The sequence below is a fragment of the Bacillus nitratireducens genome (assembly GCF_001884135.1).
GTDB classification, from domain to species: Bacteria; Bacillota; Bacilli; order Bacillales; family Bacillaceae_G; genus Bacillus_A; species Bacillus_A nitratireducens.
The window spans coordinates 115,343-230,685 of the sequence record NZ_MAOC01000027.1; the positions used below are offsets into that span (position 1 = coordinate 115,343).

The following is a 115,343-nucleotide window of genomic DNA, read 5'->3' on the forward strand; positions in this document are numbered from 1 at the left end:
ACCACCGGAAACGTTCGTACCACCTTGTGATATTTCTGTACGGAAGTTTTCAGGTTTCGCGTTAATAAACTCCATAGCCTGCGCGATTTCTGCCGCTTTTTCGAGTTCTTCTTCAGTTGCTTCTTTTTTACCGTATTTCAAATTACTCTCGATTGTACCTGAGAAGAGAACTCCTTTTTGCGGTACATAACCAATTTTCTCTCTTAATTCCTTCTGCGATACTTCTCTAATATCCGTGCCATCTATTAATATTTGGCCGCTTGTGACATCGTAAAAGCGTGGAATTAAGTTGATTAATGTTGATTTACCACTACCTGTACTTCCGATGAAAGCTGTCGTTTCACCAGGTTTCGCAGTAAAGGTGATATTGGAAAGCACATCTTCTTCTGCACCTGGGTATCTAAAGCCAACATTTTTAAATTCAACGTAACCTTTCTTGTCTGAAGCAAATGTTTTTGGCTCTTTTACATCACTAATGGTAATGCCAGTATCTAAAACTTCTGCGATACGTTGTGCGGAAACTGAAGCACGTGGAACCATAATAGATACCATTGAAATCATTAAGAAGGCCATGATGATTTGCATTGTATATTGCATAAATGCCATCAAATCACCAACTTGCATATGTCCCATATCCACTTGGTGTGATCCAACCCAAATAATAAGTACAGTAACGGCATTCATGATAAACATCATCATTGGCATCATAAATGACATTAAACGGCTTACAAATAAATTTGTTTTTGTTAAATCTTGATTTCCTTTTTCAAATTTCTTTTCTTCATGTTTTTGATTATTAAAAGCACGAATAACAAGCATACCGGTTAAAGATTCACGAGTGATTAAGTTAATTTTATCTACTAACTTTTGGATACGCTTAAACTTAGGAATCGCGATGCTAAATAAACCAATGACTAGGCTTAAAATCGCAATTACCGCAACTGCGATAATCCATCCCATTGAAAGGTCTGTAGTAAGTACTTTAATAATGCCGCCGATACCTAAAATTGGTGCATAGAATACAATGCGAAGCATCATAACCATAAGTGTTTGAACTTGTTGGATATCATTTGTACTTCTTGTGATTAGAGATGCAGTGGAAAACTTATCAAACTCCGCATTCGAGAAGTTTGTAACTTTCCGGAATACTTTCTTTCTAAGGTCTCTGCCGAGTCCTGCAGCTACTTTTGCAGCAAGTAAACTCACGATAACGGTAGCTGCCATACTTACTAAGGATAAAAGTAGCATTTTCCCGCCGGAAGTAAGAATAAAATTAGATTGAAGTTTATCAGTATTGATACCTATTTTCTTATACTCATTCTCGATGTATGAAACAGCTGACTGTGTTACCATGCTGCCTGGCATATTCTTAAACTTTTCATCTGCCTTATCTTTCATTGCATTGATTTGATCTTGAGGAAGTTTCGCAATGATTGCAAAAGGATCTGTATTTGGCGGCAGTTTCGCTGGTGTATTGTTGTCACCTATCGCAGCAGGAGAGAAAGCAGATGAGCCACCTTTTTCAATTCCTTGTGTAATTAACATTGGTTTCCCAAAGGTATCGTTAAGTTCGTTAATTATTTTTTTATCTTCTGTATGTAACTTATAAAGTGGCTCTTTATCAAGCTGTGGATAATCTTTTAAGTCATTTTTTAGTTCACTTTGAGAGAGGTCGTTCTTATCTAAAAGCACATAGTTGTCAGCAACTTTTTTCTTCTCGTTTTCATTCATAAAGAGCGTAAGTTTATCCATTTCACTTTTACGGATAACCTCAGGTACTGCATTTTCTACACCTTTTTGTTGAATCCCTACATTGACAATGTTAGACATGTAGTCTGGCAGTGATAGATCGCATACTGCCTGTACAGTTAAAAGACATACAACCGCAATGATGGAAGCAATAAATGGTTTTAAATGTTTGATGATCTTTAACATTTAGTTCATCTCTCCATTTTCTTTGTCTAATTTTTTTAGTTTTTACTCCGCTCTCTCCTTTATTCTTCGTATTCTCAGTAATTCATTCTAGCAGCTCTTTACGTATTTTCGACTACAGATTAATTTTATGACTATATGAAGATATGGTGCAACTTTTAGGGTGTAGATGTTGTTTTATAGGACTTAAATCCCAAAATAGAACGCACATGTTTATTGATAAAACGATGATCTTGTTCCACTATATCATTAATATATCTAACTAATCTTTTCTGGCGGAAAACCAGAATTTCGTAAACTAACTGAATTGATTGATGAATATCGGATTAATATGTTTCCTGTACTCTTAGGCAGTGGACTACCTTTATTTAAAGAAATTACGGACAAAATCAATCTTAAACATATAAAAAACAATACATTTAAAACCGGAGGAAAATGTTTGACTACTCGGCAATTCAACTATCGGGTGCTAATGTTCAACAACGCGTACCGAAAATAGGCTCTAAACATATTTTATAAAAAGTCATTCTATAAAATATGTTTAGAGCCTATTTTGGATAACTCTTTTTTTCAAAAACGGTTTTTTTATATTAGGTAAATTAGCAATAATAGACTTACCAACATAACGTACAGGAAATCGACTTTTTTCTTGTCGAAATTTACTTAGCATACAGTGGTCATATATTTTCAAGAATAACGGAAGAATATATAGAAAATGCTACATAAACGTGAAGTTTGATCAACTTAGGGGGGACAACCTTGTTCAATCACATAGTAAAAGCTGTACCCAATTTATTTACGATTGGAAATTTATTGTGCGGTGTTTTTTCAATTACCATGAATATGAGTGACTATTTGGAAGTAGCCTCCATTTTTATTTTCTTTTCAGCTGTTTTAGATCTCCTTGATGGAAGAATTGCGAGAAAATTAAAAGTGAACAGTGAGTTTGGTGTACAATTGGATTCCTTAGCTGATATTGTTAGTTTCGGCGTTGCTCCTGCACTTTTATTTCATTCGATAGCAACACCATCTATTTTAACTTCTTTGGCATTTATCCTTTTCCCAACGATGGGTGCTTTAAGATTAGCTAAATTTAGTATAAAACCAACCATTGGATATTTTATGGGATTACCTATTCCAGCTGCTGGATTACCATTGGCCGGTATGGGATTGTTTTCATATAGCAATGCATGGATTACATTAATCCTTGCTCTCTTAATGGTAAGTCCAATTAGGTTTAAAAAACTTTAATTTGGATCCCGTCTATCGCTTTAATTTCATTTGTGAAACGGTTCACTAATATCCATCAAGTTGAGGTTTTTGATGTTATTCATCATTTTACGAATACAGCGATGGGACAGACTTTAAAGAGCTTACCTTTTGTAATTGCTCATAATAGATTGTGAAATTGAATAGCCTCCAGTTTTTGAGGTTATTGTTTATATTTCTGATATGTATTAAAAGAAAGGATATTCGTCTCTATATTGAACGAATCAATCTTTCTTCTCTAATGCCTCAAACGATAAAAATGCACTTCGTTGCTATAAAAGGCAAAAAATTTTCGTTTTGTGGATTATTTATTTTCTTAACTTGATAGCGATGTGGTGGTACCCCTTGTTTAAAAGAACTCTTACCTCCAAAAATACTTAGTTACGCCCAAATAACATAATAAAAAGATTAGGAAATCACTCCTAATCTTTTTGTTTATTACTATTCCATTGCCCCAGCAACGTCATAATCGTTTAAATCTAATTCAATTGGTTGTCCTAATGCCAGTTTAGCAAGTTGAGATCCTAAGTATGGTCCCGCAGTTAAACCCGAAGCACCTAATCCGTTTGCAACGAGAATCCCTTCAAATTTAGGTAGTGGACCAATAACAGGTAAGAACCCTGGTGTAAACGGTCTAAAGCCAACTCTTGTTTCAATCATTGTACCATCTTCTAAACCAGGCGCTACTGTTAACGCTTTATGGAATACTTCATGTAAACCACCCGCTGTTACACGGTGATCGAAACCAGTGTCATTTTCATGGGTAGCACCGATTACGACATGACCATCGTCAAACGTTAAAATATATTGATCGTTCGGCGGCATAACAACTGGCATATTTCCTGTTGCTGTATTTTCCATTTGTAAATGAACAATTTGTCCTTTTTGGAACGTAACTAAGAAATTAATTCCTAATGGGTTTAAGATTTCGTTCGCCCATGCGCCTGCAGTTACTATTACCTTTTCCGCTACAATTGTTTCATCATTTACTTTAACTCCCGTAATATGATTCCCTTCACGGACTAATACTGCATCACCTTTTATGAAAGTTGCACCATGCTTTTTCGCAGCGCTTATTAATGCGTTGCGTAATAATCTTCCATTTACTCGTGCAGCGCCACTAATATGAACAGAACTATATTCTTCCGATAATGCTGGGAATAACTTTTTCGTTTCTTCAGCTGTTAAACGAGTGATTTCACCAATCTCCGGTGCATCTTCACGGCGTTTATACGCTCGCTCTTCCATTTGATCTAGTTTTTTCTCATCAGTATGTAAACTAATTGCACCTACACGGTTGTAACCTGTATCCGTTTCACCGTCTTCTTCTAATTGCTGAATTAACGAAGAATAGTAACGTGCACCGCCTTTAACGATTTTATACCATGCTTTATTACGACGTTGCGACAGCCACGGACAGACAATACCTGCTGCTGCGTCAGTTGCTTGACCTAAATCTTGACGATCTACAATAGTAACCTTCGCACCAGTCTTAGCAAGATGATAGGCAGTAGATGCCCCTAAAATTCCCGCTCCAACTACAATATACGATTTCATTTCAAACACCTTTTCTCTTTTGCTAATTATTTAAATATAAGAACATATTTTAGTATATTGAAAGGAATCCTCTTTTCAATGTACTCTTTGCAATTAATTGTTGCATCATTGTGACGTTCCTAATTATTATTTTTTCTTCTTACGGAATAATTCAATTGTTTTATAGCCTTGTGAAAGGATTTCAATCATTTTCTCAAGACGTTTATCGCGTGTTTTTTCTTGTTTCACAGAAAATAAATTACGTGCCCAATCTTTTTGATAACCAGGAGTTATACTTTGATAAAACTTAAGTTCAGCTGGATGATTAGCCAATAATGCTTCGACATCTTGAATACGATCTGCATAATCAGCAACACATTGACTCATAGCAGGCGTTTTCTTCTCTTTTTTCTTTTCACGCTTTAAACCTACAACAGTAAATACATCATCCATACTTACCATTCTTGCAAATTTAATATTACTCTGTCCTACATACCCATCTTCACCAACGTTTAATGCAGGAAACATTTCATCACGGTGAATAAACGTACTGTAACGAGCATTACCTTTTTTCGGATATGCGAAAAACACATAACCTTTTTCAAGTAATAATTCTTCATTATTAATAATAAAATTCGTTTGTTTCACCATTTCATCAAGCGTTTCAACAAAAATAAAAATAGCATCGTGTTCTTTTGAAAATGCAGTTTCTTTCCCTGTGAAAATGTCATAATCACTTGGTTCGTTAATTACGACCATATTTGTATACTTATTTAGTTTCAATTTATCGATAACTGACATAAAAATCTTCCTTTACATTCAAAATTCATTGTTCATACTGTTCTAGTGTATTATATCTATTAATAAAATCAAACTGTATTGTTTAAAATTAAAAATGTCACTTCATTAGCTTCTAGTTTTTCTTAATTACTTTTCAATAAATAAAAAAGAGACTAGACTACTCTATTTTAAGTCCAGTCAATATATCACTCTGTTTTCCTCTATTTAAAACCGTATCCCTATTTATTAATCTTCTACATTTACTCCAACCCTAATTGCTGTATCTATTTGTTGATTGTATACTGTGACTTTTTGAAAAGGATTATGTATTAAAATCGGTGTTAGATCATACACTCCTTTGTCTTTGTTTATAGGAATTTGAGACTTTACAGTATAAACTGTATTTGGTTCTAAATCATAAAATAATACATCTTTATTATCTATAAATTTCATTTGCTCCCAATCAAAGAATTGTATTAATGCATATTGTTTTCTTAAATTACTATTATTGCCGACCTTCGTATAGAAATTCAAATTTTTATCGTTAGTTACTTCTTGAGTTAACCATCTCTTGTAATTATTTTCTTTAGCAATAAAAACACCATCTAAAATATCCTCTGTTTTCATTTCTCCGTAACTATTAAATTTAACTTGATTATTTACAGTCTCATCCCCACCTACTACTGTACTAAATCTTACAAACAGAAGATTTGAGGCATCAGTTTGTTTCCTGAACTCTTCATCCAATATCTTTTTATCTGGGAATTTAGCAATAACAAAAGTTATATCATGCAACCCCTTTGGTAATGGTGGAATTTCTATCGGGATTTCCACTGCTTCTCCCGCACCTACTTGAAAGGTGAAGTCTTTTGCTAACTCTCTATCATCAACTTTAAATTTACTTTGTTTATAATCAACAAGTAGAAACATCTTATAAACTCTTTCAGTTTTAATTAGATTTCCTAAAGAAATAAATTTTTTAAGACTTTGATTTTCTTCTATATTAAAGTTGAAATCCTTCTCGATTTCTCCATTTAGATTATATATTCCTAAATTAATTCCCCCAGTTTTGGCAAAAGGCAATTTATCCCGATTTAATGCACTTTCAATAGTTGATTTGAAATTAGTGCTATCTAATGAAATTCCGGAAGAATGATTAGTTTGTTTTTTATCTTTTGTGCAGCCACTAAACAATAATAATATTAATATTACTAACATATATACTAGCCTAGTGTGACTCATTTCATCACCTCTAATATAAATTTTATACATTCGAAAAGCATATTAGAAGAAATCTTTTAAATCAAAAATGAATAAAATAGCCGATTCTGAATAAGAACCGGCTGGCTATTTGTTTCATCACAACTCAATAGCAAATAAAGTATATAAAAGCTCCCTATATTGATCTTCTGTAATTACGCGTTTCGTTTTTTCCTCATGAATCATTTCAGTTAAACTCGTATTCGTTAATGAGACATGGCCAGATTCCGTCAATTTAACTGCAATTGGTCCCTTATTAAAAATAGATTTCTCATCTTCTATTACTCTTTTTTGAACATTGTTCACTACTGCTTCATCAATGATACGATTATAAAAAGCATGACAAACTTTCCACTCTCCGTTCGTATCTTTTCTTTCTAGAATGTAATTTCCTTTACTTGTGTCTCGTTTTCTCACTCGATACGAACCATTTTTAGAGGAAACAGACTCTCCAGTAAAAGGTACAGGGATTAAAGGTACTAATGAAGCGATACCTACATCAATTAAGTATCGTTCGTTAGCATAATTTAAAATAATCGTTATATGCCCATCCTCAAGTGCCCATGCGTTTATTTCATTTTTATATACGGTTCCAAGTGCAAGTTGTACATCATAACCACAATCTTTTAAAAAGTAGTAAAATAGAGTATTTAATTCATAACAAAGTCCACCGCGAGATGTAGTTAAAATTTTATTCTGTAAATTCCCCATAGTAATTGTATTCGCGTTGCGTGCTATAACATCTAAATTCTCAAATGGTATAGTGTGTGCAAATGCAAAGAGAATTGTATTTAATTCTTCAAACTTAACTTCAGTATGGTTTGCAAGATTCAATCTTGTAAAAAGTTTTTGTTGTAGACTTGTCATAATCAGCACCCCTTAAATTTTATAAGTTAAAATAGTATATGCTGATTGTAAATTTGATGAGGTACTCAAACAATGTACATTTCGTATAACTGTACCGGTACAAAAAGTCTAACTCATAAGATTACTTAAGAAAAGAAGCTACAAATACAAATTTAATAGTTTGTCTATAGGTAAATTATTATGATCGCTTAAATCAACAAAATATTGAAGTTGCCACATTTGGCTCTTTTTAGCTTGGTTGCTAACAGGGATATCCCAAATTGGATAAACTCTCATAGCCATCTTCCCTTTTTGACTTTGCGTTTTTAATATTTTTTCTTTAAGTAGAATTTCATTAGGGAAAATAAATTGTCCTAGCTTATTATCATCAATACAAGTGATAACTAATAAGTCAGGAGCAGCGTTATAAGAAAATGCTTGATTTTGCATATTGTCATCTTTCTCCCAAAAAGAAACAAATTGACCAATTTTATTAGGCGTAATTTTTGATATTCTAAAACGAATGCTTTTATGATTTAAGTGGAATAAACATCCTGCATATTCTGCGTTTTGCTTTTCTTCTTTTAGATTCGTGATTATTAATTTGTTAGGATTGTAAACTAAATTGTTTAATTTTCGGATTGTATCATTAAAAGTGTTCAAGAAAAATCCCCCTTTATTCATTTCTTAGTTTATCACAAACGTTAGTTCTTATATGTTGTAAATAATTAGCGACATGAAAAGAGGAAGATTTTACTGAGGTATTATTATTACTTTAATGTACTTAGTTTTTCAATTGCTTGTTGTTCAGTTGCTAAGTAAAAAATGTCTTTCCCTTTATTACATTCATAAATAAAATCTTTTAAGCTTTTACTAGTATACATAGAGAAATCTCCAATGATAGCAATCTTTACCTTGTAGTTTATAAACTTTTGAAGAATATCACCCGCAAGGCGTGTTTTTAAGTCAAAGAACTTTTCACTTATTAATGATTTGTCGATAATAATATGTTTCGCATCTACTTCATATTGAACTGTTGCCATAAGATCCAACGCAGTTTGAACATCAGATATTAGTACTTTATCATTTTTTATGACCGCAATATTTATTCCATCGATAACTAATTTCTTTATTTCCATAGTCTCACCCCTTTATTACTTACACAGTATGAGTAAATTTGTATTGCAGCTCTTCATATTAATCATAGTTCAAATTAGATACAGCAAACAAAGTAGCCTCTTGTTATTTCAAATATAAATTATTTATATTACTAATACGGTCAATGAAATTATTAAATATCGAGATTGGTTTTACTTGTTATAAAAATATTGTGGTTTAACATAACTTAACAAACTATCCAAAGTATTAATCTCGGCATACGGTTGTATTTCGGCAGTGTTCTTGATTATCTGAGGGTTAAACCATACACCCTTTATATTTGCATTTTGACAACCAGCAATATCCTTTTCTAAGTCATCCCCAACAAATAAAGTATTTTCCGGCTGTACATTTAGCTTATTTAATGCTAATTCGAATATACGTTTATCAGGTTTACTAAGTCCCACTTCTTCAGAGATAATGATAGTATCAAAGTAATTGTTTAAATTTGTGTTAATTATTTTAGCTTTTTGTCTATGCGTTGAGCCATTTGTTATAATTCCAATTTTAAAGTGCCTCTTTATATGATTTAAGAAATGAATAGTATTTTGGTCTATTGAAAAACATTTAGGGAAATTTTCATTCCAGAAATCTTGGATATAATTGTGTGGCAATCTATATTTCGGCGCGAATTCATTAAATAATGATTCTAAAACTATCGTTTTATCACTAATGCCGTATTCCCTTTTATCGTATTCTTTGAATTTCTGTAACATATTGTTTTTGACTGTATCACTAACATCCTCATAACACTTTTCTAAAACAAATAAAAACAATTTATCTACTGCCTTATCCCTATCAAGTAACGTATCATCTAAATCAAACAGCATCGCTTTATAACTCATCAAATAATTTCACAACCTTTCTCACATGATTTAAATAATCCCTAGTTCGCACCTTAGGCCTTTACTAAATTAGCAAAAAAACTCCAAAGTTTGTGGCGTACGCTCTAGAATTTCGCTGGCTTCTTTTATATTTAAATTCATCTCCCTTTCTCCCTTCTAGTAAAGTATCGAAAGTATATTTTCAAACAGTTTAAAAAACTACATGCAATTTACATTATTATACATTAGTTTTTCGTAAATATTAATCGTTCAGCTTTTTATATGATAAGTTTTTTCAAGCACACAAATATTTCTCCATAAAAAAGGAATATGGGTAATAATACTTTTTTATGGAGAATACACAATCTTGAAAATGGAGCTAATACGTTAATCGTCCCACTGTTTCTCCACATAAACTACAGATAGTACGGCTATAATGACTACCAGAGGTGATATTATGAAAAACTATCATATTCTCGTGGTAGAAGACGATCAAGAAATTCAGGAATTAATTAAACAATTTTTAATGACACAACAGTATACAGTGGTAGTCGCATCAGATGGATTAGAGGGTATGACACAATTTAATAAGCAATCCTTTGATTTAATTCTTCTAGATGTAATGATGCCCAATCTTAATGGATTTGAAGTATCCAAGATGATTCGAAGTCAGTCAAACGTACCAATTATTATGCTAACTGCGTTAGAAGAGGAAGAAGATCAAATGAAAGGGTTTGATCTTGGAATCGATGATTATATAACAAAACCCTTTTCGTTTCATGTTTTGATTAGACGAGTCGAAGCTGTACTTAGAAGAAGTTATGATAAAAATGTAAATAATCATTTGGTATTTCAAGAAGTGCGTATCGATGTTGATGCATATAGAGTATATGTAAATGACATTGAAATTTTATTAACGACAAAAGAATTTGAAATTCTACAACTACTATTTCAAAATGAGAGAAAAGTACTCACAAGAGAAAATATCGTAGAAAAAGTTTGGGGGTACGATTATTTTGGAGAAACACGAATAATTGATACACACATTAAAAACCTACGTAAAAAATTAGCTATTCCTTACATTAAAACAATAAAGGGTATTGGTTATAAAATTGATGAGTAGCATTATAAAAATTATGAAGATGAAGCAAATTACTTATAAACTCTTTATGACTACCTCTCTCATTTTGTTATCCTTTGCAGTATTGATTTATTTAATTTTATACTTCTTTCTCCCTACGTTTTATGAGCAATACAAAACAGATCAACTTCAAACAGGGATAAAAGAAATCATTGATAAGTCTAAAGATCTTACGTTTCAAGATGCGATACCACTTTTTGATGAATATGCAAAAAAAAATAATGCGATGCTTTATCTTCAAAATAATGAGGGAATAATTAAATACTCTCCTTCATTTTCTTTTACTCAAAATGGTTCGCAAACAACAGTAGTTACTAGAGCGACACGGTTTGAAAATGCAGGTACCCTTAGCAATTCATATAACGTTACGAAACCAATTCAATTCCAAGATGGTAGTTTAACGCTTATAGTCTTTGCTACATTTCAACCAATTGATGAAGCTTCACAGGTTTTAGTACGCTTTCTCCCCTATATTAGTATCATTGTACTCATAATTGGTATAGGGAGTGCTTATTTCTATTCCAGGTTTATTACAAAACCACTTATTTATATTAATGAGGGTGCACAAAAGATGGCAAATTTAGATTTCTCCGAAAAAATTGAGGTTCGCTCTACAGATGAGTTAGGAGAATTATCTAATAGTTTGAATGACATGTCTATTAACTTACAACAAGCTATGTTTGATTTAAAAAAAGCAAATCAGCAATTAAAAAATGATATTGAAAAAGAACGAGAAATAGAAACAAAACGCAGAGAGTTTTTTGCGATTGTAGCACATGAATTAAAGACCCCTCTTACTGTAATGAAAGGATCCTTAGAAGGGATGATATACAATATTGGCCCTTATCAAAATCGTGATCAATATTTAAAGAAAAATCATCAAATTATTGAAAGTATGGAACAATTAGTTCGTGAAATTTTAAGCATGTCGAAATTAGAACAACACACCTTTAAACTAAAAATAGAAGAAGTTAATCTTTCAAAGTTAATAGGTACAATCACAAAAGATCTCGAATTTTTTGCTTCTCAAAAAAGCATCCAAATAATAAAAGAAATTGATTCTGATCTTTCTGTTTATACAGATCGTGTTCTTTTTGAAAAAGCATGTAAAAATATTATCCATAATGCGGTCATGTATTCACCACATAATGAAAAAGTCTATATAAAGTTAAGTGAGGATTCTAAACAAGGTCAAATCAAAATGCAAATTATGAATACAGGTGTCAATATTAAAGAAGAGGATATACAACAAATTTTCAAACCATTTTATCGAATTGAAAAATCAAGGAATCGAAATACTGGAGGAAGTGGTTTGGGGCTATATATTGTTAAACAAATTCTTGAAACGCTAGATATAAAGTATTCTATAAAGAATATGGAACGTAGTGTACAATTTAGCATGAACATTCCATTATCTAAACAAAAAACAAACAAACAAACTCCCCTCTTAGTAGGACGAGTTTGTTTGTTTTTGTAGTTTTAGTATTGTTATTTTTCGAGTTACTTTTTAAGCATTATTGGGATTAGCCTTTTTACCAATCCACATACCTAAGCCCACCATGCCAAGCCAACAGCAAATTGCTAACATAAACATCAATCGTTGTACGGATAACCCTTCAATCTGCATTTGACTCTTCCCAACAATTGTTTGGAAAAGTTGCGACCATTCGACATTGTAAAATACCCCTACTCCCACAATCACAATCAATATAAAAAATTGTAAAAATATATTCCCCACATTTCTCCATGTTGTGTAAATGAGTAAAGAAAGCTCTCTATGTATAGTATCCACCATATATACTTTCAAATTATTTTGAGAAGAAATACTATTAATGGCATAGCTCCCAAATGTAACGCTAAGGACTATAAATATTGGAGAATAAAACCCGAATATCATGATTAAAGTACTTACTAAAAACAAATGGATTGGATTAACTTTCTTAGCAGCTTTGATATCTAAAAATATGGACATCAAAATCCCTAATAGGTATGGTCCAACTACAATGAAAATACAGATTAACATGTTATAGAAAGTAAAACTATAAAAAATACCTATCAAAAATAAATATCCACTTCCTAATCCAAGTAAAAATGATTCTGCCTTTAAGCGAATTGGTAAAGAAGATGAAAGTTTATGAAAGAACTTTCCTTTCAACAAACCCAAAAACATGAAACAAATAAGCGCTATAGAGAGTAGAAAGAAACAGAAAATATATTGGTCATTATTTATGTTACGACTTGTTCGTATCAAAAGAATAAGCATTGAGACAAAAAGAAACTTTCCTACTACCGATACGATAGAGATAGGTAAAAGCCCTTTGGCTAACTCTGTTCTCGGCATTTTTTTTATAGCAAAAAGGATACTGATTAAACAAATCCCATATGTGCATGTTATCAGCGGCGGCGATAGAAAACTAATCGCTAACAATACGATTATTAGTAAAAGAAAAACGATGCCAATAATAATCGCTTGTTGATTTTTATTATAAATCTTTCCCCCGCCTTCCACATGTAGAAACAATAAAGTACTCGTCATGGTAGAAATTGTACTACCTGCAAAACCAGAAACTAACGCACTTATTTCGAGCCATCTTGAACTCCATCCAAAGAAAGTAACACTAAGTAATGATACTATCAGAATAGAAACAGTCCAATATAAGGAGCGGTGAATCCCAGCCTTATTCACAATAGGTATCCAGATAAACACACCCGTCATATAAGTTGTATAAAACAAGATTGATGGCCAGTATCCCTCAAAGCCTTTCGAAATCTGTAATCCATAAACAATATAAATAAGCATGGGTGTAAAGATAGTCGTTATTAGTAGACTAAATGTAGTTATACTTTGCACCACAAGTCTTTTTTGCTTTGGCGTATGTATCGTATAACACCTCACTTAAAATGAAATCAGTAGTTGTTATTACTTATTTTATCCGAAACGAGGTTGTTATATATGCGCTATCCAATTGAAATTCCCGTTACAAGGAAAATTCAATCTAAATCCATATTAAATTAAGTGAAGTTCAAAAAAATGGATTTTGCGATGCTTAAAAACAAAGTTAATGGATATATTAAAAACTTTAATCATAAATGGAACAAATGTGTTACTTAGATTGTCTATTACGTATAAAAAGGTGCTTTTGGTAGTACTCTCATTTTGTAATGCAAGAAACACATGAGGAGTGCTATCTGGTAGATTTATTAATTGTATCGGTATGTAAAATACCTAAACAAAATCCATATATTCTTGAAAGAGGTTGAAAATGTATGATAGTTTCAAAGAAGTTTTTTCACATTGCACATTATAAAAAGATGCTCCCTGTAGTATTACTTTCATGTGTAACGCTTATAGGCTGTTCCAATAGTAATATTCAATCCGAATCCCCTAAACAAACCAAACAAGAGCATATAAGTAATCAATCTTTTGTTAAGCTTGAAAAAGATTATGATGCTAAGCTTGGTATTTATGCATTGGACACAGGTACGAATCAAACCGTTACTTATCGTTCAGATGAACGGTTTGCATACGCATCTACCCACAAAGCCCTTGCTATAGGAGCACTGTTACAAAAGACATCAATAGAAGATTTAGATCAAATAATTAAGTATACTAGCAAAGATCTTGTGAATTACAATCCAATTACTGAAAAATATGTAGATACAGGTATGGCTCTGAAAGAGCTTGCGGATGCTTCCATTCGATATAGCGATAATACTGCACAAAATCTTATTCTTAAACAATTAGGTGGGCCAAGTGAATTCAAAAAATCACTGAGAGAAATAGGAGATACTGTCACAAATCCTGAACGTTTTGAACCAGAATTAAACGAAGTGCAGCCAGGAGACACTCGTGATACTAGTACCCCAAAGGCATTAGCTACTAGTCTTCAAGCATACGCGCTAGGCGATATACTTTCCATTGAGAAACGGAACTTTTTAATAGATTTGATGAAAAGAAATACTACGGGGGACAACTTAATTCGTGCTGGAGTTCCAGGAGAATGGGAAGTAGCCGATAAGACTGGCTCTGGGTCTTATGGAACAAGGAATGATATTGCAATCATTTGGCCACCAAATAAAAAGCCAATTATTCTTGCGATACTTTCTAATCATGCGAAAGAAGATGCAAAATACGATGATAAACTTATTGCAAATGCAACTAAAATAGTGTTAGACGCTTTAAAAGTAACGAATAAATAATTACTCCAAAGAATGACTTAGTTAAAATTCATATTTCATTTGAAGACCGTTGATATTGAAAGAGTACAAAAAAGAACCTGTAGAATATACTACAAGTTCTTTTTCAAAAATTGTTAAAAAGGGAATAACAAACTATATTAACATTCAATACAGGGAGACCATTTTGATTATGGCTTGGTTATATTGTATATCAAATATAAACATTTGAAGAAACTGATTTCGAAAATTATGTGAATTAAAAACTAGGGTATTTATATTAAATTTCGTTTACTACCAACTTCTTCTTACTTAAATAAACTGCACGATCTGATTTTTTAGCAACTTCCTGTGAGTGCGTTACAACAATAATACATTTATTTTCTTTATGTGCAAGTTCTTGAAACAGTTCTATTATATCCATTGCCGTTTCTTCGTCGAGGTTTCCTGTCGGCTCATCCGCAATCAGTAAATCAACATTACAAGATAACGCTCGAGCGATTGCTACACGCTGCTGTTGCCCGCCACTTAGTTGCAGAACATTTCGTTTCGCTTCTACTTCTGTAAGTCCTACTTTTTCTAATAATTCTAACGCTCTTGCCGTTTTATTTTGCACTTTAACACCTGTAATTTCCATTGCTGTTAAGACATTTTGAAGAGCAGTCATATAGGTAATCAAATTATAAGATTGGAAAATTACCGATACATTTTGATTACGGTACCGATCCAAACCAATTTTTCGAATATCCTTTCCATTAAACAGTACATAACCATTTTTAGGTATATCTAGCCCACAACCTAAGCTAAGAGTAGTGGTTTTACCAGATCCGGATGGTCCTAGAATCGTGTAGAAATGTCCTTTTTGAAAAGAAAAGTTAACATTTTCTAGTATCGCTACTTTTTTTCCGTTACTTTCATAATAATAATCTAAGTTTTTAAACTGTAAAATCGTCTCCATATCGAGCCTCCTTATTCATCTTTTAAAAGAATTTGTTTTGGATTCAGGCGTAGAATAGATAATGCTGGAAGAAGCGTTGCTAATATAGCAATAGCTAGTCCAATCCCCCCCATTTTCCCTACATCTTCTCCTGTTACACTTACATTAATTTTATCAATTGGATCCTCTTTTTGATTTTGTACAGTTCCACCAGGTCCAGCTACCATCACAGTTCCATTTTGTGAGGTGTTTGTTTCTTCTCCTGCTGTAGCAATTTCACTCGAAAGTAAATTATTCCCTATGAATTGAGAAATTTTTGCTCCTGTTGTTATGGATAATCCAAATGCTAAAATAGCGATACATACTACTTCTACTACGAACTGCGCCATCAGTTTCCACTTTTTCTCTCCAATGGACAATAGAATCCCCATTTCTTTACGACGTGCTTTAATCGATAACATAATGATTAAACCTAATATAATCGCCCCTGCAATCGATACAATATAAATAATCATTTGAGAAGTAGAAGAGATATTTTCGATAGGACCAATCATTTGTTTGTACAACGAATCATGTGCATCTAATTTATAATAATTAAAATCAATATCAGATTTTTTTGCTTCTTTTTTAAATGCATCAATGTTTTGTGGATCTTTCAAGAAATACACGACTTGAATGCTACTTATACCTTGATCTACTTCTAATTTTTTCATAGTTGAATGCGGCATATATAGTTTATTAGCTGGATCCATTATAGGAGGGGCCTGTTGACCCATGGCTTGCTCATTCGTTTCGTAAATGCCGATAATTTCAACCTCCAGGGTTTCCTTCTTATCCCCTGATTGCACTTTAACTTTGTCTCCTACTTTCAAATTGTTTAATTCCGCTAATCGTTTTTCCATTAAAGCTACATTCTGATCTTTCATCTGTTCTGTAATTGGTTTCCCATCAATGATTTTACTTTTTCCATTCTTAAAGCTTTCTTGTAATGCAGTTTTGCGAACGCCCTCAATCATAAAAGAAGAATTCATATCTATTTCTGTACCGGAGCTTGAACCGCCTCGTACAGCCGCCATTCCCGCCTTACCTTTTCCTTCTTCTTCTCCTTCTGAAGCTCCTACTAGTTTAAGTCCATCCGAAATTCCGAAAGTGTTAGTTATGTAATTATAGTCTTTTACATACTTTGACTTCGCTAATTGATCTGCTTCTTTTGTATTAAGCTTTGGCGGATTAGGCATCTCTCCGGTTTCCCTAGCTTGTTGACCTAATTTGTCAAAATCAAGACTTAAAGTAACATCTGCACCGAGTTTTTTTCTTGCTGCATCAGCAGCTTTTTTTGATGCATTTTGGATTGTAAATCCTGCCAACACTAAATTTGTAACAATTAGGAAAACCGCCATCAAAATTAATGATGTTCCTACTCTTTTTTTCATACTGAGAATTGCTCGTTTCATAAAGTTCATTTTTTCTTACCTCCTTGATAACTTGTATTCTATATAGGTTATCTAGAGTCTATATGGAGCTAATCAGTAGTTTATCTAGAGATATAAGGAGTTTATGTGTAGTTATTCATTGACCTGGTCAAGAAAAACCGGAACACATATTCAAAAACGTAATCGTTTTTGAATATGTGCAAGGAGGTATATGGCTTTAGATAGCATTGAATGAGAGCATATAAACCCATGCTTATTACGTAATTTCTATACAACAAATAAAAACCACCCTATTTGGATGGTTATATGTGTGCTTGTTAAATATGAAAATTCATTAAAGAATATGGAGGTTTATTGAAGTTGGTCAGATTTTCTAATAATAATATTGTGTTAAAAAGCCTAACTTATAATTTTATAAGTTAGGCTTTAATGCTATCTATAAGAAAAAGTTATAGAGACTCATAATATTTTATAATTTAACCTATTGTATTTAAACAAGTAAAATAAAAGTAACAAGTGCATATATTAAGGAGGTTTTTTAATAGTGACAGAAACTATAACATTTAGGATTGCAACGGCCGATGATTTAGATGAAATTGTAAAAATGCTTGCTGATGATGTTTTAGGAAATAAAAGAGAGCGCTATGAAACGCCACTCCCTGATAGTTATATAAGAGCATTTCACGCTATTGATTGTGATCCAAATAACGAGTTGATTGTAGCCTGTGATGGGACGGAGATTGTTGGTATTCAACAAATTACATTTACGCCTTACATTGCACGTCAAGGGGGCTGGAGAGCTACAATTGAAGGTGTACGGACAGCCTCATCAAAACGTGGGAAAGGTATAGGAAGTAAACTTATTAAATGGGCTATTCAACGTGCTAAATTACGGGGATGTCATTTAGTACAGTTAACAACAGATAAAGAACGACAAGAAGCTTTACAATTTTATAAGAAATTAGGTTTTAAAGATTCTCATGAAGGATTAAAACTCTTTCTCTAATGAATATAGCTATTTATATACCAAAAAGACGTGTATTGTAAGGTTAATTAATTACATTCTTCAAAATTATGGTAAATATCACTGTATTAGGTATACAAATTGACACATTGTCTTTCATATAAATTACGTCACTTCAAAAGGTGTACCTTTTGATACGAAAATAAGAAAGTTAAAGCTCTCTTTTATGAATGAGAATATTAACTTTCTTTTTAGATTTTAGTAAAAATTATTTATAGTTTTATTTTATTGATAGCTTTATAATATAATATACAAATTCCTCATCTGATTTATAATTCAAGCATCTACTATTAGGAAAAGAGAATATTTTATAATTAATTTACAGCATAAATTTTGTCCATCTTTTAGACGATATGTATTTTGGAGGAGGTTAATTTGATTTTTTCAAAACTCATTGATCGATACGCCTTGTATGATTTGCACAAAAAAAGAAGTGTAGAGTTTCAGTATACTTCTCTTTCTAACACCTCACTATATATAAAGGACATAGAATTTTTTTATAAAGTAAAACCATCTCATATTCATTTTAACATTAAGCATTTAAAACAAGAAAAGGAATACATGGTTGGGCAATTCAAATATAAAAGCTCGGTTCAATCTGGTGATTCATGCAACGACTCTGTCACTGGGGAATTATTCTTACATAAAAATGAAGATGCACCTCATGTCATCTTTGTTCACGGTTGGAGGATGGATTCTAACGAACGTGTCAAAAAAATATTCCATGACCATATGACCAACTTGAAGTGGAATATGTATTATTTCACTTTACCATATCATTTTGACAGAAAACCGAACCAATCCCTATACAGTGGAGAGTACATGGTAAGTGCCAATATTGAACGAACTGTAGAAGCAACTAGACAAGGAGTAGCTGATTTACGAACTTTGATCAAATGGATTAAAGCAAATAAAAATGGTCCTTTGATTTTAATAGGAATCAGTTTAGGTGGAGTTATTACTAACTTAACATCTCTTGTTGAACCAGAAATTGATGTGTTAGCATCCATTTTTTACGCGAATCGACTCTCATATTCAATTTGGAAGACAAATCCAGGTAAATTTATTAGAGCAGACTTGGAACATCATGGTGTTACGTATGATGATTTAATAGCTTATTGGAAAATCACCGAACCGAGTCAAGCATTACCAAAAGTAAAAAAAGAAAATATTTTATTAATTTCAGGCAAGCACGATCTATATGTGCATTCTGAGGATACGGACTATTTGTGGGAATCCTGGGAAAGACCTACGCGATATATTTATACATGTGGGCATGCCGGAATTGTCCTTAAACGTAAAAAAATTGCATCTGATACTATCAATTTTATTCAGAATCGATTGGACTCCCAAAACTTCCCCAAAGACATACCTTAAAGTGAGGGATTACTAAGTATAGAATCTTATACTTGTAATCTTTCATTTTATACCAAGTTCATTTCATATGGAAAAGGGTTACTCATCATTTTCACCAGTGGCTTATTTTTATAAAAAGAAATTATTGTTGTTGACCTTTTATATGCAATATTACATATAAAAATCTTTAATTGTTCTGTTATAATTTTAAGAGTAAATTATTCATCCATTAATTTACACCATCCATATCTACAGTTATGGAAACCCTAATTACATAAAAAAAAGAGAAGAACCTTGGTGAGTTCTTCTCTTTTTTTTATTTTTTTAAGATTACTATCCAAAGTAATTATTGCAATTACTTTAAGCTGGCTTTTGAATTATAAATTCTGATTTTCATACTTCTTCATGAGTCTAGATAAGAAAAAAGAATCTACTCCTTTTCTAGCCAAATAAAAGGAATTTTTTTAAACAGTTATTTTATACTGTTCTCCTATATTAATGCCTGCCCATGAGTATTTCCCTGAATTATATATTAAGGAATGAAAATGTATTAATTCTTTCCGAGTATGAATTCGAATAGGTATCACTTGCAATATGTCATTAAAATAAAAAGGATTATCACTTGGTTTAATTAGAAAACTAAGTGTACATAAATACAACGATATGAAAACACTTTGCTCCTAAATCCACTACTTGTATTATTGGTTGCGTGAAACTCCTTCTTGAGAAAGGTTTTAATTTCTGAATATTCTGTTGACTGTTATCGCATATCCAATTTACAATTTAATTGTGATGTTCTTTCACAATTAAACTACTTAGAACACACTTCATTTATTTGAAAACAATTACAAATAGAGGTGCTAAAATGAAAACAAGAGTAAATCCAGAGTTATTACAAGGGTTAGAGATGTTTCCAGATCTCGATTTACGCCCGGAAAACTTGCAAGCAATCAGAGAAGGAATAGCTCAAATGAGACCACCTACCGTTGTTGATGACTCCCTTTCGTTAACAGATGAAGTCATTGTTGGACCAGATGCTAATTCGTTACCATTAAGAATTTATCGCCCAAAATCAAATCATGAATCTTTACCTGTCTTATTATGGATACATGGTGGTGGTTATATCTTAGGGTCTATAGATGATAACGATGATACTTGTATGAGGTTTGCAAAAGAAGCTGGCTGTGTGGTCGTATCTGTAGACTACCGCTTAGCTCCTGAACATCCTTACCCAGCACCAATTGAAGATTGTTATTCAGCTTTAAAATGGATTGCTGATAATGCAGAGTCATTAAACATTGATTCGAATCGAATTGGGGTTGCAGGAGTAAGCGCTGGAGGTGGACTAACAGCAGCATTATCATTATTAGCCCGAGATCGAAAATATCCTTCGATTTGTTTACAAATGCCACTCTATCCAATGATTGATGATCGAAATAATACACCTTCAGCCAATGAAATTAAAGAGGGATTTGTTTGGAATCAAAAGGCAAATGAAGCTGGTTGGAAAATGTATTTAGGAAAAATGTATGGAGCGGATCATATCCCTGCCTATGCAGCACCTTCTCGAGCAGAGGATTATAGTGATTTGCCATATACTTATACATTTGTTGGTCAATTAGATCCATTCCGTAGTGAAACATTGACCTATGTAAGCAAACTAGCGCAAGCTGGTGTTGATGTCGAATTTCATTTATATCCAAATTCCTATCACTGGTTTGAAGGATTAAATCCAAATGCTGATGTATCTATTTACGCTGTGAACGAAATGGTACAAGCAGTAAAGACTGGTTTCAAAAGAGTATCTAAGGTTGAGGCCTAATCCCTTTACTAGAAAAACACTCGTAAATAGTATAATAGCCGATTCTCATTTAGAATCGGCTATTAATATGTAAAATTCACCTAATATATCAAGGTTGAGAAACAGATATAAGATGTTTAGGCGATGTGTTTATTTCCTCTGCCAACGCCTTAATGCTCATCATGATTTGAAGTATTTCTTCTAATGTTGTCCTCGGGTTGATAGAGCAAAGTCGAATTACTACTTTTTCTTTTAATTTAGTCGTACTTAGCATAGCAAATCCTCTTTGATTAATTTCTTCCACCAGTTTTTTGTTTATTTCATGAATTGTTTCTGTAGACGTTCGCTTACAAGGAATATAACGAAAAGTAACAATTCCTAATTGGGCAGGTGTTACTACTTCCCAATCTTTTTCTTTCCTTAAAAACTCTTCAACTTGTTCAGCCAACATAATACCATGATCAATTGCCTCACGAAAAGCTGTGACTCCAAATGCTTTAAAAGAAAGCCATACCTTTAATGCCCTAAATCTACGAGAAAGTTCAATTCCACGCTCCCCAAAATTCACTTTTTCTTCTATATTAGTTTCCGTATCCTTAATATACTCTGGGATCATACGGAACGTTTCACTTAAATATTGGCTATTTCGAATAAGTACACAACCAACATCATAAGGCTGAAAAAGCCATTTATGCGGGTCTAACGTCAAAGAATCAGCACGATGAATTCCTCTTAACAACTCCCTTCCTTTTTCACTGAGAATTGCTGCAGCCCCATAAGCACCATCCGCGTGTAGCCATACATCTTCATCACCACATAGATCAGCCAATTCATCGAGGGAGTCCACCGCTCCGCAATTCGTTGTCCCTGCATTAGCAATAACACAAAATGGTTTTTTCCCTTTTAATCGATCTTCTTTTATTTGCTTTCTTAAAGTACTAACTGAAATTCTTAAATCTTCATCTGTTTCAATTCGGCAAATTTGATGATGTTTAAAACCTAATACTTTAAGTGCTCGATCTACAGAAAAATGAGTTTGGTTAGAAAAATACACAACGGCATTTTCTATGTCATTATTCAGCTTGACCTGTCTCGCTACAGTAAGTGCCGTCAAATTAGCCATGGAACCACCACTGACAAATAGCCCTTCAGCTGAATCAGGGAATCCTAGCATTGATTTTAACCAGTTGATTGTCGTTAATTCAATTTGTTCAGCACCTGCACCTACTATCCAAGCTGTAGGAAATACATTAAACCCACTTGCTAAAAAATCTGCTACTACACCAACATAATTATTAGGACCTGGCACAAAAGCCATAAAATGAGGATGATCCACATGAGTAATTTGATTAAACACATTGTTATTAAGAAAATGAAGTAACTCTTTTGGATTGGATCCGTTTTCTGGAATCGTTTCAATTAGCTTGTCTCTAAAAATATTACTATCAATCGTTTCCGAAACTGGTTTACTTTTTAAATGATTCATATGATCAACAATCAAGTCCACCGCTTGATATCCTAACTGACGCATCTCTTCGGCTGATAACTGCAAGTTTTTTGTCATTTGGTTTACTCCTATTCTATTTAAAAAGGCGAGTTCTTGCTCGCCTTTTCATTTTTTATAATTTGTAATCACCGATTGCCTGTATTGGATTTTGAAGAATCCTGTTGATTAACTGATGGATGTGATTCAATATTTCCTGTATTTTCTCCGCTTCATATACGGATTGATCATATCCAAACTTTATTGTAAGTTTCTCTTCAGGGAAACACATAATTCCATACTTTACATGAGGCTCATCAACAACTTCGTAATCTGTGATGGCAAAATTTCTGTTTTCATTTGAAGAAAAGATAGCTGAGTTAGTCGGATAGTTTTCAAAAACCCAAAGATGGTCAGTCAACTCAGTTTTTAATTCACTTTGTTTTTGTATATCAACAAATGAATAGTATGCATACTCATTACATTTCAATGTTTCTAGTTGTACTTTTTGCAGGAAGTCCACAAAAGATTGCGTTTCTGTCCATGCTAGTCGGATAGGCAAAACATTTGTGAACAGACCGAACATATTTTCAATCCCTTCTACTTCGGGAGGTCTGACTGATACTAGATTAGGTAGTACTACTTCTCTCATTCCGTTGTATTTGCCAAGCAATATTCCCCATACAGCTAGTAATGCCGAATTCATAGTTATATTGTTTTTAGTTACAAATGTCTGTAACTGATTAGTCAAATCCTTATCTAATATTAAATCCATAAATGTGAAATTTAACCCTTCACTTTGAGTTGATACTTTCTGTTTAGGAATACTAATTTTTCGATTGTATCCTGATAAATAATCCCGCCAAAAATGACGTGCTTTCTCATGATCTCGTGCTACAGTCCAATCTATGAATGTCTCAAAAGGTTTCACCATAGGTAACTCTGCCGTAGTTCCCGCATTTATTGTTTCATAGAGCTGGAATAATTCGTCTATCAAAATGCTGACGCTCCAACCATCACATAATAGATGATGGGAACTCCAAACCACCTTATGCTCGTTATTTCCTAGTTGGAATATACAGAGACGGGTCATGAGTTCATCTTTTTTGAATCCTTGACTTAAATTTTCATTCATCCACTGGTCTAGGAATTCTTGCTGTTCTTGTTTCGTCATCTCAATCAAGTTTTTTATCTCTGAAATCATTTGAATATCGTGTAGAACAGCTTGCCAAGGTTGTGCTTGTTCATCTTGCACAATTATCGTCCTTAAAGAATCATGACGATCAACTAATTGTTGGAAACACTGAATAAAGAGATTAATATCCAGCTCCCCCTCAAGTGCCCAAATTGTTTGTTCGAAATATGCATTTGTATCAGGTTCAGTCGCAGCATGTTCATAAATAACTTCCTGGAAAGGTGCCAATGGGTAAATACGTTCTATTTTTATTTCTGGCATTTTTTCTTGTATTTTGATAAGTGTATGTTGATTAAGTTGTTTATCTTTAACATTTAGTGATGTAACTTTATTATCGTTCATTTTGTTTACATCACTTGTTTGCGAATTTGGAAGATGATCAAGCTTTTTAACGAATTGAACCATGTCTCCTAATATAGGAAATGAAAATAAATTTTTTGGCTCTAGCTCAAATCCTTGTCTATACAGTCTGACGGAAACTTGAATCGCTTTTATCGAATCTCCACCTAAGGCAAAGAAATGATCATTTACTCCAATACGATCTACTTTGAGTACTTCTTGCCAAACACTAGTTAATATTTTTTCCATTTCAGTTTTTGGAGCAATAAATACTTCATTTGTTTGTTTCTCCGGAGTAGGGAGCGCTTTTCTATCTAATTTCCCGTTTGGAGTCAAGGGCAATTGTTCCAAATAAACAAAATAAGAAGGAATCATGTAATCTGGCAAGTGATCTCGCAAATGCTTTCGTAGTTCTGTTGTGCTAATATTTTGCTCAGTTACCACATATGCGACTAAAAATTTTATACCATACTCATCTGTCTGATCAATCACTACTGCATGTTCGACTTGTTTGTAAGTGAGAAGACAATGGGCGATTTCTTCTAACTCTACTCGATATCCTTGAATTTTAACTTGATAATCTTGGCGGCCTAAAAATTCAATATATCCCTCAGGATGCATTTTTCCACAGTCTCCTGTCTTGTAAATAAGACCAAAATCAGAATGTGATACAAATGCTTCATTTGTTTTCTGTTCATCATTTAAATATCCTTTAGCAAGGCCCATTCCCCCGATATATAAATCTCCAATTACACCAACAGGGCACATTTTCTTTTCATAGTTCAACACATAATACGTTTGGTTTGCCAAAGGTATCCCATATGGAATACTCTTCCAATTCGATCCCACCTGTTTGACTGGATAATAAATTGACCAAATCGATGCTTCTGTTGCTCCTCCGAGTGAAACTACTTCCGCAATCGGAAAATGTCGTTTTATTTTTTCTGGTAAAGAAAGTGGAATCCAATCTCCACTATGTAAAACTAAACGCAAGGAAGAATGTTCAAAATGAGAACCTACTTGATCTAATGCCAAATCCATAATTGCAGGTACTGTATTCCAAATTGTAATTCCTCTACGTTCGACAGTACGGATTAATTCTTGCATGTCTCTTGGGTCACGAATCATTACCAACATTGCACCTGTGCTTAACGTTCCGAAAATATCGTATACAGATAAGTCAAAACACATAGAAGAAATACCAATAATACGATCATCTTCATTTACCTGATATTTTTGATTAATATCTTGAATGGTATTTGTAACGGCTTGGTGAGTAATAATTACTCCTTTCGGTTTTCCTGTACTTCCTGAAGTGTAGATAATATAGGCAAGATCTTCCGGACCAGCAATAGCAGGCATATCTTTTGTTGTATATAATGACAAGTGGTTTTCTGCATAAAGACTAGATTCTAATACAAGTTTGCATGAGCTATTTTCTAAAATATATGTTTGGCGATCTGAAGGATGGTCGGGATCAATTGGAACATAAGCGGCACCTGCTTTTAAAATACCTATCATATTAGCAATTGTGTCAACTCGTCTTTGTGCTAAAAGACCAACTTTGTCACCTAGACCAATTCCTTGTTCTTTTAAAAAGTGCGCAACTTGATTGGAGCGCTTATGAAGCTCCGAGTATGTTAAGTAGTCTTGTTCAAAAACTACTGCTACTTCATCCGGTGTACGTTTTACTTGGTCTGTAAATAATTGATATAAAGTAGTCGACGGTATTTTTTCTGTTGTCTCATTGTATTGCTCAATTAAAGCATGGTCTGACTCTTTCATCTGCAAAGATGTTACGTCACTTTGTTTCACTAATTGTTCCAATAAGTCAACAAATTGGTGAAACATCGCTTCTATCACATCAACATCAAACAATTCTTCAACATAGTTCCAGCTAATTAATAACTTTCCATTTTTTTCAATTACCACATTATCCAAATACACTTGTGGAGTCCGAGCATGAATATGGCGAAGTGAACCAAGCTGTTCCCAAGCAAAAGCCCCCGCACCTGCTAGCATCGAGGTGAAAACAATTGGCATAACTGCTTTTGGCGTCATTTGATGATATCGAGTAAAATCTCGAATGAAATTAACTCCATCGTAATGGCGATGTTCGAGACCATCTAATAAAGTAGATTGCGTTTCTTTTACTCTAGTAAAGAAAGTTTGATCTGGATTCACATCAACATCCAACAAGATGAGTGAAGTGAAATCTCCCACAATTTGCTCTACTTCTTCATGAACAGGATAACGGTTAAATACAGTCAAATTAATTGCCAATCGACGTTGATTACTCCAATATGCCAATACATCACCATATATTGTACAAAGCAGAGCCGAAGGAGTTACTTCTTTCTCTTGTGCTAACTTTCGTAGCTTTTTCCATATTTCATTATCCAGGATCTTAGTAAGTGATTGGAACTTAGGAGTAGCAATCTCTGCCGGATCCTTTTTTAACAGCAAAGAAGGCGCAAACGGAAAGTCAGGAAGCTTACTTGTCCAATAATCTTTTGCTGTTTTATATTCTGTACTTTGTTCCAGTTCATCATAGATAAACATGTAATCTTGAAAATCAAAAGATAGAGGTTCTAACCTTTGCTCTGGTTTATAATAATAATGAAACAAATCCTGTCCAACGATGTTCATGCTTGCTCCGTCCATTAATAAAGCATCGTATCGAAAACATAATAAATACGTGTCTTCTTTTAAAAGAAAGGCTTTTAATTCAAACAAAGGCCATTGCCCTAAAGGAAATACATGATTAGTCATTCGAGAACGTTCTTCTTGTAAGCGAGCATTTTGATTCCTATCATCTAAATCTATGAGGCTCACTATTTCAATCTCGTAATCAGGAACGCTTTTTAATATTTGCTGTTCTCCCTCTGGTAAAATTACAGCTCGTAACATCGGATGACGTTGAATTACCTTTTGAAAACTTTTTGAAAGACGATTGATATTCAATTCTGTTTCATATTCAAAATAAGTTTGAGGTGAAATACCACTTAATTCAAACTGTGAATTCCGTCCTAACATGTACGCTGTCTGAACCTCTGTTAAGGGAAATGGCTTAGACAAATCTTTAACATGGGTTAGTCTATTTTCAAAGTTTTCCGTTTTATGCTCTAACTTTACACAATTACTAAGTTGAGCAATCGTGGGATGCTTAAAAAAATCTGTTGTACTTATTTTTAAGCAGTCTTTTCTTAATAAATTAATTACCTGAAGTGCTTTAATCGATTCTCCTTTTAAAGCAAAAAAATTATCATGAATACCGATTCCCTCAATCTCCATAACTTTTTCCCATGCATGCACCAATTTTTGTTCAATTTCATTGCGCGGGGCAACGTATGGAATTGATACATAATCTGTTTGTGTTATCTCTAATAACCTTTTCCTATCTACTTTCCCATTTGGATTCAACGGAATCTCTTCCACCTGAATCATTTTTTCAGGAATCATAAACTCAGGTAATTTATCACTTAAATATTTTCTGATTTCATCAAAAGAGACCTTATTATCCGATACATAGTACACAGCTAATAATTTCCTATTTCCATATACTTGATCAACAACGATAGCTTGGTTTATTTCTGGATATTCCCTTAACTGGCTTTCGATTTCTCTTAATTCAATCCGATATCCCCGAATTTTCACTTGATGATCCATTCGACCTAGATATTCAAGTTCTCCATTAGGCAACCAACGAACGAGATCACCCGTATGATACATCATTTCTCCTGCTGTAAAAGGACTCGGTACAAACTTTTCATCTGTCAGTTTAGATTTCCCAAGATATCCTCGTGCTACCGCCACGCCACCAATGCAGAGTTCACCCGGAATTCCAAATGGTTTTAATTGACCATACTTATTCAATATATAGGAATGATAATTCGGGTTGGGACTTCCAATCGTAACTTCTTTGGCAGAGCTCAAATCCTTTACTGTTGCACAAATGGTTGTTTCTGTAGGACCATAAATATTTAAAATTGTCGCTTCACTGATGCATCGAATTTTTTCAACCAAATCAATGGAAAATGCTTCTCCTGCTAACAAAATAGATTTTAAATCTTTTAGAAAATTTGCCCCTTCTGGATCACTCAAAATCACTTCCATTCGCGATGGCGTTGATTCCCATAAATCCACCTTATGTTCTTTGACCAAATAAGCTAATTCTTTTGTTGCGAACTGATCCTCTGTAGCAATAATTACTTTCGAACCTTGTGTTAAAGGCAGACATATTTCTAACAAGGAGATATCAAAAGATACACTAGCAAGAAACAAGAATGACTGATTATCTTTTACTTTTTCTCTCATTACACTTAAAAAATGGACAAGAGATTTCTGTTCTACCATTACCCCTTTTGGATTCCCTGTCGATCCCGATGTGTAAATAACATAAGCTAAATCATTAGGATAACTTTCTCGAACTAAATTACTTTCCTCACCTTGGAAGAGATATTCCTCATCAAGATACAGCACTTCACCCGCAAATTGCGGCAATTCTACTTCTGTTCGCTTGCTCAGTAAACATTTCGCTTGACTATCTTGTAACATATATTCAATTCGTTCATTTGGATAGTTAGGATCGATTGGTAAATACGCTGCTCCTGCTTTTAAAATCCCCACCATGCCAATGATCATTTCCAATGAACGATCTACCATAACCCCAATAATACTTTCTTTCGAAACACCTTTACTTTGAAGAATAGAAGCCAATTGATTTGCTTTCTTATTCAATTCTCTATATGTCAAAGATTGATCATTACAAACAACAGCAATTTGATCTGGGGTTTTTAACACTTGCTCCTCAAACAAATCTTGAAATGATTGAGACAATTCTATGTCCGCCTGACCTTGATTCAATTCTTCTAGCAACTCTTTCTCTTCTTCTGAAATGATACAAATATCTTTCACAGCCAAATTCGAATTTGTTGACACTTGCTTTAAAACATAAAGATATGAATTTGCAAACTGTTGCAAAGAAGAGAATGAGTGAGAATTGAAAGAAATTTGAATTTCAAATTCATTATGTATTTCATTCCATTTTCTTTGTATCCAGATGGCTAAATTATTCTCTGCATATTCTTCTATCGAATTTTTATTATGTAATCCTTCCATCCCAATAACAATTTGAAAAGGAGTTAAATGGTGTTTCGCTAATAATTCAGAGAGTGGATAACTCTGATTGCCATACCCGAATAAAGTCGTTTGTTCAATCTGATTTACTACTTGTTTAAAGCTGTGATGCGGATGGATTTCACTTCCTAAAGGAATCAATTTATTAAGATTCTCGCTTTGTTCAATATTCTTTTCAATTACAGGAATACCAATAGTAATCCTTTCTTGATCTGTATAGTGTGCCAAACAAATCCTTAACGCGGCCTGTAACCAGCTAAATAATAATAAATCTTGAGACTTAATTATTTTTTGTATACTTTTACTAAACTCTACATTCATTATGACTTGAACGTGCTCGCAAGGATTTTCTTTATTTAGTTGGTAACCGCTATTAAATAAAGAAAAATCGAGAACCTCGGAAGATAACTGCTCCTTCCAAAACGCCTCTACTCCTTTATTTTCATGAATCGAACTTCGATCTTTAATGTGCATTTTTATCTTTATCCCCCTAATATTCATTTCATCTATTCGTTAATTTTCAAACCAATTTCAAGCCCATGGAGAAATACTTGATGGTTATCCAAACATAAAAACTGCTGGATCTCTTCAAATTTCATATGACCAACTGAACAAACGCCTAAATTCAATGTCTCAGCCACCATATTTAAGGTAGCAGTGATAATACCAGACTCAATACAAGCAAATAAATATCCATCTGAACCGTATTTCGGGATGGAAGCGTTCGCATTATAAACCAAATAAACTGAAAAGGCAGACTGAGTAAATAAATCTTGGTTAATTAACTCATGATCACTTTTGATTACTTGATCAATATTATTTACAATCACAAGACAGTTTTTTGATGGGTTATAATAATAAAACCCAGCTTTCATACCTTCTATACGTTTTGGTTTTATATAAACAAAGATATCAATAGGGTAGAGTCCGCCTGCACTTGCGTAATGATAGTATATATTTTCTTTCCTAACCTGTTTTAGAGTTGATATGAATTGGGAAAATTCTAAAAAACTAATATGTTTTTTCATATCAAATTGGCGACAAGACCTACGTTCCTTGATTATAGTGGGTAGCTCATTTGTTGTTTCAAGTTGAATTTCGGTTGACCGCACAGCATGGTGCGTTCGATTCAATTGTTCACTCATATACTTATCTAAATCTTCTTTAGAAAAGCGAATCTGGTTGCTATATGGATTCGGAAAAATCTTTTCTTGTGTGGCAAATACTTCTCTTGGGGGTAATATGTTACTTACTAACACACGGTTTTTTATCATAAGCTCTATTGTTTTTTGTGTCTCTTCTACATTTCCTAACGAAAAGTGCTCTACTAGTTCACTAATTTTCACACCTTTTTGAGTCAAAAAATAAAACTCAGGAAACCACTCAGACAGAACGCCTGTAAATCTTGTTTCCCCTATCAAAATTTGATTATGCAATTTCTCCCAATGCTTAATAGGAGACCAGTAATAAATTTGCTCGCTCATATAACCCTCCATAAATGTTTTACTTATTTTTAAAATACAATTTTCTAATCTACAAAAATAATCTTTAGATTCTGCCCCTTGTCTCATAGTGATTATAAATACATGTACTTCAACGAAGCTTGAGAATAATAAAATAACTTTTTCTTCATTAAATTTTTTTATTTCATCATAAAAAATGATTTTTTATTAGACATTTCACATCCTTTCCCATAGTAATCCTATAAGGTATAAACCATTTAGAACATTGAGAATTTTCATGTATTTCCAATGTGAAATTATTGTAATGGATTGGAAAGCAGATGGATATAGTTATTAAACACAATAATATTGAGAAAGTTTTATTTGTTATAGCGATAAAAATTTCTAATGAGATTTATTACATATAGATTAAGTAATAAATTTAATATTTTTCTTTTGAAGTTAGTGTAAAAATGCAACTTACTTTTACATACAAGTGAGTTACTAACATATCGTATTTAAAATAGAGAAAAGACACCATTTAAGGTGTCTTTCTCTATTTTAATTCCATATACTTTTGCATCTTTGCTATTTTTCAAACGATTTGTAGGAATTAATACAACTCGAACATCTAGCCCGTTAGATGTTCGAATATATAATAAAAATTATATAAATTAAGAGTGTGCTTCACATAATTTTATTAATAAATACAAAGATATCTTCTCCTCCTACTGTTACAATAGCAATAATCTCTTGTCTATTTCCGTTATTAAATTGTAATATAATTACAGTATGTGAAATTATATTACTTTAACTTTAAAAGCGAAGTGAAAATAACTGTCACTTCGCTTTTTGCATTTACAATCCTTATTTAATTTACTCAATTCAATATATACTTCCACATTATTTGCTTTTATTTGATTGGTTTCTCTGTTTTTAAAACTAATGAACTTAATGCAGGAACTTTAATTTTATTATCATGGACAACATAAAGTGTTTTATTACCTGCCTGCTTACCATCTACTAGTACTTTCCAAGGACCTTTCGATGGAAGCGTTATGTCAACGGCTTCTCTATTTGCATTGTGAGCCACCATAAAGTATTCGTTTTTATTCCCATTGCTCTTTCCATTTATTGAATAAGCCACAACATTTTTTGGAACATCGATAAAAGCTATATGCTTTTTAATTTGCTCTGCAGATGTCATACGAAAAGCTGGGTATTTTTTGCGTAAATCTATTAAACCCTTCATATACTCTACTTCATTATTAAATGCTGCACGGCGTAACCAGTCCATCTGGTTAATTGAATCAGGAGATTTGTAACTATTATGATCACCATATTTTGTGCGCATAAACTCTTGTCCTGCATGTAAGAATGGAATACCTTGTGATGTTAATAAAATCGAAGAAGACAATTTGTGCATTTGTTTTCGCACTTCTTCACTGTCACCTGGATTAGTCAACTCAAATTTGTCCCATAATGTATGATTATCATGTGCTTCCACATAAGTTAGCACCTGCTCCGGATCTTGATAAGTAGACGTATTTGTATCATAGTCACTACCTGCCGTAATACCTTTTTTAATACGGTCTTCCATGTTTTCCTTTCCATTTACAAAACCATTTTCTTTCTCCTCAAATACACTACCTTTCAATCCATCACGTATATTATCGTTAAAATGAGCAATCCCTTTCATTTTCTCTGCATTTTTTTGATTTGCTTTTAACTCAGCTACAAGTGGTGTATTTAAATCCCAGCCTTCTCCATGTAGAATAATAGAAGGATCAATTTGATTAACGTTTTTACGTATCTCATTCATCGTTTCATAATCATGAATACCCATTAAATCAAAACGGAACCCATCTAAATTGTATTCTTTTGCCCAGTATGTGACGGAATCTACCATGAATTTTCTCATCATCTTTCGTTCTGAAGCGGTATCATTCCCTACTCCAGTTCCATTTGCTAATGTTCCGTCTTCATTGTAACGATAATAGTAACCTGGAACTAACTTATGAAAATTTGATTCAGCGGCATTATACATATGGTTATATACTACGTCCATCACAACACGAAGATTATTATCATGCAATGTTTGAATCATTTTCTTTAATTCAGTTATTCGAACGGTTGGCTCAAAAGGATTTGTAGAATAGGAGCCCTCTGGGACATTGAAATTTTTCGGGTCATATCCCCAGTTATACTGTGGTTCATTTAAATTCTCTTCATTTACTGAAGCATAATCAAATACCGGTAAAAACTGAACATGAGTAACACCAAGATCTTTCATATGATCAAGTCCTGTTTTTACACCTTCAGGCCCTTTTGTTCCTTTTTCTGTTACACCTAAATATTTTCCTTTTTGCTTAATACCACTTTCAGGTTGAATGGAAAGATCACGTACATGCAATTCATAAATAATTGCATCTTCCGGATCTTTAAATTTCGGTTTTTTGTTTGCTTTCCAGTTTTTCGGATTTGTTTCTTTTAAATCAACGACTGCCCCTTTATCGCCATTTACAGAAGCAGCACGCACATAAGGGTCAACTGCTTCAGTCCACTTATCACCAATTTTTACCTTATACGTATAAAAGAGACCTTTTTGGTTCCCTTTAAGTTCTGCTTTCCAAGTTCCCTTTTCACCTTGTTGCATGTTTATTTCAGTACCTACTTTATCGTTCCATTTTTTATATGTAACTAACTTCGCTTCATTCGCAGTAGGAGCCCATACACGGAACTTTGTATATTGCGGGGTATATGTATTCCCTAAATCATTACCACCGTAATAAAATAAATTATCAAATTCCTCGCTACGAATGACTTTGCCAATTTCAGTATTCGTATTAGCTAAGTTTTCTATTTTAACTTTGTATGTCTGTTTTAAATCAATTTTCTGTTCCGTAATTATTTTAACCTTATTAGTAATATCTCCACTGTTTATATCATCCGGACTAATATTCTTAATTTTAATGCCCTCAATTTCAATTTTCTGTTCCTTAATATTAAACGGAACATTAGTCGTTACAGTAATTTCATTAAAACTATCAATAGTAGCTTTTTGAATTGAGAGATCCGAAGAAGGCTTAGAGTCATATACTTTTTCATCACCCGAAAGAATCCATACTTCAGCACGACCGTCCTTTATATTTTCAATCCAACGATCTCCACCATCTTTTTCCCACTCATTCGTACGAATGATAAAGCCTACACGATTATGGTCACCTTCTATTTTAATTTTTGCGTACTTTCCAAATTCATCTTCACCAGTAAATTCATATGAATTACCATTTGCATTTTCTCCCCACATCCAAAGATTCCAGTCTTTTGTATTTCCAGATTTCTCTTTGTAATGAATGATAACTTCAGTTGTTTTCGAATTTGAAACTGCACTCACATTCTGAAAAGAAAAAACAGATGATAACATAACGATTATGGCAAGTAATAAAAATGATTTGTTAATTAATCTTTTTGTCATTTGCACCACATACACCCTTTCTTTAAATAGTACGAGCTATCTATTATGCTCGTACTAAATTAAACTGCTTAAATTAATGTAAAAATCTCTTTTACTTCACCCCCATATTGACTACTTTCACGTATGTATTTCAATGATCTTTTAATACGAAAACGTTTGCATTACTGCTTAAAAAAATAGATTTGTTTTTGCCTTCATATATTTGTAAATACTAAAAGATCAAGGAAATCATTTTAAAGCAATCGTTTGTTATCGCTTTCATTTTATAGCACTTACTATTAAGAGGTCAATATATTATTAATTTTCTGTTTTTACATTCTTTAAATCTTATATATTTGTCGTAGCTTATTGAAGATAGACAGCCTGATTATTGCTTAGTAATTTTATTTTCACTAATACATTGCTACGTAAAAAATCAGCTAATATCCTTAAAATTACATTAGCTGATTTTCATAATGTATTAATGTATGAATGAAAACTATATTTCTAACTTACTTAATTTGTGCTGCATCAAATGCTTTTTGCACTGCTTGAACTTCAGCAGTATTCGCCCCATATTTATTAGTTGCCACTCGAATACATGCGGATTTCAATTCTTTGAAATTAGAAGTCATGTTTAACTCATCTGTATTTGCATAATAGAAAATATCAAACATTTTATCTTCACCAATTCCTTTAACAGTTACTCCGTTATGAGTTCCGCCTTTTGCAATGAGATACGCAACTTTATTAATAATACTTGAATTAAAATGAACGCCACCTTGATCCCATCCATTAAAATCGTTAAATTCACTGTAATCATCTGGATACGGTACTCCAAGTGAAGATGGAACAGAAGCTGGGTTTTCCATATCACGGAAAACAGATCCAGTTTGTTCTCCCATTGTCCAGTTAAAGGTTCCATTATTTACGTATTTCTCAATAGATGTTCCCATAATATCAGATAGCGCCTCATTAATCGCACCAGATTCACCGTAATATTCAAGATTAGATTCGCTAGAAGTAACCGCATGTGTAAATTCATGTCCAGCTACGTCATATGCCTTGACAATAGGATCGCCATATACTAGCATACTTCCATTATTAGCACTTAATGCATTCTGCCAATTTTTCGGATCGTTCGTATCTTCAGAATCCCAAGCGTGTACAACTGAAACTACCTTTTGTCCCTTGTTATCAAAACTATTACGCTTGTATTTATCCTTATAAAAATCAAATACCTTTGTTGCTAAGTAATGAGCACTTACTGCTTTTGAATCGTTAAATGTTGTTGAAGTGCTGGTTGCTAGTGTACCAGGATAATAGCTTTCTTCTTTAGTAATATCTCTGTAATTCACATCATATGTTTCAATTCCTTGCCCTCTTGTATAATCAGCAAGTGCATATTTGCCATTACTTTGTTTAGAAATACCAAATGAACGAGATATACCTAAATCATCTTTTCCTGTTCCATTTAATGATGTAAGACTACTTTTTTTACTTTCCTTTAAAGCTCCAACTAGTTTTTCACTTGCTTTTAAGTTAGATTCTTGTACCATATTTTTTAACATATCACCATTTTGTGCATTTACTAAATAAGTTCCAGAAACATAGTTTGGTGTTGCCGCTTCAAATGTAACTTGATATGCATTTGAAGCTTGTCCATTATTTTCATCAACAAAAATAACTTCCTTAACTTCTGGCTCAGAAATAAACTTGATATCGTTCCCGTATTTCGTATAAATATATTGTTTCGCTTCATCTTTTGATAGATTAATAGGCTTTTTCAATTCTTCTTGTTTTAAATTTTGCGCGCTATCGCCTGAAACACTTTTAATAACACCCTTATTATCTACGTGTGCAGTTAATTGATGGCCATATACTTCTTTTCCTTCGTATGTTTGCTGCATACGCACAAGTGTTGTTCCATCATACGAACCACGTTTTTGAAGAACTTTATAATCTACTCCTGTTTCTCCATTGACTTGATTTGGAGAAAGAGCTTGTTCAGCTCTCTCCTTAAGAGCATCTTTTACTACATTCTCTGGTGTTTTTTGTGACGGTTGTGTAAGTTCACCTGAACGGAATGAGTCCTCCTGAATTTGAACTTGTAGTTGATCTGTTTCCTCTGCATGACCTATTCCGTATGGTGCCACAGCTGTTAAAGCTAATCCTGTTGTTAATGCTACCTTAGTTAATGTCTTTGTTTTTTTCATTTTTTCACCTCGTATAATTTTTGAAATAGAAAGCTTGTACAAAGTATACTGTCTAATCTTGTCGGAAAAAAGGGAAAATACAAAATTTATGTAATATTATGCAAAATTACATAAATGTGGTCGATAAAATAAAAAATGAGCCCTTTTAGGTGCTCATCCAATTGGTTAGTTATTAATTATCTATATTCATTCTAATCAAAGTACACTTATATCTTATTAACAACATAAAAAACCACTCTTTACTATTTTAAGAATAGTAGATAAATACTTTAGTGGGGCAACGCATATACAAGTTAGATTTTTCAATATAATTTTGTTATTTATGTCTATAACTGCATGGATTGGAACGTTTTGAGACTGCTGAAGTCTTATATGAGTTTCAGGCTTTTTTATCTTGTCAAAAATATTTTTTAAAGATAAATTTTTCTCCCCATTTAAATATAGAAAAGGACATATCTATTGCATGTTATTAACTTAAGGTATGTTCTTTTAAAACATATTATAAATATACATAGTGAGAAATGAAACAATAATTATTCAAATGAAAAACCCCCTGAATTTTTAAAGCGATCCAGGGGATTTTTTACCGATGATTCTCTATATTTCCATACCGAACACAAACTTTTTTAGGATAATGGTATGTCCAAGTTGAATAGTTTTTTGCACGAGAGCCATCTTTTTATATTTATTTAATTATCCTACTAAGTTTTTTGTAAAATTCACCTTTTCTTTTTATATGATTAAACTGATTTGGATTAATATTAGCTTTTTGTGAGAGTGCTACAATCTCTTCTTTTGTAATTGAATCTTTAGTATTTATAGATGCTATATTTGTATATTTTCCATCTTCTGTTTTTGGGATTTCTAAAATCCCTTTATTTACAAGATCAACTACAGCCTTATGCTCTGAAGAATGTGTATCTACACCAGTAATTTTCCAATTATGCATAACTTTTGGCGTGTATACACCGTTCTTTACCTCTTTTAAATATGTAATAGCAAGGTTACGAATGGTTCCACCTGTTTCTCCGAATGCATTCTCTTGTTTAGATGACCAAGTTTGTTCAAATTTACGTCCCTCTAAAGCTCCTCCTTTTGCCTGAAGAGCCTCCATTCTATATGCATTCATTCCTAGCGTCATAACATCGCTCATTTTGATTGGTTTATTTGTACGAATAGAGCGTAAATTTTTAATTCTACTACCATATGGTTTTGTTAAGTCAATTTCGTATTTTACGCCTCCAAAGAAATCGTTCGTACTGTATTTAGACGCACGACGGTTTTTATCAAAGCTAACTGTTACATCTCCGGCACGAGATGAGTTAAAATATCCTGCTACCCATTCCATATAGTCTTTTAAATCTTTTCCAGTTATCTTATATACTGTAATTTCTCCCAAAGCATATTGATAATTATAAGCAATATCTTTCTTCTTTATAGGACCTATATCCAAACGGGCATAATCATTATCAATTTGATGGGCTACTACATCCGCCTTGCTGTAATGGAGCATGACTTCATGAAAGAAATCTGATAAAGGTGTCTCTTGAATCTGCACACTTGGAATACCCTTTATTTCATTTTCAGGAACAAGGTTTCTACCCTTTAATTGAGCGACTACAACATTTGCATCTCCCCTCGCATACTCGTGAAAAGGTGTTAGTGTTTCTTCAAGTGTAGGATCAGATACTACTGTTGTTCCATCAGTATTTTTTACAGGTATAGCGGTAGCAGTTTTATCTTTTAAAACCAGCTTTCCATCTTGCTTTGTAAAAGTAAGGTCAATACGTGAAATATGCGTTCCATATTTATCTGGTTCTGTAATAATTACACCATTTACAACTTCTTTTTTTACAAGTTTATGCATATGAGCCGCAAAAATAGCGCTTAGTTCCGGACAAGCATTCGCAATATCTTGAACACCAGTACCTGGGATTCCATTCTCATTTTCTAGTCCCATATGCATAACCCCTACCATTACATCTACTTTATCTTCTAATTCTTTAATAGCCTTTTTTGTCTCTTCTACTGGATTTTTCACTACTAAACCATCCAAATGATCTGTCCCTTTTTCAAAATCACTAATCATTGGTGTATTCATACCAATAATCCCGACTTTAATTCCACCTTTTTCAACAATCGTATATGCAGGAAGAAAACGCTCTCCATTTTCCTTATAAATATTTCCTGCTAACGTCTTTCCCTTGTATTGCTCACTAACTTTTTTCAATGTATCTAAACCAAAGTTGAATTCATGATTTCCAAATGCCCAGGCGTCATATCCCATTGTATTCATTGCTACCATCATTGGCGATTGTGGCTTATCGTTGAATAATTCTACTGAGTTTCCTTGAATTGTATCCCCGGCATCTACTAATATGGTATTTGGATTTTCTTGACGTACCTTCTTTATAACCGTATAAAGCTGCGTCAAACTTCCACTCATATTTGCTCCATCAAGCGCATAATCCCAAGGCATAAATCTACCATGAATATCTGCAGTACCTAACAATGTAATATTAACATTAGATTCCTCAGCCTTAGAAATAGCTGGTTTGACTGTTACTGCTGTTACAAGAAGCATAAGAATAATAAAATTGCATACATAGTTCTTCCATTTCATTTTTTGCATAATAACAATATTTCTCCCCTTTTTGTACTGTCATAAAGTTGCTTGAACTTTAAAAATATAACTTGTTATTCAGAAAACTTCAACTGCAAAAATAAAGAGAATAAAATGCATATATCCCTTAATAGAATTGTATTTTATCGTTTTCTGACAAAATACTTATTCCTCAAACGCGTGAAAGGTGCTTACCCAATGGTAGGTGTAAGAGTACTTTCAAAAATTTGGACATATAGCTCATTTCCGAAAATCATTATAACTTAAAGATATAGTGTGTAATGCTGATTACATTTTCGGATTTCATTGCCAATTTATTTCCTTCTAAATGAAAATGCTGAGATCACTTCCAAAAATAATAACCCCGCTCTTCATTTAAGACGGGGTTACACTTATACAGCAAATCGGATTCAGATTTTTTTCGAATGTTCGTTTCCTCTTCAGGGGTAAGATCTGCTAGTTTCGTAATTTCTTCAGCTTTTTGGTTGCTTTCAACTAAATTCATCATAATTTTAATCAGGATTTCTATTTTATCACTCGAACCCTTGATGCTATCCCAAATCGCTCTATAAATAGATAATGATTTTTACTTTTCAACTCCACAAAGCAATTTTATCTCTTTAATTTGTTCTATATGACGCTGTTCATGCAAATAGATCAGTTCTATCCACTGATCAAGAAGTAATTCTCCAAGAGCTGGATGCGTCACTGATTTTTTCGCTAATATAGATTCATCTTCTATTGTACTCAGGAAACGCATCAATTCTTTTCTAGAGTCGTTTAACAAATCAACCATTTGCTGCACTTCAAATGGTTCTATACTTGGTTCAATCATTTCTGGGGCTATAAATTTTATCGATCTATCTAATAAAATAGTGTGAATTTCTTTACGCTCATTTAAGATACTATCCATCTTTTTTAATCCCGATGAAATAACTGTTATAACTCTCTCATCTAATAAAACTAAGTGATGACAAACTTGTGCTATACTCCATTTATCCTTATCTGGTTTCCTATTAAATTGAGCATCACTTAACAAAGTAATTTCCTCAAATAATTGATTTCTAGTTTCATAAAACTTGTCATTTACAAATGTATTCATATGAATTCTCCTTTCGCTAGAACATACATACTTAAATTCCTACGCTAGAAATATTCTCTATGGAAAAAAGATTTTCCTTCACTATTATTCCAATCCAATCTTTTCTTTCTTTAGTAGGTTCTCTAATTCATGCTGAAATGTATGAGTTCTCTCAACATCCTTGAAGATTTCCTTGAGGTTATTATGCGCGACAGCTACATCATAATACTTTCAACGGAATCCTTTCAATATAACTACATAAAACGTTCCTAATTATCAATCTAGCATTAAATATATGTAAAAAATCAACCTATTCATTCATTTTTAATGCTTATGTATGTACATTTGTTAATTTATTAGTTATATTATGGGTATTGAATGATTACGAAAAGTTAATAAATCGCTTGTATAACACCTTATATTTTTATATCCGTGAAAACTACAAAATGTATAAAATTCCATTTGTCAAATGAATTTAATGCGGAAGGAGGTTTGTGGTTACTTCATCGGGATATAATAATCAGTTTTGAACTGATAAAAATATAGGAGGCGACATAATGTTTCGTACGATTTCAAATTTCATGAGAGTAGCTGAGATAAGAAACAAAATTCTTTTTACACTAGCGATGCTAATTGTTTTTCGAATTGGCACGTTTATTCCAGTTCCTCATACTAACGCAGAGGTATTAAAAGTACAAGATCAAGCCAACGTTTTAGGCATGCTGAACGTATTTGGCGGAGGAGCACTGCAACACTTCTCAATCTTTGCTGTAGGTATCACACCATATATTACAGCTTCTATCATTGTACAATTACTACAAATGGACGTTGTACCTAAATTTACAGAGTGGGCAAAGCAAGGAGAAATGGGCCGTAAAAAATCAGCTCAATTTACTCGATACTTTACAATCATTCTCGCATTCATACAATCCATTGGGATGTCTTATGGTTTTAATAATATAGCAGGTGGACAATTAATTACAGATCAAAGCTGGACTACATACTTATTTATTGCGACAGTTTTAACTGCGGGTACTGCATTTTTACTTTGGTTAGGTGAACAAATTACCGCTAATGGCGTTGGTAATGGAATCTCAATGATTATCTTCGCAGGACTTGTTGCGGCGATTCCGAATGTCGCTAATCAAATTTATTTGCAACAATTCCAAAACGCAGGCGATCAGTTATTCATGCACATAATAAAAATGGTTTTAATTGGACTCGTAATTTTAGCGATAGTAGTTGGTGTTATTTACATTCAACAAGCTGTTCGTAAAATACCGATTCAATATGCAAAAGCTGTTTCAGGAAACAATCAATATCAAGGAGCAAAAAATACTCATTTACCCCTTAAAGTAAATAGTGCAGGTGTAATTCCTGTTATCTTTGCCTCAGCCTTTTTAATGACGCCGCGTACAATTGCGCAGCTCTTCCCTGATTCAAGCGTATCTAAATGGATAATTGCGAATCTTGATTTTGCACATCCATTTGGAATGACACTATATGTGGGTCTTATCGTTGCCTTCACATATTTCTACGCATTCGTTCAAGTAAATCCTGAACAAATGGCCGATAACTTAAAGAAACAAAACGGATACGTTCCTGGTATTCGCCCAGGTAAATCTACAGAACAGTATGTAACAAAAATTTTATACCGTTTAACATTTATCGGTGCGATTTTCTTAGGAGCAATTTCAATATTGCCACTTGTATTTACAAAAATCGCTACATTACCACCATCTGCTCAAATCGGTGGTACAAGTTTACTAATCATCGTAGGTGTTGCATTAGAAACGATGAAGACGTTAGAAAGTCAACTTGTGAAGCGTCATTATAAAGGATTTATAAAAAAAGTGAATTAATTACAAAAACACACTAGAAGTCACAATAGCGACCTAGTGTGTTTTTATTATAAAAACTTATAATAACGGAGGTTTTGTCATATGAGTCAAAGAATGTCTTATTATGATATTTCGCCTGATGGTATGAAAATTATGATGGATATGGAGAAATACACGAAGAAATCTTCAATTAATCGAGCTGTTAGAGAGCTTATAAAAATTAGAGTCTCTCAAATTAATGGTTGTGCTTATTGTATCGATATGCATACTTCTGACGCCCGAAAATTGGGTGAAACCGAGCAAAGAATTTATTGCTTAAATGCTTGGGATGATTGTGATTTTTATACTCCTGAAGAAAAAGTGGCTCTGGAACTATCAGAGCATATTACTCTCATTCCTACTAAAAGAGTTCCTGAAAATCTATACAACCGAGTACGTGAATACTTTGACGAAAAACAATATGTTGATCTTGTGTTAATCATTAATCAAATAAATAGTTGGAATCGAATTTCTATTGCGATGGGTAATACCGTAATAAAAAAATAATACTTATCCACCAAACAATATGCGATCGATTTAGTTAAGTGTAAAATTAAATACACCCTATATTAAAACACAGTTGGTTATTTCTCCAACTGTGTTTTTGATTTTACTATCTCTAATCTGTATTCTAACGTGTTAATCATTTTCTTCAAATTAACTATTTTTCCTTCTAAATTTTGAATACGTTTTCCGCTGTTTTCCACATCATTAAACTTTAACTACATCTCTTTTTTTAACAACCTTCCTTGCTTAAAATAAACTCCAAGTGTAGAACGATTTGCTAAAAATACACCAATCAAGATTAAACAAGCACCAATTCCCATTGTAGGATTTAATGGTTCTCCTAATACAAAATAACCTACAATAACAGCGATTAACGGAGATACATATAACCACGTTGATGGAAATACAGGATTTGTTTTTGATAAAAGCCAGTAATATAAACCGTGTCCACCGATAGAACCTACAAATATGAGATATAAAATTGGCCATTGTACATTCCAAGATGTTAAGATTGTTAGATTAGGCTGTTCCATTACGATAGATACAATTAACAACAAAACTCCTCCATAAAACATTTGAATGCCGTTAATGAGAAATGGTGATATGTTAGGTAAATCTGAAAGTATTTCTTTTGAACGAATAGAACCTACTCCATAAAACAACTCCCCTACTAATATAACAAGGCAAGCGATACTCCATATGAATGTAAGTTCTTGATGCATTCCAGGTAAAGAAATGCAAAAAACACCTATAAGTGCTATAACTAAAGCAACAAGTTGTTCTTTTTGCAATTTTGTTTTATTTCTCTTTGATTGCAATAGCAAGATCATCATTGGACCCGTAGCAGATAGAATTGCAGCTAATCCAGAAGAAATATATTGTTCAGCCCAGTAAAGGGTCGCGAATGTCATAAATGTTAAACAAAAACCAGCATATATAATACGTTTCGATAATAAGTAAGGCATAATATCCTTTCGCTTTAATTTAAAAATAATAATGAGAATAAGACCTGCCAAAAAGAAACGAATTCCAGCTGAAAATAATGGTGGTGCCCCCGCTTCTATTCCAATTTTTATCGTTAAAAATGTCGTTCCAAAAATAATACATACTAAAATATAATTTAAAATGACCATTTTGCTTCCTCCTTTTTACTCTTGAAACGAGTATAGAGGATATGGTGTATAACAGTGTATCAACGCATATAACAGTTGAATGAAAATATAGTTGATTGTCAGACTGTTTTTCGCTTTAATTAAATTAAAAAGAAAAACAGGTGATTCTATGAAGATAGTAGTACGTAAAGAATCCAACATACCATATTACCAACAAATATATATGCAAATTGTTGAGAGAATTCAAAGCGGGATGCTTTCACATGGCGATTACCTCCCTTCTTTACGTTCTATGGCCGATGATTTACAAATTAGTTTATTAACTGTTCGTAAAGCGTATAAGCAGTTAGAAACGAAAGAATATATACGCATTGAGCAAGGAAAAGGTGCCTATATACATAAACGTGTGAATAAAGATTTCAAACCAATTCCGTATCAATGGCAAAAAACGAAATCCATTAATGTTATGCGTTCTCAATATGTAATGAACCAACACCGTAAATATTTCGATTTTTCACAGGCGGTCCTTTATCCACGTTTATTACCAAATCCGTTTCTTTCAGATGAAATGCACAAATTACTTAATAAGGATCAAATGATACTTGCAACATACGGACCGGTTCAAGGTGATAAAGAACTTAGAGTGGAAATAACAAACTACTTAAAAGAACACCAACAAGTAGTTACAGATCCATCTCAATTATTAATTACAAGCGGTGCCCAGCAAGGAATCGATTTAATCGCCCAAACATTATTAAAGCCTGGAGACATAGTGTTAGTAGAAAGTCCGTGTTATGGAGCGGCGCTTGATGTATTTGTTAATAAAGGCGTTCAAATTATCCCTGTTAGTCTTGATAACAACGGCATTCGCTCAGATTTAATCGATGATATTTGTCAAAGAAAGAATCCTGTTTTGTTATATGTGAATCCTACTTTTCAGAATCCAACGGGCACAGTAATGAGTAAAGAAAGAAGAATGGAACTTGTAGAACTAGCAGAGCTTTATCAATTTTTCATTTTAGAGGATGATTCTTTCGGAGAGATTTATTTTGAGGATTTTAAAATTCCCCCTCCATTAAAAAGCTTTGATACAAATGGTCATGTTATATATTTAAAAGGATTTAGTAAAACGTTAGCACCAGGTCTTCGTATTGCAGCGCTAGCAGCTGAAGGTCCTATCTTTGAATGGTTATACGCCGTGAAGGCTTCGATGGATATTGGTAGTCCCTTATTGACACAAAAAGCACTACTTCCTTTTTTACGAGCGGAACGAATGAAAAATCATTTAGAAAAATTACGGACTGCTTTACAAATTAGACGCGATTTAACAATTGATATATTATCTCCATTAAAAGAATTAGAATTTGAAATACCTAATGGAGGATTTAACTTATGGGTTACACTCCCTCAGTCAATCGATCCTTTTACATTATTACAAAAAGCGAATGAAGTTGATGTTTCTTTTTTACCCGGCACAGCTTGTCTGTTAAGCCATGAAACTCAATATAATCATTTACGAATTAGTTATTCAATGTTAAATGAAAAAGATATGCTGATTGGATTAGAAAGATTATATGATACAATTGCCAAGTTTAAATCATTCATTTAAACTCCAAAACAACAAATAACCTCTTATTCACACAATAAAAAAACAACACTTTAAAATTTTATTAAAAGTCAAGATATAAGCTGAACCTATTATTAATAGTGAATTCTTATCTAATGTCATACATTATATAAAAATTAAAAGGATAGAAGAGCTTGAATACATTCGCCCTATCTATCCTTTTTTTAACCACAAATGACTAATCATAGCGGACTTCGCTATCAACAGAACCTGTATTGCTCTATTATGCTCAAACTTCTTTTTATTACTACTTGTTCAATAAGAGGTGTTTTCTTCCTGCATAAAATTTATTTTATAGGGAATTTATTATACTTATTAAAACAACAACAACATGATATAGACAAAGCCAAAGAATAAACATAATGGACTATAGAACCAAGTGTCGTATCTAGCAAACTGGGAATGTTTAATTTTTTTGAAAAATCCAACAAACTTAAAATCACCAATTGCCCTAATAATGAAAACTAAAGCACAGACAATACTTCCGATTTTAGATAAACTATTTGCTTGGAACCTCTGCAAATAACCTACTTGAACAACAATAATGACACTAGCTAATAGAATAAGAATGGCTACGAATAATGTTCCCCATATTCTCGGAGTAAAAGCAGGCTTATGTTCTCCCTCTTTTACTGGGATAACAGCAGCAGAACCCCATCGACCTCCAAAAGCCCAATAAATATGCAAAAAACTGATAAAACACAGAAGCACTACAGCTACTAATGTTAATAGTAATTTCATTTATTCGCCCCCAATGTCGTAACTTTAAAAATAACATACACCACCGTATGTTACAGTGAAAATTTTGTCCCTTCAGGTTTTATAACCATATTAGGGACATTTATCGAATAATCAATTATGCCTCAGCATAATTGCGTCCGGAGGCTTTACTTTTTTCAGTGGATGTTTGGACACCCGCTGAAAGAAGTTAAAAGCTCAACCATTTTATCAATATCAAAATTAGGATTTGCTTCAAACCTTGTCATCCATCCTACATACGTTAAATAGGCAAGTCTCGCTTGATCAATTGATTCAGTCTCGTCTACGCCCATTTTTTGATACAATTTTGCAACACAAGAAATTCTTTGCTCTTCTATATCTACTAAACGTGTTGCCACAACAGGATCATATTTAGCCCAAGCATAAATACCATTCTCAATTTTTTTATCTCGATTAAAACTAATCTGTAATAGCTGTTCTAAAGATGCATCCGGTTGCTCCATACTTTGAACAATCAGCTTTGTTGCATGTACTTCCCAAAAGTCAAGCATAGAATCTAAAAGCTCTTGATGGTCACGAAAATAGTGATAGAAGCTTCCTTTGCTTATTTTTAGCAATCGAGCAAGTGCTTCAATGCGAACTTTATGTATTCCTTCATTAGCTAATTGTTGTAATCCTACTTTTATCCAGTCTTCCCTCGTTGATTGCATATTATCTCTCCAATAAAATACGGTAGCGTATGTTTTACGTTAGATTACTACTATTCTCATTTTTTGTCAATTATTTGTTTATTTTTATGAACTTTAATGTCGTTGTTAATCGTAATATTGATCGTCATCACCCTTGATAAAATACAAGCACATACTAAATCAAATAGAGTTTCTGTTATGTCCAGTAATATATCTTCCTCTGTAAATTTCAAGAAAATTCGGATGGTCCACAGCCTAAAACCCCTGAAGAAGCAGTTAGACCACTAAATTTTTCTGTATATTATTTTAAGTCATATTAGCTTCACGTGTATAAGGAATATATCAATGATTTTGTTGGTCAATTATACAAACAATATAACATTCACGTAATAGAATATACTATATTACACGAAAGGAGATAGCGATATTTGGAATTAAAAAAATTTATTGATCCCCTTCCGATTCCCTCTACAATAAAACCTAAAGGAACATATAAAGGTAAGCCGTTTTATGATGTACGTATGATTGAAACGCTACACAAGTTTCATAGTGATTTACCAAAGACGAAAGTATGGGGTTATAATGGCATGGTACCTGGTCCAACGTTTGAGGTGAAAAAGGATCATCCTGTATATGTGAGATGGTCTAACGATTTACCTAAAAAACACTTCTTACCTGTTGATACAACCGTTCACGGGGCGCATGATAACCCAGAAGTACGAACTGTTGTACATTTACATGGAAGCCCAAGTGAACCAGATAGCGATGGTCATCCTGAAGCATGGTTTACGAAAAACTTTCAACAAACAGGACCTAGTTTCGTAAAAGAGATTTATCATTATTCGAATCGAGAACGAGCAACTGCCCTTTGGTATCATGATCATGCACTTGGGATTACTCGTTTAAATGTATATGCGGGTCTCGCAGGACTTTACTTGATCCGTGATAAAGAAGAAAAATCACTACCCCTACCTAAAGGGAAATACGAGATACCACTTATCGTTCAAGATAAATCTTTTAATCCGGACGGTTCCCTATTTTATCCTGCTCAACCTGAAGATCCATCACCAGGTTTACCATACCCTTCTATTGTTTCTCTATTTTTAGGAAATACAATTGCAGTCAACGGGAAAGTATGGCCATTTTTAAAAGTGGAGCCCCGCAAATATAGATTTCGTTTATTAAACGCTTCTAATACTCGCACATACAAGTTCCAATTAAGTGACCTTAGCTCATTCTTTTTAATAGGGACTGATGGAGGCCTTCTTAAACGGCCGATTAAAGTACAAAGTTTAGATGTTTCACCAGCAGAGCGTATTGACATTATTATTGATTTTTCAAGGTTTGAAGGGAAAAAAGTAGTTTTACAAAATGGAATTGATTTAGATAATCCAACTGGTGAGATTATGGAGTTCCAAGTAACGAAACGATTATCCTGCCCAGATAAAAGTAAAATCCCATGCAAATTAAGTAACATTGACTTTATCCCCGTAGAAAAAGTAAAGAAAGTAAGACGATTAACATTAAATGACTCAGAGGATGAATTTGGACGACTCATGCTTTTATTAGATAATAAAGAATGGGACGATCCAGTGACAGAAACACCTTTATTAAATTCTGTTGAATTATGGGAGTTAGTAAATTTGACCGTTGGGATTCATCCTATTCATATACATCTAGTTAATTTTCAAGTTCTTGATCGTCATGATTTGAATGGAAACTTATTAGATCCTCTCCCAACTGATTTCGGTTTAAAAGATACCGTGCTTGTAGCAGGTGAACAAACCGTTCGAATCATTATGAAGTTTGAGCCTTATTCTGGAGATTATGTATGGCATTGTCATCGTTTAGAGCATGAAGACCATGATATGATGAGACCTTTAAAAATCATACCTTCCAGTCTTAAGAAACACAAAAGATAACACGAAAGTCCCTCCAGAATTACTGAAGGGACTTTTACATATTTGCAAAAAGTACCTTTATGTATAAGCATTTTTCAATCTACAACTATTTTTTAAGATTGTATTGCTCTAATAGCTTTTCTAACATTTCTAAAGTAACTGGCTGTGCCGTGTTAGTTAGTTGATACCCAATACGCCCGTTCGTTTCTACAGTTGCTTGTTGTAAATTCTTGATTTCATGTATACCTTTTTCTCTCAGATGCATAAATAATTGTTGTTCTGACATTTTTGCACGTAATAAATTCTTTTTTAGAATCTCTCCGTTTTCTATAACAATAATACTAGTTCCATTTAGAAACTTTTCTATTTTTCGTGATTTCAATTCAAAAAAATGAATGATAAGTAAAACACTCGCAAAAATAAACGCAGCAAAAATAGATGAGACTACTTTCCTACTTAATACAGGTTCTACAATAATACGACCTATAGAAACAACAATAATAATTTCAGCACGAGTCATTTGGCTAACAGATTTACTACCTGTCAATTTCAAAAAAATAATTCCAGTGAGGATTAAAATTATGCTTTCAAAAAGTATATTCATTACCATCCAATCCTTTAATTGTGAATGTTACTAGTATTCCCATTAAAGGATTTTTATGATATTTTAAACGCTCATAAAAGTTTTAAACCCTTCAGACCATGAAGGATGTAAAGGTATCCATCCATACTCTTTACGTGCTTTATTATTTGAAGCACCCCTCTCCCAGCTATTCTTCCCCGTTTGAATCTTAGGGTTAGGTGCCCCTATTGCAGTTGCATATACCGGTAACCATTCTTTACTAGTAGCTGGGTAATCATCAACTATATTTACTATACCTGAGGGCCAATTAAGAGCAAACCCAGCTGCCCTAGCTGCATCTTCGACATGTATAAACGAGCTTACCCCATCCGTCGCAACAATTTCGTTATTTAGAACTTGATTCGCAATCAATCCGTTTTCCGTATACCACGTTCCTGGGCCATATAACGTACCGTATCGAAGTATAACTGCTTCGGATAATTCAAAGGCTGTTTCTTCTAATTTAGCAATACCATTTATCGTAGCTTGACGAGGTATAGAAGCTGAAAAATCTAGCGGATCTGTTTCTGATGCAAGCGTATCTCCTGGTTCATATGCCCACGAAATACTTTGAGCAATTATTTTCTTTACACCTACATTTTTAGCTGCGTCAACGAGATTACGAGTACCTTCAATTCTAATTTTTGCATTATCTTCAAAATCCCATGAAGACAATGATGTTAATTGATGAATAACTACATCGGGATTTGTCTCTTCTAATACAGAAAATACAGCATAACGATTAAATACATCGGCTTTTACTGGTATAGCCCCAACTTTTTTTATTGCTTCTACTTGCGATTCATTACGAGTCATTGCAAATACCGTATGCCCCTCTTTTATTAACATTGGCAATAAAGAACGTCCTATTACACCCGTTGCACCTGCTACAAAAATTTTCATATGTGTTCCTCCTCATTTTGAATGTCATAATTAAGACGAAACATATGTAAAGTATGTGACAAATATTTGGTTAGTTTTTTCATTATTCATATGAAACGTATACTTTTAAAGGATTAATTATCCCTTGACTCAATTCCTCAAAACATTGTACGAGTGCAGTATAATGTATGTCATGTTGAAAAATTTCTTCTATAAATGGTGTTAGTTCTATTTTTCTAAAAAACCAATCTGCATGTTTTTGATAATCATATCCGTCACTTGACCCAATGATTTGCAATTCTTTCCGATAAAAGTCGGCGGTTAATGTTAGTTCTTCTTTATTACCATCTGAAAGTATACATATTACACCATTACTATTAAGAGCTTTTTGCAATGTACGAAATCCGCTATTTGTAGCTGAAGATTCGAAACCGTAACTATATGTTTCTATTATTTGCTCTTCTGAATCATATATGTTTTTTGCACCAAATTTCTGTGCCAATTCTCTTCTATTTTTATTAGGTTCAACAACATCCACATGATCCACACCTGCATAGTATTTTAAGAAATAACATGTGAGTAAACCCATAACTCCCATGCCAGTAATAAGTACCTTTCTATCCTGTTGTGGGTTTAGTTTTAATACTCCTTTAGCGGCATCACATGAAAGAATGGATAATAAGGCAACTTTAGGATTTATATAACTAGGTACTCGAGTTACTTTATATCCCTTAACTATTCCTATCGTTTGATGCCCATAAAAAGAAACTACTTTATCGCCTACGTTTAAATTTGTTACTTTATTACCAACTTGAATAACTTCACCATAACTTTCATATCCAGTTTCTCTTGGATAAAAAGGATTTGTATCTGTAACATCCGATTCTTTATACTGTGGTAACTCTGCTCCAATACTAATTGCACCTGCGATTGTTTTAATGATAATTTCATCATCCTGTATAGACTTAATTTCACAAGTTTGCCAATTTAATTGTTTACGTCCTTCTAAAACTAACTTATATTGTTCCATTACTATCCTCTCACTTTACAAAAATATATTCTCACCAAAATTCAAACAATATATAATAGATTCATCCAAAATTAAAGCTATAACGTTGGCTAGCACTCAACAGTGATCACATGATAATTGAATTTGATGGATATGAAATTAATGAGTATGCTATTGGTCCTAACTGTTCTATTAACCAGTTAATAGTAATGTATTTAAACGTGAAAAATGAAGAGTTATCTAATGAGAATCTTGTAAGTTTATTTTGTGCACGATATCATTTTGAAAACATTCCAAAGTCATTACAAGAAAACATTACGAGCGATGTCGTCATTGATTTAGACACGGACTATATTTATATCCCTAATAGATAACAATAATCTAATAAACTAAAATGGTTGAATGTAACTTACGATTCAGACAAGAATTTAATAAAATAAGTAATTGCCCAAATGGAAGTCGCGAATTGAGTGACAAAATACATTGTCCATTCGAAAGAAGTCAGTTTTCTCTCTCGTTTAATCTTCTTTAAGTATCTGTAAAATATTAATGTACTCAAAAACATAAGTAATAAAGAGAATTGTTGTAGATCATCGACTATACGTACCGCCATAGACTCCATCACCCTCCTATAAAAAATAAAAACTATACTTTAAGGATATCATTTATTTGGCAATGTTTTTCCATTTATTCAATAAAATTTTAAAAATGTTTTATGCGATATATGTGTAGAGATAATAAATAAGATTCTTTTTGTTTTGTTGAATTTTATTTATCTTGATTCACCAGTTCATTTGAGGATGATTTGTTTAGAAATCTTCACAGTTACCTTTCTTGGTTATCATAATATGTTTTATCTGCGTATTTTTTATCCTTTCCTTTTAGATAAGCTAAGATTACTTTTGGATTTTTAAGTAAAGTCCAGTCTCCATATTTATCAAATCTTCTGCATGAAGTTATCATTCCATTTTTAATTGTACCGAATTTCTTATTATTTTGCTTTCCCCATTCTTTTAATCGTTTAGCGAAATCTGCATCTTCGGCCATAAGCATGTTTTCATTAAATCCGTTGATTGCCATAAAGTCTTTTCTATAGCACCAAAAAATCCCTACAGATATAGCTCCATACTTAAAAAGTAAGGGGATTATTATTAACATTGCGGAAACGAATATTCCTAAAGACATCCTTTCAAACTTCCCAGTTACCCCACCACCAATGTATTTACCTGAAGCTAAATATTTGTCTACATTAGACAACATAAACTCTGTCATTTGGGTATCAGCATCTATAGTAATGATTATTTCTCCACTAGCTATTTCGGCCCCTGCATTTCGGATTTTGGATAAGTTTTTATCGTTATTTTTTAATGTAATACAGTTATAAGACTTTGCTATTTCTTCTGTGTTATCTGTGCAGCGATTTAAAACAACTATGACTTCAGTTTGATCTTTATATGCCTCTGATGCCTTTGCAATTGAATCCAAACATTTTTTAATGTACTTTTCTTCATTGTGTGCAGGAATTATAATAGAAAACTTCACATCTTTTTCTAGATTCCCTGCTAACGATTCTTTTGTTTCAGTCATAATATCCCCCTTATTTTATAAAGTAAATATCTACTATATATATTAATAGTTATTAGGTTGTATTATAGAAACTGAAGGTAAACTGTTATTTAAAAGTTTTACTTCGGAGTATTTAAAACATTACAGTAAACGTAAAACAAGCATAACCCCGTTCTGATGTTAAGAAAGGGGTTAAATAATATGAATTAAATTTGATTAGTATTGCGCCCTATGCCTCATTGTGCAACAGCGAGGTTCACGCTTTTTCGTTCGAAATCAGCACATCTAAATAGTGCTGATTGTACATAATGCCTAATATATTTCCGAAGGGATCAACTACAGAAGCCGTGATGAATCCCACGCCACGCTCTGTAGGTGCCTCATATTCTTTCGCTCCCATAGACAACAGCTTATTGAACGTTGCTGTTACATCATCAACATGCCAATACACGATAGCACCAGCTGGACCGGTCACTGTACCAACTGGTGCATAAAGGCTATCGATTAAACCTAGCTCATGTTGGTAGTCTCCAATGCGAAATTCGACATATCCTGGGCGTTCAAAGTATGGTTCGCTTCCTAATAGCTCAGCGTACCACTTTTTTGCAGCTGCTAAATCATCTGTCCAAAAACTAACTGTAGTTAGTCCTCGTAATGTTTGTGTATTGCTCATAATCGATTCCCTCCATAATGTTGAGTAATACTTCCTCAAACTAAATAAAATAACCCTCTCTGAATTACCTTTAATTCACATATTAATAACCCATTCTCTTATTCATATTCAAGAAAACGACCTTTTAATGGTATATCATGAATGGAACGATTTTTTTATAATTAAACGATATTATTGTGACTCAACCAGAGCAGTACATACAAACAAGGCAATTATTTTCTTTTTCATATTACGCCTCTTAATAAACCTTATTCTTTATTAAACTGAAAATCTACACGGTTCATTCGTTTTATTTCCTCAATTACTTTGCCAATCCCTTCTTCAATCTTTTCTTCTTTTACATTAGATACATTTAACTTTAACAATCTCTCTTTATGAAAGTTACTTAAATAATTTTTATCAATAGAATCTATCCTTATTTGACTCTTGCTTAAATTTTTAATAAATGTGTCCGTGACTATATTTCTTTTCAACTGTAAACAAGTATGTATCCCAATTGGATCTACTGTTCTATAAGTAAACAAATGTGGATTATCATTTTGAACACCTTCTACTACTGCCGCTAGTTTTTTTGACCTATTGTAGTAAGATGCTTTTATTTTATGTTTATGCCGATCAAACATTCCGCTCTTTATGTAAATTTCTAAAGCAGCTTGCGAGATCATAGGACTATCGATATCTAAAATCTTTTTATACTTATAAAAGGCATCCGCAATGGATGGCGGGAGGACTGCAACACCGACTCGCAAACCAGGAAAGATGATCTTCGAATAACTTTTTAAATATATAACATGGTTACAATTATCTTGACTGTAAAAAGGATCAACTTTTGAATCAGTTTCTAAATCTGCTAAATAGTCGTCTTCCACTATAAATACATTATATTTCTTCGCAAGTTGAATAATCTTTTCTCTCTCTTTTTTAGAATACGAAGTTCCAAGTGGATGATGAAATCTTGGAGTTGTATAAAAGAATTTAATTTTTTCTGTTCGGAATATCCGCTCTAGTTCATTTAAATCTAACCCTTCATGTGTACGTTTTATTCCGATCACAGGGATCTTATTTGTTTCTACATATTCAATATATAAATGGTAACTTGGCTGTTCAATTAGTATCGTTTCGTTTTCATTCGGAAATGGTATTGAAGTTAGTATAGCAAGTGCTTGCTGCACACCTGACGTTATAAATATATTATCTTCCTTCGTGAAAACTTGATAGTTTGCTAACTGTTTTTGCACAACCGAAATTAAAGATGGTAACCCTTTCGGTGTTCCGTATATAAACAAATCATTCTTATAGGTATCAATCGCTTTATTAATGCAATGCTGAAAATCTAAGTATGGAAAAACATCTGGATCTGGGGCCGAAGAAGCGAAATCAATAATCTCGTTACTTTCTACGTAACTTCCAGATTTCTTAACAACGTAATATCCACTTTGAGGTACAGAATAAATAATATGACGCTTTTCCAATTCATGTAGCGCTCGTATTACAGTCGCCTTATTACATTCATATTGTGTAACAAGCGACCGTATAGACGGTAATTTCTTTCCTTCTTTTATCTCACCATTTTGAATCATACTTTCTAAGTCGTTCAAAACATGTAAATACTTATACATCATTACACCTCCTATATTTTTTGTACCGGTACAGTTTGTATTTGTTCACATTGTAGCACTAGATCAGAAGGATTACTATGTACGTATACTGGCCAGTAAGAAATTAACTACTATGAGGTGAAATGATGAAAAATACAACAAAAGCATATATATCAGCATTACTCTATTCATTTATTATTGGATTTTCATTTATGTTTGTGAAACTAGCACTAACCATTACGAGTCCTCTTGATACTCTGGCTCACCGTTTTACAGTTGCCTTCATGGCAGCAAATATTCCGGTTATTTTCGGTTTTGTAAAGTTAAATATTTCATTCAAAAACATACTTGCACTTTTACCACTCGCAATATTTTATCCAGCACTATTCTTTGCTTTCCAAGCATTTGGATTAGTATATACAAGTTCTTCTGAAGCTGGAATTATACAAGCAGCTATTCCTATATTTACAATGATACTCGCTTCCTATTTTTTAAAAGAGTATACGAATACATGGCAAAAAACATCTGTATTTATTTCTGTCGTCGGTGTCATATATATTTATCATGAATGGTATAGGAGCTCATGAAACGAGCTTCATCGGCGTTATTCTCATTTTATTATCTGCTTGCTATAATGTGTTAGCTCGAAAAATGACAAAGAAATTCAAGCTAATGGATTTAACATACACAATGACAGCAATTGGTTTTATTACTTTTAATTTAATCGCTATCGTCAGCCATATAAACAAAGGTACAACAACTGTATACTTTAAGCCATTTACGAACAGCACATTTCTTATCTCCATTTTATATTTAGGATTACTATCATCCTTACTGACAGCATTATTATTAAACTATTCATTATCTTATATTGAAGCAGCCAAAATAAGTGTTTTTAGCAACTTATCTACACTTATTACCATTATCGCAGGCGTTGTATTCTTACACGAGCAAATTGCCTACTATCATATTGTCGGTACACTTATGATTGTTCTTGGAGTAATAGGCACAAATTTTCTAGGAAAAAAAGGAATCATAGCGAAAAAAAAGAATACCTCCTTGAGTAAATAAAAAGTGAGGGGTAAATAATGCAGAACTCTAATACGATCGATATCCGTAATATACATGAGCTAGAGAACGAATTGTCTACTTTATTAAGTAAACCCATTTCTTCAGGAGAAGATTTAGAAAATTGGCTGAAAATACAGTCGAAATTAATATGGGAAATCGAAGAACAATTAAGATCACACTATATTGACTTTCAATGTAATACAGATAACAAAGAAATAAAAGATATGTTTGAATATGATCAACAATATGTAAGACCTCTTTTGAAACGTTATCAAAATTCCTTTGATAATAAATATTTAGAGTCACCATTTCGAATGCAACTTGATCCAAAAACTTATAGCTTACTAGATAAAAAAATAAAAAATGCGCAAACATTATTTTGTGAAAAGAACATTGATTTAGAAGTAAAAGAAGACAAATTAGTAACCGAGTACTTCGAAATTACAGGCAGTTTGACTGCACTATGGGATGGCGAAGAAAAAACAATTACTGAACTACAGTCTTACTTACAAAATCCGAATCGTGATATACGAAAAAAAGCAAAAACGCTCATTTCTGAAAAATTCTTATCTGTTGAAAATAATTTACAACTTATTTTAAATGAATTAATTGCAATCCGTCACCAAAAGGCAAAAAACATTCAATTAGATAATTATCGTGATTATATGTTTAAAAAATATGAACGTTTTGATTATACGGCTGATGATTGCTATGAACTTGCAGAATCCGTTCGTAAATACGTTGTGCCACTTATTGATAATATATTTAATGAGAAAAAAGCTGAACTTCAAGTAGATACACTTCGTCCGTGGGATCTAAAAGCAGTCGCACTAAATCAAAAAGTATTAAAACCCATTGAAGACGAGAGTGATTTAATCGAAAAAAGTTCTCATATTTTACAAAAACTAGACCCAGAATTTTCTGCATTATTGAGCCGTATGCATAAAAATGATTGCTTAGATTTAGAAAGTCGTAAAGGAAAAGCACCTGGAGGATTTTGCGAACACTTACCTGCTTCTCAATTATCTTTTATTTTTATGAATCTCAATCATACACATTATGATGTTACTACTTTCCTCCATGAAATGGGCCATAGTATTCATAATGAATGTATGAAGCAGCTAAAGCTACAAAAATATTTAGAAATCCCTTCAGAATCAGCTGAGCTAGCCAGCATGACAATGGAATTGTTTTCGATGGAGTATTGGGATACATTTTATGAGAATACAGAAGAATTTATAAAAGCAAAATTAGATTTCTTTAAAGATATTGTTAAGTATTTACCACAAATGCTTATCGTTGATCAATTCCAACATTGGATGTATGAAAATCCAAATCATACTGCTAAAGAAAGAAATGAAAAATATTTAGAATTACATAACACTTACCAATCGAATGTGGTAAATATTGAAGGTTATGAAAACTGGATAGCAACTGGCTGGTTACCTGTACTACACATATTCGAAATACCATTCTATTATATCGAATATGCAATTGCGCAGCTTGGTGCATTGCATATGTATAAACAATATAAAGAGAATCCTAAACAAGCACTACAAAATTACAAACAAGCATTATCTATAGGTAGCTCTGAATCCTTACCAGAGGTATATGAAGCAGCTGGAATTCGTTTTGATTTTTCTAGTGAGACAATAAAAGAATTAATGGCATTTGTAGAAAAAGAATTAAATTTACTTGAACAAATATAAGTAAAAAAGATGCACCTATACTTTTAGGTGCATCTTTTTTACTGTATTCTCTTCTAATTAGTTTCAATTTTCATCTCGTTTTATTAATAAGCTCTATATATTGTAGGTCCCCATATCCTATTGTTGGAAAAAGATTAAACAACCTTTTTAATAACTCTTGTGTTGGTAAACCTTTATTTTTGGAGATATACTTTACTACTACATTATTTTCTTTTAGCATTTCTAAATATAAATCTATCGCCTGATACATTACAGGTAGTATCTCATGAGATGGCTTTTTATGATTTACTAGAACTTCATTGTAAACAGAAAAATAGTTCCCTAATTCAAGTTCAATTTGAATTACTTTAAATTCATCCTCTCTGAAGCTATTTAAGTATACTTTGCCCTTATAACCAGACTGTTCAAGGTAAGAAAGTACTGTAAGTAGATTCATTTGGCAAAACATATCTTCACCGAACCATAAAACAATACATTTATACTCTTTCTTAAAAAGATTTTCTAAAGGATGAATAACCTTTTTCGTATAATTTTCTACAGTACCTTGGTGCCCTTCTGCCCTTGTTTTAATAAACTCATCATCAAAAATCTGTGCAGTCGTCGCATTTACACACATAGCTTCATTAAATGGAGCGTAATCAGACTCCCCCATTAGTTTTTCACTTTTAAATTCTTCATACATAAATTGACCATTTAATATGTTTAGTACATCTTTATCAAACAGATTACTCTTCGCATTTCGTAACTGATCAACTTCAATTTTTCTAGAAAAATTCATTCTATCCCACTCCTTGCCATCATTGATTGAGAGTTTAATAAATGATTGAACCGGTATTTTGTTAAGTTGGAATTTTCCTGGTGTTATACCAAAAACAGTTTTAAATGCTCTACTATAAGCCTCTTGCGAAGAGTACCCGTAATCAAATGCGATATCAATTATCTTTCTATCATTCGTCAGATCTTCCGTTGATAAATACAATCTTCTAAGAAGAATATATCGTCTAATACTTATCCCTGTTACTTGATGAAATTTAAACGAACAGAAGTAAGGAGAATATCCCATATAATTAGATAATTTATCTAATGAAAACTTCTTTTTTAAATTGCCCTCAATCCATTCAATCATTAGCTGTATATGTTCATTCATTTATCCCCCTCCTCACTAAAAATTATAAGAAGTATCTACTTCTTTCTTTTGATATTTCTTGTGGTTTATAACATTAACCACTCTCTAGAACCTTTAAATATCATATGTAATTACTCATTTCATATTTTTTCAGCTATCTTATTTTGTTATACATTTACTTGAATTTCCAATAAAGTGAAACTTTAATCAGTGGGGAGTTTGTTCCTCCCCACTGATTATTATCCCATACTAATCGGGATTTTATGGGATAAATTTTTTTTAAAGGATTCTACCAAATAAAACACGAAATTTGTAAGTTAAGGAACTAGTAGTTTTGTGAGTGAAAAATTTATGTTTGGAAAGGAAGTTAAAATGAATAATATAGAAAAAGAGATACTTAAACTAATTAATAAACTATATCCATTGGATTTTATTGAAATGACACCAATAACAAATGAAATGTATCAATGTTTCACAGCACAGGGTACTTACTTCGTTAGAATTACAAACTATAAAACATATGAAGAGCAATTAGAAGAAGTTACATATACGAATTTTTTATATCAAAAGGGCTTAGGAGTCCCTCCAATAATACCTTCTTTAAAGGGGAATTTAGTAGAGAAAATAACATTAGACAAAGAAGTTTTTGCTGTATTATATAAAGCTGCTCCTGGTATACATTTACCAAGAAACGACTGGAATTCTAATGTATTTAAAAAGCTTGGTCAACAAATTGGAAAATTACATCGTATATCTAAAGACTTTGAAAGAATTCAACCGGTAGATCATATAAATGACTGGTATGAAAATGAAGAGTATAATTTTCTTAACTATATCCCTCAAGAAGAAACTTCTATAAGAGAAATTGCATCTGACGTTTTAGCTTCTATAAAGGAACTGCCAAAGAATCCTTCAAATTATGGCTTAATTCACGGAGATTTATGGTTAGAAAACATATTAGTCGAAAATAATTCAAATTTAACAATGATTGATTTTCAAGACTGTGAGAAACATTTTTATATATTCGATTTAGCAGTTCCAATCTATAGTGCGATAGAGTATTCATTCGTTGGGAATGGTAACATAGTTGACTATGAGAGTTCTATTACAAAAGCAATAGTTGAAGGATACAAAGAGGAAAATGATTTACCTAAAGAGATGCTAGACCAGCTACCATTGTTTACTAAATTAAAAGAGATATTCGAATATAGCTTAATGCATATGTATTGGGATAAAGAAGAATTAACTGAGGAAGAAGTACGGATAATGAATCTTTATAGAATGAAGATAGAAAATAAGTATACCTATATCAATATTTAAAAATGCTGTTGTTTAACTACAAGGAAACTTTAGTTAAACAACAGCATTTATTAATTAGCTACTAGACAACCTTTGTTTTATTACTTATAAATACTGATTCAATAATCTTTTCAAATACACTTCATTTTGCGGAGATATTTCCTCAGAAAATCTAGCTGCAATAATAATAGGAGCCCATTGAAAGATCTCATCTCTTGTTAGATCAGTATTATTGCAATATTTTTGTAAATACATTTCCGCTAATTCTATATAAGACTGCGCATACAATAAATATGTACGAAACACATCTGCGCGAATATCACCTGAACTAGCATCTACCCAATCTATAATATTCACATTCTTTTTACTCAAAATTAGATTAAATGGATGGAAATCCCCATGGCATAATCTATGTTCAAATTTGATTGAATGTAATTTATCCAATATATTTTCCTTTTGCTTTTCATCCAATTTATGTACAGATTTAATTTGACGCTCTAACCTTTCCCTCATTGATTCCATTTCATCCGTATTCACACGTCTATCATGAATCTTTTTTTGCTCATTAACACATAGGCCAATGTAATGCTCTGCTTTATTCAAATTATTAAGTAGAAGCTCACCAACACTTTCTCCTTCCGCATATTCCATAATAATAGCTTGTCTACCTTGTATCTCTGTAACTTCAAATACTTTAGGAACGTGTAAACCACATGAATATGCATACTTTTGTTTTTGTGCTTCGTATAGAGATTCTGTATTAGGGAGATATTCTTTAAACAATTTTACAACTTTATTATCACAAAGATAAATTTCAGCCGTATTTCCTTTGGCTATCGGATTTCCTAGATTCAATTCATTTCTCTCCTTACAGTAAATTAGAATAACACTTTATACTCCTAAATTCAGTGTAATTATCTGAAATCCTTTTCTTCATAAAAAATGCAAAAAACTTATCCCTACCTATAATTATATAGAAAGTGGTAAGTTTAATTTGCTAGGAATATCGGAACGAAACTCCGGTGTATGCCAAACAGAAAATGAATACCTTTGCTGAATAAACAATACTTCAGTATGTTTATTTTCAAATGGAACACCATTTTTCTTAAAGTTATTTTGGATATGTTGTAAAAACGCATGATCCGGTGTTCCGAATGAAACATGTACTTTCGGTGGTAAAGCTTTCATCGCGATTGGAATCCACGGTCGCTGCCACCAGGTTGCAACGATATATGCAGTGCCACCTATAACAAAGTTAAAAATATCCCCATCTTCCTTCGTTTTCATGTCTAGATTTGATTTCAACCATTCCGTAAATACAGGTACACTTTTAACCGGAAGACCAATTTCCCTTACGTATAAAATGCTTAACGGTGAATGCGGGACTAATACCTCTTCTTTAACATAACTATGTGCGATAATTTCGAGAAGATTTCCATCACCATCTTTAAAGTATAAATTGAATAGACCGTTCTCCTCACCAATTGTATTTCCATCTTTCCATTTCACAATGAGTAATCCAGAACCTTCAAGCCATCTTACTGTTTCATGAAATTTTGAATATGGAATCTCAAAGGCGAAATGCGCAGGTGCAATTGGTTCATATACTTCTTGAAAACTAATTGTTGTATACGGTGTTACTTCAAATTGAATAAATGATGCGGTTTCTTTTTTTATTGGAAAAGATAATATGTCTTTATAAACTTGTTTTACCCCTTCTATAGAAACCGTTTGTAGTTTTATATCTGATATATGTGTAATCACGTTACATTCCCCCTTGTTTCTTATTATCTATTCTTATTGTATTACACTTATAAATAGATAAAATCAAACCGAAGGATGGATTTTTTATATAAAAACTACAACTTTAGTATGAATATGTTAGCTCCAATTACTTTTTATTTCCTCTATAACAACTTCTGGTTTATCCCAATGCAGCAAATGTGTAGTGTCAGGAATTACTTTTACTATACTGTCAGTTTTCTCTGCATTCTTTTCCACAAAAAAAGCTGATTTTTTTTAAGAAGATCAGCTTTTACGTTAAAATACACTATGATTTAACAGCAATAATCATAAACCTTTTTGAATTCGTACGAATACCTTTTTCAGAACTATTAGTGTCAATGAACTTTTGTAAAATATTAAAATCCTCTTCTTTTTCTCCAAATCTAGGAATAATAGGCGTATGTTTTAATAAGAAAATGAGATCCTCAGGAGTACTGTAATAATCAGTAACATCATATTCACGTACTTGTACGAGTTCAAATCCTGCACTAATAAGTTCACCCATATACTTATCTTTTAACGTACCATCTCTTTCACCTAAACATTGCCCTCTACCAAATGCTTCTTTAAGATTTAATTTATCATGTTCGCTAACTTGTTGTGTTAAGAAAAAAGCACCTTTTTTTATTACTTTTGCCAATTCAGATGCTACAAACGGCGCATGACAACTTGAAGCAATATCAAAATGAGCATGCGGAAACGTTAAAGCTTCAGAATCCATTTGAAGAAATTCAACGTTTTGTACACCTGCTTTATTCAAATTAGAATATGCTGTTTTGATCATTCCATTAGAATTATCTATCCCAATCAGTGATGCAGCTGAAGATGCTATGTTAAGTATATTTTCTCCTCCACCTGTACCAACATCAAGTAAAATATGTGATGGTTTACATCTTTCTTGCACTTCGCCATAAAAGTCCCAAGTGTCACCTACAGTCTCACATTTTAGCTTACTAAAATCCCAACCGTTTTCACTTCCCACTTTATCATAAAAGTTTTTGTACTCTAATTCATTCATTTTATTATTTCCCCTTTACAAAAATGTATTAAATGTTTATGATGATCCTCGAAATAGACTCAAAGTTGATATTTTCGTAAATCTCCTTTTTTATCTGGTACGCATTTTTTCAGCCCCGAACAACTAGTTACTTCGAAAGATACACCATTTCATCTATATCACCTCATCTAGAAGACTGCATATACAATAACCTATAACACTATTTAATTATATATTATAAAATACAAATTATTAAAACGATATGTTTCGACACATCACATTTAATTTACATAATAATATTATAGTTTATTTTTATCGATATATTCTAAATGTCCTCTTCCCCAACCACACATACTATCTAAAACAGTACTAACTGTTTTTCCATGCTCAGTTAAGCTATATTCCACTTTAGGTGGTATTTCTTGATAAATTTCGCGTTTTATTAGTTGATCTTGTTCTAATTCACGAAGCTGCTTCGCTAATGTTCCTTGAGAAATGTCTGGTATTAATCGCTTTAATTCACCAAACCGTTTCGTTCCATCTGTTAATAATATAAATAAAATGAGTTGTTTCCATTTACCTCCGATTATTTGTAATGTTGCTATTACCCCTTTTAATTTCGGTTCCTCTAAATTCATTTTCCTCACCACTCCTCCCAGTAATTTTTTATATTATGTATCCATACAACAAGCGATTAGTACGAAATTCGCGGCTAAGTACATTTAAAGTGCGTACTTTTCAGTAGTCATTTTTTAACGAATAATAAAATTAACACAACTTATTTTAAATCTTATATTAAGGGAGATGTTTAATCATGTCTATTACTGCATTAAAAGATAAACATATCGTTATCATTGGTGGAAGTTCTGGTATTGGATTAGCAACAGCAAAACAAGCAATCGAACAAGGCGCACATGTTATTATTGCAGGACGCTCGGAAGAAAAATTAAAAGTTGCTCGAGAAGTAATAAATAACAACCATCTTCAAACATATGTATTGGATAACCAAGATAAAAACCAATTACAAGATTTTTTCAAGAGAGTTGGGAATTTTAATCATTTATTCACACCAGGAGCCTCTTACACACTTGGACCAATAACTGCTACGGATGATATCGCCGAAAGCAGCTTTATCGGAAAGTTTTGGCCACAATATTATGCCGTAAAATATGCAATTCCTTTTCTCTCAAACTCTGGATCTATCGTATTAATGTCCGGTGCATTTAGTCAACGGCCACTTAAAGGAGCGCCTGCTTACGGAGCTTGTAATGGCGCTATTGAAAGTTTAGGAAAAGCTTTAGCTGTTGAATTAGCTCCAATTAGAGTTAATGTTGTTTCTCCTGGAACGATACGAAGGGAAAATGAACAAAACGAAAATAGACTAGCTGCTTATGAAGCTTATAAATCCCTTTCTCTTGTACAGAGACCTGGGCATAATGATGAAATTGCGCATACTGTACTATATTTAATGCAAAATAGTTTTTCTACAGGTAATGTATTATTTCCTGATGGAGGATACACTTACCATTAAATTATTTAAAACAAAAGCCACTTATTAAGGTGGCTTTTTGTTGCTAATCTAGAAACTGCTGAAGTAATACAGGATCCTTTTTTAAAAGTTCTGCTAAAAACAAAAGTTGAGAGATACATGCAATTGTGAAATTGAAACAAGAAAGAGTGGTAATCTGTCTTGATATTTACGGGCAAATTTATGATAAAGAAAAAAAGGCATAATTTATATGCCTTTTTCTTTATCATTATTTAATTGGATATGACATCTCTGTAACACAATTATTTTTCTCTATAAATTATCTACCTCAAAGCTCAACTTTAGCTTAACATTTATTATATGAGAGTTAACCATTTTTAATGATTAAAATAACAATTAAATATGTTATTTTTACATAATTAAAACCATGCATTTTCATCCTTATAACTAATTAATTTAATCGTTATACTAGTTATTCCGTTTAATTATTTGTCTCCAGACATTCATAAACTGCCATCATTTCTCGCTTATTCAACTCACGAATTCGATTAAATATTAGAATGTCTGCAACATCCTCAGTTCGTAAACTTTCATCCACAACATCACTAACTTTTCCAGTTAACCATGTTTGTACATCTATGCCATCAACAATTTCTTTAAGCCCTTCATCATTAATACCACTTGCATTACAAGTTATACATGGAATTGTTAATTTAAACACGCCATCATGTAGATTATCTTCGGTTATAACTTTTTTTCCGTTACAGAATGGGCAGGGGTTGCTTTTTTTTATTTTATTAATTTGGGTAACTAATTTTTTATAACCAAATGCTTCATACACATATGTTAATTTTTTATATTTTCCATTTGTGAAATACTTATCTATGATAGTTTCTCTTGTTTCATTGATATTTTGGAAATCACAAATAGTCACCTTATTATTATTGCTGATTGATTCGATATTACCTTTAATTTCGCCCCAGAATGGTAAAACATTTTGTAACACCATTTCATAGTTTGAAAAGCTTGCTTGTTCTAATTCAAACATTTTCAGTGCGACTTGTGTTTTCCTAGGCAGTAAAGAGACATCTTCTGTCATAATCATATTGTCACCTACGATAGATTTCAATTTGATGAGTACAGGTAAATCTCCTACAATTTTTATTATTTCATTAAGCGGCTGATTGATAATTTCACGAATATCTGTATCTCCAAATTTAAGCGGTTTATGATGATTTAAAACCGTCCCCTTACAAATTGGACATGTCATCATTTCTTTAGAAGACTTAATTTCTTCTTTAATTGCTGCTTTAGAAATAACAATATATCCACCGATGATTGTATTAAATCCTACCCATGTTCTACGTGTCTTGCCTTTCTTATCATAAAATGACTTATCAAAATAGCCGTACCAAAATGTATGTTTTTCTTCCTCAGACATACCATTATAGCTCTTTGACAAATCATGACCAAGCTCATTTTTAATTTTTTCAAATAGAAATTCCATTTTTTCATATTGATAAAATTTTAATACTTTCATGATTTCAGGACCGAATAGACCATCCCAAAATGGAACATTTTTATCTTGAATTGTAATTTCTTTATCAAAAACTTCAATTTGAAGACGTCCCGAACATGATGGGCAATGATTATCCTGAGAATAGAAATCGAAGCTTCTCGTATCTTTATTAGTCGGATGAGCAGCTACAATATGATTGATCAATCCACCAATTTCATATAAGAAACTATATTGACTATACAAATGTCTTTCGAGATCAATAGCAACAACAGGTGCAATTGTATCAGATTCGTATTCACCGTAAATTAAACGAGCCATTGATGATAAGCTTTTTAATATGCCACCCTTATAGATGTTTTCTGAATTTTTAAAATAATCAATATGATTTTCTTCTAAATAATTAATTCCATTTTGTTGATTCAGTGTTGAAGAAATATGTATTTGCTCAGCATTATTCAGACTGCTTTTTTGACGATAATAATCCTCATGACTTACTACATCAAGATGCTCTATAGATTCAAGCTGTCTTTTTCCAAAATCGACAATATAATCAGAGCTTTCTAACATGTAACTATTATGTTCAATCATAATGATAGAGACTGATTCATCTTGCAATATCCCTCTAACACTATCTATAAATTGATTTAAAATATTTTGCGATAAACCTTTTGATGGCTCATCAAAAATAAACAATGTATATGGATTTCTTGTTTTTGCAAATAACTCAGAAACTAAATGAACACATTGAAACTCACCCGTTGATAATGTTTGTGTTTTTCGTTCTAATGTTAAATAGCCCAGTCCTAATTTGATTAGTAGGCTCAAGCGTTTATACGCAATATCTTCATTTGGAATTTCATCAATAATATCCTCAATTGAGCGCTCAAAAATATCATCAATTTCTTCACTATACTTTGTCAGTTTCTTTTTAATATCTAGGAAAGTTGCTACAGTTGATCGACTTGTAATCGATTGGTTTCGATCTTGCCCTACCATAACTAGTTTATCTTTTGGATATCGATTCAAGAAATCTGTAGCTAAACACTCATTGACAAGTGTAGATTTCCCGCATCCAGACTCTCCTGTAACAGTTACAAGTCTATTTTTAGGAATCTGAAACTCAGTCATTTGGATATTTCGGCAATTTAATTCATGGAATGTATAATATTCTGTTGGCATTTCGTAATTTCGTTCCGATAGTATTGGCTTTGGCCTTGGTGATTCTTTTACGATTTTTCCACCATATTTTCCACTACCAGGTCCGAAGAACATTTGCTTATCCGTTGTATCCAGTACTGTATCTGAATGATCAATGAGCCAAATTTGATTTTTACACCCTAATTTTTTGATCTCTTCTAATATTTGTAATAATGTTTCGTGATCAAGCCCCACGGAAATCTCATCAATAATAATTACAGCATTTTCACTTACTGCCATGAATTCAGCTAAGTAAAGTCGTGTTAATTCTCCACCTGACAACGTACCCATAATTCGATTTAATGTTAAATAACCAATGTTCATATTAACTATATTTTGCAGTATATGTTGTTTTGCTTCGCTAATATTTAATTCTTCTGCTAATGAAAGAATAGATTCAACACTTAAATCGTTAATATCTGAAATTGTATGTGGTTTAGCGAACAAATCAAATACATGTTGTTCAATTTCCTCACTATAACGTTTCCCCTTACATTTTTTACACTCAATATTTTTAGTAGTACCACGCCCTTTACAGCCAGCACACCAACCTAATTGATTATTAAATGAAAAGACTTCAGGAGAAAGATTAAATTCTTCCGCTAGTTTTTCACGAATCTCTTTAAAAACACCTGTATGAGTACCAATCGTCGAACGCGGATTGGAAGAAATTGATGATTTCCCTAAAAATAGTACTAAAGGCATTTCTTCCATTTTAATTGCACTAAAATTAGTTTCCATAATATTAGGAAATAAATATTGATATTCAGCCTTTGGCAATAAGGAAACTAGACGCTTCTTTGATTCTTCACCAATTGTTTGACAAAGAGTTGTTTTTCCAGATCCAGATAAACCAGCAATACCAAGTGATTTATTAAATGGAATGACAGTATCAAGTTTATTTATGTTATTAGCAATTAATTGATTTACTTTCATATTAACCTCTATTCTTATTTTTCCACAAAATCATTTTTATAATATAATAATTATATAATGAATATTATTTATTATACAATTACCCTCTCACTCCATGAATCTTATCCTTGTATCTTTCAAACCATTGTTGCCATTCACTTTTAGAAAATTCTTTCTCTTCCCCTTCTAAAACGGAAGAAAAAAGATCTAAACAAATATGCCAACCAGCTATATCTTTCGGTGTATGATCAGTTAATTCATGAATGTATTCTTTAAGAAGTAAAAGAGAACCATTTTCCTCTTTATGTATTTCAAATCGGACACGATCTTTATCCCATGTGAATTCAAGTACTGAATTTAGTTGGCACTCTAATATATCAATATTTAAAAATGAACCATCCATCATGTCAAATTTTATAATTCCACCTGTTTTAAGGTTTTCAATTTGTAAATTGGACATCCACTTTTTTAACTTATTATTATCTGTTAATACAGACCAAACTTCTTCTATCGAATATGAAAAATAACGGTCAAATTGTACTACGTATTCATTACCCCGTTTACCTATTACAGCTAACATTATTAATTAACCTCCTCTTCACCAAAACGAATATACGTTCTATTTTTATTTTACATGATTTCATTTAAAAAAGATATCTCTATTACCCCCATACTAGTTTAAGACTTTTTTGTTACCTCCAAAATTGATTGACTTATTATATATGAGAGCTCTAATCTGGTTGACCATGCTTTTATTGGATCCATAATATTATCTTGGTTAAGCTTGTTCACATATTTTAAACCGTCCACTGCCATGTAACCAATATTAAAATCTGTAAAAGTATTTATAATCATTGGCCATTCTCCATCAGTCATTCTACATTTAGAATATTTTATTATGTGATTTATTGCTCGTTTTGATAGCGCACATGAACCAGCTGTAATATCTACTTCTTTCCCTAATTGTAATGACATAATTTTATTTGATACTGTTTCTGTAACTTGCCATTCTTCAGGATGCGTTTGAAAAGCTGTTTCCGTTCTCCCAATGATTAAATAATCTACATCCACTATATTCTGAATGAAAGAATTAAGCTCAGCTGGATATTCTTTGATCCAAGTTAGTAAACGATCAAAGTCACAATAATGATAGTAATCATGATCATAGTTACTAACAAAATGCAGAGAATCCCTACGTGCACTTCCTACCCCTGATTTTTCTACTATGTTTATATGAAAGTTACATTCCTCCAGTTCTTTTACAATCTCTCTTGGAGTTACATTACTAATTGTTATACATTTTTCGTCATAATTTAAATTTAACAGTTCCTCTTTTAATTCTTTTATTGCAGCTAATAATCCCCCTGTTGGATCATGAGTAATGCATGTTAATGCTACTTGTTTTACAAGTTTCATACTATATTTTCCTCCCTCTGACAAATTAAAAAGCAGAAAGAATACTTTCTGCGCATTTTATAATAAATAATATATTTTGTATGTTCAATTTAACTCGTATTATATAATTTTAAGAATCTCTGTTATGTTGTTCCCTCATAAAAAAACGCCGCTGCGACTCATGAAATTATAGTACTAGCACCTGCTTTAGTTGAATGACTTAACGTTTAATTGCATCAACAATTAGCGATGGAAAACCAAGTTTATCGCCTCTATTTCTAGAATCATACTTTTTCGAACGGAAAATAACACCATCGTTTGCATCCCATTCATTGTAATAAAATTGACCATTTTCATCACAATATTCAAGTAAAACTACCTCAAATCCAGCAATTTCAAACATTTTCGTTAATGTTTTATAATTATGAACAATTTTATGACTTGCTGCTGGGTGATCTTTCGGACCAGGCCCGCCTATTTGAACTATATTTTGATATGCTTCATCTCGGAAAAACGCATCAGGAACACCGCACCGAATATGCCCTGCTGGCTTTAAAAATTTATAACAAATTTCAGCTGCTTTTACACCTTCTTCAAACGTAAGGTGTTCCCATACATGCTCTGCTAAAATAGCTGAAATGGAATTGTATTCAAATCTTTCTGCCCAAGTGGTATTGTCTAGTAAATTAAGTTCATCTTCTTGAGTTTGAATCCAACCTGGATTATTATTAAATACTCCAGCTCCGACTACTACTTTAATTTCGTTTTGCTTAATTGCCATCACTTTCACCTCATAAATCTTTTAATGTATTAACATATTCTATGTTTACTATATATTTTCCTTTTTCAACTAAAGTGCCAGTTAGCTCAATAAGATATGTGACAAGACTTCTGTTATTTTTACTTATCCTCCCACATACAGCAAAAACGTCTATAGTGCAAAATAAAAAGCGAAAGGAATAATTCCTTCCGCTTTTTATAGCAATAAATACATTTCATATTGTGCTAAAGAATTCTTTTCAAATCCAGATTTCTTTAAAAACCCTTCCAGTAAATTGTTGTTTGGAAACCCAATTGATAAACTTGATAACTTTAATTCTTCACTTGCTATCTGTAATAATTTCGTCCCAACACCAATATTTCTATAGTCTTTGTCTATGAAAATAAAACTAATTTTTCCTTGTTCATTTACACATACAGAACCTTTTATATCACTATCAACATATGCACCGTAAAATGTATGATTTGTTTTTTCGATATAATCAATATCATTTTGCCAATTTATATGGAAGTTTAACCATTTCTGAATTTCAACTTTAAATGTTGGAAATTCTAATTGTTTTACTTCAATATTTTTATTACTTTTATTCATTATTTCAGTTAAATCATTTAGATTATAATAAGAAAGATCATATACTTTTTCATAACCTAATTTTTTATAAAATTGAATCGCACGATCGTTTCCTACAATAACTTCAAGAAAAAGCTGCTTACATTTATTTTGTGTTGCTTCTTCTTTATGTAACTCAAATAACTTTTGACTTACACCAATGCCGCGAAACTCTGGATGAACCGCTAATGTTCCGCAGCGCATTGTTTTTATACTTTCATATACCTTAATACCACCAAGTATTACGCCAACACATTTGTCACCGTCTAAAGCAAGAAAGGAGTGTTCCAGTGAATTCCCTTCTGGTCCAAAAAACCTTTTTATAAAGTCTTCTTTTGAAACATCCATTTTAATAATATAATCTGAAAATCCATCCTTAAAAGCTTCATATACCAAATCTATACTGACTTCACTACATCTTTTGTATTGAATCATATAAATATAATCCTCCGCTATGATTTGTTATAAACTACATTCAAACACATGAAACGCATTCCCTTCACCATATCCATCCTTTATTTCATGAACAAAAATTTGACTAAATCCATTAGCAATAAGTATATTTTCAAACTCTTTTAAATCATATAGTCTTATAGGAAAATCCATAATCTCAGTTTCTTCAATTTTCTCATCATGAACGACTTCATATTTCAGTATAATATTTAAAAGTTTTTGCGCCTTATCATATGACACTTTTCTATACTCAACAATTAATTCATTATTAATTTCTTTTCTATTTGTCTCTATCCAATCTAGAATTTGTTCTGTATCACTTCCACCTTGTACAATTGTTAGAAGCAATTTTCCATTTTCCTTTAAGTTTTTTTCATATTTTGAAGACTAATTTCTACTAAATTATCAGGTAACAGTGAAAATGAACCTATAGGAATCATAATAAGATCATATTTTTTATCACTATGGTATTCTTCTATTCTCCCTAGTGACACAACCGGTTTTAAGTTTAATTTTTCCGCTTTCTGCTTACACACTTTAAGCATGTCTTCTGAAAGGTCGAATCCTTCTATATTCACACCATTTTGTATAAAAGGAATTAGCATTCTACCATTTCCGCACATTGGTTCTAACACTTTCATGTTTTTGTCTTTTGCAAAAGAAAGATAAAAATCCAATTCTTTTCCACTCGCAATTGATTTATCACTTTCATATATCTTTGTACAAAATTCTCCATAATACGTATGCAATAATAATTCACCTCTTAATTTGAAATGAGTGGGATATTTCCCCTCTTGTTATCTATTGTTAACTACAGTAATCTCATAAACACGTAAAAAAGCAATTAAATGCTCACACGCTCTTTCGCATGCTAACATTTTAAAGATTTTTTGTTCTTCTTTCGTTTTATCATTCGCTTGATCCGAAGCAGCTTTTAAACATAAAAATGGTTTTTTATTTATATGACATACGTAAGCGAAAGCAGCTACTTCTTGATCAACCGCCAATGCTCCGTATACAGTATGAAGTAAATATCTCATTTCTGAACTACGTATACGTTGATCCCCAGATAAGAATGTACCGAAGTGAACCGGATCATAAGAACGTGTTTTTTTTATTCTTCTTACAAGTGCTTTTGTCGTTTCAATAGGTGCTGTTCTACCGTTATATAAATTAAAAACATCTTCTCCTGATCCAGCAGCAGTAACATCATGTTGTATTGCGTTGAGCGCAACTACAATATGACCATTTTTTACCTTATTTGATAAACTTCCGCATATCCCTGTCATAAACAACTCATCCGGCTGAAATTCACTAATTAATAATTGCACACAACTAGCACAACTTACTTTACCAACACCTGTTACAACTGATATCACTTCTAATTCATTAATAAAATGAAAATGAAATTCCCAAGCTGCTATCTTCTCTACACGCTCACTTGGATAATGTTGATGCAAATACGTAAGTTCTGGTTCCCATGCGGATACGATGGCAATACGTTTCATTACACGCTTCACTTCCCCTATTGTCATTTAAATAAGCTATCTATACTTTCTCGTTCATAATCTGGTATCCACTCTTTATACGGATCATATAAATCCCGTATCATTTCTTTATTCTTCGCGATCACTTCACATCCTCTATCATCATAAATAAACATGATTATATCCTTTGTTACATTTATAAAAAATACATCTGGATATGAAATTTCTATTTTTCGTCCTAGGTGTGGACGTAGGTCAGGAAAATCCTCATGATTAACAGCTTCAATAAGCGGTTCATATTTAATATCTCCCGCAAAACATTGTAAAGAAAATTGATATGTACAATATAAGTCAGCTTCTTCATCTTCAAATAGAAAAGGGAATGTTTCTTGTCTTATATGAAACTTTAAATCCTTCTTTTTAATAAATCTATTGTATACATTTATTTTCTGCGAATTTTTTATATTTTCCTGTTTAAATCGATAAACATTTGTGACTAAAAAGACGGTATCTTCTTTTGAAAATATATCTTTAAATAGACTTTTATTATACCTATATAGTTGTGTGAAATATTCCATATTATACGTGTTACCATCTTCTTTGAATTGATATTTATCTTTCCCAAAATCAAAATGAAGATGATTTTCCCACTGAAAGTATATGGACGGTACTAATGTAACTCCTGGGAATGTTTGATTCATATATTCTTTTAATTTCATTTTTATACCCTTTCTACTCTACAATTTCTTTTAAATGCCAATATGCTTCTTCTAGCCACGGGTGTATGACTTTTAATGTATCTTTTCTTTCCCACAAATATGAAATATATACAAAAGCAGCATGTTCTAAAGAGTTTCCTAAAACTTTTTTTACATTTATTAAATATGGAGGTGTCCCTATTTGATCCCATTCTAATTTATCAGCAACAAATAGTACTAAATCCATCTTTGTAGCATTTTTACGCAAAGTAGTGTGGTAACAGATAGCATTTAAAACTTCTTCGTCCTCTATTTTAAATATCTCTTTTGCAATTACTCTCGATAATTTTTGATGAATAATCATTGGAAATTCTCGTTCTTCTTGTAATATTTCTATTCCAAATTTTTCAGCAACTGCAATCCGCTCCTCGTTCGGAAAGATTGCACTAATATCATGTAAACACCCTGCAATCGCTGCTTTTTCTTCATCTTCATAAAATATTTTCGCAATTTTTCTTGCCTCATTTGCCACACGAATTGAATGTTTATATGTAAATTCTTTATTGTATTTTAATAGAGAAGCTTTAATATCATTTTCTATTTTTCCAGTCGGAGTAAATGAATATATATCATAGCAAGTCCCCCTTATAACTAACTTTCAATATAACGTGAAATTTAAATATCCTTCTTATTTTGTATTCGTTTTAATTGTGTTAATTCCTTTTTAATACGTTACGTGAAATTTTATGTAGAAACTTTACTACAAAATACATAAATGTTTGATATTATAGTAATGTTGATGATTCGCAAGGAAAGGAACTATATGATGAATAAAAACATATTAATTATTGATGATGATAAAGATATTGTAGAATTACTCGCTGTTTATTTGCGAAATGAAGGTTATAACATTTATAAAGCTTATGATGGTGATGAAGCATTACAAATGATATCTACATATGAAGTTGACCTTATGATTTTGGATATTATGATGCCAAAACGAAATGGATTAGAAGTTTGTCAAGAAGTGCGTGAAAATAATACTGTACCTATTCTTATGCTTAGTGCAAAAGCTGAAGATATGGATAAAATATTAGGACTTATGACCGGTGCAGATGATTATATGATTAAACCGTTTAATCCTCTAGAATTAGTTGCTAGAGTGAAAGCATTGTTACGTAGATCATCTTTCCAAAACGCTGCCACACCAAAGAATGAAGATGGTATTATTCGCATTCGTACAGTTGAAATTCATAAACATAATCATACGGTTAAAGTAAATGGTGAATATATTAAGCTCACCTCTATCGAATTTGATATTTTATATTTACTTGCGAGTAATACTGGAAGAGTATTTAGCTCTGAAGAGATATTCGAACGCGTTTGGAATGAAGACGGTTATGGTTCTAATAAAACGGTAATGGTCCATATTAGTAATTTACGCGATAAACTTGAAACCGTAATGAATGGTGAAAAACTAATTCATACGGTTTGGGGAGTAGGATATAAAATTGAGAAATGAAGCATTTGATATATTAAAAGATATACCAAAGTGGAAGCTTATTTTTTGGCTTTTATTAGCTATCACTCTTACACCTATTACCGAATTAATTATATTTCGCCTCGTAACGAGTGTAATTGAGAGTTCACTTACTCTAAGCGAACTAGGTAAAGAATTCATTCGAATTTTTGGTTATGAAAAGTATAGAGGGATAAAGGAATCTTTATGGATGATGATCGTTTCTTATTTGTTTTTATTTTCTATTTTCTCATCCTATCTTTACATTTTTTATCGTCATGAAAGAAAGCTTTACTATGAAACTTGTATCAAAAAAATGATTGAAGAAATTCGATATATTGCGAGTGGAAACTTTAATCATAAAGTTTCTATTGTACAGCATAATTATTTAGAAGAATTAGCAACTGGCGTTAATCAAATTGTTGAACAGTTAAAAGTATCAATTGATGAAGAAAGACAGGCGGAACAAGCAAAAAGCGAACTAATTACAAATGTATCACATGACTTACGAACGCCTCTTACATCTATAGTTGGATATGTGAATTTAATTCATCATGATAATTATAGAGATGAAGTGGAATTGCGTCATTATATACAAGTCATATACGATAAAGTAACCCGTCTCAACGCATTAATGAATGATTTGTTTGAATATACACGTGTTCAAAATAAAGAGTTAAGTTTAAATTCTGTTCCTATTGATATTGTAGAATTGCTTGGACAATTAACTGTCCAATTTCGGATACAGCTTCAAGAAGCTAATATTGAATGTCGCCCTTCTTTCCCATCTCAAAAGCTAATGGTACTCGCTGATGGGGATAAATTAGTACGTGTGTTTGAAAACCTAATCATAAACGCTATTACTTATGGAAATGATGGAAATCATATTGATATTACAGCTTACGAAGACAATCATACGATTGCAATTGATATAACAAATTACGGACAGGCTATCCCAAGTACTGATTTACCTCATGTTTTTGAACGTTTTTATCGCGTAGAAAAATCACGATCGACAAACACCGGTGGATCAGGGCTCGGATTAGCAATTGCAAAAAGTATTGTCGAACTGCATAAAGGAACAATTGAAGTATATAGTGATGATGAAAAGACAACTTTCACTGTAAAATTACTTCCATATAAATGTTAATATGGCATATTTTTAGGTTCAATTTCTTATCTAATAAGAAATTGAACCTTTAATTTTCCATCAAAATCCAAAATTTAAGAATTCCTTAAAATTCTTTAGAAATTCTTTACCTTTTCTTTCTTACTAATTAAGCATTCCTTCTTACAATAATATTATTGATGTAATTGTAGGAGGATCGCGTATGCAATTTTTTAAAAAAATAACAATTTTATTATTATCTTTTCTTATTACTGTACTTATCGTTTTATATTTTTATCTTTATGTAAATGGTCCAACTATTCGAGCTAAATCAGCTATTTTAATAGATACTAATTCTGGTGAAATTGTTTATAAAAAAAATGAACGTACTCCTATTCAGTCGGCCACTTTATCTAAATTAATGACAGAATATATTGTAATGGAACAACTTCATGATGGCAAAATACAATTAGATGAATCTGTGAAAATTAGAAACGAAGTTTTTCAAACAGAAACAAGTCCGATCCAAGTAACATCAAAGGATAACACTACCGTTCGTGACTTACTTCATGCTTTGCTTTTAACCGGAAATAATCGTTCTGCGCTTGCACTTGCAGAACACATTGCTGGAAATGAAGATAATTTTACATCGTTAATGAATGAAAAAGCAAAGCAACTAAAGTTATCACAACAATCTCCATTTTTAAATTCAACCGGAATAAATAGTGAAAAGAATAGACAATCAATTACTACAGCAATAGACGCAGCCGAAATAGCTGCACAATTAATAAAAGACTATCCAGATGTATTAAATATTACTAAACAAACCTCTTATCGATTTACCTTCAAAGATGTTCAAGTTTTCAACACAAATAAAATGATTTATTCTCTTAATAAAAACATTAAATTAAAAGATGTTGATGGCTTACAATCTAGTTTGTCAACTAACGGTAATTACAGTTTTGTTAGTACCGCAAAACAAGGAGACACACGTTTTATTTCTGTAGTATTAGACGCCAATGAAGAAAACACCGCTTTTGTTGAAACAAAAAAGTTACTTCAATACGGTTTTGAACCTACCTCATATTCTGCACTCCAAGCTTTCAAAGACACTATTACATCTTGGACCATTTTACTTCAGTTTAAAAATTTAATCATACAAACAGTAATAATCTTTTTAATCATTACGATCCTAATGTTTTTACATATACGTCAGAAAAAATCCGAGGACTTTAACTAACCGTTCTCTTTTATATAAAAAACCGACTTGCATTTAGCAAGTCGGTTTCTCAATCTACAATCCTCTTCCAATTAAATTCGCTGAAACGGGCTGAAGATTTAATTCTCTCACCCATATTGATAGCTGACCTATATGATGAATTTCATGTACAATAACATGTCGTAACACTTCACCATACTTATACTCTTTATCTGTCCATGAAACTTTTAATATTTTATTCTCTAAGTCTTCTGTCCACGATCGTAGAAATCCCTCTAAATCCTTGTTATACAAATCAGATAACGCTTTCAGTTTTTGGATTGATTGATAATCCTTAAATTGCGGCTCATCTACTTCCTTTCCTTTCAAATCACAAATCCAGCTATACTCAACATCTACGATATGAAATAGTGTTTCTAAAATACTCCCAACACCTCCAACACGTTTGCGAAGCAATTCCTCCTCTGTAAGCTGTTCACACCACTTAAACCAATCTTCTCGTACTTGCCAATTATATTGAAATAAAGTGTACACATTTATCTCCCACCTACCCCAAGGATCCACTTAACAGCATCTATAATATAATGTGGAGCATCCTTTTGAATATAGTGACCGCTATGTTCTGCAATTATAAATTTATTATTGGTTGATAATTGTAATAATTCTTCTTGCAATTGTAACCATTTCAGTTGTGCATCTGCTGAATAAAAATCTTTTTTTCCAGCAGCTAACACGACAAGTGGAATATCACTCATTGATTTACAATGTCTATCTGCTTCATCTAGACTAAACATAAACTCTTCATATGAACTTTCATATATAAATTGCTTATAGTAAGCTTCTTGAAATTCTGGAGGCATTATTGGTAAAAAATCTTCTTTATAATTTTCTGGTGTCGAATCAACTAAAACTACTCCCATCGTATCTTCAGGATAAAAAGTCGTAAATAAACGTATATTTATACCCCCAAAGGAATGTCCTATAAAAATATAGGGTGGCTTAGGCTGTAATTGTTTTAAGCAAGCTCTTAATTCTTTTACCATTTCAGAACTAATACGCCGTTTGGAACTCTTCCCACTTTTTCCTAATCCAGCTCTATCATATGTAAGTACCGTACCATATTCCGTCAGCCCTTCCGCAATACGATCCCATGCCTTTGAATAATCACCATAACCTGCTTCCATTATAATAACAGGGTGCTTCTTCTTTCCTTGGAATATTTTCGTAAATATTTTAAAGGCATTAACCTGTACATATTCCTCTATACATTTAACCATTCACAATCACTTCTCTTCGATTAAGTTCCTCTATTATTTGATCAATTATTTCACTTATAGATAAAGATCCATCCAATACAATATCCGAATTCGGCTTAACAGTATGAATTGCCTCTAAATAAGCTTTTCTCGCATGTGTCATATAATGTTTCAAATTATTATGTATTTCACCCATTGTATCTTCTTTAAAATCTCTCAAAATTCTTCTAGCCATCGCAATATCTAAAGGTGTATCGATAAATATAGTTATATCAATGAATTGCCCTATTTCTCTATTTAAGTATGCAAAAGGATAATCTACAATAATATAATCTAAACTACTATCTTGTATAGAACGCTGAATATCATTCATTAGCGGTGTAAGTACCCATTCATCGTAATTAGCTCCATCATCAATCCATTTACAAATATCAACAGGACAGTTATCAAAATCATAACTATCAAAATATAGAGCCTTTGAGTTTTTCAACTCATGAGCTAAACCTTCTGTAATTGTCGTTTTCCCTCCCCCTGAAACAGCTGCAATTGTAATTATTTTTGTTTTTTTATTCACGATTCCCACCAAACCCCTTTTTGTTAACATAATATAATTATAAAATACTATTATTTATTGTTCCATTCATATTCTAACATGCTCATTTCCCATAAATTCCAATACGTTTCTCCTACTTTTTTTGACTCTCTTAATAAACCTTCTTTTACAAAACCTATTTTTTCGTAACAAGAAATAGCTGACTTATTAAAGTCATAAACACCAAGAGTTACTCTATGTAGTTTTAATTCTTCAAAAGCAATACGAAGTACGGCTTTCATCATATGTTTCCCTATAGAACGCCCTCTCATTTTCGTATCGCCAACTAACACTTTTCCAACCCTTGCAGACTTATTTATATTGTCTATTTGCCCAAGTGAAATATGACCAATAACTTCTTCAGTCTCTTCATCTATTACTGTGAAAGAGAGTGTATTTGCACTTTCTATATATTTCTCTAATTGTTGTTCATTTAAAGGATATGTAAATGCATTTCCCGACCATTGTATTAAAAATTCTTCGGAATTAATCCAATTTATTAATTGTTTAAAATCGGATCTTTTAAAGGTCTCTAGTTTAATCACTCCGATTCTCCTTTCATATACCATTCTTTATAGCCTCAAACTTATTTCTATATAAAGAATATATTCTCCTTTTATACGAAATTGAAATAAAGCCATTCTTATGAATGGCTTTACAAAAAACAGCATAATCATGCTGTTTTCCTATGTCAACAATAGTTCAATCGCTTCAATTTTACAAACAGAAATAATTACCGTAACTACCCCAGCACTATTAGCAAGCTTTACAACATCACAAGTTACTGAAGAAACCGTTCCTGCATAATTATTTCCTACTGTAGTAATGCGCACTGCTCTGTTTACTAATTTTTTAAGTTCATCTCTAATTCCTTGTACACAGCAACAATCGCATTTTTTATTTTGTTCTTCTTGTTCTTTTTTACATTCTTCGAAAGCATCCCAACAATCATCCTGTTTACATGTACACTTCTTTTTACAATTATTAAATCGAGAACCCAAAACCTCACCCCCTAATCCTTTCTATTAGTAAAGTATGTCCACAAGCTTAAAAGTGTAAGAGACAAACACATAGAAAGGAAAAAACTAACAATTGTATTAGACATTCTTTTCTTTATTAACTAAAAAAACAGACCTCTAACAATTAGAAGCTTGTTTAATGAGGGAAATTGGATTTAATTCTGCTGAATTTAAAGTGTAGACAACCTTTTATAAGTCAGCTCCTTTAAGAGTCACCAGCTTTTCCTATTACTTCACATATACATAGGCTTTTTTTGCAGTAATATAGTATCTTTTTCCTTTGCTGTTGTGAAATATACATTTAGAAAAGCGTACTCCAAAAATAGATATTATTTAAAATCATAACGTTTCCTTCAACAAGTGTTTGTTGATTAATATCATAACCAGTAGTTCTCTCAACTATCTCTTGAAAATTAGCATAGTTTGTATGAATTCTATATCTAGTAGAAAGCACTTTATCATATAAAGGTAAAATAATAGGTTAATAAACAAGCCATTCTTTTACTAAATCATAGAATAGTATGAATCCTATTGAAGGGAGGTATAAAAGAATGTCCTGGAATAATGATTGCTGGAGTTCTAAGAAAAAGCATTGTTGTGATGACTGGTGGAAATCTAAAGAAAAGAATCATTGTGATGATGATTGGTGGAAATCTAAAGAAAAGAATCATTGTGATGATGATTGGAGTTCTAAACGAAATAAGTGTCGTTGTAAATGTTTCTTTATTTGTTGTCATTGTAAAAGAAAAAATTGGTAATATTTTTAATATCAATTTAAGGGAAAGAATATGTCTTTTGTGACCGATAAATACTAGAATGTAGTATACAAAAAGCTGACTAAGTATAGTCAGCTTTTTGTCAATGAACACGTAAAGATTTATTTTAATATAGTTCTTATTAGAAAAAGATTATTTTATATAGATTACTATAAGCATCCATACAGCCAAGGCGCCAATGATAGCGAGTGCTATACGTGTAGATAGAACCCTTAATTCAAAGTCTGTTTTCTTGGAGGGTTCAGGATATACAATTATGTAGATTCCCTTTAATAATGCAAGCCATGCAATAACCGTTAGGAACCCCTGCCAGTTGAATACCCATACATTATGTAGGATTACAGTACCTAACCCTAGGAAAATCGATAGAAAACCGTACGTAATACCAAATCCTCTGTCTTCAACAACTAATTTTTTTAATTCACGTAGTACTGATGGCCGTACGAAAAGTATTCCCGATACGATAACCGTTATCCATCCCCAAAACAATCCTAAAAAAACACTAGTTTCCATCATTAGTTCACTCCCCTCAATTATTTATATTTCAGATATCCCCCCTTTTAGAACAATTCCAACACCTATATATAGGCTAAATCCTGCTCTTTTTTCATACAAACATGGCATTTTCAATGCCCATCTTTAATCAACATATTTCTCTACGAAATGAAATTTTTATATAATTAATCATCATCTATCCGAATCAACCGAAGTCACTATGTACTATTACCGTACACTTTTTCATAGTTTAAAGCTAACATGCACCGAAGCCAATCTAATGATTTATTTGCCTTTTCACTAGCCTCTAAAATTTTACCCACTGTAATAAAATGATCACCTTGATCCAATGTATACTCGCTTATCCCATGGAATCACCATTATTCCCCGCCCTATTAAAATAGCTTTTTTGTTTCAAATGATGCCCTCATTAATTTGAACGGATTTATCAGTATTTTCACCGAAAAATTCATGATATCGTTAATTAGTCGAGTACGTCATTACTTGATGATTACCCTTAGGAGCCCTGCAGACAATCGGGGTTTCTTTTATTTAAATACTGATTTTGTTTAAACTTTACAAAACTCACCTATATTAATAAAATATCTTCTAAAATTCCTATTGAACATTTATAATACTTTTAAACGGTTTAAATTCTACAATCAGTAATGGAGGCATTTTGATGGGAAACATCCCAAAAGTATCATCACAACAATCAAATCCTAAGATACCCTCACAGCAAGTGAACCCTAACACCCAACAAGGTAATAATAAAAAAACAAGACGCCGTATTATAACTACTTTGGCTTTTATATTACCTGTAATTTTTGTCCTTCAATATTCTCTTAATAACCAACAAGAAATGATTAAAGAAAAACAAATCGCGGTTAATACGGAGCAACAAAAATTATCTTCTTTAAAGAAGGATGGTCATACCCTTAAAAATGATGTTAAAGTTTTAACAGGTAGTGAAGAAGAAATTTTAAAATTCGCAAGGAAACTGTATGGGTTTTCCAAACCGAATGAAACTATATTTCAAATAACTGAATAAAATTACACTGCATTATCCAAAAGGCGATTGAAGATAATCGCCTTTTTATATTTAATTTCTAAAGTAATCATACTAATCTCTCTTTCTATCAAATAACTATTTTATTTAAATTATTAAAATACAACCGCTTGTCCATTTCACTTTGCTCTATCATTACATTTACTATTAGTAATACGATTTTAAGAGGTGATATATAATGGACGAGTTTTTATCTTTTGCTGCACTTAATCCGGGTTCTATTGGACCTACACTTCCACCTGTTCCACCCTTTCAATTCCCTACCGGTCCTACCGGTTCTACTGGATCAATCGGTTCAACCGGATCAACTGGACCAACTGGACCAACTGGACCAACTGGACCAACTGGACCAACTGGACCAACTGGACCAACTGGATTTAATCTTCCTGCTGGGCCTGCATCTATTACCTTGACTTCTAACGAAACCACAGCATGTGTATCCACTCAAGGAAATAATACTTTATTTTTTTCGGGTCAAGTATTAGTAAACGGTAGTCCTACTCCAGGAGTAGTAGTCAGTTTTTCATTTAGTAACCCTTCTCTTGCTTTCGTGGTTCCTCTTGCTGTCATTACCAATGCTTCAGGCAACTTTACCGCTGTATTTCTAGCCGCTAATGGGCCTGGAACAGTAACTGTTACTGCTTCACTTCTTGATTCTCCTGGAACAATGGCAAACGTCACTATTACCATTGTGAATTGTCCATAATGGTTTTATTTTTAAGGACTAAGCAATTTCTGATAAGATGAGCACTGATTTACAGTGCTCATCTTATCATTGGGATGTTCCTTTCAAATGAAATTTCGTAGCATCCAACGAATGGGATTTAGTTACCACTAATTGAAATGTTCAAGTAACCTCCATTCATTATCTGTTGTCCTTTTTGAAAGGACTTGTTCCGTATAACAGGTCCTATTTAATCTACACCCTACTAAAATAATGCTTTTATTAAGAACTAATGATCTTTATATTTCTTAAGCTTGTCATCACAAGTAATTTTTATAATTAGTTAAATTCTCAATATAGTTTGTGTATATAATTCCATTCAAAGCTACATAATACCCACGTAACTATTTAAAAAGACATCGTTTTTATATCTACGTTCAAAAAGGAGCTACATAACATGGATAAGAAAAATCTATTAAATCAACAACTTGATTATGTATCATCGGATGCGCTGAATACTCTTAGTAAAGCCCATGAGCAAATGCAAGAAAAATCTCAGCAGGCACATAATTCAAACAAAAAGGACAGTACTCAAGCTTTACATGGCGAAGATTTACCAATTTCAGATGTATATAGAACAACGAACAAACAGTAAATTTAAAAGGGAAAAATCTTAAGAACGATTGAACTTAATTCTTTTCCCTTTTCCTATTTAAATAACATTTTTATATGAAACGCGTACACATTTTTGACACATCCACTATCACAATCTCCTAAAAATTCGTGATAATATTAATTTGTCGGATACGCCAAATTTCGACATTGAACGACAAAATTATCTCCCTTATTGAATCCCTGTCCCCCAGGGATTTCTCCTTTTATTCATTACTTTTTTCTTCACTAAATTTTCATTCTTAACAGAATTCAATCACTCCATTAAATAGACAGCCACAGTATCCTATTTTGATAAAAACTAAAAACAAACAGACATACTTAACACTAATAGTAGATTTTTTAATTTCAAATTTACTTTTTCTCTCGTATCTTTTTGTAAACATTAAAAATGAGCTCTATGTAAATAGAGCTCATTTTTAATGTTATAGTTTGCTAGACTGTAGTCCTTGAATAAAGGGTACTACTTCAGGATTTACTAGTGACGATAAATCGCCTAACTCTTTTCCTAAGTAAGCTGCTTTAATAACACGTCGCATTACTTTAGAATTACGTGTTTTTGGTAAATCCTCCACAACGTGAATATCTTTTGGACATAATGCTTTTCCGATATGAGAATTTACTAAACTCATTAATTCTTTCTTTAATTCTGCTGTAAATATTACACCGTCTCGTAATACTATAAAGCAATGACAAACCTCGCCTTTAACATCGTCAGGTACACCAATTGCAGCTGCTTCTATTACCCTATTATGTTTCACAAGAATAGATTCATATTCAGCAGGCCCAATACGTTTTCCAGCAATGTTTAACGTATCATCTGAACGACCTGTAATGATATATTGTTCACCGTCATAAATGACCCAGTCACCATGAACCCACTTATCTTCAAAACGTGACCAGTAAGTGTTTACATAACGCTCATCATCTTCCCAGAAACTCTTCGTCATCCCTACCCAAGGTTTCTCTAAGCATAATTCTCCAACTTCATCTCGGATTGGCTTACCTTTGTCATCGAGTACAACCGCTGCCATTCCTGGTAAAGATGCGTTAAAACTAATCGGTGCAATTGGTTTAATAAGGACGTTCCCGAAAATCCCACCTGAAATTTCAGTTCCGCCTGAATAGTTACAAATTGGGACGTTCCCTTTTCCAACCGTTTCAAACAGCCACATCCAAGGGTCTGGATTCCAAGGTTCTCCTGTTGATGCGAATACTTCTAAACTCTTGAGTGAATGTTTATTTACATATTCATCGCCTTTAGCCATTAACGCACGGATTAATGTTGGTGAAATACCTAGGTGAGTAATTTCATATTTATCGACTGTCTCCCATAAGCGGTCTGATTCTGGGAAGTCTGGAACACCTTCGTACATAACCATCGTTGCTCCATTAATAAGAGAGCCAAATAGTAAAAATGGTCCCATCATCCAGCCCATATCAGTTACCCATAATACACGGTCACCTTGTTTTATATTCATTCCAAATCCTGCATCAAATGCAGATTTTAGCGGGAAACCAGCATGCGTATGTACTGTTCCTTTCGGCTTACCAGTCGTTCCTGATGTATAAATGAGCATTAATGGATCATCACTATGCATTTCTTCAGCATGTATAAATGGTTTTTCTTTTTCTAACGTACTCCATGAATAATCATAATTATGCGGTGTAAAATCATTTCCTGCATGACGAACAATTACCACTTTTTCAACAGTTGGACAATGTTCACAAGCTTTATCTACTTCATCTTTTAAAGAAACAATTTTCCCGCGGCGTGAAAAGCCATCTGCAGTAATAATCATCTTTGAACCAGCTGCTTGTACACGTGTCATTACTGCATCCGAAGCAAAACCTGAGAATATTGGTGAAATAATCGCTCCAATTTTCATTACTGCTAACATAGCAACAACTGTTTCAGGAATCATTGGCATGTAAATTGTTACACGATCACCTTTTTCAATACCAGCATGTTTCAAACCGTTGGCAACACGGCTTACCCAGCTGTCAAGCTCTTCATATGTAAATGATTTCGAAGTTCCATTTTCCCCTTCATACATGAGTGCTGCCTGTGTTTTCGTTTTATCGTCTGCAAGCCAGCGAGATAAAGCAGATTCTACAACGTTACAAGTACCCCCAGTGTACCACTGTGCAAACGGTGTACCATTTTCTAAATCTAACACTTCTGTATATGGTTCCATCCACTGATAACCAACTGCTTTCTCAGCTTCTCCCCAAAACCACGCTGTTTCTTCAATTGATTTATTATAAAAGGCTTCGTAATCTTCATAACCTAATGATTTCATCCAACTAAATAATCTCGTTTTTTCTTTATATTCTTCTGTTGGAAACCAAACTGCTTGTTTCAATGTTTTCCCCTCCTTGACTTATTGAACAAGAAAGCCCTTAATAGGGCTTTTAAACTGGATATACAGGATGTTTACGATCCGTGAATACTTGATATTTACTCATATACATTTCGAATCGTCCTTTTAACTCTTCACGTAAATTGTTTGGATGAACAATACCATCAATCACCATCTCTGATGCTAAATGATAAATATCAATATCTTTCTTATACTCTTCACGTTTTTCAGCAATGAAGCTTGCACGCTCTTCTTCTGGTAAAGCTGCAATCTTATTTGCATATACAGCATTAACCGCTGCCTCTGGACCCATTACTGCAATAGAAGCTGTCGGTAATGCTAAGCAGCAATCTGGTTCAAATGCTGGACCTGCCATTGCATATAAACCTGCACCGTATGCTTTACGAACAACGATAGAAATTTTCGGTACAGTTGCTTCACTCATTGCAGAAATCATTTTTGCACCGTGACGAATAATTCCGGCACGTTCTACTTTTGTACCGATCATAAATCCAGGTACATCTGCAAGGAATAATAATGGAATATGGTATGCATCGCATAAATTAATAAACTTTGCTGCTTTATCAGCTGAATCATGGAATAAAACGCCGCCCTTCATACGCGGCTGATTTGCAATAATGCCAATTGGCTTACCGTCAATACGAGCTAAACCTGTAATTAGTTCTTGAGCAAATAATTTTTTAACTTCAAAGAAAGAACCTTCATCAATAATTCTGTTAATGAGATCTTTCATATTGAAAGGAGCGTTTTGATTTTCTGGAATGATTTGTTCTAACGTTTTATCGAACTGTTTCGGCTCTTGAGGTGTAATCAATGGAGTCTTTTCTAAATAGTTACTTGGGAAATAAGAAATATATTGTCTTGCTTGCGTAATTGCATCTTCTTCTGTTTTACATAAAACATCTCCGCATCCTGATACTGAGCAATGCATACGAGCTCCGCCCATTTCTTCTAAAGTTACCTTTTCGCCAATAACCATTTCGGCCATACGAGGAGATCCTAAATACATAGATGCATTTCCTTCAACCATCATAACAACATCACAAAATGCTGGAATATATGCGCCACCAGCTGCCGAAGGTCCAAATAATAAACAAATTTGCGGAACTTTACCTGATAATTTCACTTGATTATAAAAGATTCTTCCTGCGCCGCGGCGTCCAGGGAACATTTCTACTTGATCCGTAATACGTGCACCAGCAGAGTCAACTAAATAAAACAATGGCACACGTAATTTTTCAGCCGTTTCTTGAATACGTAAAATCTTTTCAACTGTACGTGATCCCCATGATCCGGCCTTTACAGTTGAATCATTTGCCATTACGCACGCAGTACGACCATGTATTTTACCAGTTGCAGTTACAACTCCATCAGCTGGTAATCCTGTTTGTTCACAATTTGCAAATAGTGCATCTTCCACATATTCGCCGTTATCAAATAGAAGAGCTAAACGATCTCGAACAAAAAGTTTTCCTTTTGCTTTGTTTTGTTCATGATATTTCGGTGCCCCGCCTTGCTTAATTGTTTCAACTCGTTCTTCAAATGAATTAGATTGTTGTTTTTGATCTAACATATTTACTCCCCCTTATACATTGGTTTGCGTTTTTCCTTGAATGCCTGTAATCCTTCTAATCTATCTTTCGTATGGATTACGCCCTCATACGCCTGTTTTTCCATTTGTAATCCGGTATGTAAATCTACTTGAATACCATTTGAAATAGCTTCTTTTGCTAATCGAACAGCAATTGGACCATTATTAGCAATCCGATCTGCAATTTCAATTGCTTTCTCTTCTAGTAAATCAGCTGGTACTACGAATTCTACTAAACCATATTCTTTCGCTTCTTGCGCCGAAATACGTCTTCCTGTATAAATTAATTCTTTCGCTCTACCGACTCCGATTAATCTCGGTAAACGCTGCGTACCACCTGCTCCAGGTATAATTGCAAGAGAAGTTTCAGTAAGACCTAGACTTGCAGTGTCAGAAGCAATTCTAAAATCACAAGCTAAGCTTAATTCAGTACCTCCACCAAGTGCGATTCCATTAATAGCAGCAATAACTGGTTGTGGTAATTGTTCCACCATCTCCATAGTAGAACGAATCATACCCACAGCATGGCGAACTTGTTCTTCATTCATATTGGCACGCTCTTTTAAATCAGCACCAGCGCAAAACGCTTTTTCGCCAACTCCTGTTAAAATAACTACGCGCGTATTTGATTCTTCGTTTATTTGAGTTAATATATTTTGTAATTCTTCTAATAATGCCAAAGATAATGAGTTTGATTGCCTTTCACGATTTAACGAAATCTTTACAACATGCGGTGTTACATAATCAACTGAAATGTTTTGTAATTGTAGCATCTTCTCACCTACTTATCGTTTTATGTTGAAGCGCTCTATACACATGACTCGGTAATTGGATATTTAACTTACTTTGAATAAACTGACTAGCTCTCAATAACTTTTCTTCATCAATATTAGTTTGGACTCCCAGCTTATGGAGCATATGTACTAAATCATCAGTAGCAACATTCCCCGATGCTCCTGGTGCATAAGGACACCCTCCGAGCCCACCACAAGAACTATCAAACGTTGTAATACCATGTTCTAAAGACTTAACTACATTTGCCAGTGCCATTCCATACGTATTATGAAAATGCATTGCAAACTGTGAAGCATCATACTTCTTTAATAAATATTCTAATACTTGATCTACTTGTAATGGATTCGCTACACCAATCGTGTCACCAAGAGAGATTTCATAAATACCGTATGAAAATAGTTGATTACATAATTCATCAACTGCTGTGGCACTTATATCCCCTTCATAAGGACAACCAAATACAGTAGAAACATAACCCCTTACCTTTTTACCTGCGAACGTTGCCTGTTTTGTTATATCTTCAATTACAACTAATGCTTCTTTAATTGATTTATTAATATTACTTTTATTATGAGATTCACTTGCTGATAAAAAAACATTCACCTCATCTACATTTTGCAAAAAAGCTCGTTCCAAACCATTTTGATTTGGAACAAGCGCTGCATATGTAACATTCGGATCCCTTTTCAGCTCAGAAAACACATCATTTGCATCTGCTAATGCAGGAACCCATTTAGGGTGAACGAATGAGGAAACTTCAACGTACGATAATCCCGCTTCTGTAAGTAGTTGAATCCATTTTACTTTATCTTTTGTGCCAACAATCTTTTTTTCATTTTGTAAGCCATCACGTGGCCCGACTTCTTTAATGACAGCAAAATTAGGTAGTTTCAATTCGCTTCCCCCTATATCTCCCTATTCAATTTCTAATAATACATCTCCTTCATTTACAAAATCGCCTTCTTGCACATTAATTTTCATAACTGTGCCAGCTTCTTCTGAAATGATTGGAATTTCCATTTTCATAGATTCCAAAATGACGACATCCTGCTCTTCCTCTACTGTGTCTCCTATTCCTACAACAATTTTCCAAACATTTCCTGCCATCGATGCATATACTTTCGTCATCATTTTTTCCCCCTTAATATTCATAAATCTTATTTTTTAACAAGTTGTTTCGTTACGAAACCTGTTGTATAAATACCACTTTTGAACACATCGTCTTCCAATACTTGTAGGAGCATTGGTGTATTCGTTTTAATACCTTCTACTTTTAACTCTTGCAGCGCATCCTGTAATTTTGAAATCGCTTCTTCACGAGTTTCACCATGAGCGATTACTTTCGCAATCATTGGATCATAGAAAGGTGCAATCGTTACTTGATTCTCCAAAAAGTGATCAATACGTACATTTGTCGGTAACGTTAGATCTGTAATTTTCCCAGGTGATGGGAAGAAAGTTTTTGGGTCTTCTGCATAAATACGAGCCTCGATGGCATGACCACTACGTTTTACATCATCTTGTGTAAATGATAGCTTCTCACCATATGCGATAAGTAGTTGTTGTTCTACAAGATCTAAACCAGTAATTTCTTCTGTAACTGGATGCTCTACTTGTAATCTCGTATTCATCTCTAAGAAATAGAAGTTCTTCTGATCATCTACAAGAAATTCAACTGTACCGGCATTCGTATAACCAAGGGCTTTAGCAGCCTGTACCGCAACTTCTCCCATTGCTTTTCGTGTACCTTCATCTAAAAATGGTGAAGGTGCTTCTTCAATTACTTTTTGATTTCGGCGCTGCACTGAACATTCACGCTCCCATAAATACACTGTGTTACCATGTGTATCTGCTAAAAGCTGAATTTCAATATGATGTGCATCTGCAATATAGCGCTCTAAATACATTTCTCCATTACCAAAGAAGTTTTGCGCTCTTGTCTTATTACTTTCAAATGCTTTGGTGAGCGTTTGCTCAGTTTCCATCAACTGCATTCCAATGCCCCCGCCGCCCGCGGATGCCTTCAGCATTAATGGATAACCAATTTGTTTTGCAATTTCAATTGCCTCCTCAGCAGTTTCAATATTTGTAGTAATACCTGGAACTACTGGTACATCTGCTGCTTGCATTGCTATACGTGACTCAATTTTACTTCCCATCTTCGTAATGATTTCTTCTGAAGGACCAATAAATACAATTCCTTCTTCTTTACAGCGAATTGGAAAAGATGGATTCTCTGATAATAATCCGTATCCTGGATGGATTGCTTCAACTTTTGACTTCTTAGCTATTTCTATAATTTTTTCAAGGTTTAAATAGCTTTCTTGGACACGCGGGCCGCCTACTAAGTAAGATTCATTTGCCATTTTTACATGAAGGGCATTTTCATCAGCCTCAGAATAAATAGCAACAGTGCGAATGCCAAGTTTTTGACAAGTTTTTATAATGCGAACTGCGATTTCCCCGCGATTAGCAATTAATATTTTTTGAAACATAGTGATTCCTCCTTTTTATCTACATCCTAAATGTCTTGCAATTACGAGACGTTGAATTTCAGAAGTACCTTCACCAATTTCTAACAGTTTTGCATCACGAATATGTCGTTCAACTTCATATTCACGCATATAGCCATATCCACCATGAATTTGTACTGCATGATTCGCTATACGACTTGCTGCTTCAGATGCAAACAGTTTTGCCATAGCCGCTTCTTTACCGAAAGGTTTATCATTATCTTTTAACCAAGCTGCTTTATGTACTAAATTACGCGCTAATTCCACTTCAGTCGCCATATCAGCTAATTTAAATTGAATCGCTTGGAAATTAGAAATCGTTTTTCCAAATTGTTGACGTTCTTTCGCATATTGCAGAGCACGTTCAAATGCAGATTGTGCAATACCTACTGCTAATGCCGCAATTGAAATACGTCCTCCATCAAGTGTATATAAGAATTGTTTAAATCCTTTATTAACATCACCAAGAATATTTTCTTTCGGTACACGTACACCATCAAGTACGATTTCACAAGTATTAGAAGCGCGAACACCCATCTTATCGTAAGGACTTGTAATCGTTAATCCTTCACTTGTAGTCGGTACGATAAATGCAGAAATACGTTTTCTACCATTGTCTTCAACACCGTTGATAGCGGTTACAATAATTGTATTTGCGTACTCTGCGTTTGTAATCCAGCACTTTTCACCACTAATTACATACTCATCGCCATCTAAAATAGCTTTCGTTTGAGTGCCCCCTGCATCAGATCCAGCGTTCGGCTCTGTTAATCCGAAAGCACCTAATGTTTTACCTGATGCCATTGGAACTAAATACTTTTGTTTTTGTTCTTCTGTACCGAAATAATAAATTGGAGAAGCACCTAATGAAATTGTTGCAGCATAGCTTAAACCAGTACCACCACAAGCACGACCAATTTCTTCAACTGCTAGTGCGTACGATACAGTATCGCCACCTGAACCTCCATACTCTTCCGGGAATGGGATGCCTAATAATCCTAGTTCACCCATTTTTTGAAATGTTTCATATGGGAATTCCGCAGTTTTGTCATAATATACAGCTTTCGGTGCGATTTCCTTTTCAGCAAAGTCACGTACCATTTCTTTAATCATTTGTTTTTCGCGAGTTAGAGTAAATTCCATTACGCTACACACCCCTTATCGAATATTGAGTTTCGACAGCGTGCGAGTTACTACTACAAACATTACTTATTAAAAGACACGAATATTAGTTAGACAATTGCTATAATTCTGTCATAACTTAATTTTAAAACAGATTCTGTACCAATGCACAAAAAAATTCCTACATTGTTCTACAACAACATAGGATGTTTTGTGTCGAAATATGTATTATTTTGTTTAATAATCTCTATCTTTTTCCGAATCAGAAATTATCACTATCGTTTCTGAGAATATTTCGAAATATGTTTTTTAATAATACTTTTCATCAAACCGCTAAGTGTTTTTCACTTTCCTGCATATTTATGAAATACCTCAGCAAATGCTCATGCTATTTTTAAACTGTGTTTTATAATACCTGAAAATATGCTCACATACATTTCAATTTGATATATATAGCGGCGTATGCATTAATAACTAATAAAAGATCCTCTCATGATTTTCAAATACTACCTTTAACGTTAGTAACATTGCATCCTAATTTTTTATCCTTCACTTTGTTATGTGCCATAAATAAAGATCTTTAATCAAGTTATAAGTTTAAATGGCATTCATATTTCAATTAATTTCTAACGTTTTAAAATGTGCGATTGTTAAAAGACTTTTAAAGAAATGTTCCCGAATAATAAAATTCGACAATCTCTTTTCTTAATCACATAATTTTAACGTTTAATTTAATCAATTTTTTCGTTTTTATTTCATGTCGTGTAAAATTACCTTTATCAACTCGACTATTATCTAAAAATCAATCCAATTAAATTCATAAACTGTGCGTATACTTACTCCTGCTTTTCTGCTAGAAAACTATCAATGATTTCGTTTTGGAAGGCCATAAAGTCCGCTACTTTTCAGGTCACTCCAAAGCGTTGTCCGATTCACATCGAGTTCTTACGTTAATTCATCCTGTAGCCTATTGTTATGTTTTTTTGTCTTAGTTCTTTTAACTTAGCCAATATTAAGTTACGCTCCTCTTCTGAAATAGAAAAAAAGCAATCGATTATATATCGATTGCTTTGAATTTCGTGTATCTTTTGTAGTTCTTATTGAAAGTCTGTATTAAACAACTAGATTCACCACTAATCCAGCATGATCAGATGGCCGAAGAGCCGTTATCGTTATATCAGCGTTTGAATTCAGGTTTTCTAGAAGGATTAGCGGTAGGTGTGTATTAGCCCGTCCCAACAGCAATTCGTTCCTTTATGCAACTTGAGCAATCGGAAAATTTCACATAATTTATTTCATTACCTCCGTGGCGTTAGTCCATATAATATAAATTGAATCGTATTTTCAATTTCCACTTCATCATCCCATTTCTCTTCAGGCAATAATAAAAACCTCGTTAAGAGAAATCCTAGTACAGCTGATAAAGTAAGACGTAATACGGAAGATGGGGGAAGTTCAATAATTTCCCCTTCTTCTTGAAACTTTACAATTAACTTTTTAAAATGTGAAAGCAGTTCTGTTTCTACTAATTGTTGTATTTCACTTTTTAGTTCCGGCTGAAATGGTACTTCTTGAATCAATATTTTTATCATTGGAAAGTGCTTTTTGGCAAATTCAAATCTATTATGAATTACTACTCTTAAAAGTCCTTCATACGATTTATAATCCTTTTTAAATATCTCTTTTGCAAAAGCTTGTATGAAAAATGGCGCAGCGAACTTTGTTAAAGTCGGCATTACGACTGCAAACAATAAATCTTTTTTCGTTTTATAGTAGCGGAAGATTGTTCCTTCCGCTACACCCGCACGCTTTGCAATTTCACTCGTTGAAGTTGAGGCGTATCCTTTTTCTCCAAACATATCAACAGCTGCCTCTAATATACGCATTTGACGTTGATTACGTTTATCAGTATTCGTTGCGGCAACTAATTCTTCCAGCCAATCCTTCTTCATTTATAATGCTCCTTTTTGTCTTCATTATATTCTGCGATGTTTCTTTAAAGCAAATACATTTCCTACTGCAAATAATAGTGAAAAAAGAAGTAAAACAGTAAGATCTAAAGCAATTTCTGTAAATCCTTGATTCCGAATCATTACTTGTCTCATTGCGTCAGCACCATACGTGAGTGGAAATAATTTACCTAACATTTGCAACCACTTATTCATGGATTCCATTGGAAACAATCCAGAAAAGAAGACTTGAGGTACAATTACAAGCGGTATAAACTGAATCATTTGAAATTCATTATTTGCGTATGCCGATAAAAATGTACCTAATGTTAATGCAGTTAAAGAAAGCATACATGTTATAAGTAGCGTTAGCCATATTGAGCCAGCTACATATAAATCTAAAATATAAACTGAAAAACTTACAATAATAATAGATTGTATAAATGCAAAGATTCCAAAACCAATAATATATCCTACAACTATTTCCCATCTTCTCACCGGCGTGGACAATAATCTCTCTAATGTGCCACTTAACCGTTCTCTTACAAAAGAAACTCCCGACAATATAAATACAAAGAAAAATGTAAAGAAACCAATTAATACGGGACCGAGCCCATCAAACATCGTAATGTCTTTAGAGCCATGTAAGTAATTCACTTCAGGCTTCATAACTGATACATCATTCTTTTCTGTACTCTTTTGCAACACTTGGAGTACAGCACGATTTTTTGAAGAATCACTGCCTTCTAACAGAAGATTCATTTTCCCATTCTCTAAATAAATTACTGCATCTACCTTTTGTTTTTCTAACTCAGAAATTGCTTTCTCTTTCCCGTATTCATAAATTGAGGCTTCTTGGTTTTTCATCGTTTTTACTATAGGAGCAGGCACATCGACTACAGCGATATGCGGTGTATAGTCTTTTTGTGTAAATATTAGCGACAATAACCAAAGTAATAACATTGGTGCCCCAAACATCATTGCTAAAGAACGTTTATCTCGAAAAAATTGACGGATGATTCGGATGACTACACCATTGACTCTCATGATTCAATCACTCCTTCTAACATAAAGACATCTTCAATTCGTCCTGATGATGTTTGTTTTTTTAATTCCTCAGGTGTACCAATCGCAACTAACTTCCCTTCTCTAATTAGCCCTAGACGTTCGCAAAACTCTGCTTCATCCATAATGTGCGTTGTTACAATAATAGTTGTCCCTTTCTTTTTAAGATCATAAAACTTTTCCCAAATCGATTTTCGAAGAAGTGGATCAATCCCAACTGTTGGCTCATCTAAAATCAATATTTCTGGTTCATGTAGGAGTGCTATCGCCAATGATAAACGTTTTTTCATTCCACCTGAAAATTGCTGTACTTGCATTTTCATATGCTCGGATAATTGCACAAGTTCAAAAACTTCTACAATTCTCTCTTTCTTACGCTTACCTTTTAACCCATACATCGTTGCAATAAAATCTGCATTTTCATATGCCGATAGTTCTTCATATAATGCATCAGCCTGAGCCATATAACCAATTTTTTTCATGCCATTTAAATTAGGCATGTTTGTATTAAAAACAATTACATTTCCTGTAGTTGACTCATTAATACCTGCAATCATTTTAATGAGTGTTGTTTTCCCTGATCCGGAAGGTCCAACCAATCCAAAAATTTCTGCTTTTTCTACTTGCAACGAAAGGTTATGCAAAACTTCTTTTTTTCCAAAACTTTTTGATACATCTCGTAAAATAATTGAAGATTGTTGCACTAAAAATCCCCCTTTTCTATAAAATGAGTGAGTACTCACTTTTATTTTACTCTCGAATTATTATATGTCAAACTTTACAAATAAATATTTTTCTGTTATTTACTAAAACAATGAAACAGAGTCGACATTAGAATACCTTTTCTGAAAGTCGACTCTGTTTCATTGTAAATTATTCGATTTTAGTTATGTTTTTAAATTTAAATACCTTCTAATTCTAGCAACATCTAATGAATATTCGATAACTATTTGCTGTATTGGTAATATAACCGTTTCCGGATATAAATGTGCATATTGTAACGTTTCTGCATACTTTTCTAACCGTTTTTCTAAATACTTTACAATTTGCTCAGGATGACTTACTAATAAAGACTTACTATAATAATGAATTTGCTCCTCAATCGCCGTATATTCCTCAATTTCAAATTCTTTATGCATTTGTACACCCCTTTATATTTTTAATATCGTTTAATAATAACTATTTTAACTCGACTAATTTTTAAGTTTTTTGATTATTTACACTATAACAAACTCAATAGGTCAAATTTTGTTACTTTATGTAACGTGGAAAAATTTTAACAAAATTGTAATGGAAACTTGTACTGAAGAAAATTTAGCTTTAAATTATTTTCCTGAACAAAAAAGCCGTACAGATTAATTTAACTGTACGACTACAATCTCGGGTCTATTAAAGATTCTTTGCGGAATGATGCTATTACCTAATCCTCTACTAACTATCATTGATGTATTTTGTTTTTCATATAAACCCGCTGTATATTTAGGTAGTATACCTTGATTAGGAGCAACCAGCCCACCTATAAATGGTAGCCTTACTTGTCCGCCATGGGCATGTCCAGATAAAACTAAATCTATTTTTTCCTCAGTATACACATTTAAAAATTCAGGTCTATGAGAAAGCAGTACCTTATATCCATCTGGATTTACTTCATTTTTCGCTTTAGCAATCTCATTTTTCACTATAGATCCTTCATTATGATTTCCACTAGTAAACTCAGGATTATCTATACCTAACAAATATATTTCCTGTCCGTCTTTTTGAATGTTTATATGTTCATTTCTTAAAACAGTGACATGATGTTTCTTCAATTCTTTCTCTAAATTGTTATATTGTCCTGACCACTTTTCATGATTTCCTGTCACAAAATATACCGGATACTCCTTTACAAGCTCTCGTATTACTTGCAAACTAACTTCTGCATCGTATGACTTACTATCTATTAAATCACCTGTTATAGTAATGATGTCAGGTTGAATACTTTTTACTTTTTTAATTAACACGTCTTGATTATCACCAAACTTTTTATTATGTAAGTCTGAAAGCTGGAGGATTTTAAAGCCTTTAAAAGAGGAAGGAATTTTGCTAGATGTTATTTTAATTTCACTTACACTTATTAAGTTGTTCTGTAAATATAAAAATATACTAATACCCACTAACGTACCAATAATCAATATGATTTTATTAATATTTTTTTTCATAGTTTCTCCTAAAAGGTTTTCATTAATTTAACATATAGCATGATTTCTCTTTTTTATTTCCGCACCAAAATCCATTAATATTTCCTTACTACTTTATTACTTTAATATGTATTAAACTGCTTTCCGTAACGATAACACAAATATTGAGTTCTGATCACCCGTATCATTGGAACCTTGTATAGCTTCGTATGTCTTCCTTTTATATATTCGATATTAACGCTAATGTAACCTTAATAGAAAAAGAATCGCCTATTTCAACTTATAGATATGCCCTTTTATTAAAAAATTTTCACGAGCATGACGCTTCGATAAAAAACAAAAAGGACCGTATTCCAGTCCTCTTTCTATTTTAATGTTATCAATTTAAAAACCCTCAGCATACGCATTTTGCTTAAAGCTCAACCTGTCTCGTTTTAGTAGGCATGTAGCTTTTTTCTCTTCCCCTATATTTATTATCTCCGAATCTGTCCATTTCCACGGATCACATATTTTGTAGAAGTCAATGCAGGAAGCCCCATTGGACCCCTTACATGTAGCTTTTGTGTACTGATGCCAATTTCTGCTCCAAATCCGAATTCAGATCCATCAGTAAAACGAGTTGATGCATTATGATAAAGTGCTGCCGCATCAACAGCTGTGAAAAATTTGCCGACGTTTTCCTCCTTCTCTGTAATAATCGCTTCGGAATGCATAGATCCATACGTATTTATGTGATGAATCGCTTCTTCTATAGAAGAAACTACTTTAACTGCCAGCGTAAGAGATAAAAATTCTGTCCCCCAGTCTTCTTCTGAAGCAAGTACAATTGAAGAATCAATTGCAAATGCTTTCTGATCACCTCGTAGCTCCACGCCTCTTTCCTTCAAAGAAGAAAACAACTCGCTACCGAATTGCTGCACCCAGTTCTCATGAAGTATAATCGTTTCAATGGTATTACATACAGATGGACGCTGCGTTTTTGCATTTATAATAATATCAATTGCCATTTGTTTATTCGCTGTTTCATCAATGAAAATATGACAATTTCCCGCACCTGTTTCGAGTACTGGAACAGATGCTTCTCTCACTACAGTATCTATTAATTGTTTGCCACCTCTTGGAATAAGAACATCTAAGTACCCATTCAATGTAAACAACTGCTTTGCACTATCTCGCGTTGTATCTTCTATTAGCTGTACACTTTCTGGAGGCAAGCTTGTTTGTTTGAGCGCTCGGTGAATAACGGCAACGATGGCTTTGTTAGAATTGATAGCAGAAGAGCTACCACGTAAAATGACTGCATTTCCTGTTTTCAAACATATTGTAGCAGCATCTACCGTTACATTTGGCCTTGCCTCGTAAATCATCCCAACAACACCAAGTGGTACACGCATCTCCTGAATAGATAGTCCATTTGGTCGCTCCCATTCGCTTACACATTCTCCAACAGGATCACGTAATTCAATTAGCTGCTTAATTCCTTCTGCCATATCAATAATACGCTGCTCATTGAGCATAAGACGATCAAGAAGAGAATGAGAAAATCCTTTCGCCTTACCTTCTTCAATATCCCGTTTGTTTTCCTCTAAAATATAAGCTGTTTCTACTATTAGCCTTTCAGCAATTGAAGCAAGTGCTTCGTTTTTTTGATTGGTTGATTTAAGCACAAGATCCCTAGCAATTTCTTTCGCTTTTTTTCCCTTTGCCAACACTTCATTCATTTTTATTTCCTCCTTTTTAAAGATTACAGTTTAAGAGCCCTTTAACACCAGTATCTAAATCTTTCTTGTATTAGAATTAAAGCTTAAAATGAAACCCAATGATCCCTATGAATGACTTCATAATTATGCCTTTCGCCTCTTGCTTGAATATCTTGGCTTTGCATACCTTTTACAGCCCCTAGTTCCTCTGCGTTATATGTGCATTGTCCTTTTCCAATTACGCGCCCTTGTTGCGTGATTACTTCTACGACTTCACCCACTTTGAAAAATCCTGACACATTCGTAACACCAGCAGGAAGAAGACTCTTACCATGCTGAATGATAGCAGTAGCTGCTCCGGCATCTACTTCAATTTGTCCGCTAACAAGCGAATGCAAGGCGATCCATTGCTTGTTCATCTTCACTTCTTTTTGAGGAGCATTTCCGACATACGTCCCGTCACCTTTGCCCTTCAAAACATCTACAAACTTCTCTTGTCCACGTCCTGTTCCGATAAATACACTCACGCCAAGAGAGAGTGCTGTCTTCGCAGCATCAATTTTTGATTTCATACCGCCAGTCCCAAGTTTTGATCCAGCATCTCCTGCAAGAGAAGCGATTTCTTCCGTAACTTCAGGAAGAAAATAATATTTTTTCGCATCTGCATTTTTCTGAGGATTTTTGTCATATAAACCGTTCACATCCGTAAAAATCATAAGCATATCCGCCGAAACAAGCCCGCTTACTAAAGCTGACAGCATATCATTATCACCGAACGTCAGCTCCTCTAAAGAGATGGAATCATTTTCATTAATTATTGGAAGAGCAGAACGGTTTAGTAACTCTCCTAAAGTAGCGTAAGCATTACTATATTGTTCTTTTCTAGAAAAATCACTTCTCGTCAGCAAGAGCTGCGCAGTAACGATACCATACTTACGGAATTCCTCCGTGTACGCCTGCATTAACAAACTTTGTCCGACAGCCGCAGCAGCCTGTTTTCCTTTAATTGTCACAGGTCTGCTAGGATATCCTAGAGCAGAAAAACCTGCAGCGACAGCCCCAGATGTAATTAACAAAACTTCATGCCCTTCCTCTTTCAATCGAGCCAATGCGGCAACGTGATCTGAAAGTTGTTCTTTAGAAATGCCTCCGTGACTATCTGCCAAGGACCTACTCCCAATCTTTACAACAATTCGTTTTTTTTTCACTTTTTTATCCTCCAAGTCTAAAATCAAAGTTTTTTATAAATTACACTTCTAGTCATACAGCTTGCAGCGATTCTATTCTTTTCAATGCTGCGCCTAGCCTATTTAAGAGCAAAATAAAAATGACCGCTTCGCCCTTAATAAAATAAAAAGGACGAAACGGTCATTGTTCCGCGGTACCACCTTAATTGATATACATAGATATCCACTTGGCGCCTATAACGCAGGCGAACGCCTAAACTTTCATTTAAGACTCAGGGATAGGTTCGATATATTCTATACGAGGAATCTTTCAGCCGGTGAATTCCACTCTCTTTCGCAAGAAGATATATGTACTATTTCCCTTCAACGATTTTCGGTTTAATTTTTTATATTATGCGATATAGTTTGATTTGGTGTCAAGAAGTATTTTTAAAAATAAATAGAGCGGCAAGTTTTTAGTATAAAATTATGAACATCACCATTTCTTAAAAATGTGGATTTAACTATACCTTATCGATTATTAATCAACATACAGCTTTTTAGCATGCAACACATAGAACTAGTCATGTCACAAATCCTACAACTTCTCCTAATCCCTTATGCGAATAATAGAATGTTTTGCTATTATCAAACATGATTTTTGATGTTATCTAGTGTAGACAATACAAAATATTAAATTATACTGCATGTACTTATATAGTTTCAAAAAAATTAATTAATTTTTAGTATTGCAAAAAGGACTACACTCTCTTAAAATATTTCTTTATATTGTATGGGATATTATTTAACTTTTTCAGAATAATATTTTAAAACCGATAAAATTGATTATTAAAGGAGCCAGATCGAGTTATTATGGACAAACAAATTGGATTCATCGGATGTGGAAATATGGGGATGGCTATGATTGGTGGGATGATAAACGAAAATATAGTGCCTTCAGAAAAAGTAATTTGTTCAGATTTAAACGTTACAAATTTAAAAAATGCTAGCGAAAAATATGGCGTAACTATAACTTCTGACAACAATGCGGTAGCTGAAAATGTTGATATTTTAATTTTGTCAATCAAGCCAGACTTATACTTATCAGTAATTAACGAAATAAAAGACCAAATAAATGGTGATGTAATAATCGTAACTATTGCTGCTGGAAAAAGCATTATGAGTACTGAGGATGCTTTTGGTAGAAAGTTAAAGATTGTAAGAGTAATGCCTAATACACCAGCTCTTGTTGGCGAGGGAATGTCTGCATTATGCCATAATGAACTGGTTACAGAAAAAGATTTAGAAGATATATTAAACATTTTTAATAGTTTTGGCCAAACAGAGATAGTAAATGAAAAATTAATGGATGTTGTAACTTCTGTAAGTGGTTCTTCGCCAGCCTATGTATATATGTTTATAGAAGCCATGGCAGATGCTGCTGTATTGAATGGCATGCCAAGAGATCAAGCATATAAATTCGCAGCCCAGGCTGTATTAGGCTCTGCAAAAATGGTACTAGAGACAGGGATACATCCAGGTGCATTGAAAGATATGGTTTGTTCTCCAGGTGGAACGACTATAGAAGCTGTAGCAACATTAGAAGAAAAAGGTTTAAGAACAGCCGTCATTTCAGCTATGAATCGTTGTACTCAAAAATCTGTTGAATTATCTAGTCTAACGAAAAACAATTAAGATAAAATTGGACAATTGCGTTTGCTTTAAAGTGATTGTATACCATATTCATATTTGGTTTAGATAATCCTCATTATAAGTAGCAAATAAAACGGACGAATTCATACTTTCTTGAGTTTGTCCGTTTTATTATTTACTATTCTAAAATAATTTTATGCTATTTGTTACCCTCTAGTCTCCCCAACTTTTCCCCCGCATAAGACTCTGAATAAAATTAGGGAAAGAAATGAGAAAACTGAGAGTTTATTACCTAAGAGCATTGATTACAACTTCAGCAGCCTCTGCAATTAGTTGATTATCATAGGTAGCCTCTTTCTCATCTTTACTAGATAAAATTGCGATGATAATGGGTGCTCTATTTGGCGGCCAAACGATAGCAATATCATTGCGTGTCCCATAACTTCCAGCTCCTGATTTATCTCCAACTATCCAGTCAGTTGGTACGCCTGCACGAATAAGTTTGTCTCCTGTAGTATTTCCTTTCATCCACTCTGTAAAAATGTTACGTTTATGAGCTGGAAGCGCATTTCCGACCGTAAAAGCTTTAAGATTCGTAGCAATTGCTTTCGCTGTACTAGTGTCACGAATGTCCCCTGGAATAGCCTCGTTTAACTCTGGCTCAAAGCGATCAGCCATAGTAACACGATCACCCATCTGTCTAAGTGCTTTTTCATATCCTTTAGGTCCGCCTATTTTATTAAATACAATGTTCCCGGCAGTATTATCACTGGAACGAACAGCTGCCTCTGCAATTTCCCCAAGTTTCATGCCTGTATCTACATGTTTCTCTGTAATGGGTGAATATTCAACTAAGTCTTCTTTCGTATAAGTGATAACTTCATTTAATTTATCAATTGAGTTTTGCTGTAGCAATACCCCTGCCGCTAAGGCCTTATAGGTTGATGCATAGGCAAACCTCTCATTAGGTCGATATGCAATTGTACGATTTGTGCCAGTATCAATAGCATACACGCCTAACCGAGCATCAAATTTTTTCTCAAGTTGAGAAAATTCTTTATACGTCGCATGATTTTTATGTTTCACTTGCCCTGTCTTTTCTTTCGCTTCAACTTGCAATGTCCCTCCTGTAATAGTTTCTAGGCTTGTAAGACTTAAACCTAATATACCAACGCATATTCCTATTTTTAGTATCCTCTTGTTTTTCAAAATCATCATTCCTTTCAAACTTTTAATACTGAAAACAAGTGGTAAATTCAATACACTGTATCCAATTTGAACACCTGTTTTTATACGTACACATAATAGACTCTCTAAGTAACAAGTTTGTTCCATAAATAAAAAAATTCTTTAACTAGTAATAGAGGTATTAACAAAAATGAGAAATAACAACTATGGTAGCTGCTATTTCTCATTTCAAATCTTATTTTTATTCTTTAGTTTATAACAGATTTATATAAACAGTGTCTCTTCAGCCCTGGTAATAGTTCTCTTTCCTAAAGAAAGATACCCAAATTTCACTGATTTTTATTTGAACTATCTGTACTAGCAGCTTCACCATGTATACGTTGCTGTTTTAAATCAAAGTATACATCTAAAACTTCCTTTCCAATTATAGAGTTAATTCCACTTTTATCATTATGAAGCCACGGGACTACTACAGAAAATGCTACTTCTGGATTATCATATGGAGCATATCCAACTAATGTTAAGTTGTAACATTCCATACGTTCTCCCTTTGCATTTCTACCAATTGGATCATCTCCACCATATACAGTTTGAGCTGTCCCTGTCTTTCCTGCTGGTTTATATGAAGCATTTTTGAAATACTTTACACCAGTTCCATCACCTTCTTGGAATACCCATCTAAACCCTTCTTTTATCCGATCAATATGTTCTTTCTTCATATCAACTCGATTTAATACGACAGGCTCTATTGAGCGTATAACTTTGCCAACCTCTTCTTCTTTTATTGATTGTTCTCGTATTTCTTGTACAATTTGAGGTTGCATTCTATAACCGCCATTAGCAATAGTTGAAATATATTGTGCCAATTGCAATGGCGTATAAGTATCATACTGACCGATAGAAAAATCTAGTAAAAATCCAGGTTGACTATCTACTTTTCTAGTTTGCCCAATTATTTCATTCGGTAAATCAATACCTGTTGGGACCCCTAAACCAAATTGTCTAAAATAATAGCGCATCGTATCAAATGCTTCTTGTTTAATATCCAACGAACCATTTGGTACGTAATTAACTCCCGCAATTTTTAAAGCTGTCTGGAACATGTATACATTCGAAGATACTTGTAAAGCTCGTAAATCATTAATATTACCAAATCCCGATACATTCCACGATTTCTTAGCTTGTGTACCTTTAAATTTCATCGGTGCATCATAAAATTGATCTCCTGGATGTATTGCCCCTGTCTCATATCCAGTTAATAAAGTAGCACCTTTTACAGCTGACCCTAGCTCATACGAAGTTGTCATGTTACCTAATGCTAAATCCTCAATCTCTATTTCCCCTTCTTTTTCTACAATCTTTTTGCCTGCCATAGATAAAATCTGCCCATTATTTGGATTCGTCATGACGACAAAAGCTCGGTCCAACAGTGGCTCTGAACTCTTAAAAGCTCTCAAATTTTTCTCAATACTTTCTTCCACTTTCTTTTGTAATTCCATATCAATCGTTAATGTTAAACTATTACCACTTTTTCCTTTAGAGATTATTTCTGTGTTTATAATGTTTCCTGATTTATCAGTAATGTTTTTCACTTCTTCTTTTGTGCCGTGTAATACATCTTCATATCGTTGTTCAATATAACTTTTTCCTACACGATCATTACGGTTATATCCACGTACCAAATAAGAATCTAAGTTTTCTTTCGGTAATCCTTCTTCACTACTTGTAATATTACCTAACACGGAACGAAATAAATTACCATTTACATAATTACGTTCCCACTCAACTGCTGCATCTACTCCTGGAAACTCCGTAAGGTTTTCACTTATGCGCGCATACTCTTGATCTGTTACATCTTTTTTAATAATTTGTGGTGTTAGTTGATAACCTGAACTCATTCTACTTTTAATAGCTAATACTTTTAAATCTTGTGCTGTTAATTCTGCCAATTCCACTTCTGTCACACGACTTCGTCTTAAATCTTCAATTTTTTTGTCTAGCTCTTTTCCCTCTATTCCCTTTTCTTTAAACTTTCCTATGTCTTTTTTAGTAATCTTTGATTCCGCACGTTTTGTATTCAATTGCATCCAGAAATCTTTTTTATCAATATCAGTTAATTTATTTATATCTTGCTCAGGCATTTCAAGTACTATTGCCAAGTCTTTTGCTGTTTTTAAAATGTCTTTACTCGTTATCCCCTTCACCCTTGTATACGTAATCGTACGAAGAGATCGATTATTAACAACCATTTTTCCTTCTCGGTCTAGAATTTGTCCACGTGGAACCGGAATGCTAGTTGTTTCATTTTGACTGTTTTCCACTTGGTTCTTATACGCCTCTCCTTCAACAATTTGCACCTTTCCAAGCTGAACAATAATAGCTGAGAATAGTAAAAATATGCAAAGGAACATTATATTTAATCGAATAGATATATATGTTTTCTGCTTATTTCCTTTTTGTTTTTTCATAAATCCTCCATATAATTCTTCCGGAACTCCTCACTAATACTTAGTAAATAAATATAGTAAATACGTTCCCTATATATTAGAAACCACCATTCAGTTATAAATAGTGTCTTATCTTTTTTTCTAAATCCTTATAAGAGTCAATTCCTTTTCGTTTAGCCACGTAATTAATAACCCTCCTTTCCTGTTGTTCTCTCTATTTTTTTGTCGCTCATATTAGAAATACTAAACTGTATAATGACCCATATTAAACTTACACATAAATTTGCTAAAAACTTTTCATACTGATTATTCCTTTCTTCATGCTGTAATACTTAATAGACAACCTAAATAATAAAGTTGTTCCACATTTACAAAAAAAATTATTAACTATAAGATGGAATAGGTTAAAAAGGGAGGGTTTTATGTTACATATAAAAATAAAAAGATGGAGATTTATAGCGGTTTTTTCTATTGTAGGTGTGATTTTAATAATTTTGTTAAAAAGTAATTTCGTTTCAATTACTACCGAGACTTCTTCAGCTGAAAGAGGAAAAATTCTTGATCAAAATGGTGTAATACTAGCTACAAATAAGAAAGTTAAGTCTCTATATTGCACTTCTAATGATGAAAAACTATCGAATCAAGATACATCAAACACATTAGCTTTTTTTAATCAATTTTCAAACGAGTTTCAACATGATATTTCTACAGAGGACATAAAATCACAATTACAACAATCTTGTAAAAAGCAGACTATGAATGATATACCGTTATACTCTGACATAAATGAGAGTGAGCTTACATTCATAAACAAAAACAAACCCAATAATGTAATAATCAAAGATGAATGGATCCGATATTATCCTAAACACGAAATTGGTTCACAACTAATTGGATATGTAGAAAATGACCTTAATTCTAAGTATGGACCTGTTGGGAAAAGTGGGATTGAGCTTCAATATGAAAATGATTTAAAAGGAAAACCCGGAAAAACTCTGATTTTTAAAATGAATAATAAAAAGTTCTTATGGAACATTCAAAAAGTACAAAAAGGAAAAGATGTCCGGCTAGCTTTAGACTCTAAATTGCAGCAAAAAACAGAGGAAGCATTAAGATCTCAAATTAAGAAAATACCTGATGCTAATGCTGGTTATGTTGTAGTAACCGATGTAAAAACTGGCGCAATTTTAACTATGGCCAACTCAGCAGTTTTTAATCCAAATACATTAAATACACATGTATCATCTAAAAATGAAAACATTAAATCACTTTCGCAAAATAAAGCAATTCAAAAATTAAAGTACGGTGAATATTATGTAAATATGGCCTCTACTATAAAGCCACTTACTATTTTAATTGGATTAAACGAAAAGCTTTTTCAACCTGAAGATACTTATTTAGATAAGGGTAGTTTTCAGTATGATAATCAAAATAACATTACGAATGCACCTGGAACGCCAACTGGTGAAATTACACCGAGGCAGGCTATCATTAATTCATCTAACACATTTATGACAGCAAAAGTAGCACTGCCCTTATTCAACCAAAATAATGGGAATATAGAAAAAGTGGCACATATATGGACAGATTATTTAATGCAATTCGGCCTACGTTCTAAAACCGGGATTGATTTACCCTTTGAAGAAGACGGACAATATGAATTCCATCCATCTAATAAGTTTGAAAATGGAATCTCCGCTTTATTAAATGCCTCTTGGGGAGGAAATGAAGTGCATACTCCTCTTCAACTCGCTCAATATGCAGCAACTTTGGCAAGTAAAGGTGATAAATATAAACCTCAAATCGTAAGTGCTATTATTGGTCAGGACGGTAAGGAAACAAAAAAGTTTAAGCCAATTTTAGAAAGTTCCAATCGTTATCCTATGAAATTTTGGAGTGTCGTGCAAGGTGGAATGAGTCAAAATATAGAGGAGATTAAAAACTTTCCCTTTCATGTGGCAGGTAAAACGGGTATTACAGGTTTTCCGAATGAGCAAGAAAGAATGATAAATCATTCTCTATTCATTGCATATGCTCCTACCGAAGATCCACAAATTGCTATTTCTGTCGTTATTCCTGGTAGTAATTCAGAAAAAAATATTGCTGCTCTCGTTACATCAGAAATTTTAGAGTCCTGGAATACGCTTCAAAAAGAAAATAAAAACAAAGAGGAAGGTTCATTAAAGTGAACCTTCCTCTTTTACCATATAGTATCTATATTTATTATTTTCCATTCACCTGCATCATTCTTTTCAAACATAAATGAATACTTAATATCAGTTAAAACATACTCTTTTTGTACATATCCAGTATTACCGTTTATTGTAGATATTTTTATATATCCATCATTCTGCACCTTTTCTGGAATCCAAGCTTTTACCATTTCATTAGATACTTCATATAAAACTTGTGATTCTCGTTTTGGTTCAGCTAAAATTTTTGTTTTATTTCCAGTAACAGTTGCATATATAAAATGCGCTTGCTTTGGTTGGTTACCTTCTGTAAATCCACTTGGTACTTTGTATACTTTTTTTGTATCATTTGCAAATTCTCCTCCCATTGTAAGAGCGACTTGCAACTCATGAAAAATATCTTCATCAAACTTCAATTCATCCTTCTTATAACTCTTCCCTTTAAATAGAACTTCATCATTTAAAGCTCTAAACAGGTCATTTTCATTTTTTGAATTTGTACTTTGATATAAATCATTCATAAATTGTTTTAATGATGGATCTTGAGCAGACTCATCTTTTGTTTTCGGCTTAATTTGAGTACTACTTTGTACCGGTGATTTATTATCATCAAGCCAAGGTTGTTGTACAATAAAAAATAACATTGTACAAACCAAAACAACTACAATAGGTAATGCTTTTTTACGAAATGGTCTCTTGTATGTTACAGAATCTACTTCACTATTTTGGTATACCGATTGCTTTATTTTATTAATAAATTCTTCTTCATCTTTACGACGCTCCATTGGTCCGTTTTTTAATTTGCTATACCAGTCAGGATTTTTTTTACTGTTCATCACTTCTACCCTCCCCTATTAGTTTTGAAACCTTACTTCTCGCTCGGCTTAATCTAGATTTGACTGTTCCAATTGACACCTCTAATGTTTCAGCCATTTCTTCATAAGACAATTCATATTTCGCGTCCAATATTAGTATTTCGCGGTGTTTTTTAGGTAGTTTTAATACAACATCCCATACATCATTCATTTCTTCTTGCTTAAAAAATTCTTGTTCTGCCGATGGAGATTGCTTATCGTCACTAAAAAATCCCACTAAAGATATCCTTTTAAAATAAGAGGATTTCAAATAGTTTATTGCCGTATTTCTTGTAATTTTTAATATCCACGTTTTAATAGATGACTCCTTTCGAAACGAATGCCAATGTTTAAAAACCTTAATAAATACATCTTGTGTGATGTCATCTGATAAGTGTGGATCTTTCGTAATAATAAATGAATAATTCCATACATCTTGCCAATAGTCTTTTATAACATACTCAAGCTCATCATGATTACATTTTTCAATAAACTTCTGTTCCATTTCCACACCTCAAACTTATTTGAATAAACATAAAACTGCCCTCACTTTTAATATGGTTTCAATATATAGACATGATACAAGTTTCATTTGTTCCATTGTTTATCTTTTTTTCGACAGATGATATTTCTAAAAAAATGTAATAAAAAAGACCAGGATAAATTCTTAAAATCATCCTGGTTTTTCCGTATTAAATATATTTTCATTATTTTTTTATAATAGAAACCGCATCTAATACATCCACTTGACTCCCCATAGTTTTAGTGAGTTTTTTCCATTCAGTTTCTGCTTGTACAGCCGTAACATCATCTGTGTTATATGGTCTATCTTCACCATACGATTTATTGAAATGAAGGATTTCCATTGATGTTTCATTTACAGGGATTTGATTGAAAGTAGTATTGTCAACAATTACAATCAGCTCCTCATAATCTGAATTACGATAGTGACCGAACCAAGTATCGCTAGCATACTGGACTTCTATTTTCTTTTCATTAATTGTTAATTCCTTAATTTTTTTATTTTTCTTACTAGCCAATAATACAGCTTTACCTTTTGGAGCTGAAGGTAATGACTTTATTGGATCTGAACTCCATACTTCATTATCATTATCTGATTCTCTCAACACACCTATCTCAACCATTTTCTCTGCAGTTTTTCGATCCATAATTAATAGTTGTTTACCACCAGTTTCTGCTTTTTTCACTTTATATAAAGTGTTGGTCTTAATTTCACTTTTATGTTGACTTACTATTTCTTTTAATGATTGTTCTTCCCCAATCAATAAAGCGGCATTCCTTGGTTCTTCTTTCTTTCCAAAAGAACAAGCCCCTAACATAGAAATTGATACAACTCCTGCCATACACACTTTCATTACTTTTTTCATTTCTTTTTCTCCTCTTTGCTTGTTTTATCAATACGTTACATTATTTTTTTATATAACCGTTGTAAATAACGCCAACGGACAGTGAAAAAGTACACACTTTGAATGGATATAAAGGCTAGTATAATTAAAATGGACATCTTTAAAACAGAGAAGTCAATTAGCTGTTGCAAGGCTATAAAAGCGACACCACTATGAATAATCGCTATAATTAAAGGCAAGAAGAACATTAACGTAAGCTGACGCGTTACGATTTTCTTTAGCTCTCTTCTACTTAGACCGACCTTCGCAATCATTTCATATTGTTGTTGTTGTTCCCGTTCTAAATCTGCATATAGTCGGAAATATAAAAGACTGGCTGCGAACGTAAAGAATACGATACCTACTAATACACTAACGATAAGTAAAATATCGTTCTCTTGTTTCGAAGAAATCCATTCGGAATACAATGCTTCAAAATAATGATGTGTTTGCACCGAATTATTATTACCCATTGTTGCTTCTAATTTTTTTGTAACCGCTCTTGATTTTTCCCAATTTCCCACTACAAATCCATATTGATTTTTCATTACGTAAGAATCATCTTCCGTCTTTCTATTCGGGATTGTATCGTACAAAGAATCCGAAACAACAATAATAGATCCAATTGTATTTGGGAGAACTATATATGGGACCGCCTTCTTGACCTGAAGAGACATCTCCAAGTTTTCCTGTACTACATCTATTCTCTCAGGTATATCTTTTCCTCTTGCATACTTTTCCTTTTGCGAAACTATTGATGGTACTATGATTGCTTGTTGATCATTGTCTAACTTTTCCATTTCATATCCGAAGATTTTTGCAAACTTGTTATACTCTGATACTTTGATTAGCACTAAATTATTTTCCGTGAATTTAGGATTCGTAACCGCTACCTGATAAGAGAAATTTGAGCGAGTGAATTGTTTTTTTATTTCTGTAATGTGCTCTTCTTCTTGTAAATTATCTCCTAACGAAGTATAGGTAAATGCAAATGGGTTGGTCATTTCGGTTAATCCCTTATTTCCCATTGCTAGGCATGTACCAATCCCTGTGAAGGCCACAGCGGAAACGATCGCTAGCATAAAGAACATAGTTGTATTATCCTTCATACGATAGGCCAATTCAGATATAGTAAGCAGGTTTGTTTTATTAAAAAACAAAGTGTCTTTTTTCTTTAAGACTCGTATTACATACACACTCAACTGTGAAAATAGAAAATATGTCCCTATCACTACAAAGACTACCCCTCCAAGTAAGTAAGGCATAATGAAGTTTCTTTCTAGTACGAAATAGAACACACATCCATACCCTAATCCAATGAAGAATACGGAAAGAAATGCTAATGCTTTTGATGCCTTTGGCTCTGGTTTTGGTTTTTCCTCTGATTTCATCAAATCAATAAACTTGTTTCCTTTTACCATCTTAGAAGTAAACAAAGAAATAACTAGAAACAGAATCAAAAATGCGCCAGTTGTCATAAAGACAGCTTTTATAGGAACATAAAAAGGAAGTCCATTATCAATCGCTAATATATTTTCACTTGCTAATAAATTGAGCTTTGCAAATATCAATCCAATTAAGATACCAAACATAATAGATCCGATTCCAATTAACATATTTTCTAAAAAAATTAATTTGTTTAACTGCGCCGGTGTCATACCATGCATGATTAAAATTCCAAATTCTTTTTTCCTTGTTTTAAAAAAAGAACTCACCGAATATAAAAGAAAGAAAAATGAAAATATAAAAATGAGATATTGAGATATTTGCATACCCATTGTTCCTAATAGACTCATTGTTTTACTTGTGGAGACTAGTTCTCCTTGTAAATCAGGATGGAAAAGTAAGAGTGAATATGTGAAAAAAACCATAACTGAAAATGAGCTACTTAGAAAGTGTGCAGCATAAGTCCGCTTACTTCGAATGATATTATTAAAAGCGAATCTTTGAAAAGTCATGCTTACGACCTCCTAATAATGCAAGTACATCTATAATTTTTTGATAAAACAATTGTTGGTTTTCTCCATTATAAATTTCGTTATACAATTTTCCGTCTTTAATAAATACAACACGATCACAAAAACTTGCAGCCACTGGATCGTGCGTAACAAGCATCATTGTTGCATCTTGTTCTTTATTTAATCGTTTTAATAACTCCATTACATCATTAGCCGCTTTTGAATCTAAGTTTCCCGTCGGTTCATCTGCTAGTAATAATTTGGGTTTATGAATTAGAGCACGTGCAATGGCTGTTCTTTGTGCTTGCCCACCAGATATTTCATATGTTCGTTTATTTAATATATCTTGAATGCCTAATTTTTCTGCAATACCTTCTACCTTCCGATTCATTTCCTCAACTTTGGTACCATCTAACGTCAGAGGAAGAACAATATTTTCTTTTACAGTTAATGTTGTAAGAAGATTGAATGCCTGAAACACAAAACCTAATTCACGTCTTCGAAATAATGCCAGTTCATTTTGAGATAATTGATATGGATTTTCTCCATTAATCAATATTTTTCCTGATGTGGGAGAATCAATAGTAGAAACCATATTCAACAAAGTAGTTTTTCCACTTCCTGATGGACCCATTATTCCTACAAACTCCCCTTTTTTCACACTCAAATTAATGTCGGAGAGTGCTTCATAAGATACCTTTCCTGTATAGATTTTACTCAGTTCACAGACCTTTAATATTTCCATATCATTTTGCTCCTTATTATCTTTTGATAACCTAAGTTTATCTAAACCTTCCTTCTTCTCATATCGATTAACCTTTCATGTATCTAACAGGTGTGTAAGATTTCTGAAAAGTTAAAATAAATATATGCTAACGATTTGCATAAGGGAAAATGATACGAATTGTTGTTCCTTTTCCTACTTCCGACTTTATTTCAATATTATGCTCCAATCTTTTTATAATACTTTTCACAAGATATAATCCCATCCCAGTAGATTCCTTAAATTTCCGCCCGTTTATTCCCGTATAAAATGGGCGGAACACTCTCGGAAGGTCTTCCTTTGGAATTCCCACACCATGATCTTGTATTGTAAGGATTACAGAGCGCTCTTCTTCTAATGTAGTAATAGTAACGTTTTTTCTACTTCCTGCTGAATACTTAATGGCATTGGATATCACTTGATGAATAACAAACCGAAGCCACTTTCTATCGGTTTCTACCATAATAGTTTGTTTTATTTTCACTTCTGGATATACATAGTTACGGATAAATAAACGTTTATTTTCACGGATTACTTCTTGAACAATATCCTGTAATGACACTCTTTCCACATAAAAATCTTGCTCAAACGTTTGTAATCGCGCCATATATAACACCATTTCTAATCCATACTGCATTTGATCTACTTCTTCTACAATACTTTCAAAAACCTCCCCATTCTCTTCTTGTGTGATCAGTTCAATAACTGATAACGGCGTTTTCATCTGATGCACCCATTGATTAATAAATGTAAGGTGTTCTTTTTGTTTATACTCCCAAGTCCTTAACTGTTGATGATATTGACTATATTGTGTTTCTAATACTCGCTGAAGTGCAACTGATAATGGAGTAGAATCCAGTTCTTCTAAGGATTCCTCTAATGTTTCTGAAGAAGTGGATAATTTTTTATAAAATCTACGATGGCTATAATAGCAATAAACTAAATACCCAATTAAAAAACATCCTCCTAAAAACACACTATATAATGCAGTAGATAAATGATTATATCCATCCAGCCAATAAACAGTTAGAACAACAAATAGCTGAATAATTGAGAAACAGATGAAAGGGATATGTTCACGTAAAAATAAATTCATTATTAAACCTCATCATTCTTCCAAGTTATTTTCAGACGATATCCTGCACCACGAACTGTTTCTAATGCATTTTTTATTCCGATTTCTTCTAATTTTTTTCGGACACGTGTAACATTTACACTTAAAGTATTATCATCTACATACGTATAGTCATCCCAAAGTTTTTCTAAGATTTTCTCTCGACTAACAATGCTAGGAGATTGTCGTAAGAGAGTTTCTAGTAAAACAGTTTCTTTTTTAGACAGAATACACATGCTATCATTTAGCTTTAATTCCATTTTTTCTGGATAAAGTATTAAACCAGATTGCTGAACAACTCTTTCTTCTGCTTTAGGTGCATATTCCCCATAGATTCTTCGAAGATGACTTCGGATTTTTGCCATTACAACTTCATAATGAAACGGTTTAGTGATATAATCGTCTGCACCATGTTCAAGTGCCATAACTTGCTCCATCTCTCCATTACGTGCTGATATAAATATAATGGGACAAGTTGAGAGCGTTCTAATTTGTCGGCACCAGTAAAAACCATCAAAACTAGGTAAATTTACATCTAATAAAACTAAATCAGGTTGAATTTTCACAAAGTTATCTAAAACATTTTCAAAATCCTCTGTAATATTCCCTTCATATCCGTACTTATTAATATGGGATTGAAGTAATTTAGAAATTTTTTGGTCATCTTCTACAATCATAATTTTATACATATATTAAGCTCCTTTTATTTATCTTTTCCGACAGAAGACTCCCTTCTCGGTGTCCGTAGGAATCTCCCTCTTCAAACATGCCGCAAGGTCGTTAAGTGGGATTAGTTAAAGTATATGTTTATTATTTGTAAGAATATAAAATATACTTTTACCTTTTAGTATAAAGAAATTTCCCTCTTACTTATATTGAATAACCTTACTTCAAACTAACAGCTTTGTAATGTTTCTGAAAATAAAGTTAAGTATAATATCTATTATTTTTTAAATTTCAATTATTAAATTTAACATTTTAAATTTGTTGTTTTATAATTTTCAAATAAAAAATAATCGTATTTAATTGTGTAAAAAACACGAAATTAAATACGATTATTAAAATCATAAAATCTGCATTTAGACATGAATTAACCGATTCCTAATATAATCTTGAATCGGTAAGATTTGCATATTTACTAAAGAAGTAAATT

General features: G+C 32.9%; 96 protein-coding genes, 6 pseudogenes and 1 other annotated feature (1 of these 103 cut by a window edge). Of the genes and pseudogenes, 25 read left to right on the top strand and 77 right to left on the bottom strand.

Annotation, left to right across the window (positions count from 1 at the left end; translation table 11 throughout):
• Both BAU23_RS11790 and BAU23_RS29755 read right to left on the bottom strand, forming a co-directional pair.
• Positions 1-1,935, bottom strand: partial view of an ABC transporter ATP-binding protein gene (locus tag BAU23_RS11790; protein WP_071734497.1) — the 5' portion only. Its footprint begins 312 nt before the window's first position; only the first 1,935 of its 2,247 coding nucleotides appear in the window; the start codon lies at positions 1,933-1,935; its stop codon lies off the left edge, out of view.
• A 161-nt stretch (positions 1,936-2,096) separates the two neighbouring features.
• A pseudogene (locus BAU23_RS29755) lies at positions 2,097-2,201 on the bottom strand (IS6 family transposase); the annotation flags it as partial.
• Positions 2,202-2,691: 490 nt separating this feature from the next.
• Between BAU23_RS29755 and pssA the strand changes: the two are divergent.
• Complete coding sequence (gene pssA / locus BAU23_RS11805; protein WP_071734499.1) at positions 2,692-3,183, top strand: CDP-diacylglycerol--serine O-phosphatidyltransferase; 492 nt, start codon at positions 2,692-2,694, stop codon at positions 3,181-3,183.
• A 459-nt stretch (positions 3,184-3,642) separates the two neighbouring features.
• Here pssA and BAU23_RS11810 read toward each other — a convergent pair whose 3' ends face one another.
• The 7 genes from BAU23_RS11810 to BAU23_RS11840 all read right to left on the bottom strand — a co-directional run bounded on the left by BAU23_RS11810 (position 3,643) and on the right by BAU23_RS11840 (position 9,626).
• Entirely contained in the window at positions 3,643-4,758 is a 1,116-nt protein-coding gene (locus BAU23_RS11810; RefSeq protein ID WP_016129534.1) for an NAD(P)/FAD-dependent oxidoreductase, read from the bottom strand.
• A gap of 126 nt (positions 4,759-4,884) precedes the next feature.
• Positions 4,885-5,538, bottom strand: coding sequence for a YdeI/OmpD-associated family protein (locus BAU23_RS11815; protein ID WP_071734500.1), 654 nt, complete (start codon positions 5,536-5,538; stop codon positions 4,885-4,887).
• Between the two features lie 225 nt (positions 5,539-5,763).
• A complete protein-coding gene (locus BAU23_RS11820) occupies positions 5,764-6,759 on the bottom strand; it encodes a hypothetical protein (protein WP_071734501.1) in 996 nt (331 codons plus the stop codon).
• Between the two features lie 117 nt (positions 6,760-6,876).
• Positions 6,877-7,644 (bottom strand): arylamine N-acetyltransferase family protein, encoded by a 768-nt coding sequence (locus BAU23_RS11825; RefSeq protein ID WP_071734502.1) that lies wholly within the window; start codon positions 7,642-7,644, stop codon positions 6,877-6,879.
• A 138-nt stretch (positions 7,645-7,782) separates the two neighbouring features.
• Positions 7,783-8,286 (bottom strand): MepB family protein, encoded by a 504-nt coding sequence (locus BAU23_RS11830; RefSeq protein ID WP_016129530.1) that lies wholly within the window; start codon positions 8,284-8,286, stop codon positions 7,783-7,785.
• A 107-nt stretch (positions 8,287-8,393) separates the two neighbouring features.
• A complete protein-coding gene (locus tag BAU23_RS11835) occupies positions 8,394-8,762 on the bottom strand; it encodes a DUF4180 domain-containing protein (protein ID WP_000403432.1) in 369 nt (122 codons plus the stop codon).
• A 171-nt stretch (positions 8,763-8,933) separates the two neighbouring features.
• Entirely contained in the window at positions 8,934-9,626 is a 693-nt protein-coding gene (locus BAU23_RS11840) for an HAD family hydrolase (protein ID WP_033670181.1), read from the bottom strand.
• Between the two features lie 436 nt (positions 9,627-10,062).
• Here BAU23_RS11840 and BAU23_RS11845 point away from each other — a divergent pair, with 436 nt between their 5' ends.
• Together BAU23_RS11845 and BAU23_RS11850 are read left to right on the top strand one after the other, a co-directional pair.
• The gene (locus BAU23_RS11845) at positions 10,063-10,728 is read left to right on the top strand and encodes a response regulator transcription factor (protein WP_016129528.1); all 666 of its coding nucleotides are present in this window, start codon (positions 10,063-10,065) and stop codon (positions 10,726-10,728) included.
• Positions 10,721-12,223, top strand: coding sequence for a sensor histidine kinase (locus BAU23_RS11850; protein WP_071734503.1), 1,503 nt, complete (start codon positions 10,721-10,723; stop codon positions 12,221-12,223). Before BAU23_RS11845 ends, BAU23_RS11850 begins: the two co-directional genes overlap by 8 nt.
• 30 nt (positions 12,224-12,253) lie before the next feature.
• Here the strand turns inward: BAU23_RS11850 and BAU23_RS11855 are convergent, their stop codons facing one another.
• Complete coding sequence (locus BAU23_RS11855; protein WP_071734558.1) at positions 12,254-13,546, bottom strand: hypothetical protein; 1,293 nt, start codon at positions 13,544-13,546, stop codon at positions 12,254-12,256.
• A gap of 467 nt (positions 13,547-14,013) precedes the next feature.
• Here BAU23_RS11855 and bla (BAU23_RS11860) point away from each other — a divergent pair, with 467 nt between their 5' ends.
• Positions 14,014-14,946, top strand: coding sequence for a class A beta-lactamase (gene bla / locus BAU23_RS11860; RefSeq protein ID WP_071734504.1), 933 nt, complete (start codon positions 14,014-14,016; stop codon positions 14,944-14,946).
• Positions 14,947-15,202: 256 nt separating this feature from the next.
• On the opposite strand, the gene BAU23_RS11865 is transcribed toward bla (BAU23_RS11860), so the two are convergent.
• Both BAU23_RS11865 and BAU23_RS11870 read right to left on the bottom strand, forming a co-directional pair.
• A complete protein-coding gene (locus BAU23_RS11865; protein WP_000447830.1) occupies positions 15,203-15,880 on the bottom strand; it encodes an ABC transporter ATP-binding protein in 678 nt (225 codons plus the stop codon).
• 11 nt (positions 15,881-15,891) lie between these two features.
• Positions 15,892-17,322, bottom strand: a complete 1,431-nt coding sequence (locus BAU23_RS11870) for an ABC transporter permease (RefSeq protein ID WP_016129524.1) — start codon at positions 17,320-17,322, stop codon at positions 15,892-15,894.
• 514 nt (positions 17,323-17,836) lie between these two features.
• On the opposite strand from BAU23_RS11870, the gene BAU23_RS11875 reads away from it, so the two are divergent.
• The 3 genes from BAU23_RS11875 to BAU23_RS11890 all read left to right on the top strand — a co-directional run bounded on the left by BAU23_RS11875 (position 17,837) and on the right by BAU23_RS11890 (position 21,494).
• Positions 17,837-18,298, top strand: a complete 462-nt coding sequence (locus BAU23_RS11875) for a GNAT family N-acetyltransferase (RefSeq protein WP_016129523.1) — start codon at positions 17,837-17,839, stop codon at positions 18,296-18,298.
• Between the two features lie 393 nt (positions 18,299-18,691).
• Positions 18,692-19,693, top strand: coding sequence for an alpha/beta hydrolase (locus BAU23_RS11880; protein WP_071734505.1), 1,002 nt, complete (start codon positions 18,692-18,694; stop codon positions 19,691-19,693).
• Between the two features lie 844 nt (positions 19,694-20,537).
• On the top strand, positions 20,538-21,494 hold the full coding sequence (locus BAU23_RS11890; protein ID WP_016129521.1) for an alpha/beta hydrolase: 957 nt from the start codon (positions 20,538-20,540) through the stop codon (positions 21,492-21,494).
• Between the two features lie 88 nt (positions 21,495-21,582).
• Here BAU23_RS11890 and BAU23_RS11895 read toward each other — a convergent pair whose 3' ends face one another.
• The 8 genes and pseudogenes from BAU23_RS11895 to BAU23_RS11925 all read right to left on the bottom strand — a co-directional run bounded on the left by BAU23_RS11895 (position 21,583) and on the right by BAU23_RS11925 (position 40,469).
• Positions 21,583-23,037 carry a pyridoxal phosphate-dependent decarboxylase family protein gene (locus tag BAU23_RS11895; protein WP_016129520.1) on the bottom strand — a complete coding sequence of 485 codons (1,455 nt, stop codon included), beginning with the start codon at positions 23,035-23,037 and terminating at the stop codon, positions 21,583-21,585.
• Between the two features lie 55 nt (positions 23,038-23,092).
• Positions 23,093-30,103: a non-ribosomal peptide synthetase gene (locus BAU23_RS11900; protein WP_071734507.1), complete on the bottom strand. Its 7,011-nt coding sequence runs from the start codon at positions 30,101-30,103 to the stop codon at positions 23,093-23,095.
• 32 nt (positions 30,104-30,135) lie between these two features.
• On the bottom strand, positions 30,136-31,113 hold the full coding sequence (locus tag BAU23_RS11905; protein ID WP_071734508.1) for a SagB/ThcOx family dehydrogenase: 978 nt from the start codon (positions 31,111-31,113) through the stop codon (positions 30,136-30,138).
• A gap of 527 nt (positions 31,114-31,640) precedes the next feature.
• A pseudogene (locus tag BAU23_RS31100) lies at positions 31,641-31,718 on the bottom strand (DM13 domain-containing protein); the annotation flags it as partial.
• A 266-nt stretch (positions 31,719-31,984) separates the two neighbouring features.
• On the bottom strand, positions 31,985-34,555 hold the full coding sequence (gene pulA, locus BAU23_RS11910; protein ID WP_071734509.1) for a type I pullulanase: 2,571 nt from the start codon (positions 34,553-34,555) through the stop codon (positions 31,985-31,987).
• Between the two features lie 485 nt (positions 34,556-35,040).
• Positions 35,041-36,744: a M4 family metallopeptidase gene (locus BAU23_RS11915; protein WP_071734510.1), complete on the bottom strand. Its 1,704-nt coding sequence runs from the start codon at positions 36,742-36,744 to the stop codon at positions 35,041-35,043.
• 685 nt (positions 36,745-37,429) lie between these two features.
• The gene (locus BAU23_RS11920) at positions 37,430-39,376 is read right to left on the bottom strand and encodes a bifunctional metallophosphatase/5'-nucleotidase (protein ID WP_071734511.1); all 1,947 of its coding nucleotides are present in this window, start codon (positions 39,374-39,376) and stop codon (positions 37,430-37,432) included.
• Positions 39,377-39,953: 577 nt separating this feature from the next.
• Entirely contained in the window at positions 39,954-40,469 is a 516-nt protein-coding gene (locus BAU23_RS11925; protein WP_001091627.1) for a DinB family protein, read from the bottom strand.
• Between the two features lie 536 nt (positions 40,470-41,005).
• Between BAU23_RS11925 and secY the strand changes: the two genes are divergently transcribed.
• Together secY and BAU23_RS11935 are read left to right on the top strand one after the other, a co-directional pair.
• Positions 41,006-42,310: a preprotein translocase subunit SecY gene (gene secY, locus BAU23_RS11930; protein ID WP_000490110.1), complete on the top strand. Its 1,305-nt coding sequence runs from the start codon at positions 41,006-41,008 to the stop codon at positions 42,308-42,310.
• 81 nt (positions 42,311-42,391) lie between these two features.
• On the top strand, positions 42,392-42,835 hold the full coding sequence (locus BAU23_RS11935) for a carboxymuconolactone decarboxylase family protein (RefSeq protein WP_000083090.1): 444 nt from the start codon (positions 42,392-42,394) through the stop codon (positions 42,833-42,835).
• 215 nt (positions 42,836-43,050) lie between these two features.
• Here BAU23_RS11935 and BAU23_RS11940 read toward each other — a convergent pair whose 3' ends face one another.
• Positions 43,051-43,968: a DMT family transporter gene (locus BAU23_RS11940; RefSeq protein ID WP_071734512.1), complete on the bottom strand. Its 918-nt coding sequence runs from the start codon at positions 43,966-43,968 to the stop codon at positions 43,051-43,053.
• A 148-nt stretch (positions 43,969-44,116) separates the two neighbouring features.
• On the opposite strand from BAU23_RS11940, the gene pdxR reads away from it, so the two are divergent.
• Entirely contained in the window at positions 44,117-45,556 is a 1,440-nt protein-coding gene (gene pdxR / locus BAU23_RS11945; protein WP_071734513.1) for a MocR-like pyridoxine biosynthesis transcription factor PdxR, read from the top strand.
• Positions 45,557-45,889: 333 nt separating this feature from the next.
• Here the strand turns inward: pdxR and BAU23_RS11950 are convergent, their stop codons facing one another.
• Positions 45,890-46,315, bottom strand: coding sequence for a DUF3995 domain-containing protein (locus BAU23_RS11950; RefSeq protein WP_071734514.1), 426 nt, complete (start codon positions 46,313-46,315; stop codon positions 45,890-45,892).
• A 155-nt stretch (positions 46,316-46,470) separates the two neighbouring features.
• On the bottom strand, positions 46,471-47,004 hold the full coding sequence (locus tag BAU23_RS11955) for a TetR/AcrR family transcriptional regulator (protein WP_071734515.1): 534 nt from the start codon (positions 47,002-47,004) through the stop codon (positions 46,471-46,473).
• A 407-nt stretch (positions 47,005-47,411) separates the two neighbouring features.
• Here BAU23_RS11955 and BAU23_RS11960 point away from each other — a divergent pair, with 407 nt between their 5' ends.
• A complete protein-coding gene (locus tag BAU23_RS11960) occupies positions 47,412-48,905 on the top strand; it encodes a multicopper oxidase family protein (RefSeq protein WP_071734516.1) in 1,494 nt (497 codons plus the stop codon).
• Between the two features lie 85 nt (positions 48,906-48,990).
• On the opposite strand, the gene BAU23_RS11965 is transcribed toward BAU23_RS11960, so the two are convergent.
• The 3 genes from BAU23_RS11965 to BAU23_RS11975 all read right to left on the bottom strand — a co-directional run bounded on the left by BAU23_RS11965 (position 48,991) and on the right by BAU23_RS11975 (position 51,418).
• On the bottom strand, positions 48,991-49,488 hold the full coding sequence (locus tag BAU23_RS11965) for a DUF421 domain-containing protein (protein WP_016129507.1): 498 nt from the start codon (positions 49,486-49,488) through the stop codon (positions 48,991-48,993).
• Positions 49,489-49,551: 63 nt separating this feature from the next.
• Positions 49,552-50,409: an NAD-dependent epimerase/dehydratase family protein gene (locus BAU23_RS11970; RefSeq protein WP_071734517.1), complete on the bottom strand. Its 858-nt coding sequence runs from the start codon at positions 50,407-50,409 to the stop codon at positions 49,552-49,554.
• Between the two features lie 82 nt (positions 50,410-50,491).
• Complete coding sequence (locus tag BAU23_RS11975) at positions 50,492-51,418, bottom strand: zinc-binding dehydrogenase (protein WP_071734518.1); 927 nt, start codon at positions 51,416-51,418, stop codon at positions 50,492-50,494.
• A 110-nt stretch (positions 51,419-51,528) separates the two neighbouring features.
• Between BAU23_RS11975 and BAU23_RS11980 the strand changes: the two genes are divergently transcribed.
• The gene (locus BAU23_RS11980; RefSeq protein WP_071734519.1) at positions 51,529-51,771 is read left to right on the top strand and encodes a hypothetical protein; all 243 of its coding nucleotides are present in this window, start codon (positions 51,529-51,531) and stop codon (positions 51,769-51,771) included.
• A gap of 35 nt (positions 51,772-51,806) precedes the next feature.
• Here the strand turns inward: BAU23_RS11980 and BAU23_RS11985 are convergent, their stop codons facing one another.
• The 4 genes from BAU23_RS11985 to BAU23_RS12000 all read right to left on the bottom strand — a co-directional run bounded on the left by BAU23_RS11985 (position 51,807) and on the right by BAU23_RS12000 (position 55,255).
• A complete protein-coding gene (locus BAU23_RS11985) occupies positions 51,807-52,010 on the bottom strand; it encodes a hypothetical protein (protein WP_000290880.1) in 204 nt (67 codons plus the stop codon).
• Positions 52,011-52,222: 212 nt separating this feature from the next.
• Positions 52,223-52,984: a glycosyltransferase gene (locus tag BAU23_RS11990; RefSeq protein ID WP_000140913.1), complete on the bottom strand. Its 762-nt coding sequence runs from the start codon at positions 52,982-52,984 to the stop codon at positions 52,223-52,225.
• A 235-nt stretch (positions 52,985-53,219) separates the two neighbouring features.
• Positions 53,220-53,636: a VOC family protein gene (locus tag BAU23_RS11995; RefSeq protein WP_071734520.1), complete on the bottom strand. Its 417-nt coding sequence runs from the start codon at positions 53,634-53,636 to the stop codon at positions 53,220-53,222.
• A 248-nt stretch (positions 53,637-53,884) separates the two neighbouring features.
• Positions 53,885-55,255, bottom strand: a complete 1,371-nt coding sequence (locus tag BAU23_RS12000) for an aminotransferase-like domain-containing protein (RefSeq protein ID WP_071734521.1) — start codon at positions 55,253-55,255, stop codon at positions 53,885-53,887.
• Positions 55,256-55,380: 125 nt separating this feature from the next.
• On the opposite strand from BAU23_RS12000, the pseudogene BAU23_RS12005 reads away from it, so the two are divergent.
• Together BAU23_RS12005 and BAU23_RS12010 are read left to right on the top strand one after the other, a co-directional pair.
• Positions 55,381-56,305: pseudogene (locus tag BAU23_RS12005) on the top strand (DMT family transporter).
• 17 nt (positions 56,306-56,322) lie between these two features.
• Positions 56,323-58,014, top strand: coding sequence for a M3 family oligoendopeptidase (locus tag BAU23_RS12010; protein WP_071734522.1), 1,692 nt, complete (start codon positions 56,323-56,325; stop codon positions 58,012-58,014).
• A 70-nt stretch (positions 58,015-58,084) separates the two neighbouring features.
• Here BAU23_RS12010 and BAU23_RS12015 read toward each other — a convergent pair whose 3' ends face one another.
• Positions 58,085-59,161, bottom strand: coding sequence for a helix-turn-helix domain-containing protein (locus tag BAU23_RS12015; RefSeq protein ID WP_071734523.1), 1,077 nt, complete (start codon positions 59,159-59,161; stop codon positions 58,085-58,087).
• 330 nt (positions 59,162-59,491) lie between these two features.
• Here BAU23_RS12015 and BAU23_RS12020 point away from each other — a divergent pair, with 330 nt between their 5' ends.
• Positions 59,492-60,460: a phosphotransferase enzyme family protein gene (locus BAU23_RS12020; protein WP_071734559.1), complete on the top strand. Its 969-nt coding sequence runs from the start codon at positions 59,492-59,494 to the stop codon at positions 60,458-60,460.
• Between the two features lie 84 nt (positions 60,461-60,544).
• Here BAU23_RS12020 and BAU23_RS12025 read toward each other — a convergent pair whose 3' ends face one another.
• From BAU23_RS12025 to BAU23_RS12045, 5 genes and pseudogenes are all read right to left on the bottom strand, one after another.
• Positions 60,545-61,294 carry an aminoglycoside phosphotransferase family protein gene (locus BAU23_RS12025; protein WP_071734524.1) on the bottom strand — a complete coding sequence of 250 codons (750 nt, stop codon included), beginning with the start codon at positions 61,292-61,294 and terminating at the stop codon, positions 60,545-60,547.
• A gap of 114 nt (positions 61,295-61,408) precedes the next feature.
• Positions 61,409-62,203 (bottom strand): VOC family protein, encoded by a 795-nt coding sequence (locus BAU23_RS12030; protein ID WP_071734525.1) that lies wholly within the window; start codon positions 62,201-62,203, stop codon positions 61,409-61,411.
• Between the two features lie 117 nt (positions 62,204-62,320).
• A pseudogene (locus tag BAU23_RS12035) lies at positions 62,321-62,422 on the bottom strand (alpha/beta hydrolase); the annotation flags it as partial.
• Between the two features lie 67 nt (positions 62,423-62,489).
• Positions 62,490-63,242, bottom strand: a complete 753-nt coding sequence (locus tag BAU23_RS12040) for a class I SAM-dependent methyltransferase (protein ID WP_071734526.1) — start codon at positions 63,240-63,242, stop codon at positions 62,490-62,492.
• Positions 63,243-63,520: 278 nt separating this feature from the next.
• Positions 63,521-63,859, bottom strand: coding sequence for a winged helix-turn-helix transcriptional regulator (locus BAU23_RS12045; protein WP_071734527.1), 339 nt, complete (start codon positions 63,857-63,859; stop codon positions 63,521-63,523).
• A gap of 176 nt (positions 63,860-64,035) precedes the next feature.
• On the opposite strand from BAU23_RS12045, the gene BAU23_RS12050 reads away from it, so the two are divergent.
• Positions 64,036-64,752, top strand: a complete 717-nt coding sequence (locus BAU23_RS12050) for an SDR family oxidoreductase (protein WP_071734528.1) — start codon at positions 64,036-64,038, stop codon at positions 64,750-64,752.
• 439 nt (positions 64,753-65,191) lie between these two features.
• Here the strand turns inward: BAU23_RS12050 and BAU23_RS12055 are convergent, their stop codons facing one another.
• The 9 genes and pseudogenes from BAU23_RS12055 to yqeK all read right to left on the bottom strand — a co-directional run bounded on the left by BAU23_RS12055 (position 65,192) and on the right by yqeK (position 74,413).
• Complete coding sequence (locus BAU23_RS12055) at positions 65,192-68,362, bottom strand: ATP-binding cassette domain-containing protein (protein WP_071734529.1); 3,171 nt, start codon at positions 68,360-68,362, stop codon at positions 65,192-65,194.
• Between the two features lie 79 nt (positions 68,363-68,441).
• Positions 68,442-68,921: an SRPBCC family protein gene (locus tag BAU23_RS12060; RefSeq protein WP_071734530.1), complete on the bottom strand. Its 480-nt coding sequence runs from the start codon at positions 68,919-68,921 to the stop codon at positions 68,442-68,444.
• A gap of 98 nt (positions 68,922-69,019) precedes the next feature.
• Positions 69,020-69,757 (bottom strand): hypothetical protein, encoded by a 738-nt coding sequence (locus tag BAU23_RS12065; RefSeq protein ID WP_071734531.1) that lies wholly within the window; start codon positions 69,755-69,757, stop codon positions 69,020-69,022.
• A gap of 199 nt (positions 69,758-69,956) precedes the next feature.
• Positions 69,957-70,520, bottom strand: a complete 564-nt coding sequence (locus BAU23_RS12070) for a class I SAM-dependent methyltransferase (RefSeq protein ID WP_116733291.1) — start codon at positions 70,518-70,520, stop codon at positions 69,957-69,959.
• A 192-nt stretch (positions 70,521-70,712) separates the two neighbouring features.
• Positions 70,713-71,561 carry a GNAT family N-acetyltransferase gene (locus BAU23_RS12075; protein ID WP_071734532.1) on the bottom strand — a complete coding sequence of 283 codons (849 nt, stop codon included), beginning with the start codon at positions 71,559-71,561 and terminating at the stop codon, positions 70,713-70,715.
• Between the two features lie 27 nt (positions 71,562-71,588).
• Positions 71,589-72,328, bottom strand: a pseudogene (locus tag BAU23_RS30580) (class I SAM-dependent methyltransferase).
• A gap of 48 nt (positions 72,329-72,376) precedes the next feature.
• Positions 72,377-73,114: a 5'-methylthioadenosine/S-adenosylhomocysteine nucleosidase gene (gene mtnN, locus BAU23_RS12085; protein WP_116733292.1), complete on the bottom strand. Its 738-nt coding sequence runs from the start codon at positions 73,112-73,114 to the stop codon at positions 72,377-72,379.
• The gene (locus tag BAU23_RS29765; protein ID WP_071734533.1) at positions 73,111-73,785 is read right to left on the bottom strand and encodes a DUF3885 domain-containing protein; all 675 of its coding nucleotides are present in this window, start codon (positions 73,783-73,785) and stop codon (positions 73,111-73,113) included. The genes mtnN and BAU23_RS29765 overlap by 4 nt, the downstream gene beginning before the upstream one ends.
• A 13-nt stretch (positions 73,786-73,798) precedes the next feature.
• Positions 73,799-74,413 carry a bis(5'-nucleosyl)-tetraphosphatase (symmetrical) YqeK gene (gene yqeK, locus BAU23_RS12095; protein ID WP_071734534.1) on the bottom strand — a complete coding sequence of 205 codons (615 nt, stop codon included), beginning with the start codon at positions 74,411-74,413 and terminating at the stop codon, positions 73,799-73,801.
• Between the two features lie 174 nt (positions 74,414-74,587).
• Between yqeK and BAU23_RS12100 the strand changes: the two genes are divergently transcribed.
• From BAU23_RS12100 to BAU23_RS12110, 3 genes are all read left to right on the top strand, one after another.
• Positions 74,588-75,286 (top strand): response regulator transcription factor, encoded by a 699-nt coding sequence (locus BAU23_RS12100; protein ID WP_000981333.1) that lies wholly within the window; start codon positions 74,588-74,590, stop codon positions 75,284-75,286.
• On the top strand, positions 75,276-76,433 hold the full coding sequence (locus BAU23_RS12105; protein ID WP_071734535.1) for a sensor histidine kinase: 1,158 nt from the start codon (positions 75,276-75,278) through the stop codon (positions 76,431-76,433). The genes BAU23_RS12100 and BAU23_RS12105 overlap by 11 nt, the downstream gene beginning before the upstream one ends.
• Before the next feature lie 181 nt (positions 76,434-76,614).
• Entirely contained in the window at positions 76,615-77,631 is a 1,017-nt protein-coding gene (locus BAU23_RS12110) for a D-alanyl-D-alanine carboxypeptidase family protein (RefSeq protein WP_016129472.1), read from the top strand.
• 54 nt (positions 77,632-77,685) lie between these two features.
• On the opposite strand, the gene BAU23_RS12115 is transcribed toward BAU23_RS12110, so the two are convergent.
• The 5 genes from BAU23_RS12115 to exsK form a co-directional block, all read right to left on the bottom strand.
• Positions 77,686-78,144, bottom strand: a complete 459-nt coding sequence (locus BAU23_RS12115) for a DinB family protein (RefSeq protein WP_071734536.1) — start codon at positions 78,142-78,144, stop codon at positions 77,686-77,688.
• A 2-nt stretch (positions 78,145-78,146) separates the two neighbouring features.
• Positions 78,147-78,887 (bottom strand): alpha/beta fold hydrolase, encoded by a 741-nt coding sequence (locus tag BAU23_RS12120; RefSeq protein ID WP_071734537.1) that lies wholly within the window; start codon positions 78,885-78,887, stop codon positions 78,147-78,149.
• Complete coding sequence (locus BAU23_RS12125) at positions 78,880-79,440, bottom strand: nucleoside/nucleotide kinase family protein (protein ID WP_071734561.1); 561 nt, start codon at positions 79,438-79,440, stop codon at positions 78,880-78,882. Before BAU23_RS12125 ends, BAU23_RS12120 begins: the two co-directional genes overlap by 8 nt.
• 50 nt (positions 79,441-79,490) lie before the next feature.
• Positions 79,491-80,027: a GNAT family N-acetyltransferase gene (locus BAU23_RS12130; RefSeq protein WP_016129468.1), complete on the bottom strand. Its 537-nt coding sequence runs from the start codon at positions 80,025-80,027 to the stop codon at positions 79,491-79,493.
• Between the two features lie 117 nt (positions 80,028-80,144).
• On the bottom strand, positions 80,145-80,459 hold the full coding sequence (exsK, locus tag BAU23_RS12135) for an exosporium protein ExsK (protein WP_000535565.1): 315 nt from the start codon (positions 80,457-80,459) through the stop codon (positions 80,145-80,147).
• A gap of 549 nt (positions 80,460-81,008) precedes the next feature.
• Here exsK and BAU23_RS12140 point away from each other — a divergent pair.
• A complete protein-coding gene (locus BAU23_RS12140; protein WP_208611239.1) occupies positions 81,009-81,278 on the top strand; it encodes a hypothetical protein in 270 nt (89 codons plus the stop codon).
• Between the two features lie 107 nt (positions 81,279-81,385).
• Here BAU23_RS12140 and BAU23_RS12145 read toward each other — a convergent pair whose 3' ends face one another.
• Together BAU23_RS12145 and BAU23_RS30805 are read right to left on the bottom strand one after the other, a co-directional pair.
• The gene (locus BAU23_RS12145; protein ID WP_033658237.1) at positions 81,386-81,766 is read right to left on the bottom strand and encodes a hypothetical protein; all 381 of its coding nucleotides are present in this window, start codon (positions 81,764-81,766) and stop codon (positions 81,386-81,388) included.
• Positions 81,767-81,966: 200 nt separating this feature from the next.
• Entirely contained in the window at positions 81,967-82,098 is a 132-nt protein-coding gene (locus tag BAU23_RS30805; RefSeq protein ID WP_016129466.1) for a hypothetical protein, read from the bottom strand.
• A gap of 332 nt (positions 82,099-82,430) precedes the next feature.
• On the opposite strand from BAU23_RS30805, the gene BAU23_RS12150 reads away from it, so the two are divergent.
• On the top strand, positions 82,431-82,799 hold the full coding sequence (locus BAU23_RS12150; protein ID WP_071734539.1) for an FtsB family cell division protein: 369 nt from the start codon (positions 82,431-82,433) through the stop codon (positions 82,797-82,799).
• A 196-nt stretch (positions 82,800-82,995) separates the two neighbouring features.
• A pseudogene (locus tag BAU23_RS30810) lies at positions 82,996-83,052 on the top strand (exosporium leader peptide-containing protein); the annotation flags it as partial.
• Positions 83,053-83,069: 17 nt separating this feature from the next.
• Here the strand turns inward: BAU23_RS30810 and BAU23_RS30815 are convergent.
• Entirely contained in the window at positions 83,070-83,246 is a 177-nt protein-coding gene (locus tag BAU23_RS30815; RefSeq protein ID WP_276327596.1) for a hypothetical protein, read from the bottom strand.
• Between the two features lie 45 nt (positions 83,247-83,291).
• Positions 83,292-83,507, bottom strand: a complete 216-nt coding sequence (locus BAU23_RS30590) for a hypothetical protein (protein ID WP_229165465.1) — start codon at positions 83,505-83,507, stop codon at positions 83,292-83,294.
• 431 nt (positions 83,508-83,938) lie between these two features.
• Between BAU23_RS30590 and BAU23_RS12160 the strand changes: the two genes are divergently transcribed.
• Positions 83,939-84,136 carry a hypothetical protein gene (locus BAU23_RS12160; RefSeq protein ID WP_016129464.1) on the top strand — a complete coding sequence of 66 codons (198 nt, stop codon included), beginning with the start codon at positions 83,939-83,941 and terminating at the stop codon, positions 84,134-84,136.
• 442 nt (positions 84,137-84,578) lie between these two features.
• Here the strand turns inward: BAU23_RS12160 and BAU23_RS12165 are convergent, their stop codons facing one another.
• The 14 genes from BAU23_RS12165 to proB form a co-directional block, all read right to left on the bottom strand.
• Positions 84,579-86,519, bottom strand: a complete 1,941-nt coding sequence (locus tag BAU23_RS12165; protein WP_071734541.1) for an AMP-binding protein — start codon at positions 86,517-86,519, stop codon at positions 84,579-84,581.
• A gap of 49 nt (positions 86,520-86,568) precedes the next feature.
• Positions 86,569-88,110, bottom strand: a complete 1,542-nt coding sequence (locus BAU23_RS12170; protein ID WP_000886740.1) for an acyl-CoA carboxylase subunit beta — start codon at positions 88,108-88,110, stop codon at positions 86,569-86,571.
• 2 nt (positions 88,111-88,112) lie between these two features.
• Entirely contained in the window at positions 88,113-88,901 is a 789-nt protein-coding gene (locus BAU23_RS12175; RefSeq protein WP_071734542.1) for an enoyl-CoA hydratase, read from the bottom strand.
• 4 nt (positions 88,902-88,905) lie between these two features.
• The gene (gene mvaB, locus BAU23_RS12180) at positions 88,906-89,817 is read right to left on the bottom strand and encodes a hydroxymethylglutaryl-CoA lyase (protein ID WP_000775440.1); all 912 of its coding nucleotides are present in this window, start codon (positions 89,815-89,817) and stop codon (positions 88,906-88,908) included.
• Between the two features lie 21 nt (positions 89,818-89,838).
• Positions 89,839-90,054 (bottom strand): acetyl-CoA carboxylase biotin carboxyl carrier protein subunit, encoded by a 216-nt coding sequence (locus BAU23_RS12185; protein WP_002094580.1) that lies wholly within the window; start codon positions 90,052-90,054, stop codon positions 89,839-89,841.
• A gap of 26 nt (positions 90,055-90,080) precedes the next feature.
• The gene (locus tag BAU23_RS12190; RefSeq protein ID WP_071734543.1) at positions 90,081-91,418 is read right to left on the bottom strand and encodes an acetyl-CoA carboxylase biotin carboxylase subunit; all 1,338 of its coding nucleotides are present in this window, start codon (positions 91,416-91,418) and stop codon (positions 90,081-90,083) included.
• Positions 91,419-91,433: 15 nt separating this feature from the next.
• Positions 91,434-92,579 (bottom strand): acyl-CoA dehydrogenase, encoded by a 1,146-nt coding sequence (locus BAU23_RS12195; RefSeq protein ID WP_000397268.1) that lies wholly within the window; start codon positions 92,577-92,579, stop codon positions 91,434-91,436.
• Between the two features lie 1,277 nt (positions 92,580-93,856).
• On the bottom strand, positions 93,857-94,510 hold the full coding sequence (locus BAU23_RS12200; protein WP_071734544.1) for a TetR/AcrR family transcriptional regulator: 654 nt from the start codon (positions 94,508-94,510) through the stop codon (positions 93,857-93,859).
• Between the two features lie 24 nt (positions 94,511-94,534).
• Positions 94,535-95,554, bottom strand: a complete 1,020-nt coding sequence (locus BAU23_RS12205; RefSeq protein ID WP_001265604.1) for an ABC transporter permease — start codon at positions 95,552-95,554, stop codon at positions 94,535-94,537.
• Positions 95,551-96,276, bottom strand: a complete 726-nt coding sequence (locus BAU23_RS12210) for an ABC transporter ATP-binding protein (protein ID WP_001187763.1) — start codon at positions 96,274-96,276, stop codon at positions 95,551-95,553. The genes BAU23_RS12205 and BAU23_RS12210 overlap by 4 nt, the downstream gene beginning before the upstream one ends.
• Before the next feature lie 183 nt (positions 96,277-96,459).
• A complete protein-coding gene (locus tag BAU23_RS12215) occupies positions 96,460-96,711 on the bottom strand; it encodes a hypothetical protein (protein WP_000548597.1) in 252 nt (83 codons plus the stop codon).
• A 216-nt stretch (positions 96,712-96,927) separates the two neighbouring features.
• Positions 96,928-97,770 (bottom strand): metallophosphoesterase, encoded by an 843-nt coding sequence (locus tag BAU23_RS12220; RefSeq protein ID WP_071734545.1) that lies wholly within the window; start codon positions 97,768-97,770, stop codon positions 96,928-96,930.
• Positions 97,771-98,222: 452 nt separating this feature from the next.
• Positions 98,223-99,470 carry a glutamate-5-semialdehyde dehydrogenase gene (locus BAU23_RS12225; protein WP_071734546.1) on the bottom strand — a complete coding sequence of 416 codons (1,248 nt, stop codon included), beginning with the start codon at positions 99,468-99,470 and terminating at the stop codon, positions 98,223-98,225.
• Between the two features lie 83 nt (positions 99,471-99,553).
• The gene (proB, locus tag BAU23_RS12230) at positions 99,554-100,657 is read right to left on the bottom strand and encodes a glutamate 5-kinase (RefSeq protein ID WP_071734547.1); all 1,104 of its coding nucleotides are present in this window, start codon (positions 100,655-100,657) and stop codon (positions 99,554-99,556) included.
• Positions 100,658-100,801: 144 nt separating this feature from the next.
• Positions 100,802-101,012, bottom strand: a binding site (T-box leader).
• A 476-nt stretch (positions 101,013-101,488) separates the two neighbouring features.
• On the opposite strand from proB, the gene proC reads away from it, so the two are divergent.
• Positions 101,489-102,310, top strand: a complete 822-nt coding sequence (proC, locus tag BAU23_RS12235; protein WP_071734548.1) for a pyrroline-5-carboxylate reductase — start codon at positions 101,489-101,491, stop codon at positions 102,308-102,310.
• Positions 102,311-102,556: 246 nt separating this feature from the next.
• Here proC and bla (BAU23_RS12240) read toward each other — a convergent pair whose 3' ends face one another.
• Positions 102,557-103,504 carry a class A beta-lactamase Bla1 gene (gene bla / locus BAU23_RS12240; protein WP_390829934.1) on the bottom strand — a complete coding sequence of 316 codons (948 nt, stop codon included), beginning with the start codon at positions 103,502-103,504 and terminating at the stop codon, positions 102,557-102,559.
• Positions 103,505-103,785: 281 nt separating this feature from the next.
• Positions 103,786-105,924, bottom strand: coding sequence for a peptidoglycan D,D-transpeptidase FtsI family protein (locus tag BAU23_RS12245; protein WP_071734549.1), 2,139 nt, complete (start codon positions 105,922-105,924; stop codon positions 103,786-103,788).
• 401 nt (positions 105,925-106,325) lie between these two features.
• Here BAU23_RS12245 and BAU23_RS12250 point away from each other — a divergent pair, with 401 nt between their 5' ends.
• Complete coding sequence (locus BAU23_RS12250) at positions 106,326-108,092, top strand: peptidoglycan D,D-transpeptidase FtsI family protein (protein ID WP_071734550.1); 1,767 nt, start codon at positions 106,326-106,328, stop codon at positions 108,090-108,092.
• 11 nt (positions 108,093-108,103) lie between these two features.
• Here the strand turns inward: BAU23_RS12250 and BAU23_RS12255 are convergent, their stop codons facing one another.
• The 7 genes from BAU23_RS12255 to BAU23_RS12285 all read right to left on the bottom strand — a co-directional run bounded on the left by BAU23_RS12255 (position 108,104) and on the right by BAU23_RS12285 (position 114,879).
• Positions 108,104-108,931, bottom strand: coding sequence for an SH3 domain-containing protein (locus tag BAU23_RS12255; RefSeq protein WP_071734551.1), 828 nt, complete (start codon positions 108,929-108,931; stop codon positions 108,104-108,106).
• Positions 108,921-109,454: an RNA polymerase sigma factor gene (locus BAU23_RS12260; RefSeq protein ID WP_000435497.1), complete on the bottom strand. Its 534-nt coding sequence runs from the start codon at positions 109,452-109,454 to the stop codon at positions 108,921-108,923. Before BAU23_RS12260 ends, BAU23_RS12255 begins: the two co-directional genes overlap by 11 nt.
• Positions 109,455-109,656: 202 nt before the next feature.
• Positions 109,657-110,337: a lipoprotein BA_5634 family protein gene (locus BAU23_RS12265; protein ID WP_000757439.1), complete on the bottom strand. Its 681-nt coding sequence runs from the start codon at positions 110,335-110,337 to the stop codon at positions 109,657-109,659.
• Positions 110,338-110,372: 35 nt separating this feature from the next.
• On the bottom strand, positions 110,373-112,313 hold the full coding sequence (locus BAU23_RS12270; protein WP_071734552.1) for an FtsX-like permease family protein: 1,941 nt from the start codon (positions 112,311-112,313) through the stop codon (positions 110,373-110,375).
• Positions 112,288-113,058 (bottom strand): ABC transporter ATP-binding protein, encoded by a 771-nt coding sequence (locus BAU23_RS12275; protein WP_000404340.1) that lies wholly within the window; start codon positions 113,056-113,058, stop codon positions 112,288-112,290. Before BAU23_RS12275 ends, BAU23_RS12270 begins: the two co-directional genes overlap by 26 nt.
• Before the next feature lie 127 nt (positions 113,059-113,185).
• Positions 113,186-114,172, bottom strand: a complete 987-nt coding sequence (locus BAU23_RS12280; protein ID WP_071734553.1) for a sensor histidine kinase — start codon at positions 114,170-114,172, stop codon at positions 113,186-113,188.
• A gap of 2 nt (positions 114,173-114,174) precedes the next feature.
• On the bottom strand, positions 114,175-114,879 hold the full coding sequence (locus BAU23_RS12285) for a response regulator transcription factor (RefSeq protein ID WP_000276753.1): 705 nt from the start codon (positions 114,877-114,879) through the stop codon (positions 114,175-114,177).
• Between the last annotated feature and the right edge of the window lie 464 nt (positions 114,880-115,343).

Bases quoted from the DNA above. Each gene is read 5' to 3' on its own strand.
- BAU23_RS11820 (WP_071734501.1), bottom strand. From the start codon at position 6,759: ATGAGTCACACTAGGCTAGTATATATGTTAGTAATATTAATATTATTA.
- pdxR (WP_071734513.1), top strand. From the start codon at position 44,117: ATGAAGATAGTAGTACGTAAAGAATCCAACATACCATATTACCAACAA.
- BAU23_RS12275 (WP_000404340.1), bottom strand. From the start codon at position 113,058: ATGGAAATATTAAAGGTCTGTGAACTGAGTAAAATCTATACAGGAAAG.
- BAU23_RS12225 (WP_071734546.1), bottom strand. From the start codon at position 99,470: ATGAATGAAGTGTTGGCAAAGGGAAAAAAAGCGAAAGAAATTGCTAGG.
- BAU23_RS11835 (WP_000403432.1), bottom strand. From the start codon at position 8,762: ATGGAAATAAAGAAATTAGTTATCGATGGAATAAATATTGCGGTCATA.
- BAU23_RS12150 (WP_071734539.1), top strand. From the start codon at position 82,431: ATGGGAAACATCCCAAAAGTATCATCACAACAATCAAATCCTAAGATA.
- BAU23_RS11970 (WP_071734517.1), bottom strand. From the start codon at position 50,409: ATGAAAATTTTTGTAGCAGGTGCAACGGGTGTAATAGGACGTTCTTTA.
- BAU23_RS12285 (WP_000276753.1), bottom strand. From the start codon at position 114,879: ATGTATAAAATTATGATTGTAGAAGATGACCAAAAAATTTCTAAATTA.
- BAU23_RS12065 (WP_071734531.1), bottom strand. From the start codon at position 69,757: ATGAAACTTGTAAAACAAGTAGCATTAACATGCATTACTCATGATCCA.
- BAU23_RS12220 (WP_071734545.1), bottom strand. From the start codon at position 97,770: ATGAAAAAAAATATTAATAAAATCATATTGATTATTGGTACGTTAGTG.
- BAU23_RS12255 (WP_071734551.1), bottom strand. From the start codon at position 108,931: ATGAACAGTAAAAAAAATCCTGACTGGTATAGCAAATTAAAAAACGGA.
- BAU23_RS12190 (WP_071734543.1), bottom strand. From the start codon at position 91,418: ATGTTTCAAAAAATATTAATTGCTAATCGCGGGGAAATCGCAGTTCGC.
- BAU23_RS12250 (WP_071734550.1), top strand. From the start codon at position 106,326: ATGTTACATATAAAAATAAAAAGATGGAGATTTATAGCGGTTTTTTCT.
- BAU23_RS12060 (WP_071734530.1), bottom strand. From the start codon at position 68,921: ATGTTAGCTGTAATAGGTAAACGGGGTAATGAATACGTAGTACAATTT.
- BAU23_RS12195 (WP_000397268.1), bottom strand. From the start codon at position 92,579: ATGGAATTTACTCTAACTCGCGAAAAACAAATGATTAAAGAAATGGTA.
- BAU23_RS12270 (WP_071734552.1), bottom strand. From the start codon at position 112,313: ATGACTTTTCAAAGATTCGCTTTTAATAATATCATTCGAAGTAAGCGG.
- BAU23_RS11810 (WP_016129534.1), bottom strand. From the start codon at position 4,758: ATGAAATCGTATATTGTAGTTGGAGCGGGAATTTTAGGGGCATCTACT.
- BAU23_RS12040 (WP_071734526.1), bottom strand. From the start codon at position 63,242: ATGAATGAATTAGAGTACAAAAACTTTTATGATAAAGTGGGAAGTGAA.
- BAU23_RS12000 (WP_071734521.1), bottom strand. From the start codon at position 55,255: ATGTATAAGTATTTACATGTTTTGAACGACTTAGAAAGTATGATTCAA.
- proC (WP_071734548.1), top strand. From the start codon at position 101,489: ATGGACAAACAAATTGGATTCATCGGATGTGGAAATATGGGGATGGCT.
- BAU23_RS11955 (WP_071734515.1), bottom strand. From the start codon at position 47,004: ATGCAATCAACGAGGGAAGACTGGATAAAAGTAGGATTACAACAATTA.
- BAU23_RS11865 (WP_000447830.1), bottom strand. From the start codon at position 15,880: ATGGAGACGATTTTACAGTTTAAAAACTTAGATTATTATTATGAAAGT.
- bla (WP_071734504.1), top strand. From the start codon at position 14,014: ATGATAGTTTCAAAGAAGTTTTTTCACATTGCACATTATAAAAAGATG.
- BAU23_RS12075 (WP_071734532.1), bottom strand. From the start codon at position 71,561: ATGATTCAATACAAAAGATGTAGTGAAGTCAGTATAGATTTGGTATAT.
- BAU23_RS12110 (WP_016129472.1), top strand. From the start codon at position 76,615: ATGCAATTTTTTAAAAAAATAACAATTTTATTATTATCTTTTCTTATT.
- BAU23_RS11845 (WP_016129528.1), top strand. From the start codon at position 10,063: ATGAAAAACTATCATATTCTCGTGGTAGAAGACGATCAAGAAATTCAG.
- BAU23_RS12010 (WP_071734522.1), top strand. From the start codon at position 56,323: ATGCAGAACTCTAATACGATCGATATCCGTAATATACATGAGCTAGAG.
- BAU23_RS12045 (WP_071734527.1), bottom strand. From the start codon at position 63,859: ATGAATTTAGAGGAACCGAAATTAAAAGGGGTAATAGCAACATTACAA.
- BAU23_RS11855 (WP_071734558.1), bottom strand. From the start codon at position 13,546: ATGCTTATTTATATTGTTTATGGATTACAGATTTCGAAAGGCTTTGAG.
- BAU23_RS11975 (WP_071734518.1), bottom strand. From the start codon at position 51,418: ATGGAACAATATAAGTTAGTTTTAGAAGGACGTAAACAATTAAATTGG.
- BAU23_RS11985 (WP_000290880.1), bottom strand. From the start codon at position 52,010: ATGGCGGTACGTATAGTCGATGATCTACAACAATTCTCTTTATTACTT.
- BAU23_RS12055 (WP_071734529.1), bottom strand. From the start codon at position 68,362: ATGAAAGTAAATCAATTAATTGCTAATAACATAAATAAACTTGATACT.
- BAU23_RS11940 (WP_071734512.1), bottom strand. From the start codon at position 43,968: ATGGTCATTTTAAATTATATTTTAGTATGTATTATTTTTGGAACGACA.
- BAU23_RS12185 (WP_002094580.1), bottom strand. From the start codon at position 90,054: ATGATGACGAAAGTATATGCATCGATGGCAGGAAATGTTTGGAAAATT.
- BAU23_RS12015 (WP_071734523.1), bottom strand. From the start codon at position 59,161: ATGAATGAACATATACAGCTAATGATTGAATGGATTGAGGGCAATTTA.
- BAU23_RS12175 (WP_071734542.1), bottom strand. From the start codon at position 88,901: ATGCTACAATTACAAAACATTTCAGTTGATTATGTAACACCGCATGTT.
- BAU23_RS11815 (WP_071734500.1), bottom strand. From the start codon at position 5,538: ATGTCAGTTATCGATAAATTGAAACTAAATAAGTATACAAATATGGTC.
- BAU23_RS12205 (WP_001265604.1), bottom strand. From the start codon at position 95,554: ATGAGAGTCAATGGTGTAGTCATCCGAATCATCCGTCAATTTTTTCGA.
- BAU23_RS11900 (WP_071734507.1), bottom strand. From the start codon at position 30,103: ATGCACATTAAAGATCGAAGTTCGATTCATGAAAATAAAGGAGTAGAG.
- BAU23_RS11995 (WP_071734520.1), bottom strand. From the start codon at position 53,636: ATGAGCAATACACAAACATTACGAGGACTAACTACAGTTAGTTTTTGG.
- BAU23_RS12120 (WP_071734537.1), bottom strand. From the start codon at position 78,887: ATGGTTAAATGTATAGAGGAATATGTACAGGTTAATGCCTTTAAAATA.
- BAU23_RS11905 (WP_071734508.1), bottom strand. From the start codon at position 31,113: ATGAGCGAGCAAATTTATTACTGGTCTCCTATTAAGCATTGGGAGAAA.
- BAU23_RS11935 (WP_000083090.1), top strand. From the start codon at position 42,392: ATGAGTCAAAGAATGTCTTATTATGATATTTCGCCTGATGGTATGAAA.
- secY (WP_000490110.1), top strand. From the start codon at position 41,006: ATGTTTCGTACGATTTCAAATTTCATGAGAGTAGCTGAGATAAGAAAC.
- BAU23_RS12020 (WP_071734559.1), top strand. From the start codon at position 59,492: ATGTTTGGAAAGGAAGTTAAAATGAATAATATAGAAAAAGAGATACTT.
- mtnN (WP_116733292.1), bottom strand. From the start codon at position 73,114: ATGACAATAGGGGAAGTGAAGCGTGTAATGAAACGTATTGCCATCGTA.
- BAU23_RS30590 (WP_229165465.1), bottom strand. From the start codon at position 83,507: ATGGTAATAGTGACGTTTGCCATTGTTCCAGGAGAATCAAGAAGTGAA.
- BAU23_RS11925 (WP_001091627.1), bottom strand. From the start codon at position 40,469: ATGAATACATTTGTAAATGACAAGTTTTATGAAACTAGAAATCAATTA.
- BAU23_RS11895 (WP_016129520.1), bottom strand. From the start codon at position 23,037: ATGACAAAAAACTTGCAGTTATCAGCCGAAGAGATGCGTCAGTTAGGA.
- BAU23_RS12050 (WP_071734528.1), top strand. From the start codon at position 64,036: ATGTCTATTACTGCATTAAAAGATAAACATATCGTTATCATTGGTGGA.
- BAU23_RS12130 (WP_016129468.1), bottom strand. From the start codon at position 80,027: ATGGTATATGAAAGGAGAATCGGAGTGATTAAACTAGAGACCTTTAAA.
- BAU23_RS11890 (WP_016129521.1), top strand. From the start codon at position 20,538: ATGAAAACAAGAGTAAATCCAGAGTTATTACAAGGGTTAGAGATGTTT.
- BAU23_RS12260 (WP_000435497.1), bottom strand. From the start codon at position 109,454: ATGGAACAGAAGTTTATTGAAAAATGTAATCATGATGAGCTTGAGTAT.
- BAU23_RS11825 (WP_071734502.1), bottom strand. From the start codon at position 7,644: ATGACAAGTCTACAACAAAAACTTTTTACAAGATTGAATCTTGCAAAC.
- BAU23_RS11920 (WP_071734511.1), bottom strand. From the start codon at position 39,376: ATGCAAAAAATGAAATGGAAGAACTATGTATGCAATTTTATTATTCTT.
- BAU23_RS12160 (WP_016129464.1), top strand. From the start codon at position 83,939: ATGGATAAGAAAAATCTATTAAATCAACAACTTGATTATGTATCATCG.
- BAU23_RS12245 (WP_071734549.1), bottom strand. From the start codon at position 105,924: ATGAAAAAACAAAAAGGAAATAAGCAGAAAACATATATATCTATTCGA.
- BAU23_RS11965 (WP_016129507.1), bottom strand. From the start codon at position 49,488: ATGAATATACTTTTTGAAAGCATAATTTTAATCCTCACTGGAATTATT.
- BAU23_RS11990 (WP_000140913.1), bottom strand. From the start codon at position 52,984: ATGACTGAAACAAAAGAATCGTTAGCAGGGAATCTAGAAAAAGATGTG.
- BAU23_RS11950 (WP_071734514.1), bottom strand. From the start codon at position 46,315: ATGAAATTACTATTAACATTAGTAGCTGTAGTGCTTCTGTGTTTTATC.
- BAU23_RS12200 (WP_071734544.1), bottom strand. From the start codon at position 94,510: ATGAAGAAGGATTGGCTGGAAGAATTAGTTGCCGCAACGAATACTGAT.
- BAU23_RS29765 (WP_071734533.1), bottom strand. From the start codon at position 73,785: ATGAAATTAAAAGAATATATGAATCAAACATTCCCAGGAGTTACATTA.
- BAU23_RS12215 (WP_000548597.1), bottom strand. From the start codon at position 96,711: ATGCATAAAGAATTTGAAATTGAGGAATATACGGCGATTGAGGAGCAA.
- BAU23_RS11915 (WP_071734510.1), bottom strand. From the start codon at position 36,744: ATGAAAAAAACAAAGACATTAACTAAGGTAGCATTAACAACAGGATTA.
- BAU23_RS12280 (WP_071734553.1), bottom strand. From the start codon at position 114,172: ATGAATTTATTTTTACGTGAACATATCCCTTTCATCTGTTTCTCAATT.
- BAU23_RS12170 (WP_000886740.1), bottom strand. From the start codon at position 88,110: ATGTTAGATCAAAAACAACAATCTAATTCATTTGAAGAACGAGTTGAA.
- BAU23_RS12100 (WP_000981333.1), top strand. From the start codon at position 74,588: ATGATGAATAAAAACATATTAATTATTGATGATGATAAAGATATTGTA.
- BAU23_RS11840 (WP_033670181.1), bottom strand. From the start codon at position 9,626: ATGAGTTATAAAGCGATGCTGTTTGATTTAGATGATACGTTACTTGAT.
- BAU23_RS11980 (WP_071734519.1), top strand. From the start codon at position 51,529: ATGATAATTGAATTTGATGGATATGAAATTAATGAGTATGCTATTGGT.
- BAU23_RS12145 (WP_033658237.1), bottom strand. From the start codon at position 81,766: ATGGAAACTAGTGTTTTTTTAGGATTGTTTTGGGGATGGATAACGGTT.
- BAU23_RS11870 (WP_016129524.1), bottom strand. From the start codon at position 17,322: ATGAACTTTATGAAACGAGCAATTCTCAGTATGAAAAAAAGAGTAGGA.
- BAU23_RS11850 (WP_071734503.1), top strand. From the start codon at position 10,721: ATGAGTAGCATTATAAAAATTATGAAGATGAAGCAAATTACTTATAAA.
- BAU23_RS12265 (WP_000757439.1), bottom strand. From the start codon at position 110,337: ATGAAAAAAGTAATGAAAGTGTGTATGGCAGGAGTTGTATCAATTTCT.